Origin of the sequence: Streptomyces sp. NPDC102279, from assembly GCF_044766365.1 — a bacterium.
Classification (GTDB): Bacteria; Actinomycetota; Actinomycetes; order Streptomycetales; family Streptomycetaceae; genus Streptomyces.
Window position 1 is genome coordinate 399,382 of sequence record NZ_JBIWLU010000002.1, and the last position, 109,885, is coordinate 509,266.

The window sequence follows — 109,885 nt, forward strand, 5'->3', positions numbered from 1 at the left end:
GTGGACATGTACCGCCGGCTCGGCCACTACCCGACGGAGACCAGCGAGCACTCCTCGGAGTACGTGCCGTGGTACCTGCACCACGACAGCGAGATCGAGCGCCTCAGGCTGCCGGTCGGCGCCTATCTCGACATCATCGAGGAGAACGCGGAGAGCTATGTGCGCACCCGCGAGTCCCTCGCCTCGGGTACACCCCTGCCGGTCGAGGGAACCCTGGAGTACGCCCCGCAGATCATCCACAGCGTCCTCACCGGCACCCCCCGCACGGTCTACGGCAACGTGCCCAACCGCGGGCTGATCGACAACCTTCCCGCCGACAGCGTCGTCGAAGTGCCCTGCCTGGTCGACGCGTTGGGGGTGCAGCCCACCCGGGTCGGCGCGCTGCCGCCGCAGTGCGCGGCGCTGAACAGCGCGTACGTCGCCGTCAACGACCTGGTGGTCCGCGCCGCGACCGACGACGAACCGCGTCACATCCGGCACGCCGCGATGGCCGACCCGGCGACCGCGGCGGCCCTCCCGGTCGAGCGCATCTGGGACCTGTGCGACGACCTCGTACGGGCCCACGGGGACCTGCTGCAGCCGGAGTTGCGGGTCGAACTCGGCCACTGAGCCGCGCGGGAGAGCGGACGGGCAGGAGGGCGGACGCGACGGCGCCGGCCGGACAACGGGCCCGGCCGACGCGGGAGTTCACAGGAGATGCAGGTCGCGGGCTCGCCGTACCGCCTCACCCCGGCGGGTCGCGGCGAGCTTGCGGTAGACGCTCTTGAGGTGGGTCTTGACCGTGTTGACGGACAGATGGAGGTCGGCGGCGATCTCGTCCCGCGACATCATCTGCGCCAGACGCTCCAGCACTTCGCGCTCGCGTTCGCTGAGCGGCTCGACCACCGGCACGAGGTCCTCGGACGGGCCCGGCCGCCGGCTTCCGGCCGCGGCCACCGCCGGGAGCCATTCGTGTCCCTGCGCCAGCGCGGGCCGGCGCCGCACGAGCGCCGGCAGCCAGGGGCCCGCCTCCACGAACGGCCGCCTCAGGTGCTCGGGGCGGGCCTCCCGCAGGGCACGCGCCACCAGCCGCTGGGCGGTGAGATCGTCGCCCAGGGTCTCCACGGCCTGTGCCCGGGCCAGCAGCACGCGGACCGTCGTGCCCAGCCCCTCGTCCCGCTCGGTGGGCAGCGCGTCGAGCAGGGCCAGCGCCCCCGCCGCGTCACCGCCGGCGAGCCGCGCCCGGGCGGCCGCCGCCGTGACCTCCGGCCCGTCCCCTCCGGGCCCGTCCCCTGCGAGTGCGTCCAGTGCGGCGGGCGGGTCCCCCAGAGCCAGGTGGGCGGCGGACAGCAGCAGGGCGGCCTGCTCGTCGGCCCACGGCGAGGGTTCGACCCCACGGGGACGCCTCAGCTCCTCCAGGACGCGTGCCGCTTCCTTCGGGTGTCCCTTGGCGAGCAGGGTCCGTGCGCGCACGAGACCGAGTTCGGCGATCGCGACGGGATCGCGCGAGGCCGTCGAGGAGGCGGTCGCCTGGTCCAGGTGGGTCTGCGCCGCGGCGAGGTCGTCCCGGTCGACGGCGACCGCCGCGAGGACCAGCTGGGCCACGCCCGTCCGGGCGCCGGGCGGCAGACCGGAGCGTTCCGCCTCGCCGACCGCGGCCCGCGCGTGCGCCTCCGCGCGGCCCGGCCGGCCGTGCAGGAAGTCGATCAGGGCGAGCCTGCTGAGCGACTCGTGGCGCGGATAGGCGGTGGCCGGTCCGTCGTCGGTGCGCGCCGCGGCGGTCAGGGCGGCGACGGCGTCGTCGAAGTGCCCCGCCCACAACTGCGCCGATCCCAGGTCGGTGAGCATCAGGGCGGACAGCTCCGGATGTCGCCCGAGGCGTTCGGCGGGCAGTCCGCGCTCCGCCGCCCTCATGTCCTCCGCCGCCGCCCGCGCCAGGTCGGCGGAGCCCGTCAGCCGTGCGGCCAGGACCCGGAGCAAGGCGTGGCTCAGCCGCAGGGCGGCCGTGTCCTCGTCCTCGGCGGACAGTCCCTCCGCCGCGCGGCGGAGGTGGTCGAGGCCGCGGACGACGTCGCGGCGGCCGAGTTCGCGGGCGGCGCGCACCAGGCAGGCGGCCGGGCCGGCCATGTCCGGGGGCATGCCGGCGAAGAGTCCGTCGAGGCGTTCGGCGTCGAGTCCCGTCAGCAGCCGGCCGATGGCCAGTTCGTCGATGAGCCGGCCCGCCGCGAGATCCCATTCGCCCGCCCCCGCGGCGTGCGGCAGCGCCTCCGCGAGGAGCCCCGCGTCGCTCAGCCAGCGGGCCGCACGCCGGTGCAGCTCGGGTTCGAGGCCAGGGTCCCTGACGTGCAGATGGACGCGGAGGATCTCCGCGAAGAGGGGGTGCAGCCGGTACCAGCCGTGTCCGATGGCCTCGACGAACGCGTTGGCGTGCTGCAGCCCGGCCAGGATGGCCTGCGCGTCGTCCCGGCCCGTCAGGACGTCGGCGAGGTCCGGGTGGATCTGGTCGAGGACGCTCGTCCGCAGCAGCAGGTCCTGTGTCTCGTCCGACTGCGCCTCGAGCACCTCGGCCAGCAGGAAGTCGGCGAGGGTGCTCTGTCCGGCCTCGAAGTTCTTGATGAAGGTGTCCGGATCGTCCGCGCCCCGCGCGGCGAGGATGCACAGTCGCAGGCCGGCCGCCCAGCCGCCGGTCCATTCGGTCAGCGCCCGCGTCCCGTCGTCCGACAGGCTCAGGTCGTGGTGGCGCAGCAGGTCGACCGTCTCGTCCACGGCGAAGGCCAGGTCGGCGCCGCGCACCTCGGCGACCGCTCCGGCGGCGCGGTAGCGGTGCAACGGCAGCTGGGGCTCCGTACGGCTGACGAGCACCAGGCGCAGTCCGCCGCCCGCGTGGCTCAGGACGAACTGGACTTCCTCCGCGACCGCGGGTGAGGCTCCCGCCCGGTCGAAGTCGTCGAGCACCAGGACCACGGGATCCGCGCGCTCGCTCAGCCAGGCGGCGAGCCGGGTCAGCAGGGAGCGGTCCACGTCACCGGGGCCGGCCGGGCTGCCCACTCCGTCCGGTACGGCCACGCCGTGCCGCCGCAGGGACTCCAGTACGTACGTCCAGAAGATGCCGGGTCCCGCGTCCTCGTGCTCGACCGTCAGCCAGGCCATGTCGCCGGGGTGTTCCCGTGTGGAGACCCAGTGGGCGACGAGGAGGGTCTTGCCCGCGCCCGCCGGTCCGTTGACCAGGGTCAGGGGGCCCTGGACGCCCCGGGCCAGCCGGTCGACCAGGCGTGCTCTGCGCACGAATGTCTCGGTGAGGTCCGGGACGGCGAACCGCACGGCGAGCAGGGGATCACCGCCCGGTGTCAGAAGCCCTGCCATGGGGTCGGCCTCCGCGATCTCTCGGCTGCGGCGCGGCGTCTCGTTCCGGAGCGGTCGGCTCCGGCGCGGCCGGTCCCGTCCTGCCCGGAGCGGTCCGGGCGCCACGGCCCACTGTCCGGAGCGGTCCCGCACACTGATCGTCACCCCGTGTGCCGGAAGTCGCAAGGCAGGCTCCGGTCGCCCGCGGCGGGTGAGGCGGGGACGGCCGGACTGCGGTGCCATGGAGGCAGGGCAGGAGCCGAACGCGGTGGGTCCGACGGACCGGCGGCGGCAGGCCCGGTGAGGCGGTGACCCGGTGAAGCACTGGCACGCGCTGATGGTGCTCGGGACGGCCCAGTTCCTGATGGTCCTGGACACCTCGGTCATGAACGTCTCCATCAGTCAGCTGGTGGAGGACTTCGACACCGAGGTCACGTCCATCCAGGCCGTCATCACGCTCTACGCGCTGGTCATGGCGGCGTTCATGGCCACCGGCGGCCGGCTCGGGGACATCCTCGGACGCCGCCGTCTGTTCCTCCTCGGACTCGTCGTCTACGGCGTCGGGTCGGCCCTGACCGCCGTGGCCCCGACCCTGTGGGTCCTCGCCCTCGGCTGGTCGGTCGTGGAGGGGCTGGGCGCGGCGATGGTGCTGCCGGCCATGGCGGCCCTGGTGGCCGAGTCGTACACCGGCCGGGACCGGGCGGTCGCGTACGGCGTCATCGGCGGTCTCGCCGGCGCGGGCATCGCGGTCGGACCGCTCCTCGGCGGCTGGGTGACGACGTATCTGACCTGGCGTCTGGTCTTCGCCGGGGAGGTCGTGGTGGTCGTCGCGATGCTCTGCTTCCGTGGGGTGATCACCGAATCGGCCCGCTCCGGACCCCGCCCCCGGCTGGACGGTGTGGGTGCCGCGCTCTCCGCGGCCGGCCTCGGTCTGGGTGTGCTCGGCGTGCTCCAGAGCAGTTCCTGGGGCTGGGTGCAGCCCCGGAACCCGCCGTTCACCGTGCTCGGCTTCGCCCCGACCCTGTTCGTCGTCGCCGCCGGAGTCGTCGTCCTCGCGCTGTTCGCCCGTTGGGAACGCCACCGGGAGGCGCGGGGCGCCGATCCGCTGGTCCATCTCTCCCTGCTGCGCGTGCTGCCGCTGCGCTCGGGGCTGCTGACCCTGGTCAGCCAGAACCTCATCCTGCTCGGCCTGTTCTTCGCCATCCCGCTGTATCTCCAGGTGGTGCAGGGCTTCGACGCGTTCCAGACCGGGCTGCGGCTGCTCCCGGTGTCCGTCACCATGCTGATCGCCTCCGTGCTGGCGTCCCGGCTCGGGCGGGTGATGGGGCCGCGCCGGGTGGTGCGGCTCGCCCTGCTGACCCTGTTCGGTGCCATCGTGTGGCTGCTGGCCACCATCGACCCGGTCATCGACGACGCCCAGTTCGCGGGGGCCATGGCCCTGCTCGGTGTCGGCATGGGCCTGCTCGCCTCGCAGTTGGGCAACGTGGTGCAGTCCAGCGTCGGGGAGAAGGAGCGCAGCGAGGTCGGCGGGCTCCAGTTCACCGCGCAGAACCTGGGCTCCGCGCTGGGCACCGCGCTCATCGGGTCGATCCTGATCGGCGCACTGGCGCAGGCGTTCACCACCCAGGTGGAACAGAACCCGAGCGTGTCCGAGGAGGCGCGGCAGCAGACGGGCGTGGCCCTGGAGGCGGGCATCAGCTTCGTCTCCACGGAGCAGGTGCGTTCCGGGGCCGAGCAGGCCGGGCTGCCGCCGCGCGAGGTGGACGCCGTCACGGACTCGTACGCGACAGCGCAGCTGAACGGCCTGAAGGCGGCCGTCCTCGCCGCCGGCGGCATCACGCTCGTCAGCTTCCTGGTCACGGGGCATCTGCCGTCCGGCCGGACCGGACGCGGGAGCGGTGGCAGGAAACCGCCCGCGACGGGCAGGGACACCGGAACCGGCGACCCTGCCGACTCGCCCGGAGCGGCGTGAACGCGCCGGGCCCACGTTCACCTGCTACGGGTGAGGGAGGACGGGCGGCCGCGCCGGATGATCGCACGGCAGGGCCGTCCGCCTGCCCCAGGCCGCTCGCCGGGGGGAGCACCCCATGCGCTACGAGATCCGTGTCGAGGGACATCTGTCCCGGACGCTCGCCGAGGCGTTCCCGGAGATGGAGCACGTGGTGGTCTCCGGACAGACGATCCTGTTCGGCCCCGTCGTCGACGAGGCTCACCTGTACGGGCTACTGGCCCGCTGCCGGTCCCTGGGGCTCCGCGTCGTGGAGATGCGCCAACTGCCCGAATGAACCTGAGGATCACCCGCCGGGGGTGACCCGCGAGCGGGTGGCGGGCGGAACGCTGGAATACGGGAATCCACCCGCCGTCCCGTCGGCGGTCCGGCGGTGGTCCGCTCGACCGCGTGAGGAGGAGCCATGACGCAATCGCGTGGTTCGACGCCGCACACCGGGTCCGAGTCCGGACCCGGCGGGACGCCTTCGGCGTCCCAGGGTGATCCGGCGGAGCTGCTGGCCGGAGTCGGGGCCTCATGGACCTGGCTCCTCGGTTCGGCGCTCGCGACACTGATCCCGGGCATCCTGGTCCTGGTCTGGCCCGAGGAGACGCTGCACGTCCTGGCCGTTCTCCTCGGTCTCTACCTGCTGGTGATCGGCGGCTTCCGCTTCGTGTCGGTCTTCGGCCACCGGGAGCAGGGCGACCGCATCGCCGGCCTGCTGATCGCGGTGCTGTACGTGCTGGCCGGAGTCCTGTGTCTGCGCAACCCCTTGCAGACCATCGCCGCGCTGTCCGTGATCGTCGGCATCGTCTGGCTGGTCTCGGGTGTCCTCACCGCGTACACCGCCCTCGCCACCCGAGATCTCCCGCACCGCGGGTTCGTGCTGTGCGCGGCGGCGATCGGCGTCATCGCGGGCATCGTGGTCCTCGCCCTGCCGACCGAGTCGGCGCGCGCCCTGACGCGGCTGCTCGGCCTGTGGATGATCCTGATCGGCCTCGTCGAGCTGGCCGTGGCCTTCGCCTGGCGGTCCGCCGTGCGCAGGGCAATCGCGGTCACACCGCGCGACCCGGCCTCGCCGATCTGAACGGACTCCCGCCGCCCCGACCGTGAGGGAAGCCCTCCGACGAATTCGGGTGCCGACCGGTGAGCAGGCCGGGGAGCCGCGCACGTACTTTGGGGCATGCCGACTTTCATGGCCAGCAGGCACGACGACCGCGTGCCGGTGGGCGGCGACGCGACGCCCACCACCGGGCGATGGGAAGGCCTGCGGCGGCACCGGCGGGCGCTGTTCGCGGTGGCCGTGATCCTGCTGCTGGCGCAGATGACGGTCGCGATGGTGACCACGGCGGTGGAGCAGACGCCGACGATCGACGAACCCGTCTACGCGGGCACGGCCGTGGTCTACGTCCAGCAGCACAGCCTGCGCTACAACCCGGAGCATCCGCCGCTGGGGAAGCTGATCATCGGCGGCGGGATGCTGTTCGCCCGCCCGCACCTCGACCCCGCGTTCCAGGGTGACCAGACGGAGCTGGGCCGCCATCTGCTGTACGAGTCCGGTAACGATCCGTGGCGGGTGATGCTGTGGGCGCGGCTGCCGGTGATCGTCCTGACGCTGCTGTTCGGACTGGTCGTCCTCGCGTTCACCCGTGACCTCGTCGGCCGGGTGGGCGCGTTGGTGGCACTCGCGCTGTACGCGTTCTCGCCGGACGTGATCGCCCACGGCTCACTGGCGACGCTCGACGTCCCCGCGTCCGGGTTCCTGCTGACGTCGGTGTGGCTGGTGTGGCGCGCCCGGCGGCGGCCCCGGCTGTACGTGCCGCTCGCCGGCCTGGCCCTCGGCGCGGCCGTGGCCACGAAGATGAGCACGCTGCCGGCGGTCCCCGTGCTGCTGCTCCTCGCGGTCCTGTCCGTACGGCATGCGGGCCGTACCGCTGCCGACACCGAACCGCGCGACGACAGGGCGGCGGCGGAGGTCCAACCACCGCGACCCGCCGTCGTGGCGCCGGACCACGGGGGTGGGGCCCTACGGCTGCTCGGGGCCGGTGCGGTGGCGGCGGCCGGGATGACCCTGGTGGCCGTGGCCACGGTCTGGGCGGCCTATCTCGCGGTCGACCCCCGGCTGCGCTGGACGGCGCCTGCGGACCTGCCCGCGGTGCACGGACTGCGCGCGCTGCTCGTCGGCCTGCTCCCCCTCCCTGAGCCCTACCGGGACGGCATGCGGGTCCAGTTCGGCTTCGAGGACACGGTCTGGCAGGGCTTCCTCTTCGGCCGTCTCTACCGGGGTTCCCTCTGGTACTACCTGCCGGCCGCGCTGCTGGTGAAGACCCCGCTCGGCATGGCGGCCCTGTGGGCGGCCGGCACCACCGCGCTGACGGCCGTACGCCGGCTGCGGCCCGCCGTTCCGTATCTCCTGCTCCCGCCCGTGGTGCTGCTGGCCGCGGCGATGAACGGCTCCCGTGATCTCGGCGTGCGCTACGCGCTGTTCGTGCCGGTGTTCCTCGCGGTCGTGGCGGGCTGTGCCGTCGTCGTGCGGCGGCGCTGGGCGGGGATCGGCGCGGCGGCGCTCGTCCTGTTCGTCGCCGTCAGCTCCCTGCTGACGTACCCCTACTACCTCCCGTACGCCAACGAGGCGTTCGGCGGCCCGGCCGGGACCCGGCTGCGTCTGCACGACTCGAACGTCGACTGGGGCCAGGATCTCGGCCGCCTGGCGGACCGGCTCCGCCGGGAGCATCCGCACGAGAAGGTGTGGCTCGTGTACAAGGGCGCCGGTGTGCCCGCCGCGTACGGGATCGACGCGGCCGATCCGCGCGCGGTACCACCGGAGCGGGTGCACGGACTGCTCGCCGTGTCCGACACCGCGATCGCCAAGGCCGACAGCCGGCTGAAGGCGCTCCTGGCCGGCAGCCGGCCGGTCGACGACGTCGGGCACTCGATCACCGTGTTCCGGCGGCCCTGACCGTCACCGCCGGCCGTCCTGCCCGTCGCGGCCGCCCAGCAGGTCCAGGACCCGCTCCCACCGGAAGTCCCCTCGTCCGCCGTCCTGTTGGACCTCGTCCGCGTACGGGTCTCCGAAGCGGACGCCCATCCCGCCGAGCCGCTCGACGCTCGCGCGGTAGGCGGGGTGGGCCGCCAACGCCTCGTTCACGCATGGCAGTACGGCGATCGGGACGCCGAGTCCGTACGCCTCGTTCAGTGTTCCGAGGGCGAGCGTGTCCGATATGCCGGCCGCCCACTTGTTGACGGTGTTGAAGGTGGCGGGCGCGACGGCCACCGCGTCCGGGGCGGGGAAGGGGCGCGGCTCGCCGGGGGTACGCCAGGCGGAGCGGATGGGGCGGCCGGTCCGCGCCTCGACGGCGGCCGCGTCGAAGAAGCCGAGGCCCTGGGGTGTGGCGATGACGCCGACCTCCCAGTTCCGCCGCTGGGCCGCGGTGATCAGCGTGCCGATGCCCTCGGCGACGCCCGCCGCGCAGACCACGACGTAGAGGAAGGGCTTCTCGGTCGGTTCACTCACACCGGAACCCTAGAGGGTGTCCCTTGGGTCCCGCCCCGGTGCCCGCACCGGTGGATCCGCGCGAGCCCGGTGAGTCCGGCGCGTTCGGGAACGTCGGCGGCACGGGTCGGGTGGGGTCGGCCCGCGCCGGGCCGGGCCGGGCGGCCACAGGTCGGCGCACCCGTCCCGGGGGCCGGGGTCCGTCCCGGCTCCCCGGCTTCCCAGCTCCCGGGCTCCCGGGCCTACCGGCCCGTCTCCAACGAGGCGGCCCTCACGCCTCCTTCACGGTGATGGCGGCGACCGGGCAGGCCCGCGCCGCCTCCCGGAGCATCGGGTCGCCCCCGCCGTCCGTACCGCCCGGCAGCAGTTCGCTGAACCCGTCGTCGTCCTGGGTGAAGACCCGCGGCGCGGCGAGGGCGCACTGGCCCGCGCCGATGCAGACGTCCTTGTCGATCGCGATGTCGACGCTCATGCCGGACCTCCGCTACCAGGTCACGGGGAGTTCGAGCATCCCCTGGATCGTGTCCCCGGGCTTGAACGGGACGGCGTCCGCGGGGGTCGCCAACCGCAGGCCGGGGAAGCGGTCGAAGAGCGACAGCAGGGCGATCTCCATCTCGGCCCGGGCGAGGTTCTGTCCGAGGCACTGGTGGATGCCGAAGCCGAACGCGACATGGTGCCGGGCCGGCCGGTGCCAGTCCAGGTCGTCGGGGTCGGGGAAGGTCTGCGCGTCGCGGTTGATGACGGAGGTGGAGAAGACCACGCCGTCATCGGCGCGGATCGTCTTGCCCCCCACCTGGATGTCCTCGGTCGCGACCCGCAGCAGCCCGTCCGCGATGGACAGGAACCGCAGCAGTTCCTCGACCGCGGCGGGCATCAGCCCCGGATCGGCCCGCAGTTCGTCGAGCTGCTCCGGATGCCTGAGCAGCGTGAAGGTGCCCAGCGAGATCATGTTGGCGGTGGTCTCGTGACCGGCCACGAGCAGGATGGTCGCCAGCCGGATCAGCTCCTGCCGGTCGACCTTCCCCTCCCGCATCTGGTCGTGGATGAGTTCGTCGAGCAGCCCGTCCCCGGGTTCCGCCTGCTTGCGGTCGATCAACGAGCCGAAGTAGTCGTCCAGTTCGCCTCGGGCGGCGTCGACGTCGGCCCCGCCGGGACCGCGCAGCAGCCGGCGGGACTGCGCCTCGAAGAAGTCGTGGTCGGCGTACGGGACGCCGAGGAGCGCACAGATCACCGTGGAAGGCACCGGGAGCGCGAAGTCGTTCACCAGCTCGGCGGGCGGCCCCTGTTCGGCCATCCGGTCCAGGAGGCGGTCCACGGTCCCCTGGATACGGGGGCGCAGGGCGCCGATCCGCCGGAGCGTGAAGCTCGGCACCAGCATGCGGCGCTGGACGTGGTGCTCGGGGTCGTCGACACCGAGCAGGGCGACCCGGCGGTCGCGGGACGCGGCCAGCCGCTCCGTGGTCGCCGGGAAGGCGGGCAGCGTGCGGTCCGAGGACAGCCGCTGGTCGGAGAGGAGCTCACGGGCGGTGGCGTGGCCGGTGACCACCCACACCGCGCGCCCGTCGAACAGGGAGATCCGCGAGAGAGGGCGTTCCTCGCGCAGCGGCTGGTAGCCGGCGGGCGGATGGTAGGGGCAGGTACGGTCCTGCGGAAACGCGACCGGGTCGGTGACCTGCGGTGTTGGAGCCTGTGACATAGGGGGTCGGTGGGTCGGGGGGGCTTCTGTCATGAGTGACCTCGCAAGCGATGGTTCCCTCTTACCGATCTTCATTAGATGCCCCAGGCACCTATGTGGCCACGCGAAGTTCGGCCAGATGCGCCGTTCGCCCGATCTGGCCGAAGTGCGGCGGCGCTGGTTCCGGTTCCCTTGGCGTTCCGGCGCCCACCGTCGTCCCGCCGCCGCGCACATGGCCTGATCCGCACCGGGACACCCGTTCCGAAATTCGGTTGCGTGGGCAGATCCGGTGCCCCGAACATCGGCCCATGTCCACGATCGAAGCCTTGCTGCCGCCGACCTCCGCCACCGTTCGTCCGGCGCGGGTCCAGCAGCAGCCCGGCCGCCCGCGGAGGCCCGACCGTTCCGCGTCATGACCGCCGCGCTGCTCGCGGGGCTTCTCGCGGGCTACGGCATCGCCGTCCCCGTCGGAGCGGTCTCGACCTACCTCGTCTCCCTCACCGCGCGTACGACGTTGCGGACCGGTGCCTGCGCGGCGCTCGGCGTCGCCACGGCCGACGGGCTGTACGCCCTCGTCGCCACCCTCGGCGGTACGGCACTCGCGGCCGCCCTCCAGCCTGTCCTGGTACCGCTGCGCTGGGCCTCGGCCCTGGTCCTCGCGGTCCTGGCGGTCCGGGGCGCGGTCGGCGCGCTGCGGCAGTACCGCGGACGCCGGCTCGCCGCCCGCTCCGTGCAGGACCCGCCCCGTCCGGCCCGCGCCTATGGGGCGCTGCTGGGCATCACCCTGCTCAACCCCACCACGGTCGTCTACTTCGCCGCGCTGGTGCTCGGCAGCCGTACCGCCGAGGCCGTCCGCCCGCTGGAGCAGGGGGTGTTCGTGCTCGCCGCGTTCGCCGCGTCCGCCGGCTGGCAGCTCTTCCTCGCCGGGGGCGGCGCCCTGCTGGGCCGGGCCCTGACGGGTCAGCGGGGACGGCTGGTCACGGGGCTGGTGTCGAGCGCGGTGATCATGCTGCTCGCCGTACGGGTGTCGGTGGCGCCGTGACGCGTTCGCCGTGCCTGTCACATTCCCGCGCCGGGCTCCGTCAGTGCGATGACGGCGCGAGGGGCGCCGCGGACTGTCGAGGAGAGCGCGATGCAGGCACGGATGAAGAACCCGGCGATGATCCTTCCCGGCGCCATGGAGGCGATACAGGGGCTGTACAAGGCGACGAACAAGGGCGGTGTCCCCCAGCAGACCCTCGAACTCGTCCACCTGCGGGCCAGCCAGATCAACGGGTGCAGCGCCTGCGTCGACGCGGGCGCCAGGGGCGGGCGGAAGGCCGGCCTGACGGACGAGCGGCTGTGGTCGGTCGCGGCCTGGCGCGAGGCGCCGTACTACTCGGACGCCGAGCGGGCCGCGCTGGCCCTGGCCGAGGAGATGACGCGGCTGAACGACCGCGGCGGGGACGCGGTCTCCGACGAACTGTGGGACGAGGTGGCCGACCACTACGACGAGCGGCAGGTCGCCGCGCTGGTCCTGTGGATCGCCACGACCAACTTCTTCAACCGCCTCAACGCGACCATCAAGGAGCCGGCGGGCGCGACCTGGGGCTGACCCCGGTCGCCGGGGGCCGGCCCGGCCCCCGGCCCGCACCGTCGGACGCGCGGAGCGCGCCCGTCCCCCCGGCGGGCGCCCGCTCCGACGCGAGGCGCAACTCGGGCCGCCGGTGCGGAAGATTCGCGTCCGCTCTGGTGTTGAATCGTGCCGAGACACGACCAGTCCGACGCGATGATGGGACGGAAGTCATGCCACTCGAGGGCGAGTACGAAGCCAGCCCGACCCAGTGGGTGCGGGACCAGGTGGAGTTGTACGAGGGGTCCGGCGGGACCAAGGGGACGACGCTGGCGGACACGGGCCTGCCCGTCATCATCCTCACGACACGCGGAGCCAAGAGCGGGAAGATCCGCAAGACCCCGTTGATGCGCGTCGAGAACGACGGACGCTACGCGGTGGTCGCCTCGCTCGGCGGCGCCCCCAAGCACCCGGTCTGGTACTTCAACATCAAGTCCGACCCGCATGTGGAGCTGCAGGACGGACCCGTCCGCAAGGAGTACACGGCGCGGGAGATCACCGGCGACGAGAAGGCCCAGTGGTGGGAGCGCGCGGTCGCCGCGTACCCCCCGTACACCGACTACCAGACGAAGACGGACCGCGAGATCCCCGTCTTCGTGCTGGACCCGACCGACTGACGACGGGACGCGCACACATCCGTGGCCCGGGCCGGCGACGATGCCGGCCCGGGCCACGGGTGTGTCCGGACAACCCGGCAGGGACGGCCGCGGGAACCGGTGCGCAGGGACCCGCGGGTGCCGGGCACCCGGCCGTCAGGCTCCGCCGCGCTCCCCCGTCGCGGCGGGGCTTTCCGCTGCCGTGTCGTCGGCGTGCCCCCAGTCGCTCACCCCACTCTCGCCGCGCCGTGCGGCAGCTCGCGCGGTCTTCGCGTCGGTCACGTCCAGGAAGATCTGGTCGGCCGCCGGGAAGGTGCGGGCGACGGAACGCTTGATGCGGACGGCGACATCCTCGACCTCCTCGCTGTCGAGTCCCGGGACGAGGTCGATCCGTGCGGCCACCAGCGTCGAGTCGAGGCCAAGCTCCATGGTCAGCAGGGTCTCGACGCTGTCGATCTCCGGCTGCGCCTTCAGCAGCTCGCGGATCCGGTCGCTCTCCTCCTCGTCGACGGCCCGCCCGATCAGCTGGTCCCGGGCGTCCCTGCCGAGCCAGAAGGCGACGAAGACGAGCAGCAGACCGATGGCGAGGGAGGCCGAGGCCTCCCACACGACCTGGCCGGTGACCATGTGCAGCACCATGCCGATGATCGCGAGGGTGACGCCGAGCACCGCGGTGCCGTCCTCGGCGACGACGGTCCGCAGGGCCGGGTCCTTCATCCCCGCCGCTCCGCCCTGGCTGCGCACCTGCAAGAGGGCCCGCAGCAGCGAGGCCCCCTCGGCGAGCAGCGACACGACGAGGACCGCGATGCCCACCATGTAGCCGCCGAAGGACTCCTCGGCGCCGTTCCGCAGGGCTTCGAAGCCCTGGAAGAAGGAGAAGCAGCCGCCCATGACGAAGATGCCGACGGCGGCGAGGAGCGACCAGAAGAACCGCTCCTTGCCGTAGCCGAACGGGTGGCGGCGGTCGGCGGGGCGCTTGCTCCGGCGGAGCGCGGCCAGCAGGAACACCTCGTTCAGGCTGTCCGCCACGGAGTGGGCGGCCTCCGACAGCAGCGCGGGTGAGCCCGAGAGCAGGCCGCCGACGGCCTTGGCCACGGCGATCAGCAGGTTGGCGCCCAGCGCCACGAACACGGTGACCCGCGTTCTGCTGTCGGATCCGTCGCCCTCGCCCCCGCCCTTCGCGGAAGAGGTGGTGTCCGGCTGTTCCTTCGTGTCTTCACTGGTCACCCCGGCCGGTTTCCCCTGCCCCCGGACCTCAACCATGCGGGCGGAGGGAATCGGTGGGCATACTTCGGGCACTCGTACCGCGTCGGACCGGGCGGTGTACGCCCACGCCGCCCCTGCACCGAGAGCGAGAAGGAGCCCCAGTGTCCAAGAAGCAGAAGAAGCAGAAGCTCTCCCTGGCCTACAAGCCCGTCGGCTTCGCGCTGAGCTGGGCCGGAGGCTCCCTGGCCGGGCTCGCCTTCCAGAAGACCTGGATGGCCATCCGGCACGAGGAGAACGCGCCCGACGCCCTCGACCGGGACCGCGGCTGGGGCGAGGTGCTTCTCGCCGCCGCCATCCAGGGGGCGATCTTCGCCGTCGTGCGCAGCGCGGTGGACCGGTCGGGTGCGAAGGCCATCGAGCGCTCGACGGGCGTGTGGCCCGCCGCCGCCAAGAGCGGTGGTCGCGACTGAACCGGCCCGGCGGGCCCCGTCGCCGCGACGGGGCCCGCCGGATCAGCCCTGCTTGGGTGCTGTCGAGCGGACGCACCGCAGCGTGAAGGAGTGCCCGGACGGGTCCGCGTAGCCGCGTTCCTCGTACGGACCCGACATGTCCTTGGTCTCCAGCGGGCGTCCACCGAGGCCGATCACCTGGCGCTCCGCCGCGTCGAGGTCCTCGACGTGGAAGTCGATGTGGGCCTGGAAGGAGTTCTCGGGGCGCGGCCAGCTCGGCGGGGTGGCGGTCACGTCGCGGCGGAAGGCCATCCGCATGCCGTCGGCGCCCTTGATCTCGACGCGGTTGCCGCTCGCGTCCGTCTCCTCCGCGCCCAGCATCTCCTTGTAGAACGCGGCGAGCTTCTCGGGCTCGGCGCAGTCCAGCACCACGACCGCTGCCGTGACGAGTGCCATGTCTCCTCCGTAGGGTTCCGGGACGACAGCCGGCGTCCGGCCGCCACTGCCCTGCCGTCCCGGGTTACCCCGTCCGGCCGATTCAGTCGGCCACGAGCCACGCACCGCCGCGCATGAGGTCGCGCCCGGCGATCTCGTCGGCCTCGCGCCAGGCCTGCACCCGCCGCGGTGTGACCCGGAAGTACTGGTAGTGGGCGGTGAGTTCGCGGGGGTCGAAGCCGGTCCTCGTCGCGAAGGCGTCCCCCACCCCGTCCGCCAGCTCGCCGGCCTCCAGGGTCTCCACGGTGCCGTCGATCACGACGACGTCGCGGGTCGGCCCGATGCCCAGCCGTACGGTGCCGCTCGACCGCAGGTTGCGGCCGGTGGGGGCCTTCGCCGGGGTCGCCATCAGCAGGGTCGTACCGTCCCAGAGGTAGGACAGGGGGACGAGGTAGGGCGTGCCGCCGGTGCTGTCGGCGGTGGACACCCAGGTGTCGACGTCGTTCTCCAGCCGGGCGAGTGTGTCCTGCTTGCGCTGCTTCGCGGTGCGGGCGGGCGGGTTCATCTCTGGACGGCCTCCTGGTCGGCGGACGGGGACGGCACGCTCGCGGAGGGCGTACGCGTCGGTCTACTGGGATGACGGTGGAGCGGCCCTCAGTGTGACGAGCCGGGTGGGCTCGGCCCGTCTCCGGACGCGCCCTGGGCTCCCCCGGTCTCCCTGAGCCGCGCCGCTGCCGAGCCCAGCAGCAGGTCGAGAGCCGTCGGATAGGCGCTGCGACCCATGTCGCGCACCAGGTGGTGGGCGGTCGCCGCGATGTTCGGGTGGCTGTCGGCGGGCAGCCGCGCGTACATCGCCCGCCACACGCCGGCCTCCGCCTCGCGCGCGGCGCGGGGCAGGGCGACGCTCGCGGCGTCGAGGGCGGCGAACGCCAGGGCCTGGTCGACGAACGCGTGGTAGATCCGAACGGCGTCGAGATCGGGGAAACCTGCGCCGCGCAGCACGCCGATGATCGTCTCCACCGCCTCGATCTCGTGGACGCGACCGGTCACCCGGTAGGAGCTGAGCACCGCGGCCTGCGGATGGGCGAGGGCTCCGGCGTGGACGCGCAGGCCGAGTTCACGAAGATCGGCGCGCCAGTCGCCGGTGGCCCGCCAGTCGCGCAGCGTGCGGCCGATGAGCTCGTCGGCGATCGCGAGGAGCAGATCGTCGGTGTCGCGGAAGTAGCGGTACAGGGCGCTCGGGTCGGCGCCGAGGGCCAGGCCGAGACGGCGGACGGTCAGGGCGTCGGCGCCGTGCTCCTTGAGCAGCCGCAGCGCGGTCTCGACGATCAGTTCCTCGGAGAGGACCACGCCTGTCTTGGTGGGGCGTCTGCGCCGCCGGGCGGCGGCGGGGACGACACGGTCGTTGGCGGACGTCATGGCGGTCTCCCTCCGGTCCCGGCACCTTATGACAACAGCGTTGACCTGTTAAGGCCCCGGGCAGTTTCATTTCCGGTCATCGGGCCGGAATCAGGCCCCGGGTGCGATCGGAGCAGGCCATGACCCAGAAGCCGTACGGTGTGGATCCCCCGTCCCTGCGTAGGACCCTCGGTGTGGCGGACGGCGTCGCCATCGCCGCGTCCAGCACCGCGGCGACGACCAGCATCGGCATCGGTCTGGGGGTGACGGCCGGAGTGGTCGGGCTGCACCTGCCCGCGATCATGCTGCTGGCCTTCCTGCCGATCCTCGGGATCGCGGGCGCCTACTCCCGGCTGAACCATGTCGAGCCGAACGCGGGCAACGGCTATGTGTGGGTGGGCCGTTCACTCAGCCCCTGGCTGGGGTTCCTGGTCGGCTGGGTGAGCATCGTCGCCACGGTCGCGTTCCTCGCGTACACGACGGCGGTGACCGGTTCGGCGATGATCCAGCTCGCCGGGGAGGCCGGCGTGCACAAGGTGGCGGCCCTGACCCTCGATCCGGGCTCGACGGCCCAGACGACGGCCGTGGGCATCGTGGTCCTCGTCGCCGTCACGCTCACCGCGGTGACCGGGGTGAAGACGGCGGCCCGGCTGCAGAGCGGCCTGCTGGTCTTCGAGTACGTGGTGCTCCTCGGTTTCTGCTGCTACGGCATCGTGACCGGCCCGCACCCCTTCAGCCTGAGCTGGTTCGACCCCTTCCAGATCCCCTCGCCGACGGCGCTGGCGCAGGGACTGCTCCTGTCGGTGTTCTGTTACTGGGGCTTCGAGGCGGCCTTCACGGTGAACGAGGAGGTGCGCGATCCACGGGACGCCTCCCGGGCCGGGACGATCACGCTCGTGACCATGCTGGGCCTTTTCCTGCTGGGTTCGGTGGCCTTCCAACGAGTGCTGTCGGAGGACGAGTTGGCCGGGCACGGTGCGGAGGGGCTGGCCTTCCTGGGGAACCGGCTCGCCGACCAGCCGCTGGCCGCGCTGCCCCTGGTCGCCCTGATGTTCTCGGCGGTCGCCTCGCTCCAGGCGGGCGTGATCCCGACGGCGCGCGGGATGTTCGCGATGAGCCGGGACCGTACGCTCGGGCCCGTGTGGTCACGGGTCAGCACCCGCTACGGGACGCCGGCGACCGGAACGCTGCTGATCGGCGCGCTGGCCGTCGTCGTGGCGGGGCTCGCCCTGGTGATATCCCGGCTCGCCGACATGATCATGGCGACGGTCAACGCGGTCGGGATCGTCGTCGCGCTGTCCTACGCCCTCACCGCCCTAGCGGCCGCCGTCCGCTTCCGCGGACTGCTCCGGGAGGACTGGCGGGTCGGCGTCCGGGCGGTCGTGTTCCCGGCGTTGAGCGCCTGCACGCTGCTCGGTCTCGGCGGCTACCTGGCCTGGTCCTTCTACACCTCGACCGACCACTTCGAGGTGAGCGCGGACAACGGCTGGTTCCTGCTCCTGACACCCACCGTCATGGTCGTCTCCGGTTTCGCCGCCGCCGCGTGGGCCAAGTGGGTCCGCAAGTCCCCCTACTTCACCACCGGACGGGGCACCGACGCCGACGCGCCCCAGCTCCTGGCCACCCCCAACTAAGGAACAGAAAAGCATGCACGCTGACCTCATCCTCACCGGCGGCCCGGTGTTCACACCCGAGGGCCGCACCGCGACCACCGTGGCGGTCACCGGCGACCGGATCACCGCCGTCGGCGCCTCCGAGGTCCTCGACCTGCGGGGCCCGGACACCGAGGTCGTCGACCTGGCCGGGCGGCTCCTGCTGCCCGGGTTCCAGGACGCGCACGTCCATCCGGTCCCGGCCGGCCTGGAACTGGCCCAGTGCGACCTCACCGGCGCGAAGACCGCCGAGGACACCGTCGCCGCCGTCCGGGCGTACGCCGACGCGCACCCCGAACGGGAGTGGATCCTGGGCGGCGGCTGGTCCATGGAGGCCTTCGCCGGCGGCACGCCGACCAGGGACCTGCTGGACGCGGCCGTACCGGACCGGCCCGTGTACCTGCCCAACCGGGACCACCACGGCGCCTGGGTCAACAGCCGCGCACTGGAGCTCGCGGGAGTCACCCGTGACACGCCCGATCCGGCCGACGGACGGTTCGAGCGGGACGCGACGGGCGAGCCCACCGGCATGCTCCAGGAAGGAGCCATGCAGTACGTCGGGCGGCTCACTCCCCCGGCCACGGCCGCCGACCGGCTCGCCGCACTGCTGCACGCCCAGCGGCATCTGCACGCGCTCGGCATCACCGCGTGGCAGGACGCGATCGTCGGCACCTTCCTCGGCATGGAGGACCCGTCCGAGGCGTACATGACGGCGGCGCGCGACGGTTCCCTCACCGCGCGCGTGGTCGGCGCGCTGTGGTGGGACCGGGCGCGCGGCGCCGAGCAGATCCCCGAACTCGTCGAGCGGCGGGCCGCGTTGCAGCACGGTCGGTTCCGCGCGACCAGCGTCAAGCTGATGCTGGACGGGGTCGCCGAGAACGGCACCGCCTCGCTCATCGAGCCCTACCTCGACCAGTGCGGCTGCGCCACGGCCAACCGGGGCAAGAGCTTCATCGACCCGGCCCACCTCCCGTCGCACGTGAGCGAGTTGGACGCGCTCGGGTTCCAGTGCCACTTCCACGCGCTGGGCGACGGTGCCGTGCGGCACGCCCTGGACGCGGTCGAGGCCGCCCGCAAGGCGAACGGCCCGAGCGACACCCGCCCGCATCTGGCGCACCTCCAGGTCGTCCACCCCGACGACGTGGCCCGGTTCGCCCACCTCGGCGCCACGGCGAACATCCAGCCGCTGTGGGCCGCCCACGAACCGCAGATGGACGAACTCACCATCCCCTTCCTCGGACCCGAACGGGCCGCCTGGCAGTACCCGTTCGGCGCGCTGCTCCGCTCCGGCGCGCGACTCGCGGCGGGCAGCGACTGGCCGGTCAGCAGCCCCGACCCGCTCCAGGGCATCCACGTCGCGGTGAACCGGGTGAGCCCCGACGCGCCCGGCCCGGTGTTCCTGCCGGACGAACGCCTCGACCTCACCGCCGCGTTGACGGCGTACACCGCGGGAACGGCGTACGTGAACCACCTCGACGACACCGGCGCGGTGCGGCCGGGCGCCCTCGCGGACCTCGTCGTCCTGGACCGTGACCCCTTCTCGGGGTCCCCGGAGGCGATCAGGGAGACCGGCGTCGCGCTCACCTATGTCGGCGGGGAGCGGGTGTACGCGGCCCCGGAGGCGTGACGCGTACGACGCGTTAGGTTCATGGACAGGTGTCCAGCTATATTGGACACCTGTCCAAGACGTGAGTCCCCGAACGGAGCCGCAGACGATGCAGACGGTCGCGAACGTGCTGGTGGGCCTGGTGGCCGCGCTGCACGCGTACATCCTGGTGCTGGAGATGTTCCTCTGGGAGAAGAAGCCGGGGCGGGGGCTGCACGGGTTCGACCCCGAGATGGCGCGGGCGACGGCTCCGCTCGCCGCCAACCAGGGTCTGTACAACGGCTTTCTCGCCGCGGGTCTGGTGTGGGGGCTGATCGCCGCGGACCCGACCGGCTTCCGCGTCCAGGTCTTCTTCCTGTGCTGCGTCGTGGTGGCCGGTGTGTACGGAGCGGCCACGGCGAACCGCCGCATCCTGTTCGCCCAGGCCCTGCCCGGCGCGATCGCCCTCGCCGCCGTCCTCCTCGCCCGGTGACACCCGACGACCCACGCGCGGCCCGGACCCGCGCGAAGCTGCGGCAGGCGCTGCTCGACGAGTGCGCCGAACACCCCTTGGAGGAGACCGGAGTCGCCGCGCTCACCCGGCGGGCCGGGGTGGGCCGGGCCACCTTCTACGTGCACTACGCCGACCTGGAGGCCTTGGCAGTCGACGCCTGCGCCGATGTCGTACGGGAGGCCGTGGAGGCGCTGCACGCGTGGCGCGGGCGGCCCGATCCGGTGTCCGCACCGCCCGCGCTGCGCACCTTCTTCGTCCGACTCGCCCCGCACACCGGCCTGTACCGCTCGCTGCTGAGCCCGGGCGGCGGCGGACCGCTGGGCCGGGTGCTCCACCACGACCTGCGGGCCCGCAGCCTCGCCGAACGCACGCTCGCCGGCGCACCGGACGCCCCGCTGGTGGCCTCCGCGGTCGCCGCCACGTTCGCCGGCGTCCTCGCGGACTGGCTGCACGGCCTTCTGGACGGCACCCCGGACGCCGTCGCCGACCAGGTCTGGCAACTGCTGGTCGCGCTGCACATGAGCCGGTGACGTTTCGCGGAGCGGGGAGGGACGACGGACATTGCCCTCCCTAGTCGCAGCCGAACATCCGCGACGGCGCCGGCCAGGCCTCCACACCGTCGGAGGTGCGGACGTACGCCGTCGACCTGTCCGACGACAGCCAGAGACTCCAGTCGCGGTAGTGGTAGCCGGTGTCGTGCGCGTTCGCGGGCATACGGACATCACCGTCGTAGGCGCGAGTCAGTGACTCGCGCCCGAAGATCCCCCGTGGGTCGCGGACGTACTGGCGGGCGTGGGCCCCACTGCCCAGGGTGAGGAAGTGTGCGCTCTGCCAGTCGCAGTGTTCGGCGCCGGGCGAGCTGCTCACCTTCGTCGTCGGCACGCGACGGCCTTCCCGGTCCTCCCAGATCTCGTAGCCCTGGGACCTGGCGTAGCTGGCGGGCCATTCCGACGGGTCGCAGGAGGCGTTGGTCTCCGGGCCCCAACCCGGGCGATGCGGCTGGTCCTTCGCGACGACGACGGCCACCTTGGTCCTGCCCTTCACGTCGAAGGAGAACAGGACACGGTCGCCCTCGCGACGTTCCACCCTGTAGCCGTAGTCGGGCTCCTCGGGCTGGTAGATGTCGAAGTAGGCGTTCAGTCCCTCCTCGGGGGTCGAGCCGCCGTCCCTCTTGCTCCAGCGGTCCGCGCCGCCGCCCGAGAAGATCGCGCCGTCACATTCCAGCGCCTTGCCCGCCGCGCCGGAGCCCTCCCCGGGCGCGGGCTCGCCGTCCCCCGAGTGCTTTTCCGAGGGCAGGTGGAGCGGCCCCGCGTAGGTGGTGGCCGGCGGGGTGCCGGTCACCACCAGGTCGTCGCGCCCGTCCGCGCCGCCGCACCCCGCCGAGGCCAGCCCGGCCAGTACCACTGCGGCCACGATCCTCTTGCCCATACCCGACCCCCGTCACATCGACCCGCGTTCGTGCTCCTACGACGCGGGAGGCACGGAGATCGTTCGGTGATCGGCGGGCCGCGGCCGGGGAGGCTCAGCGCGTCGCCTGGAACGTCCGCCGGTAGGCCTGCGGAGAGACGCCGATCGTCGCGTGCAGGTGCTGGCGCAGGGAGGCGCCCGTCGCGAAACCGACCTCGCCCGCGATCTGGTCCACGGACAGCTCACTGGCCTCCAGCAGCTGGCGGGCGCGCGCCACCCGCTGCTGGATCAGCCAGCGGCCGGGGCTCATGCCCACCTCGTCGTTGAAGCGGCGGGCGAAGGTGCGCAGGCTCATCCGCGCGTGGCCCGCGAGGTCGCTCAGGGCCAGCGGGTCCCCGAGACGGGCCAGCGCCCAGGCGCGGGTCGCCGCCGTGCTCGCCGTGGAGAACTCCGGCACCGGCAGCTCGATGTACTGAGCCTGGCCGCCCTCGCGCAGGGGCGGCACCACACAGCGGCGGGCCACCCGGTTGGCCAGCTCGCTGCCGTGGTCCTCGCGCAGGATGTGCAGGCAGATGTCGATGCCGGACGCCGCGCCGGCCGACGTGAGGATGTCGCCGTCGTCGACGAACAGGACGTCGGGGTCGAGGTCCACGCGCGGGAACATGCGCCGGAACTGCTCCACGACGTACCAGTGCGTGGTGGCCCGGCGCCCGTCCAGCAGCCCGGCGGCGGCCAGTACGAACGCGCCCGTGCAGATGGAGACGATGCGGGTGCCGGGGCGGATCTGCGCGAGAGCGGCTGCCACGTCGTCGGAGATGTCCTGGGTCACCTTGGAGGGGGTGACCGCCGCGATCACCACCGTGTCGGCGGTGCTCAGGATCTCGGCGCCGTGGTCGACGGTGACGGAGAAGTCGGTCTCGGTGCGGACCGGGCCTCCGTCGACCGTGCAGGTCAGCACCTCGTAGCGGCCCTCGGCCGCGCCGAAGATGCGGCTGGGGATGCCGAGTTCGAAGGGGTAGACGCCGTCGAGAGCCAGTACGACGACCCGCTCCACGTGCCCGGCGGCCCTGACCGGCCTCGCCTGTCTCACCGGCACGACCGGCGTGACAGGCCGCACGGGCGTCGTTCGCTGCGTCTGCTTCATCCGGTCCACCGGGTCCACCTGGTCCGTCCGCTCCATGGCACGATCGTATCGAAGGTTGGCAATTCTGCCATTTCCCGATCGGGCGCGGACCGGCAGGCTGGTTGACCATGAGCACTGTGAACACCATGCGAGCCATCAGCCAGAACGTCCTCGGCGGTCCCGAGGTCCTTGAAGAAGTGACGGTCGAACGGCCCGCGCCGCGGCCGAACGAGATCCTCGTCCGGGTACGGGCGGCCGGGGTCAACCCGACCGACTGGAAGCACCGCGCGAACGGCGGGTTCCTCGGTGAGCCGCCGTTCGTCCTCGGATGGGACGTCTCCGGCGTGGTCGAGGCGACCGGAATCGGTGTCGCCCTCTTCCAGCCCGGGGACGAGGTCTTCGGCATGCTGTCCTACCCGTTCGGCCACGGCTCGCACGCCGAGTACGTGACCGCGCCCGCCCGGGCCTTCACCCTGAAGCCGTCCTCCATCGACCACACGCAGGCGGCCGCGCTCCCGCTGGTCTCCCTCACCGCCTGGCAGGCGCTGACGGAACGGGCCGACGTGCAGCCCGGGCAGCGTGTGCTGATCCACGCCGCGGCCGGTGGGGTCGGCCATGTGGCCGTGCAGATCGCCAAGGCGCGCGGCGCGTACGTGATCGGTACGGCGAGCGCCGGCAAGCACGACTTCCTGCGGTCGATCGGCGTGGACGAGCCGATCGACTACACCAGCGTCGACTTCGCCGAGGCCGTGCGCGACGTCGATGTCGTGCTCGACCCGATCGGCGGGGAGACCGGACTGCGCTCGCTGCGGGTGCTGCGCCCCGGCGGCGTGGTCGTCTCGATCATCCCCGTCGGTTCCGACGAGTTCTACGAGGAGGCCGAGCGGCTCGGGGTGCGCGCGATCCGGATGCTCGTCGACGCCGACCAGGCGGGGATGCGGGCGGTGGCCGGACTCGTCGAGGAGGGGGCGCTGCGGGCGACGGTCGCGGAGACGTTCCCGCTGAGCGACGCGGCGAAGGCGCACGCACTGGGCGAGACGGGGCGCACGGCGGGGAAGCTGGTGCTGATCGTCGAGTGACGGTCCGCCGGGCCTGCGGTCCGGGCACGGCTCCGGTACGGGGGGGTAGGTCGGGGCCGTGCCGGGCGTGCCGGTACACCCGCCCGTCGTCGCAGCACCAGGCGTGGGTCGAGAGGCGGGAGCCGCTCGATCCGGACGTCAGGAGCGACGGGCATCCGATGTACCGGCACGAGCACCGGCACGACTCTCCCGCCGGACGCCGGGCGCGGGCCCACACTTCAGCCTCCCCGGGCGTTTGAGGAGCGGATCCGGGGCGGAGTCCCAGGTACGGGAAGGACAGGGGCTGAGGAGGCCGAAAGAAAGCCGAGGTCGTGCCGGGTGAATGAGCCGACCGGGAGAGGGCCGGTGCCGCGGGGCTCCGCTACTCGTTCCGCGGGGCGTCGAAGAGGGCACTCACCGACTCGCCGTTGTGAATCCGCCGCACCGCCTCGGCAAGCGCCGGCGCGATGGACAACACGCTGAGCTTCTCGGTGTGTTCCTCGACCGGCACCGGCACGGTGTTCGTGCAGACGATCTCCAGCACGTCGGGCTGCTCACTGAGCCGCTTCAGCGCACCCGCGGCGAACAGCCCGTGGGTACAGGCGACCCGGATCGACCGGGGCCCCAACTCCCGCAGTCGGTCGAGGAGTTCGAGCACCGTGCTGCCCTTGGCGATCTCGTCGTCCAGAACGATGACGTCCCGCCCGGCGACCTCACCGATCACGCTGCTGATGCTCACCCGGTCGTCGGCGAAACGCTGCTTGGCGCCGGCGGCCACCTGGGCCCCGATCAGCCGCGCGAACGCGGCCGCCTCCTTGGCGTTGCCGAGGTCCGGCGAGACGACCGTCGTGCGCGACAGGTCGTTGCTCCGGAAGTGCGCGGCCAGCTCCCGCAGCGCGTGCAGGTGGTCGACCGGCACGGAGAAGAAGCCGTGCACCTGCGGGGAGTGCAGGGTCACCGCGAGGACCCGGCTCGCCCCGGCCGCCACCAGCAGGTCCGCGACGAGCCGCCCGCCCATGGAGATCCGCGGCATGTCCTTTTTATCCGAACGTGCATACGAATAATGCGGCATCACGACGGTGATGCGCCCGGCCGAGGCACCCCGCGCCGCGTCGCACATCATCAGCAGTTCGACGAGATGCTCCTGCACCGGGGTGACCAGGGGCTGCACCAAAAAGACGTCCCGCTCGCGGCAGTTGGCCTGGAGCTGGACCTCCAGGCAGTCGTTGGCGAACCGGCTGACCCGGGTGGGACTGAGGGGCACACCGAGGTGGGCGCAGAGCTCGGCCGCCAGCTCGGGATGGGCACTACCGCTGAACACGGCGATGTCACGCACGACCGCTCCTCGCATGATCGAACCGGGTTGCGTCGCCGGTTGGCAAGATCGGCCCGGAGTGCGTACCTCATGCTACTGGGCACCCCTCAGGCCTTCGACCGGGGGGAATGCCGGCCTGGACGAGGGTTCCGGCCGTGAAGGGCGAGGGCTCGGGCCACCGTCCGACCGCACCCGGCGGGGTGCCGCTTCCCCGGCACCCGCCAACCCGTCGGCCTGTCACGGGACTTGCCGGGTATACGGGCGGTTGAAAGGAGGGCCGTCGACATGACGACGTCCATCAAGCGCATGCCCGGTTGGGCGAAGGTGGTCTGCGCCTTCGTACTGGTGCTCGTGGTGCTCTTCGCCGGGCTGCGGCTGGCCGTTCTGCCGGGCCTGCGCGATGTGTTCGGCACGGAGAGTCACGACAGGTCGGGTCCCACGCTCCTCAAGTCGATCCAGGACATGAGCCGTTACGACGCGGCCTCGGGCAACTTCCAGGTCGTCGTGGACCTGGAGAAGGACGCCAAGTACCTGCCCGACGCGATCCGTGGCACCCGCACGCTGTACGTGGGGGCCGGCACGGTCGACGCCTATGTCGATCTGGGGCATCTCGCCAAGAAGGACGTGAAGGTCAACGACGACCGGACGTCCGCCACGCTCCACCTGCCCCACGCGGCGCTGGGCAAGGCCGCCCTCGACCCCGACCACTCGTACGCCGTCTCGAAGCAGCGTGGCCTCCTCGACCGGATCGGGGACATCTTCTCCGGCAACCCGAACAACGAGCAGGCCGTGCAGAAGCTCGCGGTCAAGCACATCAACGACGCCGCGAAGGACAGCGGACTCACCTCGCGGGCCGAGAAGAACACCACGGGCATGCTCGAAGGCCTGTTGCGTTCACTCGGCTTCGAGGAGGTAAAGGTCACCTACGGCAGCTGAGCCGGGAAGGTTCGGGAACGTGTCAGAGGCGCCGGGACGACCACACGGTCGCACCCGGCGCCGCTCGCTGTCTCCGGGGCCGTACAGGCCCCCTCGCGTGCTTACGGAGAGTGTTCGCGGCTCGTTCCTTCCGCCTTTTCCTGGACAGTGGCCGAGGCCGTCGAACCGCCTCAGGACCGGCCGCCGAACGCGCGCATCGAGAGGCCTTTAGGGGGTATGCGGGCTGCACCAGAGGGCAGCGTGAAAAAAGGGGAGGGCCGCATGGTCCGCACGGCGTTGGGCACACGGGTCGCGAAGGCGGGTCGCCGCAAATCGGCACCGAAGTCCGGATCAGACCGAGGCAGGACGACGTCGAAGCCGGAGCGCGGCAAGGGCACTTCGAAGTCCGACCGGGTCAAGGCCGGGAAGACCCGGTCCTTCTTCGCCCGCAGGACCCCGGAGCCGGCACCCCGGCGCGAGACGATGGCCTGGCCGCTGAGGGCCCTGGCCATGCTGATCGGGTTCGCCGCGATGGTCGCCTTCGCGGTCGCACTGGCCCATCTGACGCTGGAGCCCTCGCCGGCGTCCACCGCCCTCATCCACAACAACCTCCACCCCGGACGCTCCCTGCGGGCCTACCTCGACCAGCCGGAACTACGCGACGCCGTCAAGCAGATCGGCGGCAACATCCTGCTGGGGATCCCCTTCGGGGTGCTGCTGCCCGTGGTCGCTCCGCGCACCCGCGGCATCCTGCGCGTCCTCCTCCTGACCGCCGCCGTCATGCTGCTGGTCGAGCTGGTCCAGGGAGCCCTCATCACCGGGCGCTCCTTCGACATCGACGACGTCATCCTCAACACCACCGGCGCGCTGATCGGTTACCTGCTGCTGGGCCGTCGGCTCGGTCGGGCGGTGCACCCTCGCAAGCGGCTTCGCGCCTGAGGCGTCACCCCAAGTGATGGTACGGACCAGAGTCTTGACAGTCCCTTACCTCACTTCTTAAATCAAGAGGCGAAGCATGCACCCCCCACCTCAGTCGGCTCTCCCGCCACGCGGGCAGCCGTACGGAAGAGAGAGTCATGGACTCCCCACGCCTGCTGCGCAGATGCCTCTTCGCCGCGCTGTCCGCCGCGCTCGTCGCCTCCGCCTCGGCCGTCGCCGCTCCCGCCCACGCGGGTCCGGCGGCGGCCGCTGCCGCGGTGACGTTCCAGGACACCTTCGACGGTGCCGCCGGTTCGGCCGTCGACTCGTCCAAGTGGCAGATCGAGACCGGCGACAACGTCAGCAACCACGAACGGCAGTACTACACGTCGGGCAACAAGAACGCGGCGCTCGACGGCCAGGGCCACCTGGTCATCACCGCCCGCAAGGAGAACCCGTCCAACTACCAGTGCTGGTACGGCACATGCCAGTACACCTCGGCCCGGCTGAACACCTCCGGGAAGTTCACCTCCACGTACGGCCATGTCGAGGCGCGGATGAAGATCCCGCGCGGGCAGGGCATGTGGCCGGCGTTCTGGATGCTGGGCAGCGACATCGGACAGGTGGGCTGGCCGAACTCCGGTGAGATAGACGTGATGGAGAACGTCGGCTTCGAGCCGTCGACCGTGCACGGCACGATCCACGGCCCCGGTTACTCCGGGTCCGCCGGTATCGGCGCGGGCTACTCCCTGCCGAACGGCCAGGCCTTCGCGGACGCCTTCCACACCTTCGCGGTGGACTGGGCGCCCAACTCGATCAGCTGGTCGGTGGACGGCACCGTCTACCAGCGGCGCACGCCGGCCGACCTCGGCGGCAACACCTGGGTGTTCAACAAGCCGTTCTTCCTGATCCTCAACCTCGCGGTCGGCGGCTACTGGCCGGGCGACCCGGACGGCTCCACCTCCTTCCCGCAGCAACTCGTCGTCGACGAGGTGAAGGTGACGACGAGCGACAGCCCGAGCGGCGGCGGCGCCCCGATCAAGGGCCTCGCGGGCAAGTGCGTCGATGTCGCGGCGGCCGGTACGGCCAACGGGACGCCCGTGCAGCTCTACGACTGCAACGGATCGGCCGCCCAGCAGTGGACGGTCGGTTCCGACGGCACGATCCGCGCCCTCGGCAAGTGCCTGGACGTCACCAACAACGGTACGGCGGACGGCACCAAGATCCAGCTGTGGGACTGCACGGGCGGCACCGGCCAGAAGTGGGCCGTCAGCGCGGCGCACGACATCGTGAACCCGGCGGCCAACAAGTGCCTGGACGTCACCGGGAACGACTCGGCCAACAGCACCCGCCTGCAGATCTGGACGTGCTCCGGCGGGGCCAACCAGAAGTGGACCGTGGGCTGACAGACCGATCGGGCGGAGTCTTCGAGGGCTCTGCCGCTGCCGGCCCGCCGATATCGCCGATCAGCTGCGGTATCGGCGGGCCACCCGCCCCAGAGCTCCTGGAGCGGCGGGTCACCGGTCAGGACGACCGTCGGACCTCGTCGCGCGGACGAATCGACCGTGTCCGAGCCGTCCGAGGCCTCGGACGGGCCGACTCACCTAGTCGCACACGATCGTGGAGACGGTCTCGTAGCGCGTGACCAGGACGTACCTGGTCACCAATTGGCCGTTCTCGTAGACCTGCTGGGCCATGACAACGGTGACCGGAACGACCTTGGTGACCGTGTGACAGGCCGCGGGCGCGGCCTGGGCACCGGCGGCACTCATGAGAACGCCTCCACCGGCCAGCATGAGCGCGGCGGCCGTTCCAGCGACAACCCTGCGGATACGCACGTGAATCACCTCGGACTCGAAAACCTGGTCCTGCCTGGTCATCCACCACCTTCGACGGGCCGAGGACCGCACGCCATCATTTCGACCTCCGTTGAAATGCGTGCCTGCCACGTGCATCGCGGCCATCACTTGCCTCAGTGGCGGCCGCGCCGCCGCTCCGCGGGGGACGGCGCCAACCGGCGCAACCGGTTCGACCGGAGCGGATGCCGGGGACCCGCTCGGGCCCGGACCGCCTTCCGGGCGCGGGCACGCCGACCGGCGTGGCCCGGTGTCAGCGCGGTACCCAGGTGAGCTTGTCGCCGCCCACCCAGCGGACCACTTCGGGGTCGTCGAGGTCGTGCACGATGATGCCGTACGCGGCGGCGTACTCCAGGACGTCCGTGATCGCCTTCGCCTCGCCGACCATCTCGCCGTCGATCTCCATGATGCGGAACGGCGGTGTGCCCGGCTGTACCCCGAGCACCAGGATCCGTGGGCGGGCGATGTGCGGGCTGGAGCTTTCGGTCATGGCTAGATCGTAAAGCGGTTGTCGCGGGTCAGCGCGGCGCCGGGGGCCGCGCGCCCATCGCGCCCGGAAGGCCCCGGAGCAGCGGGAATCCGCTGTTCACCCAGCCGGGTGAGCGGCCCGCGGCTTCCGTCCGCCGACCGGCTCCCGGCGTCCGTCATGCGGTCCGGCGGCGGCTGGGCAACCCTGGGAGGAGTGCGGGTGAAGGACCGCGCGACGGCGGCCGGGAGGTGCCGATGGACCCCGTGGAGGCCCTGGACCGCATCGCGTTCCTGCTGGAGCGCAGTCTCGCCCCCACCTATCGCGTACGGGCCTTCCGCACGGCGGAGGCGGTGCTCGCGGCGCTCTCCGCCGAGGAGGTGCGCGAGCGTGCCGCCGACGGCTCGCTGGAGAAGCTCAAGGGCGTCGGCCCGAAGACAGCGCAGGTGGTCCGGGAGGCGCTGGCCGGTGAGGTGCCCGGCTATCTGGAGAAGGTGGAGCGGGACGTCGGAGGGCCGCTCACCGAGGGCGGTACGGCCCTGCGGGAGCTGCTGCGCGGGGACTGTCATCTGCACTCCGACTGGTCGGACGGCGGCAGTCCGATCGCGGACATGGGGCGGGCCGCCGCCCGGCTCGGCCATGCCTGGGCGGTGCTCACCGACCACTCGCCGCGGCTGACCGTGGCGCGCGGACTGTCCCCCGAGCGGCTGCGGGAACAGTTGGCGGTCGTCGCGGACCTGAACGAGCGCTGGGCGCCCTTCCGTCTGCTCACCGGGATCGAGTGCGACATCCTCGACGACGGCTCGCTCGACCAGGAGCCCGAGCTGCTGGAACAACTCGACGTGGTGGTCGTGTCGGTGCACTCCAAACTGCGCATGGACGCGCCGTCGATGACCCGCCGGATGGTCGCCGCCGTCCGCAACCCGCTCTCGGACGTGCTCGGGCACTGCACGGGCCGGCTGATCGGCGAGCGCGGGCGGCCCGAGTCGGCGTTCGACGCGGAGGCCGTCTTCGCGGCCTGCGCGGAGACCGGTACGGCCGTCGAGATCAACAGCCGTCCCGAGCGTCTCGACCCGCCGCGCCGACTGCTGCGGGCGGCCGTCGACGCGGGGGTCCTCTTCTCGCTGGACACCGACGCTCACGCGCCCGGACAGCTGGACTGGCAGATCTACGGCTGCGCACGCGCCGAGGAGTGCGGGGTGCCCGCCGGGCGGGTGATCACCACCTGGGGCCTGGACGATCTGCTCGCCTGGGCCGGGACTCGCAGGACGCCCGCCGGGACGTGACGTACATCACCGCCGGTCCGGTCGGCCTGGGGAACACCGGCCGGTAGTTACCCGTTGAACGACTCGTGGGTGCGGATGGGACAGTGTCCCCGGGCCTCACCTTTTGCCCACAGGGACGATCGTTCGGCTGAAGCCCTGTGGAGCGTTTCGCCGAGAGGCGACCGCCATCCGTGCCCACCCACAGTCGGCCCCGACCGCGATTCCCCCGTCCGGTCGGGGCCTTTCCCTTGCCCTCCCCCGCTCCCGGCGCTGGCCGCCCGGGCGGCCATGGGCGACGCAGGCCGTGTCCGTTTGACTTGGAGTCCGCTCCAATTCGTAGCGTTCAGGACATGAGCACTGCACAGCACAAGATCGGTTCGGGTTTCGGCGCCAAGAGCACCGCCGACGAGGTTCTTGAGGGGATCGACCTCTCCGGCAAGCTGGCCATCGTCACCGGCGGCTACTCGGGCATCGGCCTGGAGACCACGCGGGCGCTGGCCCGGGCGGGTGCCCACGTGGTGGTTCCGGCGCGTCGCCCCGAGGCCGCCCGCGAGGCCCTGGAGGGCATCGACGGCGTCGAGACGGACGAGTTGGATCTCGGCGACCTGGAGAGCGTGCGGGCCTTCGCCGAGCGCTTCCTCGCCTCCGGCCGCACCGTCGACCTCGTCATCGACAGCGCGGGCATCATGGCCTGCCCGGAGACGCGGGTCGGGCCCGGCTGGGAAGCCCAGTTCGCGACCAACCACCTCGGCCACTTCGCCCTCGTCAACCGGCTGTGGCCGGCGATCGCACCGGGCGGGGCGCGCGTCGTGTCCGTCTCCTCCACCGGCCACCACACCTCCGGCATCCGCTGGGACGACGTGAACTGGCGCACCGGCTACGACAAGTGGGAGGCGTACGGGCAGGCCAAGACGGCGAACGTGCTGTTCGCCGTCGAGCTCGACCGGCTCGGCCGGGACTTCGGGGTGCGGGCCTTCGCGCTGCACCCGGGCGGCATCCTCACCCCGCTCCAGCGGCATCTGCCCAAGGAGGAGATGGTCGAACGCGGGTGGATCGACGAGAACGGCGAGCCCCTCCACCCCGAGGCCTTCAAGACCCCGGAGCAGGGAGCTGCCACCCAGGTGTGGGCGGCGACGTCACCGCAGCTGGACGGCCTAGGCGGGGTGTACTGCGAGGACTGCGACATCGCCGAGCCGGCTCCCGCTGACGGCTCCCGCACCGGCGTGAAGCCGCACGCCACCGACCCCGAGCAGGCCACGCGACTGTGGGCTCTGTCCGCGGAGCTGACCGGGGTGAACGCCTTCGCGTGACCGGCGCCCGGTCCGGTGAGCGGCGGAAGCGAACTCCCGCCGCTCACCCGCACGCCGAGGCTGCGGGGCGCCGCGCGCCCCGTCCCGCAGGCCGTGGACTCGTCAGGCCGTGGACTCCTCGGGACCCGGATGCTCGGGATGCACGGTGTCCGAGCGCGGGGCGCCCTGGCGGGCGGTGCCCGCCTCGTCGGTGTCGGGAACGTCCGTCGCGGACTCGTCCCCGCCGGCCTCGCGCCCGTCCGCGCCCGAGACGACGTCCCAGGGGTCGTCGCCCTCGTGGGCCTGCTGGTCGGGCATGTCCCGCGGGATCGGGTGAGCGGACTCACCGGGGGCCTGCGGAAGCTCGTCACTCACGGCGCACTCCCTTCGTGGGGCGGATCGGTGCGGCCCGCACGCCGTCGGGCGGGCCGCTTCCGGACCCGGGCTGAGTACCACGGCGCCCATCGGTGAAACCCCGCGCGCGCCGCTGACCTCACGATCTCCCCGGCACGGACGTCAGTGGGGCGCCCGCTCCTCCAGGGCCGTGCGCCAGGCGGGCGACGGACCGGTGGGCGCCGGTTCCTCGCGCCGCCCGCCGCGCGCGAAGAAGTCGGCGAGCGGCAGGATCGCGGCACCCACGGTCACCGCGTCGGGGCCCAGCCGGCCGAGGTCCACGGTGACCCGCTGGGCGGGATAGCGCAGGGAGTACGAGATCGCGTAGCGGCGGACTGCGGGCAGGAAGCGCGAGCCGAGCTGGAGGCCCGCCCAGCCGCCGATGAGGATGCGCTCGGGCTGGAAGAGGTTGATCAGGTCGGAGAGTCCGGCGCCGAGGTACTCGGCCGTCTCCTCCAGGACGGCGAGGGCGATCGGGTCGGAGGCGGTGCCCTCGGGCGGGTAGGCGGCGGCCAGCATCGCGGTCAGCGCCGTCTCCTCGTCGGTGCCCTCCGGGGGGTGTCCGCCCTCCTCCCGCCAGCGGTCGAGCAGCGCCTCCGCTCCCGCGTACGCCTCCAGGCAGCCCAGTGAACCGCAGCGGCAGCGGCGACCCCGGACCCGTACGGTCAGATGGCCCCACTCGACGGACCGGCCGTTCTCCACCTCGTCGGTGACCAGACAGGCGCCGACACCGGAGCCGAAGAGGACGACGACCGCGTTGCGCGCCCCGCGTCCGGCACCGAACCACATCTCGGCCTGGCCGAGCGTGCGGGCGCCGTTGTCCGCGAAGTACGGCACGGTGTCGGGAAGTTCGCAGGCCGAGCGGAGCAGGGACTCCAGCGGGACGGCGTCCCAGCCGATGGTCTGACCGTGCACGACCGCGCCGCGCTCGGGGGTGCGGGCGACGATGCCGGGCACCCCGATGCCGACGCCGAGGAGCTGCTGCGGGGCGATGCCCGTCGCGGCGAGCACCTCGGCGATGCCGTCGCGGATGTGACCGACGATGACGTCGACGTCATAACCCTGGCTGCGGAGCGGGCGGTCGTAGCCGTGGCGCTCCAACGGCCTCTCGACACGGGCGAGTTCGGTGAGGGTCAGGTCGAACAGCTCGACGCGGACGCGGGTTTCGCCGACGTCCACGCCGATCATGTGGCCGCTGCCGGGGACGACGCGCAGCAGGGTGCGGGGGCGTCCACCGTCGGAGTCGACGCTGCCGGCCTCCTCCACGAGCCCGTCCGCGACGAGCTCGGCGACGACGTTGCTGATGGATCCGGAGCTGAGTCCGGTCGCGGGACCGAGCTCGTAGCGGCTCATCGGCCCGTCGAAATACAACCGTTGCAGTACGGCGGTGCGATTGCCCCGTCGCAGGTCACGCACTGTCCGACCGTTCCGCGCCGCCATGTGATTCCCTTCCGGCCTGCCCGACCTGCAAGATACCCCTGCGCGATCCCTTGACGCGACTTTCTTCCGGGTCTTAACTCACGTCCTAAATTAAGCCATGAGGATCGTTCGGGAAGTGAACGCGGGCGCTCCTCATGGCTCCCTCCGGGAAAGGGACATACGCAGCCATGCGCAGAATCCGAGCCGCGGCCGCCGGTGCGGTCACCATCACCCTGCTGACCGCCGCGACCGCCTGCGGCGGCGGCTCGTCGAACGGCGGCGGGTCCAACGACTCGCCCAAGACGCTCACGTACTGGGCGTCCAACCAGGGCGCCAGCATCGGGATCGACAAGAAGGTCCTCGCGCCCGAGCTCAAGAAGTTCGAGAAGCAGACGGGCATCAAGGTGAAGCTGGAGGTCGTTCCCTGGTCCGACCTGCTGAACCGGATCCTGACCGCCACCACCTCGGGTCAGGGCCCCGACGTGCTCAACATCGGCAACACCTGGAGCGCTTCGCTGCAGGCCACGGGCGCGCTGCTGCCGTGGGACGCGAAGAACTTCGACAAGATCGGCGGCAAGGACCGCTTCGTCGACTCCGCGCTCGGCTCCACCGGCGCCGAGGGCAAGGACCCCGCCGCGGTCCCGCTGTACTCGATGGCGTACGCGCTGTACTACAACAAGCAGATGTTCGCCGACGCGGGGATCTCCAAGCCGCCGGCCACGTGGGACGAGCTGGTCGCCGACGGCAAGAAGCTCTCCAAGGGCGGCAAGTGGGCCATCGGCGCCGAGGGCGCGAACGTGTCGGAGAACATCCACCACGCGTTCGTCTTCGCCAAGCAGCACGGCGCGGACTTCTTCAAGGCCGACGGCACCCCCGACTTCACCAACGACGGCGTGGTGGCCGCGGTCAAGCAGTACGTCGACCTGATGGCGAAGGACAAGATCATCGCCCCGGGCAACGCCGAGTACGCGCAGAACCAGTCGGTCAGCGACTTCGCCAAGGGCAAGAACGCCATGCTGCTGTGGCAGTCCGCGGCGGCCAACCTGAAGTCGCAGGGCATGGACCCCTCCACGTACGGCATCGCCCCGGTGCCCGTGCAGTCCGGCACCCCGGGGACGGGCACGAGCACCAACTCCATGGTCGCGGGCATCAACCTCGCGGTGTTCAAGAACACCAAGAACCTCGACGGCTCGGCCAAGTTCGTGAAGTTCCTGACGAGTGACGCCGAGCAGAAGATCCTGAACACGGCGTACAGCTCGATCCCGCCGGTCAAGACGGCCCAGGAGGTCGCGCCCTTCACCGACGCGGCGAACGCGGTCCTCAAGGACACGCTGGCCAAGAGCGCGGCCGCCCTTCCGCAGGTCGCGGACGAGTCCCAGTTCGAGACCGCGGTCGGCACCGCCGTCAAGGAACTGTTCGCCGACGCCGCCGGCGGCCACGCCGTGACCACGGCCTCGGTGAAGGCGGCGCTCGAGAAGGCCCAGCAGCAGATGCCGAAGAAGTGAGTGCGGAAACTGCCATGACCACCACGACCGCCGCCTCCGCCGAACCCGGCGAGACGACGGTGCGCAAGAGCTCCCCCGGTGCGGCGCGAGGCCCGCGCCGCACCGGGCGGATCAAGCGCATCGGACTGCCCTACCTCCTGCTCCTGCCGGCGCTGGTGCTGGAACTCCTGGTGCACCTGGTGCCGATGGTGATCGGCATCGTGATGAGCTTCAAGGAGCTCACGCAGAACTACATCAGCGACTGGGGCGCCGCGCCCTGGTCCGGCTTCGACAACTACTCGGTGTCGGTGGACTTCGACGCGCCCGTCGGCCAGGCGCTGCTGCACTCGTTCTTCGTCACCGTCGTCTTCACCCTGCTCTCGGTCGCCCTGTGCTGGCTCATCGGCACCGCCGCCGCGATCTACATGCAGGACAACTTCTTCGGGCGCGGCATCCTGAGGGCCCTGTTCCTCGTGCCGTACGCGCTGCCCGTGTACGCGGCCGTCATCACCTGGGTCTTCATGTTCCAGCACGACAACGGCCTGGTGAACCACGTCCTGCACGACCAGCTGCACCTCACCGACAAGCCGTCCTTCTGGCTGATCGGGGACAACAGCTTCTACGCCCTGCTCACCGTGTCCGTCTGGAAGGGCTGGCCGTTCGCCTTCCTGATCGTCATGGCGGGCCTGCAGAACATCCCGGGCGAGCTGTACGAGGCGGCCGCACTCGACGGCGCGGGCCTGTGGCAGCAACTGCGCCGCATCACGCTGCCGTCGCTGCGGCCGGTCAACCAGGTGCTCGTCCTGGTGCTGTTCCTGTGGACGTTCAACGACTTCAACACGCCGTTCGTCCTGTTCGGCAAGACGGCCCCGGAAGCGGCGGACCTCATCTCGGTCCACATCTACCAAGCGTCCTTCGTGACCTGGAACTTCGGCACCGGCTCGGCGATGTCCGTGCTGCTGCTGCTCTTCCTGCTCGTCGTCACCGGCGTCTACCTGCTGCTGACCTCCCGGGGAAGGAAGACGTCCGATGTCTAGCAATCCCAGCGCCCGGCGCTCGCCGATGGCGCCCCCGCGGTCCTTCCAGGTGGGCCGCGGGATCTTCCTCACGCTGCTCACCGGGTTCGTCCTGGTGCCGGTGTACGTCATGGTCTCCAGCTCGCTGAAGCCGCTCGCGGACGTCACCGGCAAGTTCCGCTGGCTGCCGAGCGGTCTGACGATCCGGCCGTACATCGACATCTGGTCGACGGTGCCGCTGGCGCGGTACTTCGTGAACTCGCTGATCGTGGCGGGAGCGGCCACGGCCGCTTCGGTCGTGATCGCCGTCTTCTCCGCGTACGCCGTCAGCCGCTACAACTTCCGCGGCAAGCGCGTCTTCACGGTCACCGTGCTGTCCACGCAGATGTTCCCCGGCATCCTCTTCCTGCTGCCGCTGTTCCTGCTCTACGTCAACATCGGGAACGCGACGGGCATCGCCCTGTTCGGCTCGCGCGGCGGTCTGATCCTCACGTATCTGACCTTCTCGCTGCCGTTCTCGATCTGGATGCTGATCGGGTACTTCGACTCGGTGCCGCGCGATCTCGACGAGGCGGCGCTGGTGGACGGCTGCGGGCCGCTCGGGGCGCTGTTCCGGGTCGTCGTGCCGGCCGCGATCCCCGGCATCATCGCGGTCGCCGTCTACGCCTTCATGACCGCCTGGGGCGAAGTGCTGTTCGCGTCCGTGATGACCAACGACGCCACCCGCACGCTCGCCGTCGGCCTGCAGGGCTACTCCACGCTCAACGACGTGTACTGGAACCAGATCATGGCCGCCTCGCTGGTCGTCAGCATTCCCGTGGTCGCCGGCTTCCTGCTGCTCCAGCGCTATCTCGTCGCCGGACTGACGGCTGGAGCCGTCAAGTGACCGATTCCATTGATGACGAAGGGACTTCAGTGACCATCGACCTTGCCGCCCTCCCCGAGGACTTCCTGTGGGGTACGGCCACGTCGGCCTACCAGATCGAGGGTGCCGTCAGCGAGGACGGCCGCTCCCCCTCGATCTGGGACACCTTCTCGCACACCCCGGGCAAGATCGACAACGGCGACGACGGGGACGCGGCCTGCGACCACTACCACCGTTGGCGCGAGGACATCGGTCTCATGCGCCAGCTGGGCACCAACGCCTACCGGTTGTCCGTCGCCTGGCCACGCGTCGTGCCGGGCGGCGACGGCCCGGTCAACGCGAAGGGGCTCGCCTTCTACGACGAGTTGGTCGACGGGCTGCTGGAGGCGGGCATCACGCCCTCCGTCACCCTGTACCACTGGGACCTGCCGCAGGTGCTCCAGGACCGGGGCGGCTGGCCGGCCCGTGACACCGCTGAGCACTTCGCCGCGTACGCGTCCGTGGTGGCGGAGCGGCTCGGTGACCGCGTCAAGCACTGGACCACGCTCAACGAGCCGCTGTGCTCGGCGTGGATCGGGCACCTGGAGGGCCGGATGGCCCCGGGCTTCACCGACCTCACGGCCGCGGTCCGCACCTCGTACCACCTGCTCCTCGGACACGGCCTCGCCACCCAGGCGATCCGTGCCGCGGTGCCGGGCGCCCAGGTCGGCATCGTCAACAACCTGTCCGACATCCAGCCGGCCACGGACCGTCCCGAGGACGTCGCCGCGGCGAAGCGGCTCGACGGACACACCAACCGCTGGTGGCTCGACCCGGTGCACGGCCGCGGCTTCCCCGCCGACATGGTCGAGGTGTACGGGGTCGAACTCCCCGAGGTGGCGGGCGACCTGGAGACGATCGCCGCGCCGCTGGACTGGCTGGGCCTGAACTACTACTTCCCGTCCACGGTCACCGACGACCCGACGGGGCCGGCCCCGCACGTCCGCTCGATCAGCCGGCCCGGCGTGCCCCGTACCGCCATGGACTGGGAGGTCGAGGCCGCCGGCATCGAACGCCTGCTGCTCCGCCTGACGCACGAGTACGGCGCCCGCAAGCTGTACATCACCGAGAACGGCTCCGCCTATCCCGACGTCGTGCGTCCCGACGGCACCGTCGACGACCCTGAGCGCGCCGCCTACCTGGAGCAGCACCTGGCGGCCTGTGCCTCCGCGGTCCGCAAGGGTGTGCCGCTGGCCGGCTACTTCGCCTGGTCGCTGCTGGACAACTTCGAGTGGGCGTACGGCTACGACAAGCGGTTCGGTCTGGTGCACGTCGACTACAAGACCCAGAAGCGCACGATCAAGGGCAGCGGTCACCGTTACGCGGAGATCGTCCGCGAGCACCTCGCACAGGGGCGCAACGCGGCCTGACCGTACGGACGTCCGGTGGTGGCGCGGCTCGCGGCGGCGGGCCGCGCCACCGTTCGGACCAGGAGCTGTTGCCGGCCGGGGCGTTCGCGCTCCGGCCTGTCTCGTCGAGGGCGGCCGTGAGCCGCGGAGCGACCGACCCGCACCCGGGCGAGCCCGGGGCCGTACGGGTTCTCCGGTCGCACCACCGGTCCGCGGGCCCCGCCGCACCCGGTCTACGCGCCGGACACCCCGCACTCCAGCGCGTGACCGTCCGTCGCCGTCCCCGCCCCCGGTGGCGCCCCGAAGCGGGCGAGGCAGTGCCAGACCTTCTTCAGGTCCTGGAGGTCGTGGCGTCCCGTGCGGACGGCGTCGCCGATGACGCGGGGATCCAGCCACCCGTTCTCCGCGATCTCCGCGCCGAGTTCGACGAACTCGGGGCCGCGGAAGTCGGGGTGCCGGCGCAACTCCCCGACGTCGAGCCGGTAGCCGGGATGCCAGGCGACCGGGCAGGGCAGGCGGTGGGCCGCGGCCTCGACGGGCGTGCCGCGGTAGGAGGCGTCGAGGACCAGTGCCTCCACGTCCCGGGACAGGACGACCGGTCCGTGGACCTGCGCCTCGATGTAGTCGTCGAGGGCGTCCCGGTCGTCCGCCTCGGCCGGCTCCACGAGGGACATGCGGGACGCGACCCCGAACGCGGACGGTTCGGCCGCGCTGTCGGGGTAGCAGAAGGTGGCCCGGCGCAGTGCCGCGCCGGTGAGGCGGAAGTGCGAGGACCCGAACCGGGGCGCGGCGCCCACCACTTGGCGCCGGAAGTCGAGCGCTCCGTAGACGGGGCGCTCGTGAGCGGGCGCCGTGTCGTAGGCCGCGCCGAAGATCCGGCTCTCCCAGCGCCAGCGGTCGCCGCCGGGGTGCGCGGTCAGTCCGCCGTTGCTCGTGCCCGTGACGAACTGTGACCGGTAGACGCCGTCCCGGGCCAGCGCGTCGAGGACCGGGACGCCGTGCGCCGACCGGTCGGGGTGGAAGTTCAGGGTCAGCCGCAGGGTGGGATCGAGTGGGGCCCCCGAGGAGAGCGCCTCCACATGGCGCAGGGCCCGCTCCCGCGAAGTGTGCCCGGGCCGCGCCGTCCGGCTGTCCCCGACATCCATTGGTTCCTCCCGTGGAGCACGCGGTCCGGAACCCGGAACCGGGGACCCGCTGCTCCCGGGTTCCGGCCGGTGACCTCGGGAGCACTCCCCCAGTGATCTCGCATGGTGCGGGTCGTCCGCAACTCGATTGCGGGCGGCTCCCCCGGCCGGGCCGCCCGCCACGGACACCCGGTTCAGGCCGTCCGAGGAGTCCAGTGCGGGTCACGGCCGAGGAACGCCAGCAGCGAGGCGGCCGGGCTCGCGTCCTCGGGTGTCTCGCGCGCGGCGGCGAACACTCCGTACGCGTCGCGGAGATGATCGGCCAGGAGGTCCGCCGCCAGCCGGATGCCTCCGGCCAGGTCGTCGTCGAGCGGGGACTCCTGGCCTGTCGCGACGGCGATGTCCCAGGCGTGCACCGCGGCGTCCATGGCACCCGCCGCGGCGGCCACGCGCAACGGCAGCGGTCCGAGCGGTGTCGGCACCGCCTCCATGTCGGCGGGCAGCTCCGCGTAGACCCCGGCGACGTCCGCGAGCACCTTGTCGAGCGCCGCCGTGGCGTCGGCCACCGGCTCGTCGGAGGGCTGGAAGGCGTCCGAGTCCGGCCGGCCGGTGCCGGTGACCGCCGCGCCGTACGCCTGCTGATCGAGCCGCGCGTGGTTGAGTACCTGCCGCACCGTCCACTCGCCGCACGGCGTCGGTGCTCCCCATGCTCCCTCGGGAACGCCTGCCGCCGCGTCACGCAGCCGGGCGTGGGCGCGTGTCAGCAGTTCGATGCCTTCGACGTCACTCATCCTGAAGTCCTCCAGATGCGGTCCTGCCGGGCTGATGACATCAACCTAGATGCCCTTGCGGACAGCTACGGTCCGCAAGAGGAACGTTCGTACAGCTGTGAAAGGGGAAGGCCCAAGAGATGCAAGAGGCACGTGGTGAGTGGGCGGCGTCCGTCGCGAAGATCGTCGAGCGGCGTCGGGAGCCCGTGGTCGTCCAGACGCTCCGATCGACGTTCGCGGCGACCCTCGCGTACGTGGTGGCCGTGCATCTCAGTCCCGAGGCCGCGCCCCTGACCGCCCCGCTGACCGCTCTGCTGGTCGTGCAGGTCACCCTGTACTCGACGATCACCACCGCCATCCGACGGGTGAACTCCGTGGTGGTGGGCGTGGTCATCGCCATCGGGTTCAGCAGTCTGGTCGGTCTGACCTGGTGGAGTCTGGGTCTGATCATCCTCGCCTCGCTGGGCGTGGGACACCTGGTCCGGGTCAGCGAGTTCGTGCCCGAGGTGGCGATCAGCGCGATGCTGGTCCTCGGGGTCACCCGGGTCGGTGACACGGCGTGGGCCCGTGTGCTGGAGACGCTGATCGGCGCGGTCGTGGGTCTCGCCTGCAACCTCGTGCTCGCGCCGCCCGTGTGGGTGGGGGTGGCCGGGGAGTCCATCGAGGATCTGGCGCGCCGGTTGCGGCAGTTGATGCTGCGGATCGGCGAGGAGGCCGCCGGTCGCACGCCGTACGAGGTGGCGGCCGAGCGGCTGCACGAGGCACGCCGACTCGATCACGACATCGCCTCGGTGGACGCGGCCCTGCGGCAGGCCGAGGACAGCCTGAAGCTGAACCCGCGCGTTCGCGAGGGGCTGCTGCACCGGGTCGTGCTGCGCACCGGCCTGGACACCCTGGAGATCTGCACCGTGGTCCTGCGGGTCCTCGCGCGCAGCCTCACCGACCTGGCGAAGGAGCGGGAGCCGGAACCGCTGTTCGATCCACAGGCGGGTGCCGTCCTGGAGGAGCTGCTGTGCCAGATGGCCGACGCGATCGTCAGCTTCGCCGTCCTGGTGACGACCGATGTCAGCCGCAGTGCCGAGAACGCCGAGGAACGGCTCAGCGCCGAGCTCGCCACGGCGGCCGGGACGCGGGACAAGCTGGCCCAGTTGTTCCTCGACGAGGTCCAGCGGGACGCGAGTCAGTGGCAGCTGCACGGATCGGTCCTCACCGAGGTCAACCGCATCATCGACGAGCTCGACACCGAGCACCGCACCCGCCGGCTGCTGGAGGAGCTGGACCGCAGCGGCCGCGAGGAGCGCGAGAACCGGCCGCATCTCGCGCGGTTGCGGCGCCGGCTGCGGCTGCCGTCGCGGCTGCGCCGCGGCCGGAACCGTTCCGGCGCCTCCGGTCGTTCTACGTGAGAGGTCCGGTGTGAGGACGAGAGGTGGCGGCGAGGAGCGGTGGGCCGCCGTTCGGCCCGCGCCGGGTGCGAAGCGACACGACGAGGGGGCGGGCGGATGACCGAGGACACCGTACGGATCGACGGGAACGCGTTGCGGCTGCCGGGCGGGGTGCAGGTGCGGTTCATCCGCACCCTGCGGCTGCCCGAGTCGGGCACACACGCGCTGCCGCCGGGGCTCGGGGAGTTCCCCGTCCGGCGGGTCGAGGACTACGGGGACCGGGTGCCGGCCGAGTGGCGCGCCCGGGGCGGCGTGATGCTGCCGGTATATCTGCGCGAGGCGATGTGGCTCAGCTTCGCGGGCACGGCGGAGCCGGCCGCGTTGCAGGTCGGTGTGGGCAAGGTGTGCGCGGTCTCGGGCAAGCCGTGGAGCTCCCGGCTCCACCGCGACCCGCAGAACTACCTCGTGCTCCCGCGCCAGCCCTGGCTCGACGGGATCAACTCGGGAAAGGGCACGGTCCGCCAGTTCGTCGCGGTCCCGCTGGGGCTCGGGGCCACCGTGGAGGGCCAGGTCACCGGTGAGGAGGTCTGGGGCGGCGTCCAGCTCCAGTCGTTCCCGCTGAACGGACGGGAGCTGGCCGCGTGGCGCGAGGCGGAGCGCCGCAAGGCACGGCAGCTCCCGCGGATGCCGATGGCGGCCGGTGCGTACGGCGCGGCGATGCCGATGTCCGCGCCACCCGCCCCGGGAGCCGCACCCGTCCCCGCGGGCGGTGCGCCCCTCCGGGCGCGCAGCGCGCCGGCGATGGGTCTCGGCGTCGGCGGCTCGATGCGTCAGGAGGTCTACGCGGACGACCGGCCGCTGACGTCGTGGGCCGAGGAGCCCGCCGGACGGGTGTTCGTGCATCTCGTGACGCCGCCGGAGTGGCGCCGCATCACCGGCGAGGCCCCGCCGCCGTCCCCGGTGGACCGAGCGGCGTACACCCGGGCGGGACTCCCCTGGTTCGACTACTACGACGAGGACGCCTCGGACCTCGCGCCGGCGGACGAGCTGGGCCCGGTCAAGCCGGTCGGCGACTGGCTGGGGGACGACCACGAGCCCTGGCAGCAGCCGTCGCCCCACCAGGTGAAGCCGCTCGGAGACGCGCCCGGCAAGCCGGTCGGGGACGGCGACTGGTAGACGCCCGGCCCGCGTTGCGTACCGCGCATCGCGGGTTGCCTGTCTTGCACTCGCGGCGCGCTCCACGCCAAGGTGGGTGTCACAGCTGAGGCAACCGACACCCCGAGGTGCAGGCATGAGCAGTGGTGCAGAGCCGTCACGCGGCCCGGGCGGCGGCTGGAGCAGGCGTCGTTTCGTGGGCGCCCTGGCGGGGGCCGCCGCGATCACGACGGTCCCGGCACCCGCCCGGCCACAGCCCGACGCCCCCACGGGAGCAGCGACGCCGAAGTCCCCGGCCGCGTCGCCGTCCACGCCTCCGGCGAAGCGTTCCGGCCCCCGGCCGCTCTATCTCGGCACGTACACCTCGGGCGAGGGCGCGGGGAAGGGGATCGGCCTCGCCACGTACGACGCGGAGTCGGGGGCGGTGACCGGCGGCGGTGTCGTGACCGGCGTCGCGAACCCGTCCTTCCTCGCGGTGCATCCGGACGGGCGCACGCTCTACGCCGTCGACGAGCAGGACGCGGGCGCGGTGACGGCCGTGCGTCTGCCGGGGCACGAGGTGCTCGGCTCGCGGGCCACCGGCGGCGCGGGCCCCTGTCACCTGTCCGTGCACCCGGGCGGGCGCTGGCTGCTGAGCGCCAACTACACCTCGGGCAGCGTGGCGGTGCACCCGCTCGACGCCTCGGGCGCGATCGGTGAGCGCACCGACCTGGTCACGCACTCCAGCCCGGCGCCGGGCCCCGGCCAACAGGGCCCGCACGCGCACCAGTTCGTCACGAGTCCCGACGGCGGCCATCTGCTCGCCGTCGACCTGGGTACCGACACCGTCTACACCTACCGGCTCGACGAGACCAAGGGCACGCTCACCGAGGTGTCACGGGCGGCCGCGAAACCGGGCGCGGGCCCGCGCCACCTGACGTTCCACCCCGGCGGCCGGTACGCCTATCTCGCCGACGAGGTCGACAACACCGTGACGGTCTGCGGCTACGACCCGGCGGACGGCCGGCTCACGATCGGCGAGCCCCGGTCCACCGGGACCGGAGGGGGCACCAGCTACCCGGCGCAGTTCGTGGTCACGGCGAACGGCGCGTACGCCTATCTCGCCAACCGGGGGCACAACAGCCTGACGCGGTACGCGATCGAGGCGGACGGCGCCCGGCTGCGCCTGCTGGACACGGTGCCGGTCGGCGGCGACTTCCCTCGCCACATCGCGTTCTCCCCGGACGGGCGACTGCTGTTCGCGGCGAACCAGCGGTCCAGCACGGTCACCGTCTTCGAGGTCGACGGGACGAGCGGTGAACTGCGGCGTGTGGGCGAGCCGTTCGCCTCACCCGTCGCGGTCTGTGCGCTGCCGCTGTAGCGCTCGGGGGCAGGACGCGGCACTCGCCTGCGTGAGCAGGACGTGCATGCGCTCGGTGAGCTGGGACACGTCGTCGGCGGGTGCGTGGAAGGGCAGGCGTACGTCGCCGTTGCCGCGCGCCCGCTCGATGCGCAGGGTCAGTCCGTGCCGGTCGACGGCGAGGGGCTGGACGCGCACCGCTCCGTGCAGGCTGTCCGGTTCGACGAGGCGGGTGAGCCGCTCGACGGCGTCCGGGTGGGCGTCGGCGAGGTGCGTGAGCAGCTGCGCCTCCGCGACGGCCAGCGGGTCGGGCTCGGCGGCGGCCAGTTCGTCCAGGTCGACCACCACGGTCCCGCAGGGGCGGCGGAGCACGGCGCGGGTCGGCCGGAACGCCAGGTGGCCGTCCTCGGGGACGAACCAGCCGGCGAGCCAGAGCCGGGCGCGGATCCGGTTCCGTACGGGCACCGGTGCGACGTCGGCGAACTCCAGGACGGCGGACGGCTCGCCGCGCGGCGCGCAGATGGCGTTGACGAGCAGCGCGCTGTCCTCGGGCACGTGCAGGAGCACCCGGCCGTCGGCGGCGACGGTGTGCGCGCCGACGAACTCCTCCCGGCCGCCCTCCGCGCTGATCGCGCAGGACCAGGCCGCGGCGAGCACCGAGCGGGCGTGCTCCGCCGCGGCGGGCGCGGCCGTCCAGGTGTGACGGTCACCCATCAGCTTCCTCCTAAGGTAAGGCTTGCCTAACTTATCGAAGTTCCGGACGTACGCCAACCACGCCTCACCGGGAGTTCCGGACGGAGTCAGAACCCCGGCACGGGAAGGGAGCCCGGCCACCACAGGGGAACGCCGTCGGGGCAGGTGGGGGTGACGCCGCTCCAGAAGAAGGAGAGGGCGCACCAGCACAGGCCGAGGAGGGTCACCGCGAGGGCGACGGTGTGGAGGAGGGGGTGACCGCCCAGGACGGCGCCCACCATCACCCAGCCCATGAGGAGGAGGGCGGAGAGGGCGGGGATGAAGAAGTAGAGCAGGAAGACGCTGTTGGCCGCGTTGTTCACTCCCGCGTCGCAGGCGTTCGTCGCCCGGCCCAGCAGCATGGTCGTGAGCAGCGCGAGAGCCACGCCCACCACCAGGCCGAGACATCCGTGCAGTCGTCGGTTCCCCATGCGTCGTCCCATTGTCGTCGGCTCCGGCAGGCACCTCAGCCGCACGGCTCGTCACGGTGTCCACCTGCTCGGCAAGCCCCGAAGTACGCCCGGACAAGATCAACCGGTCCGGACTCCGTCCCGCCACGCCTCGACGGGACGGGGGTCCACGTGCGGACCGGCGGTGCCGAACAGGCCGTCCTTCAGGGGGCGATGGCCCCGAGCAGCGCCCGCGCGCACAGGTCGCGCACCTGCGCGCGGGTCAGTTCGGCGCCGCGGAGCCACTCCAGGCAGACGGCCGTGGTGAAGGCCAGCCAGCCGCGCACGGCGATCCGCAGCTCGGGACGGTCCTCGGGCGCCCAGCCCAGTTCGGGGTCGGCGGCGAGTGCCGCGAGGATCTGCCGTTCCTGCGCGGCCAGCGCCTGCCGGTAGACCTTGCGCACGGCCTGGTCACCGGCCGCGTCCGCGCGATGGAAGGCCCGGAAACCGTGCGCGTGCTCCTCGACGTAGCCGAGGAAGGTGTCGAGGCCGGCCGAGAGTTGCTCGCGCACCGGGACGCCGGGCACGGCCGCGGTCATCCGCAGCATCCGCCCGCTCTCCCGCTCGACCACGGCCGCGAAGAAGTCCCGCTTCGTCGGGAAGTAGTGGTACAGCAGACCGCGGGAGACCCCTGCGATCTCGGCGACCCGCTCGATCCACACGTCGTCGTACGGGCTCTCCGAGAAGAGCCCGGCCCCGACCGTGAGGAGCTGCTCGCGACGCTCCTCGGTGCTGAGCCGCCGACGCGCGCGCTCCCCCTGATTCCCGGCCATGGCCGCACTGTACTTGACGCCGGTTCAACAACGGGACGACACTGAACGACGTTATTGAACCCGCGTATAACAGGCCTCAACGAGCGGCACGCACAAGGGAGATGGCGTTATGGCGGAGACGAGGGAAGCCGCACCGGCCGCGCTGCCGAAGGGGTTCCGCAGCGCGGAGCTGGGCTGGCCGGAGCTGCGGCGCATCCCGCACCCGCCCCGCCGCGTCCCCCTGGTCGGCGACGTGCTCGGGGCCAACGTCCGCTCACCGCTGCAGGATTCCCTGAAGTTCGGCAAGCAGCTCGGGCCGATCTTCCGGCGCAAGGCCTTCAGCAACGAGATCGTCTTCGTGTGGGGCGCGGATCTGGCCGCCGAACTGGCGGACGAGTCCCGGTTCGCGAAGCACGTGGGCCTCGGGATCGCCAACCTCCGCCCGGTCGCCGGGGACGGACTGTTCACCGCCTACAACCACGAGCCCAACTGGCAGTTGGCGCACGACGTCCTCGCCCCCGGCTTCAGCCGCGATGCCATGGAGGGCTACCACCCCATGATGCTGGCCGTGACCGAGCGGCTCACGGACCGCTGGGACCGCGAAGAGGCCGCGGGGCGCGCGGTGGACGTCCCCGGCGACATGACGAAGCTGACGCTGGAGACGATCGCGCGGACCGGCTTCGGCCACGACTTCGCCTCGTTCGAACGCTCCCGGCCACACCCCTTCGTGACGGCGATGGTGGGCACGCTGACCTACGCCCAGCGCCGCAACGTCGTACCGGTGCCGCTGGCCCCGGTCCTGCTGCGCGAGGCCTCCCGGCGGAACACCTCCGACATGGCCTACCTCAACCGCACGGTCGACGCCGTGGTGGCCGCCCGCCGGTCCGGCGCCGGCGGCCAGGGAGACCTCCTCGACCGCATGCTGGAGACCGCGCACCCCGAGACCGGGGAGCGGCTGACGGCGGAGAACATCCGCCGCCAGGTCATCACCTTCCTGATCGCCGGCCACGAGACCACCTCGGGCGCGCTGTCCTTCGCGCTGCACTATCTCGCCCAGAACCCGGAGATCGCCGCCCGTGCCCGCGCCGAGGTCGACCGCGTGTGGGGCGACACCGACCTGCCCGCATACGACCAGGTCGCCCGCCTCCGGTACGTACGACGGGTCCTCGACGAGTCGCTGCGGCTGTGGCCGACCGCGCCGGCGTTCGCCCGGGAGGCCCGGCAGGACACCGTGCTGGGCGGCGTCCATCCGATGCGTCAGGGGGCGTGGGCCCTGGTCCTGACGGCGATGCTGCACCGGGACCCGGCGGTGTGGGGCGCCGACGCCGAGGTGTTCGACCCGGACCGCTTCGACGCCAAGGCCGTACGGGGCCGTCCCGCGCACACCTTCAAACCGTTCGGCACCGGAGCGCGGGCCTGTATCGGCCGCCAGTTCGCGCTGCACGAGGCGACCCTGGTCCTCGGCCTGCTGCTGCGCCGCTACGAGGTGAGGCCCGAGCCCGACTACCGGCTGCGGGTGGCCGAGCGGCTGACCCTGATGCCGGAGGGACTGCGGCTGCGTCTCGAACGCCGTGCCCCGGTCGAAGCGGTGCCGCGGACACCGGCGGTCCGGGCCGCCGACTGAGCGCCCCGCTCAGTTTCCGGGAGTCCAGTGGCCGGGGCGGGCGAGCGACTGCGGGAGGCGGGTGCCGGCGCTGCCGCGGGCCGCGTTCAGCTGCGGCTGGGTGAGGAAGAAGGCCCCGGTCAGGTCGGCGTCCGTGAGATCGGTGTCGCGGAGGTCCGCACCGATCAGGTCGGCGCCGCGCAGATCCGCCCCCGTCAGGTCGGCGGCGATGAGGTAGGCGCCACGCAGGCTGACGCCCCGCAGGTCGGCTCCCTTCAGACGCGCGCCCATCAGGTCCGCGCCCCGGCGGTCCTTCTTCCTGCCGGGCCCGGTCCCCGCCCGCACCAGTTCGCTGGTGCGCAGCAGCAGCTCGTTGACCTCCTGCCGGTGCGCGCCCACGTCCAGGGCGCCCAGTTCGTCAGGGGTCAGTCGCGCCAGCTCCTCGGTCCGGTCGAGCACGCGCCGGACGTCGGCGTGCACCGGCCGGGCCGCGCGGAGGTCCAGCGCCTCGTTCAGGTACCAGAGCAGTTCGTGGAGCTGACGGACGACGGGAAAGACGTCGAACATCTGCCGGGCGCGCTCCGGGGAACCGGAGCGCCAGTCCACGCCGCCGTAGGTCTGCTGGGAGACCCGCTGTCCGGCGCCGAAGCAGTCGTACACGGTGCAGCCGGTGAAGCCGGTCTCCCGCAGGCGGGTGTGGATGCCGCAGCGGAAGTCGTCCGCCAGGTTGGGGCAGGGCTTCCCCGCGTCCTTGTCGATCGCGAAGTCCGCCGACCGGGAGAAGGGCAGGGCGACGCAGCACAGGCCGAAACACTGACCGCAGTCGGCCCTCAGTGCCGGGCGCGGGTCCTGGGCCGTGGTGCCGTCGTCTCGCATACGGTCAAGCCTACTGAGCCGGGCCTCATGTCCTGAACTGCGTCGACGCCCGGGCCGCGGGTCCCGCGCGACGATGGACGCGGTCACTGTCTGGATGTTTGACGGCACACCGGGTATCGAGGGGCCATGGATCCCAACGCCGGGCTGCCCGGCCTCCCCGCCCCTCCCCCGCTGGGCGCGAGTGCCCTGCCGGCCGGCACGTTCGACGGCTCGCTGGTGCTCGTCACCGGGGGCGGCACCGGGCTCGGGCGGGCCGTCGCGGCGGAGTTCGCCAGACTCGGCGCCGACCTGCTGATCGTGAGCCGGCGTGAGCGTCATCTCGGCCCGGCACGGCAGGAGTTGGCGAAACTGGGCACCCGGGTGTCGTCCGCCGTGTGCGACATCCGGGACCCGCGGCGCATCGCCGAGGTGTTCGACGGTCACGCACTGCCCGACGTGCTGGTCAACAACGCGGCCGCCAACTTCCCCGTGCCCACCGAGGACATGTCGCCCAACGCCTGGCAGGCGGTCGTCGACATCACCCTGACGGGCACGTTCCTGATGACCCGTGAGTTCGGACGCCGGCACCTTTCCGCGGGGACGCCGGGTTCGGTCATCGACGTCGGGGCCTCGTACGCCTGGACGGGCGGCCCGGGGTTCGCGCACAGCGCGGCGGCGAAGGCGGGGGTGGAGAGCCTGGTGCGGACGCTCGCCGTGGAGTGGGGCCCGTACGGCATCCAGATCAACGGGCTGGTGCCGGGGCTGATGCCGCACGCCGACATGACGGACGACATCCGCGGCAACCTCTCCCGGGCCGAGGACGCCACGGAGTCCCCCGCGCCCGACGGGCACGACCGGCGCCAGCCCGCGCTGCGCGTCGGCGCGCCCCGCGAACTCGGCTGGGCGGCCACCTTCCTGGCCTCCCCCTACGCCCGCTTCATCACCGGCCACACCCTCGTCGTGGACGGCGCCAACTGGCAGCGAAGGGGGCTCGTCAGCCCTCCGGTGACACCGGTGCGGGAGCAGCTGGGGCGCGGTCCCTTCACCGGCTGACCGTCACTCTCCCGGCGCCGCGAGACCGAGCCGCGCGAGCCGCTCGGGGTCGGCGAGGATGTGCATGGCGACGATCCTGCCGTCGACGACGGTGATCCCCATGACCGACAGCGGCCGGCCGTCGGCGAGGGCGACGAGGCCGACCTCGCCGTTGACCAGCACCGGCTGCGAACTCGCCGCGAAGCGGGCGAAGGTGAGGGCCTGCCGGGCCACCGCCGCCGCCCCGCGGACCAGCTTGGAGGCGGCCGCGCCGCCGACGTGCGGGCCGGAGTCGGCACGCAGCACGACGTCGGGGTCGAGGACGGCGAGGAGCGCCTCGAAGTCCCCGGCGCGCGAGGCGGCGAGGAAGGCGTCGAGGACCTTCTTCTGCCGGATGACGTCGCGTTCGGGCTGGGGGGCGTCCGCCGCGACGCGGCGGCGGGCCCGGCTCGCGAGCTGGCGGGTGGCCGCGGTCGACCGGCCGACGATCGGCGCGATGTCGTCGAAGGGCACCGCGAACAGGTCGTGCAGGACGAAGGCGAGCCGTTCTGCGGGCTCCAGCGCCTCCAGGACCACGAGGAGGGCGAGTCCGACGGAGTCGGCGAGGAGCACCTCCTGCTCGGGGTCGATCCGGTCCAGGGAGGCGATCACCGGGTCGGGTACGAAGGTGCCCGCGTGCTCCAGCGGGTCCTCGCGGCGGGCGGTGCGGGAGCGCAGCATGTCGAGGCAGATCCGGCCGACGACGGTGGTCAGCCAGCCGCCCAGGTTCCTGATCTCGTCCGGGTCGGTGCGGCCGAGCTTCAGCCAGGCCTCCTGGACGGCGTCGTCGGCCTCGCTCAGCGATCCGAGCATCCGGTAGGCCACCGCTCTCAGGTGTCCGCGCTGTTCCTCGAACCGGTTCGCGAGAAGGTCGCTGTCGGCCATCGGTCCCCCTGACTCGTCGTACGTGCCGTGACCGATCAAAACATGCCGGTCACTTCCCCTCGAAGCGGGGCGCGCGGCCGGTTCCCTTGGCGGCGTAGCCCTCTCCCGCGTCCTCGGAGGTCAGGGTGAGCGCGGCCGAGAGGGCCGTCCGGTCGAGGGCCGCCGTCAGGCCGGCGTCGGCGAAGGCGTCGATGTCGCGTTTGACGGCCTGCACGGCGAGCGGCCCGTTCGCCGCGATCTCGGCGGCCACGGCACGGGACACTGCCCCCAACTCGCCTTTCTCCGCGACGAGTTGCACGAGGTGCAGACGTTCGGCCGTGGCCGCGTCCAGCCGCCGCCCGGTCAGGGCGAGGAACTTCGCCCAGCCGGCGCCCGCCTCGCGCGCGATCCGCAGGTCGCCGCCCGCGTCGACGGCGAGGCCCAACTGGGCCTCGGGCAGGGCGAACACGGCGTCGGCGGCGGCGACGCGGACGTCCGCCATCAGCGCCAGCTCGAAGCCGAATCCGAGGCAGTAGCCCTGGACGGCCGCGACGACGGGCTGCGGGAGCGACGCGAAGGCGGCGAAGCGTTCGTGCGCCCAGCGGATGCCCTCGTAGTAGGCGCGGGTGCGCTCCGCGCCCGAACGGCCGGTGATCGCGCCACCCGGTGCCGTCACGTCGATACCCGCGCAGAAGGCCCGGCCCTCGGCCCGCAGCAGCACCACCCGGATCGCCGGGTCGAAGCGGATCCGGTCGGCGAACAGGCCGAGTTGGCGCGTGGACTCCCAGCTCCAGGCGTTGAGCTTCGCGGGCCGGCACAGGGTGAGGACACCGACGCCTTCCTCGACGTCCAGCCGCAGCCGTTCCTCGCCCTCCGGGATGTCCGTGCGGGTGGTGTCGATCATCCGTACCCCCTCAGGTTTCTGACAGGCCGTCAGAATCCTAAGGGGGTGGGGGCCCGGACGTCAGGGGACGTCGGAGGCTCGGAGCCGGTGGGGCCTGGACGGTCAGACGTCGTCGCGGGTGAGTGCGAGCAGCCGGTCCAGGACGCGCGGGCCGCCGGCCCGGACGCCGTCGTGCTCGAACTCGTCGGTGACCCAGGTGCGCAGTCCGCGTACGGCCCGCGCGGTCTGCAGCGCGTGCCCGGCGTCCACGTACATGTCGTCGTGGTAGACCGCCGCCGCGACCGGCACCTCGTTGGCGGCGAGGCGCGCCGGGTCGTACAGCGGCGCCCAGTCGGTGCGGGCGGCCAGTACCTCGGCGGTCTCCCGCAGGGGGCGCAGGGCCGGGTCGGTCTCGAACATCCAGGGGTGCACGGACTCGCCGGTGAACAGCAGCGGCCCGTCGTTCGCGAGGGTCTTGGCCGCGTCGAACTGCGGGAACTCGGCGCGCACCCGCTCGGCGGACCAGGCGGTGGGGCGGTCGTCCTGGGCGTAGACAGCCTCGTGGACCAGCGCGTACAGCGGGTGGCCCGCGTACGACAGGAGCCCCTGGACCTCTTCCTGGAAGGCGTCGGAGAGCGCCGGACCCTGCGGGGTGCGCACGAAGGCGTCCTCCAGCAGGTAGTGCAGGCGGTGGCTGCCCTCGCTGCCGCCGAGGAGGACGCCCAGCGACTGGAAGGCCTCGACGGTGAGGCGGTAGCCGCCGCTGAGGACCGGCTCGTGCTGGAGGAGGTGCTCGGCGATCCGGCGGGCGCGCTCGACGTCCTGCGGGTAGCGCGCGTAGTGCGCGGCGACCTTGCGCTCGATGCGCGGGTACGCGGCGCGGTAGACGTCGTCCGCGTGCCCGTCCAGGCTGGGCAGCCCGCCGGTGACGAGAGCGGCGCTCAGCCCCTCCGGGGCGCTGGAGAGGTAGTGCACCGTGCAGAAACCGCCGAAGCTCTGACCGAGGACCGTCCAGGGCGCACCGCCGGTGAGCCGGGGCCGGATGGTCTCGCAGTCGCGGACGATGGAGTCGGCGCGGAAGAGCGTGAGGTGGTCGGCCTGCTCGCGGGGACCGCCGCGCAGCGGCAGGGTCTGCCGGTTGGCGGGCGTGGAGTGACCGGTGCCGCGCTGGTCGAGCAGCAGGACGCGGAACTCCTTGAGGGCCCGGCCGAGCCAGGCCTGCTGTCCGACGAAACGATTCGCCCCGAAGCCGGGGCCGCCCTGGAGGTAGACCAGCCAGGGCAGCTCCTGCCGCGCCTTGTCGCTCGCGACGACCTCGCGGGCGAAGAGCTCGATGGTCTCCCCGTCCGGGCGGTCGTGGTCGAGGGGCACGGTGAAGCGGTGGTCGGTGAGGACGACACCGGGCTGGCGGTAGCTGACGGTCAACAGGGCTCCCGAGACGTACGGATTTCAGGCTGTCCCAGTTGAGCACATGTGCCCCCGCCCACGGAGCCCGGGATCAGGACAACGGACTGAACAGTGACTCAGCAGTCCGGTGACGGGGAACTGAACGGCGGCTCAGCGCGCGGCCAGGCTGGAGTGACGTACGACCAGCTCGGGCTGGAGGACGACGCGCCGGTGCTCGTGCGGCGTGGGCGCGGTCTGCGCCTCGATCTCCTCCAGGAGCAGCTCCGCGGCGAGGGCGCCCATGGTCGTGGCTGGCTGGCGCACGGAGGTGAGCGGGACGGCCGCCGCGGCGGCGAACTCGATGTCGTCGTAGCCGACGATGGCGAGGTCGTCGGGGACACCGACACCGGCCGCGTACATGGCCTGGAGGACGCCGAGCGCGAGCAGGTCGTTGGCGCAGAAGACGGCGGTGGGGCGCTCGGCGAGGCCGAGGAGGCGTGCTCCCGCGTCGCGTCCCGCGGCCACGTCGAGCCGCTCGGTGGGCAGCTCACGGAGGTTGCCGGGGCCGAGGCCGGCCTCGGCCAGCGCGTTCAGCGCGCCGGTGCGGCGGTCCCTGACCTGGTTCAGGCCGGGCGGTCCGCTGACGTAGGCGATCGAGCGGTGCCCGGCGTCCACGAGGTGCCGGACGGCCAGGGCGCCGCCCGCCACGTCGTCGACCGAGACGGAGCACTCGGTGGTGCCCACGGCGACCCGGTCGACCAGGACGAAGGGAATGCCGTTGCGGCGGAACGCCTCGATGTTGCGGCCGCTCGCGTCGCTCGGCGTCAGCAGCACGCCTCGCACCCGCTGCTCCGCGAAGAGCGACAGGTAGTCGGCCTCCTCGCTGGGGCTCTGCGCGCTGTTGCAGACCATCACACCGAGCCCGGCGTCCCGGGCTGCCCGCTCGGCGCCCCGCGCGACGTCCACGAAGAAGGGGTTGCCCATGTCGAGGACGAGCAGCCCCATGATCCGGCTGCTTCCGGCCCGCAGTTGGCGGGCCGACTCGCTGCGCACGTAGCCGAGCCGGTCGATGGCGGACAGGACGCGGGCCCGTGTCTCGGAGGCCACCGAGTCGGGGCGGTTGATGACGTTCGAGACCGTACCGACGGAGACTCCGGCGGCACGGGCGACGTCCTTGATACCCACCGACTGGGCCATCGGGCGGGAACCTCCAGAAGAACTCGAAGCGGCGGGCAGGGCCCTCACAGTACCCGCGAGCGGGCCGGAACCGGTGGTCATGAGGGAAGCCCGGAAAACGACGGGACAGGGGGCGGGCAGGCGGTCCTGCCGGGCGTCACCCCGCAGGTCACGGGGCAGGTCACAGCCGGCGGGACGCGCCTGTCGTCCCGCCGGTCAGGCGAGGTGGAACACCTCGGTGAGGGGTTTCATGGCCTCGTCGGGCCGGGCGCCGTCCAGTGCGGTGAAGAACGGCGCCATCTCCGTCTGCCAGCGGGCGTTGACGTCGGTGGCCTCCATGGCCGCCTGGGCCGCGGCGAAGTCCTCGGTCTCCAGGTAGCCGACCAACAGGCCGTCCTCGCGCAGGAACAGCGAGTAGTTGTGCCAGCCGGTGGCCGAGAGTGCGTCGAGCATCTCGGGCCACACGGCGGCGTGCCGCTCGCGGTACTCGTCGAGGCGGTCCGCACGGACCTTCAGCAGGAAGCACACACGGTGCGTCAACGACCCTCCCGGGGTTGGAAGTCGAGCCGGCGGGACGGTCAGAAGTCGAACTGGTCGATGTTCTTCGCGTCGAAGACGGTCGGCTTGCCCAGGTTGATCACGCCGTCCTTGCCGATGGTGAAGGAGCCCATGTCACCGGCCTTGAAGGTCTCGCCCTCCTTGCCGGTGATCTGCCCCGAGGAGAGCGCCACGGCGGTGCGGGCGGCCAGCTCGCCGAGCTTCGCCGGGTCCCACAGCTCGAAGCCCTCGACGGTGCCGTTCTTGACGTACTTGCGCATGTCGTTGGGGGTGCCGAGGCCGGACAGCTTGACCTTGCCCTTGTACTTGGAGCCGGACAGGTACTGGGCCGCCGCCTTGATGCCGACGGTGGTCGGGGAGATGATCCCGGCGAGCTTCGGGTGCTCCTGGAGCAGGCCCTGGGTCTGCTGGAAGGACTGCTGGGCGTCGTCGTTGCCGTAGGCGACCTTGACCAGCTTGATGTCCTTGTACTTGGGGTCCTTCAGCTCCTCCTTCATGAAGTCGATCCAGGTGTTCTGGTTCGTCGCCGTCTGCGCGGCGGACAGGATCGCGACCTCGCCCTTGTAGCCGATCTGCTTCGCGAGGAGCTGCACCTCGGTGCGGCCGAGGTCCTCGGCGCTGGCCTGCGAGACGAAGGCGTTGCGGCAGTCGGCCTTGGTGTCGGAGTCGTAGGTGACGACCTTGATCTTGTTCGTCATGGCCTGCTTGAGGGCCGTGCACAGGGCGCCCGGGTCCTGAGCGGAGACGGCCATGGCGTTCACCTGCTGCTGGGTGAGCGTGTTGACGTAGCTGACCTGGCCGCTGGTGTCGGTGGCGCTGCTGGGACCGACCTCCTTGTAGGTGGAGCCCAGCTCCTTGAGCGCCTTCTCGCCACCCTTGTCGGCGGAGGTGAAGTAGGGGTTGTTGACCTGCTTGGGCAGGAAGCCGACGGTCAGCCCCTTCTTGGTGGCCGCGTTCGGGTCGGCCTTGGCGCCGCCGGCCGCGGCGCCCGAGCCGCCCGAGTCCTTGACGTCGTTCTTGGTGGTGCCGCCGCACGCGGTGACGGCCAGGGCGAGGGAGGTGACGGCGGCGAGCGCCGCGCAGGTACGGCGGATCGATGACTTGCGCATGGGTGACAGGTCCTTTACGGGGGTGAGCGGAGCGGTTACGAGATCGGAGTCGAGGCGGCTCTGCGGCCCGCCCTCGCTACGGAGATCTGCCGTGCGACCCGGGGGCCGAGCACGGAGACGACGAGCAGAACGCCGGTCACGACGATCTGCGACTGCGCGGAGACGTTGAGGAGGCTCATCACGTTCTGGAGTGCGCCGAGCAGGAAGACTCCCGCGATGGCGCCGCCGAGCGTGCCCTTGCCGCCGTCGAAGTCGATGCCGCCGAGCAAAACGGCGGCCACGACGGACAGTTCGAGCCCGTTGGCGTTGTCGTAGCGGGCACTGGCGTAGTGCAGGGCCCAGAAGATGCCGGTCAGGGAGGCCATGAGGCCGGTGGCGACGAACAGGAGCAGCTTCTGCCGCTTGACCCGGATGCCGGCGAACCGGGCGGCTTCCTCGTTCGCGCCGATCGCGAAGGCCGACCGGCCGAACGGGGTGGCGTGCAGCACGACCACGGCGATCGCGAGGAGGGCCAGGAAGGGCAGGAAGGCCTGCGGCAGGAAGGTGTCGCCGAGGCGTCCGGCCGCGAAGTCCTGGTACTGGGTCGGGAAGTCGGTGACCGCGTCGGAGCCGAGCACGATCTGGGCGATGCCCCGGTAGGCCGCGAGCGTGCCGATGGTGACGGCGAGGGAGGGCAGCCCGAGCCGGGTCACGAGCAGGCCGTTGACCAGTCCGCACACCACACCGAGCAGCAGGCAGATCGGGATGATCGTCTCGATCGACATGCCCTGGTTCCAGAGGGCGCCCATCACCGAGCCGGAGAGCCCGGCCGTGGAGGCGACCGACAGGTCGATCTCGCCGGCCACCACGAGCAGGGTCATCGGCAGGGCGATCAGCGCGATCGGCAGGGTGTTGCCGATCAGGAACGACAGGTTGAGGGCGTTGCCGAAGCCGTCCACGAAGGAGAAGGAGAACAGCAGCAGCACGATGAGGAGGGCGCCGACGACCGTGTCCCAGCGGACGGCGCGCGCGAGAGCGGAGTCAGCCATGGCGGGCGTTCCTCTTCTTCAGGGCGGAGGCCACGCGCAGCGCGACGACCCGGTCGACCGCGATGGCGAGGATGAGCAGGATGCCGTTGATGGCGAGCACCCAGACGGAGCTGACGCCGAGGGCGGGCAGGACGCTGTTGATGGAGGTCAGCAGCAGGGCCCCGAGCGCGGCTCCGTAGACGCTGCCGGAGCCGCCGGTGAAGACGACGCCGCCGACCACGACCGCGCTGACGACGGTGAGTTCGTAGCCGTTGCCGGTGCCGGAGTCGACGTTGCCGAACCGGGCGAGGTACAGGGCGCCGGCGAGTCCGGCGAGTCCGCCGCAGACGATGTACGCGGTGAGGATGCGCTTGCGGACCGGGATGCCGGCGAGGCGCGCGGCCTCGGGGTTGGAGCCGAGGGCGTACAGCTCGCGTCCGCTCCCGAAGTGCTTCAGGTAGTACGCGGTGACGACGAGGACGGCCACGGCGATGAGCGCGAGGTACGGGACGGCGGAGATGCCGCCGGAACCGAAGTCGACGAAGCCGCCGGACAGGTCGGCCGCGGTGATCTGGCGGGAGCCGACCCAGATGGAGTCGACACCGCGGATGATGTAGAGCGTGCCCAGGGTGACGACGAGGGCGGGCACCTGGCCGAGGCTGACGAGGAGTCCGTTGACGAGCCCGCAGCCGATGCCGAGGAGCACGGCGAGAACGACCGCGACGACGCCGTTGCCGCCGCCCTGGAGGTAGGTGCCGGCCGCGAAGGCACTGATGCCGAGCGTCGAGCCGACCGACAGGTCGACGTTGCGGGTGATGACCACGAGGGACTGGCCGGTGGCGACCAGCACGAGGATCGTCGCGTTCAGCAGGAGGTCCTTGATGCCCTGCTCGGACAGGAACTCGCTGTTGCCCATCTGGGTGATGGCGATCATCACCAGGAAGACGGCCAGGATGGCGAGTTCGCGCATCTTGAAGACGCGGTCCACCAGCCGGGTACCGCTGGACTTGGGCACCTCGGTGGCGGGGGCGGGGGTGGGCGCGGTCACCGTCATGCGGCGGCCCTCCCGGTGGCTGCGGCCATCACGGTTTCCTCGGTGGCTTCGGAACGTGGGATCTCGGCGGTGAGCCGGCCCTCGTGCATCACGAGCACGCGGTCGGCCATGCCGAGGATCTCGGGCAGATCGGAGGAGATCATCAGGACCGCGACCCCGTCAGCGGCCAACTGGCTGAGCAAGCGGTGCACTTCGGCCTTGGTGCCGACGTCGATACCACGGGTCGGCTCGTCGACGATGAGCACCTTGGGGCCGGTGGCGAGCCACTTGGCGAGGACGACCTTCTGCTGGTTGCCGCCGGAGAGCGTGGCGACGGTGTCGGCGATCCGGGAGTACTTCACCTGGAGCCTGACGGCCCAGTCCAGGGAGCGGCTGCGCTCCGCACCGCGGTCCATCAGGCCCGCCCTGACCGTCGTGCGCAGCCCGGTCAGACCGATGTTGCGCTCGATGGACATGTCCATCACCAGGCCCTGGGCGCGGCGGTCCTCGGGTACGAGCGCGAGGCCGGCGGCCATGGCGGTGGAGGGGGCGCCGTTCGTCAGTGCCCTGCCGTCGACCTCCACCTCTCCGGCGTCCCAGCGGTCCACTCCGAACACGGACCGGGCCACCTCGGTGCGGCCGGCGCCGACGAGCCCGGCAAGGCCGACGATCTCGCCGCGCCGCACCTCGAAGGAGACGTCGGTGAAGACGCCCTCCCGGGTCAGCCGGCGCACGCTCAGGGCGACTTCGCCGGCCTCGACGTCCTGCTTGGGGTAGAGCTCGTCGAGGTCGCGGCCGACCATCCGGCGGACCAGGTCGTCCTCGGTCATGCCCTCCAGCGGCTCGCTGGAGATGAGGGCCCCGTCGCGCAGGGTGGTGACGCGTTGGCAGATCTGGAAGATCTCCTCCAGCCGGTGCGAGATGAACAGCACCGCGGACCCCTGCTCGCGCAGGGTGCGCACCACGCCGAACAGACGCGCCACCTCGCTGCCGGTGAGGGCGGCGGTGGGCTCGTCCATGATCAGGACGCGGGCGTCGAAGGAGAGCGCCTTGGCGATCTCGACGATCTGCTGGTCGGCGATGGACAGTCCGCGCGCCGGGCGCTCGGGGTCGAGTTCGACGCCGAGGCGCTTCATCAGGGCGGCGGTCGCCGCGTGGGTCGCCTTGTGGTCGATGCGGCCGAGGGCCCGCCGCGGCTGGCGGCCCATGAAGATGTTCTCGGCGATCGAGAGGTCGGGGAAGAGTGTGGGCTCCTGGTAGATCACCGCGATGCCCGCGTCGCGGGCGTCGGCGGGGCCGTGGAAGACGGTGGGTTCGCCGTCCAGGATCACCTGGCCGGCGTCCGGTCGGTGCACGCCGGCGAGCGCCTTGATGAGGGTCGACTTGCCCGCGCCGTTCTCTCCGGCGAGCGCGTGCACCTCGCCGGGGAACAGTTCCAGGGACACGTCCCGCAGGGCGCGCACGGCGCCGAAGGACTTCGACAGGTCCTTCAGCGCCAGCACCGGGGTCGGTCCCGTGTCGGACGGGTGGGTCATGAGGGGCTCCTCGACGACGCCTGCGGGACGGCCCCCACGACGTCGTGAAAGGTTTCAATTGGGTTGCCGGGACGTTAGGCAGGTCACCCAGGTCACGTCAATGGGTTCGTGGCGAAATTCTTCGAGGGCCGAAGGTCACGGCAGAGTCACGAACAAAGCCCGGCACCGGAGGGGTTGACAGGCCTTCGGGGTGCTCATAGCTTCGCTCCTGAATCGTTTCAGCCATTGTGTTCAGCAAGCCGGTGGGCAGCCTCGGGGGAAACCCGCGTGGCGGAGCCCCGGGAAGCGTCCGGGAAGCCGGCTCCGAAGCGGTTCAGGAAGCCGTCGGAAAGCCGTTCCCACTCGAAGTCGTAGGAGCCCCGAAGTGACCGAGTTCGCCGCGGTGAAGGCCGCGCTCAAGACCCAGGCCGTCGAGACGCCGTCGTGGGCGTACGGGAACTCGGGAACCCGGTTCAAGGTCTTCGCGCAACCGGGCGTGCCCCGGACACCCGAGGAGAAGATCGACGACGCCGCCAAGGTCCACGAGTTCACCGGCGCCGCCCCGACCGTCGCCCTGCACATCCCCTGGGACAGGGTCGACGACTACGCGGCGCTCGCCAAGCATGCCGAGGAGCGCGGCCTGAAGCTGGGCGCGATCAACTCCAACACCTTCCAGGACGACGACTACCGGCTCGGGTCCGTCTGCCACCCGGACGCCGCGGTGCGCCGCAAGGCCGTGGGCCACCTGCTCGAATGCGTCGACATCATGGACGCGACGGGCTCCCAGGACCTCAAGCTGTGGTTCGCGGACGGAACCAACTATCCCGGCCAGGACGACCTCCACGAGCGTCAGGACCGGCTGGCCGAGGCCCTCGCCCAGGTCTACGACCGGCTCGGCGACGACCAGCGCATGCTGCTGGAGTACAAGTTCTTCGAGCCCGCCTTCTACGCCACCGACGTCCCCGACTGGGGCACGGCCTACGCGCACTGCCTCAAGCTCGGCCCCAAGGCGCAGGTCGTGGTCGACACCGGGCATCACGCGCCCGGCACCAACATCGAGTTCATCGTCGCCACCCTGCTCCGCGAGGGGAAGCTCGGAGCCTTCGACTTCAACTCCCGCTTCTACGCCGACGACGACCTGATGGTCGGCGCGGCCGACCCCTTCCAGCTGTTCCGCATCATGTACGAGGTGATCCGCGGCGGCGGCTTCTCCCCCGACGTCGCCTTCATGCTCGACCAGTGCCACAACATCGAGGCGAAGATCCCGGCGATCATCCGGTCGGTGATGAACGTCCAGGAGGCCACGGCCAAGGCGCTCCTCGTCGACCGTGACGCCCTCGGCGCGGCTCAGCGCTCCGGGGACGTCCTCGCCGCCAACGCGGTCGTCATGGACGCCTACAACACGGACGTGCGGCCCCTGCTCGCCGAGGTGCGCACCGAGCTGGGCCTCGATCCCGACCCGGTGGCCGCGTACCACCGCTCCGGATGGGCCGAGCGGATCGCCGCCGAGCGGGTGGGGGGCCGGCAGGCGGGGTGGGGGGCCTAAGGGGCGTCGGCTCCGTACGGGCGCCCGCGCTCTCCCCGAGGCGGTGGCTCCCCCGCCCCTCGTGGGGCGCTCCCGCTCGGGTTCGTCTCCCGTGCAGCTCTTCTCCTTCTTCCTCTCTTCCAAAGGACCAGGAACATGGCACCCCATCCCGAAGCCGCCGCTCTGCTGGCCCGGTCGCGCCGGCTCGGCGCCGATCCCCGCAACACCAACTACGCGGGCGGCAACACCTCCGCGAAGGGCACCGACACCGACCCCGTGACCGGTGGGGACGTCGAGCTGATGTGGGTGAAGGGGTCGGGCGGCGACCTCGGCACGCTCACCGAGGCCGGACTCGCGGTGCTGCGCCTGGACCGCCTGCGGGCGATGACCGAGGTGTATCCGGGCGTCGATCGCGAGGACGAGATGGTCGCCGCGTTCGACTACTGCCTGCACGGCAAGGGCGGTGCCGCGCCGTCCATCGACACCGCGATGCACGGGCTCGTCGACGCGCCGCACGTCGACCACCTGCACCCCGACTCCGGGATCGCGCTGGCCTGCGCGGCCGACGGGGAGAAGCTGACCGCCGACTGCTTCGGCGACAGCGTGGTGTGGGTGCCGTGGCGCCGGCCCGGCTTCCAGCTCGGCCTCGACATCGCGGCGGTCAAGGAGGCCAACCCGGGGGCGATCGGCTGTGTCCTGGGCGGCCACGGCATCACCGCGTGGGGCGCCACCGCCGAGGAGTGCGAGCGCAACTCGCTGCACATCATCCGTACCGCCGAGGCCTTCCTCGCCGACCGCGGCAGGGCGGAGCCGTTCGGGCCCGTCGTCGAGGGATTCGAGCCCCTCGACCCGGCCGGCCGCCGCGAGCGCGCCGCCGCACTGGCCCCGCACGTACGGGCCCTGGCCTCCCAGGACCGGCCGCAGGTCGGCCACTTCACCGACTCCGACGAGGTGCTCGACTTCCTCGCCCGCGCCGAACACCCACGGCTCGCGGCCCTCGGCACCTCGTGCCCCGACCACTTCCTGCGCACCAAGGTCAGGCCGCTCGTCCTCGACCTCCCGCCGGCCGCCTCCCTCGACGACGCGGTCGCCCGCCTGAAGGAACTGCACGCCGAGTACCGCGTGGAGTACGCCGCCTACTACGAGCGGCACGCGGAGCCCGACTCCCCCGCGATGCGCGGCGCCGACCCGGCGATCGTGCTGGTCCCCGGCGTCGGCATGTTCTCCTTCGGCAAGGACAAGCAGACGGCGCGGGTGGCGGGCGAGTTCTACGTGAACGCCGTCAACGTGATGCGCGGCGCCGAGGCCGTCTCGACGTACGCGCCGATCGAGGAGTCGGAGAAGTTCCGCATCGAGTACTGGGCCCTGGAAGAGGCCAAGCTCCAGCGGATGCCGAAGCCCAAGCCGCTCGCCACCCGGGTGGCGCTGGTGACGGGCGCGGGCAGCGGCATCGGCAGGGCCATCGCGGAGCGGCTGGCGGCCGAGGGCGCGTGCGTGGTGGTCGCGGACCTCAACGCCGAGGGCGCCGAGGAGGTCGCCGCCGGTCTCGGCGGCCCCGACAAGGCCGTCGCGGTCCGGGTGGACGTCACCTCCGAGGAGCAGATCACCGAGGCGTTCAAGGCGGCGGTACTGGCGTTCGGCGGGGTCGACCTGGTGGTCAACAACGCGGGCATCTCGATCTCCAAGCCGCTCCTGGAGACCACCGCGAAGGACTGGGACCTCCAGCACGACATCATGGCGCGCGGCTCCTTCCTCGTCTCGCGCGAGGCGGCCCGGGTGATGATCGCGCAGGAACTGGGCGGCGACATCGTCTACATCGCCTCCAAGAACGCGGTGTTCGCCGGACCCAACAACATCGCCTACTCCGCGACCAAGGCCGACCAGGCGCACCAGGTCCGGCTTCTGGCAGCCGAGTTGGGGGCGCACGGCATCCGTGTCAACGGCGTCAACCCGGACGGGGTCGTGCGCGGCTCGGGCATCTTCGCGGGCGGCTGGGGTGCCCAGCGGGCGGCGACGTACGGCATCGAGGAGGAGAAGCTCGGCGAGTTCTACGCCCAACGGACCATCCTCAAGCGGGAGGTGCTGCCGGAGCACGTCGCGAACGCCGTGTTCGCGCTGACCGGCGGGGACCTGACGCACACCACGGGGCTGCACGTCCCGGTCGACGCCGGCGTCGCCGCCGCGTTCCTGCGATGACGTCGATGAACGCCCCGCACACCTACGCCGCGGTCGACCTCGGCGCGTCCAGTGGACGCGTCATGGTCGCCCGCGTCGGCCCGGACACCCTGGACCTGTCGGAGGCGCACCGCTTCCCGAACCGTCCCGTCCGGGGCCCCGAGGGGCTGCGCTGGGACATCCTCGCGCTGTACGCGGGTGTCCTCGACGGGCTCCGCGCGGCCGGGCAGGTCGACTCCGTCGGCATCGACAGCTGGGCCGTGGACTACGGCCTGCTGGACGCGGACGGGGCGCTGCTCGGCAATCCGGTGCACTACCGCGACGCCCGCACGGAAGGTGTCGCGGAGAAGGTCTGGGCGACCGTGCCCCCCGCCCAGCTCTACGCGGCGACCGGCCTGCAATACGCGCCGTTCAACACCCTGTACCAGCTGACGGCGGCCCGCTCGACGGCTCAACTCGGCTTCGCGAAGCGCCTGTTGCTCGTCCCCGATCTGCTGGCGTACTGGCTCACGGGCGAGGCCGGCACGGAACTCACCAACGCCTCCACCACCCAGCTGATCGATCCGGGCACGCGCGACTGGGCGTACGGTCTCGCGGAGCGCCTCGGCATCGATCTCACCCTGTTCGCGCCGCTGCGCCGGCCCGGCGATCCGGCCGGGACCCTGCTGCCGCGCGTTCTGGAGGAGACCGGGCTGACGGGCCCGGTGCCGTTGACGACGGTCGGTTCGCACGACACCGCGTCGGCGGTGGCCGCCGTCCCCGCCACCGGGGAACGGTTCGCGTACATCTGCACCGGCACCTGGTCGCTGGCGGGTCTGGAGCTCGACGCGCCCGTGCTCACCGAGGCGAGCCGGGCCGCCAACTTCACCAACGAACTGGGCCTGGACGGCACGGTCCGCTACCTGCGCAACATCATGGGGCTGTGGCTGCTCCAGGAGTGCGTACGCGAGTGGGGCGGTCCCGACCTCGGCGAACTGCTGTCGGCCGCCGCCGAGGTGACGCCGCTGCGGTCGGTGGTGGACGCGGGCGACGCGGCGTTCCTCGCGCCCGGCCGGATGCCGGCGCGGATCGCGGACGCGTGCCGGGACTCCGGACAGCCGGTGCCCGTGTCCCGCGCCGAGATCACCCGGTGCATCCTCGACTCCCTCTCGCTCGCCCACCGGCGGGCGGTCCGGGAGGCACAGACCCTCGCCGACCGTCCCGTCGACGTCGTGCACATCGTGGGCGGCGGCACCCGCAACGAACTGCTCTGCCAACTCACCTCCGACGCCTGCGGGTTGCCGGTGGTGGCGGGTCCGGCGGAGGCGGCCGCGCTCGGCAACGTCCTCGTCCAGGCCCGGGCGCACGGACTGGTCGGCGACCGCGCCGGAATGCGCGGGCTGGTGGCCCGCACCCAGTCGCTGCGCCGCTACGAGCCGCGCGGTGACACCGCCGCCTGGCGCGCGGCCGAGGCCCGGCTCGGCACGCCGTGAGACGTCGGGTCCCTCCGGCGGGCGGCGCGCACCGCCTCCCGCACCGCGTGCCCGCCGCGTACGCTGCACCCATCCGATGATCGAGACCGAGGAGCTGCGATGCGAGTCGCCCTGTTCCTGACCTGTGTCAACGACACGCTGTATCCGGACACCGGCCGCGCCGTGGTGAAACTGCTGACCAGACTGGGTGTCGACGTCGATTTCCCGATGGGGCAGACCTGCTGCGGACAGGCCCACTACAACACCGGCTACCGGCACGAGGCCGAGCCGTTGGCCCGTCACTTCTCCGATGTCTTCGGCGCGTACGAGGCGATCGTGACGCCGTCGGGGTCGTGCGGGGCGATGGTGCGGGAGCTGTATCCGCGGATGGGCGAGCGGGCCCGCGCCGAGGGGCGGGGCGACACCCTGGCCCGGACGCTGGCGCCGGTCGTGCCGAAGACGTACGAGCTGACGGAGTTCCTCGTCGACGTCCTCGGGGTGACGGACGTCGGCGCGTACTACCCGCACACGGTGACCTATCACCCCACCTGTCACGGCCTGCGCAGCCTGGGTCTCGGCGAACGGCCGCACCGGCTGCTCCAGGCGGTCAAGGGACTCGAACTGCGGGAGCTGCCCGGCGCGGACGAGTGCTGCGGCTTCGGCGGGACCTTCGCCGTGAAGAACCCCGACGTGTCCGCGGCGATGGGCGCCGACAAGGTGCGCAACGCCGAGTCGACCGGCGCCGACGTGCTGTGCGCGGCCGACAACTCGTGTCTGATGCACATCGGCGGCACGATGGGCCGGCTCAGGACGGGCATGCGGCCCGTGCACATCGCGGAGATCCTGGCGAGCACGGAAGAGGAGCCGAGCGCATGAGCGGAACGTTCGTCGGAATGCCTGCCTTTCCCGTGGCCGCGCACGAGGCCGTGCACAACAGCACCCTGCGGGGCAATCTGCGCCACGCCACCCACACCATCCGCGCCAAACGCGAGAAGGCGGTCGCGGAGGTCTCCGACTGGGCGGCGCTGCGCGAGGCCGGGAAGCAGATCAAGGACCACACACTCCGCCATCTCGACCGCTATCTGGTCCAGTTGGAGGAGAAGGTCGTCGCGGCGGGCGGCGTCGTGCACTGGGCCGCCGACGCCGACGAGGCCAACCGGATCGTCACCGCACTGGTGCGGATGACCGGCGAGACCGAGGTCGTCAAGGTCAAGTCCATGGCCACCCAGGAGATCGGGCTCAACGAGGCGCTGGAGGCCGCGGGCATCCACGCCTACGAGACCGATCTCGCCGAACTGATCGTGCAGTTGGGCAAGGACCGGCCGTCGCACATCCTCGTCCCCGCGATCCACCGCAACCGGGGCGAGATCCGCGACATCTTCGCCCGCGAGATGGGCGAGTGGGGCCGGCCGGCGCCCGAGGGGCTCACCGACACGCCCGCCGAGCTGGCCGAAGCGGCACGGCTGCATCTGCGCGAGAAGTTCCTGCGCGCCAAGGTCGGCATCTCCGGAGCCAACTTCATGGTCGCCGAGACCGGCACCCTCGTCGTCGTCGAGTCCGAGGGCAACGGACGGATGTGTCTGACGCTCCCCGAGACCCTGATCTCGGTCGTCGGCATCGAGAAGATCGTGCCGAGCTGGCAGGACCTGGAGGTGTTCCTGCAGACCCTGCCGCGCTCCTCCACCGCCGAGCGCATGAACCCGTACACCTCGATGTGGACGGGCACCCGGGACGGCCGCGCCGGGGAAGGGGACGGGCCGGGGACCTTCCATCTGGTGCTGCTGGACAACGGCCGCACCGACACGCTGGCCGACGAGGTCGGCCGCCAGGCCCTGCGCTGCATCCGCTGCTCGGCCTGCCTCAACGTCTGCCCGGTGTACGAGCGGGCGGGCGGGCACGCCTACGGCTCGGTCTACCCGGGGCCGATCGGAGCCATCCTGAGCCCACAGCTCCGGGGCACCGGCAGCGAGATCGACGCCTCCCTCCCGTACGCCTCCTCGCTGTGCGGTGCCTGCTACGAGGTCTGCCCCGTCGCCATCGACATCCCGGAGGTCCTCGTGCATCTGCGCGAGCGGATCGCCCAGGGGGGACCCGCCACACGCGACGGCAACCGGGTCGTCCTCAAACCCGCCAAGGGACACGCGGCGGAGCGGGCCGCGATGCGGGCGGCACGGTGGGCCTTCAGCCATCCCGGCGCGCTGCGCGGCGGACAGCGGCTGGCGTCGCGGACCCGGCGCTTCCACCCGCGCACCCTGCCGGGCCCGGGCCGGGCGTGGAGCGCCACCCGTGACCTGCCCGAGGTACCGGCGGAGTCGTTCCGCGACTGGTGGCAGCGGACGCGGGGCGGAAAGGACGTGACGAAGTGAGCAGCAGGGACCTGATCCTCGGCCGGATCCGGCGGGCGACCGCCGACGTCCGCGGCGACGACACTCCCCCCGCGCCCGAAGGGCCTGGGAGGGACCTCGCGTACGAGCGGGCCGTGGACCGGGACTATCTGCGCGAGCACGGCGCGCGGACCACGGCGCAGACCGTCGAGCTGCTCGCGGAGAACCTGGCGGACTACCGGGCGGTCGTGCACCGCGCCACCGCCGACGAGCTGCCGGACGTCATCATGCGGCTGCTCGCCGAACGCGGGGGCCAGTACGTGCTCGTGCCGCCCGGGCTGCCGCCCGAGTGGATGTCGGCTGCGGACACCACCCAGGTCCACGACCGTGCCGCGAGCACGCCCCAGGAGCTCGACAAGGTGACGAGCGTGGTGACGGGCTGCGCCGTCGCCGTCGCGGAGACGGGCACGATCGTCCTCGACGGCGGCCCGGACCAGGGCCGCCGCCGGATCACCCTGATCCCCGACCACCACATCTGCGTCGTCCGGGTCCCCGGTCAGGTCGTCTCCTCCGTGCCGCAGGCCCTGGAACGTCTGGACCCGGCGCGCCCGCTGACGTGGATCTCGGGACCCTCCGCCACCAGCGACATCGAACTGGACCGGGTCGAGGGGGTGCACGGCCCGCGCACGCTGGAAGTGGTGCTGGTCGGCGACGCTCGCTAGGGCCCGCCGCCGTCGAGCGGCGCGCACGTGGCGCGGTTAGCGTGAGGGCATGATCCGGTTCGAGCAGGTCAGCAAGCGCTACCCGGACGGTACGACGGCCGTGGACGACCTCTCCTTCGAGGTGGACGAGGGCGAACTCGTCACGCTCGTCGGCCCGTCCGGCTGTGGCAAGACGACGACCATGATGATGGTGAACCGGCTGATCGAGCCGACGTCGGGCCGGATCTTCGTGAACGGCGAGGACATCGCCGCGGTCGACCCGGTGCGGCTGCGGCGCCGGATCGGGTACGTCATCCAGCAGGTCGGCCTGTTCCCGCACCGGACGGTCCTCGACAACACGGCGACCGTCCCGACCCTGGTCGGCTGGAAGAAGTCCAAGGCACGGGCGCGGGCCGCCGAACTCCTCGACCTGGTCGGCCTCGACCCCTCCACCTACGGGTCGCGCTATCCCGAGCAGTTGTCGGGTGGTCAGCGCCAGCGGGTCGGGGTGGCGCGGGCGCTGGCCGCCGATCCGCCGGTACTGCTGATGGACGAGCCGTTCGGCGCCGTGGACCCGGTGGTGCGGGAACAGCTGCAGGACGAGTTCCTGCGCATGCAGCGATCGGTCCGCAAGACGGTCCTGCTGGTCACCCACGACATCGAGGAGGCCGTCCGGCTCGGCGACCGCATCGCGGTGTACGGGCAGGGGCGCATCGAGCAGTTCGACACCCCGGGGGCGGTACTGGGGACGCCGGCCACGCCGTACGTCGCCGAGTTCGTGGGCGCGGACCGCGGGCTGAAGCGGCTGTCGGTCACCGAGATCGAGGCCGACGACCTGGAGCAGCCGCCGGTCGCGCGGCTCGACGAGAGCGCCGCCGAGGCCGCGGCGCGGCTGCGCGGGGACGGCTCCCGCTGGGCCGTGGTCCTCGACACGGACGGCGATCTGCACGGCTGGGTCGGCGTCGACGAACTCGGCGCGGGCGGCCCGGTCGGCGCGTACGCCCACAGGATGAACTCCTGGGTCCCCGTGGGCGCCCCGCTGAAGCAGGCGTTCGGCGTGATGCTGCAGCACGACGCCGGCTGGGTCGCCGTGCTGGACGGCGCCCGCTTCCTCGGTGTCCTCACCCCCGCCAAACTCCACGAGGCCCTGCGCCGCTCGGTCGACGCCGACGCCCGGGGAGTCCCGCGCGGCCAGGTCGACTTCGACTCGGTGGCGGACGCCTGAGAGCGGCCCCGGGCCGGCCCGTCAGGAGTACGCGACCGGGCTGCCGCGGCGGAGCACGAACTGGGCCGCTCGGAGGTACAGCGCGACGTAGAAGGCGGTGTCCAGGTCGTCGGCCCAGGGCCCGGGGCGGGTGGCCGCCAGGTCCTTCGCCGGGCCGTCCCGGAACCACGTCGTCAGGTCCAGGTTGTCGGACGTCGCCGGGACGGCGGAGGGCAGCTCGACCGCAGCGGCCAGGCACTCCGCGAGCGCAAGGACCTGGGGGGCGCCGGCGACCATCGTCTCGTCCGTGTAGCGGGACGCGACGGGCAGCCGGATCTCCTCGTCCAGGGACATCGGCACCAGCAGCGTCCAGCCGCAGAGGAGATCGGTCTCCGCCGCGGACAGGTGCTCCTCGCACAGCGCGACGAAGCCGTCCATCGGCGGGACGAGCTTCTCCTCGAACGCGAGCCCGGAACCCCGGACGAAGGGCGCCTCTTCGGGCACCGATGTGAAGGGCGGCAGGCCGCGGTCCCGCAACGCGTCGTTCAACGCGGCGGCACGCGGGCCGTATCCCACCTCTTCCTCGTCGTCGTCGTGCTCGCCGGACCATTCGCCCGCTCCGACGCTGACCAGATGGATCCCCATGCCCGGAACGTACCGCGCGCCACCGACAGTCACGGCGAGGGCGCCCGCCGCCCGCTCACTTCAGCAGACCCTTGTTCTTCAGGTAGGTGCGGGCCACGTCCTCCGGGAGGCGGCGCCAACTGTCCACCTGTTCGTTCATGGTGGCCAGGTCGGCGGTGGTGAGGACCTCGTTGAGCCGGTCGAGCGCCTTGGTGGTTCCCGCGCCGCCCGCGCGGGCGCGGTTGACGACGGGGACGAGGTAGTCGGCGTTCTGGAGGTGCTTGTCGTCGGCGAGCAGGACGAGGCCGAACTCGTCGAGCGTGGCGTCGGTGGTGGTGGTCAGCACCATCTGGTCCTGGCCGTTCTGCACGGCCTTCTTGGCCTGGGTGGTGCCGACGCCCTTCGGGTCGACGCCGGTGATGTCGATCCCGTACGTCTTCCTCAGACCTGGCTCGCAGTACGGCCGCTCGACGCACTCGTCACCCGCGGCGAGGCGGACCTTGAGGCCGGACCTGCCGAGGTCGCTGAGGGTCTTGAGGTGGTGCTCGCGGGCGTACTCCTTCGTCACGGCGAAGGCGTTCTGGTCGACCGCCCTGCCCGGGTCGAGGACGGTGAGGCCGCGCGGTGTGGCGAGCTTGCGCAGGGCGGTCATGGTGGCGTCGAGGTCGGGTGAGCCGACCGGCGGTGCGTCGGCGCCGTTGGTCTTCGCGTTCAGCCAGTCGGCGAAGGTGGCGGCGTACTCCGCGACCACGTCGATCTGGCCCGATTCGAGTGCGGGTTCGTACAGTTCGCGGTTGGCGACGGTGAGCATCGAGGTCTTGTAGCCGGCCTGTTCCAGGAGCAGGGAGTACATCTGGGCGAGCAGGTCGCTCTCGGTGAAACCCGCCGAGCCGACGGTCAGGTTCTTGCTGTCGCCGGGCGGAGCGGTGACGTCGCCCTGTGTCTCCAGTGAGGGGCCGGTGCTGCAGCCGCCGGCGAGGAGCGCGGTGGCCAGGGCCAGGACCGCGAGGGTGGTGGCGGCGCGCCTCACCGGGTGCCCCGGGCCCACCGCGGGGACAGCCGCTCGGCGATCTCGAAGACGGCTTCGACGACCAGGGCGAACACGGCCACCAGAACGGCTCCCGCGACGACCTGCGGGGTGCTCGCCAGGTTGAAGCCGGCGGTGATGATCCGGCCGAGGCCGCCACCGCCCGCGAGGGCCGCGATGGTGGCGGTCGCGACGAGCTGCACGGCGGCGATCCGCACCCCGTTCATGATCATCGGGAGGGCGAGCGGCAGTTCCACGCCGAGGAGCATCTGCCGTCCGGTCATGCCCATCCCGCGCGCGGCCCGCACGACGTCCCCGTCGACCTCGCGCATCCCGACGTAGGCGTTGGTGAGCAGGGGCGGTACGGCGAAGAGGACCAGCGCGACGACGGTGGGGCCCTCGCCCCACGTGCCGATCGGGGTGAGCAGCAGGATCACCAGCACGGCGAACGTGGGGATCGCGCGGCCCACGTTGGAGATGTTCACGGCGAGCGCGCCGCCCTTGCCGAGGTGGCCGAGGACCAGCGCGACGGGCAGCGCGATCAGACAGCTGATGACGAGGCAGACGACCGTCAGGACGAGATGCTGGGCGAGGCGGTGCCAGACGCCGTCGTCGCCCGACCAGTGCGCCGGGTCGGTGAGCCAGTCCCAGGCCCCGGTCAGGGTGTTCACCGGCGGGCCGCCCGCGTCCAGGGGGTGATGAGCCACTGCACGCCGAGCAGCAGCAGGTCCGCGGCCACGGCGATGACGACGCACAGCACGGACGCGGTGAGCACCTGGGCCTTGAAGTAGGTGTTCATGCCCGCGTAGATGAGGTTGCCGAGCCCCCCGAAGCCGACGATCGCGCCGACCGTGACGAGCGAGACGGCCGACACGGTGGCGATCCGCAGGCCGGCCATCGCGGCGGGGACGGCGAGCGGGAGTTCGACGGTGAGGAGCAGCCGGACCGGTCCGTACCCCATGCCCCGTGCGGCCTGCCGGGTCTCCTCGGGGACCGCGCGCAGCCCCGCGAGGATGTTGCGCACGAGGAGAGTCAGGGAGTACAGGACCAGGCCGGCGGCGACCAGTGAGGCCGACAGTCCGTACACGGGCAGCAGGAGCGAGAACATCGCGAGCGACGGGACCGTGTAGAGGATCGTCGTCACCGCGAGGACCGGTCCGGCCGCCCAGCGCCAGCGGCGGGCGAGGACGGCGAGCGGCACGGCGAGGACGAGCGCGATCGCGACGGCGACCGCCGTGAGTTGGAGGTGCTGGACCGTCGCGTCGAGGAGGATGTGGCGGCGCGTGCTCAGGTACTCGCCGCAGATCCACTCGTTGCGCGCGAGGCAGTCGTCCGGGGGCGCGGTCACGCCACCATTGCATCGGGCGTCCGAGGTGGTCCGCGCGTTGTGGTGACCCGTACGGGGGTGGGCCGGTGCGCGGGGGTGGCGCTGAGTACACCGCGCGATACGGGTTCTGCGCCCCGTGTGGTCGCGGCGCCGTCTCCGTAGCGTCGTGGACGAGGCACAAGGCGTGCCGGACGGAGGGCGATGACGATGTTCCGCACAGCACGCCGCACCCATGGGACGGGCCCTGCCCCGGAGGCTCTGCGGCTGGTCAAGGTCACCAGGACCTACGGGGAGGCGGAGAGCGCCGTGACCGCCCTGGACGGGGTGACGCTCAGTCTGGCGCGGGGTACGTTCACCGCGGTCATGGGCCCCTCGGGGTCGGGGAAGTCCACGCTGCTGCAGTGCGCCGCCGGTCTCGACCGGCCCGACAGCGGCATCGTGATGGTCGACGGCACGGAGATGACGAGCGGCGGCGAGGCGGACCGGACACGGTTCCGGCGCGACCGGATCGGCTTCGTGTTCCAGCAGTACAACCTGCTGCCGACGCTGACGGTCGCGCAGAACACGGTGCTGCCGCTCCGGCTGGCCCGGCGTCCGGTGGACCGCGCGCACGCCCGGCGGGTCCTCACGTCGCTCGGCCTCGGCGACCGGCTCGGGCATCTGCCCGAGCAGCTCTCGGGAGGGCAGCGGCAGCGGGCGGCCATCGCCCGGGCGCTGGTCACCGAGCCACGGGTGATCTTCGCGGACGAGCCGACCGGGGCTCTGGACACCCGCAGCGCCCGTGAGGTGCTGGCGCTGCTGCGCCGGGCGGTGACGGAACACGGCAGCACGGTGGTGATGGTGACGCACGATCCGCTCGCCGCGGCGCACGCGGACGCGGTCGTGTTCCTGGCGGACGGGCGGCTCGCGGGCGAGCTGCGCGCGCCGACGGTGGACGCCGTGGCCGAACGTCTGGCGCACCTCGGCGACGACGCACCGCTGGGAGCGTGAGCCATGGTCACCCTTTCCCTGGCCCTGCGGTCCGTGCGCAAGCGTCCCGGCCGGTTCACCGCGACCCTGCTGTCGGCGTTCCTGGGCGCCGTGGTCGTCATGACGTTCAACTCGCTGCACGACACGGCCGGTCAGCCCGGCGTGGATCCGGTGAGCGCCGAGTCGCTGTCCACGGCGGCGGGCGTGGTGGGCGGATACGGCACCCTGCTGGTGTTCTTCGCGGTCGCCTCGACGCTCACGGTCAACGTGCGCCGGCGCGGCGCCGAGACGGAGCTGTTGCGCCGGTCGGGCGCCACGCCCGGGCAGATCCGGCGGATGGTGGTCGGTGAGGCGGTGGCGGTCGCGCTGGCGGGGACGCTGCTGGCGATCGGGCCGGCGATGCTCGGCGGGCGGGCCCTGCTGGGGCTGTTCGAGGACAGCGGCCAGGTGCGGCGGTCCGTGGACTACGCCTTCGGTCCCGTCGCCCTCATGTCGGGCATCGGCATCACGCTGCTCGCTTCGGCGGGCGCCGCGTTCCTCGCCGTGCGACGAGCGACCCGCGGGCACCGGCAGTACGGCCGCTCGCGGAGGGTCCTCGCGTACGCGGCGACGGCCGTCGGTGCCGCCGCCGTGTGCTCGACGTTCGCCTTCTCGGCGGGCGACGCCGCGCTGATGGCACCGCCGGCGTACGGAGCGGTCCTGCTGTCGGTGGGCTGCGCGCTGTTCGCACCGAGGCTCCTGACGGCGCTGCTCGACCGGCTGCCCCTGACGGGTCCGATCGGCTACCTCGCGGTGCGCAATCTGCGGCGCCGCGCCGACGAGTTGTCCGGGGTCCTGATGCCGCTGATCCTGTTCACCTGCATGGCGACGGCGACGCTGTACATGCAGGCCGTCGAGAACGACGCGATCGACGCCTCCGGGCTGGTGAAGTCCGTCGACTCGAAGAACCTGGAGACCCTGAACCTGGTCGTGGTAGGCATCATCGTGGTGTTCTCCTGCGTCATGCTCGTGAACTCCCTCTACGCGGCGACGACCTACCGGACCAGGGAGTTCGGCGGTCAGCGGCTGGCCGGCGCGACCCCGGGTCAGGTTCTCGGCACGGTCGGCACGGAGGGCGTGATCCTCACGGTGACGGGCGTCCTCCTCGGCACCGTGGCGGCGCTCGCCGGGATCGTCCCGTTCACGCTGGTCCGCACCGACGCCGCGTGGCCGGGCCGGGGTCCGGGCATCTGGCTCGCTGTCGTCGCGGTCGCGGCGGCGGTGACGCTGGGGACCGGATTGCTGACGACACGGGCGGCCCTGCGCACTCTCGCTGTCGAGGCGGTGGCGTCGGGCGAGTGATCATCGTGGCACGGGATCCGGACGAGGAGGGGCGGCCGGCGAGCGGCTGCCCCTCCCGCACGTCCCGGGCGTGGGTCCTTCCGGTCCCGGCCGTGACGGCGAGACGCCCCGCTCAGCGCACCCGGCCGCGCGGCTTCAGGGGCACCGGGGGCAGGTCCGGAGCGTGCAGCGGTGCGCCGTCGTAGCCCTTCACCTCACCGAAGCGTGAGCCCTTCGCCCAGTCCTGGCGGGCCTGTTCGATCTCCTCCTGGGTGCGGCCGATGAAGTTCCACCACATGATCAGCTCCTCCTCGAACGGTTCACCGCCCAGGAGCATGAGGCCCGCGTCCGTCGCGGCGCGCAGCGGGAGTTCGGTCCGGCCGCAGCCGAGGTACAGCATGGAGCCGGGGAGCATCGGCACCCCGTCGACATGGGCCTCGCCCGACATGGCGAGGACGGCGTACTCGAAGTCGGGCTCCAGCGGCAGGCGCAGGTCCGCGCCGGTCGTGAGGGCCAGGTCGGCTCCGACGATCGGGGTGTACGTCGTACCGGGCGAGGTGGTGCCGTCGACCGTGCCCAGCAGGAGCGTGGCCCGCAGGCCGGGTGCGGTGACGACCGGCAGTTCGCCGTGGTGCTCGAAGTGCGGGTCGGTGTGGCGGTGGCTGTCCGGCAGGGCGACCCAGAGCTGCGCGCCGTGCAGCAGGCGGGCGTGCGGGCGGGGGCTCTCCTCGGAGTGGCTGATCGCGCGGCCGGAGGTCATCAGGCCCAGTTCGCGCGGGCGGATCGTCTGGAGGCTGCCCGTGGAGTCGCGGTGCAGCACCTCGCCCTCGTGCAGCCAGCTCACGGTCTGCAGGCCCATGTGCGGATGCGGCGGGACCTGCATGCCGGGTTCGTCGGCGATGTCGTCGGGACCGTAGTGGTCGACGAAGCACCAGGCGCCGACCATGCGCCGGCCCAGGTTGGGGAGCAGGCGGCGGACTTCGGTGGACTCGCCGAGCTTGACCCGGCGAGGGCTGAGGAGTTCGCGCACCGGCTCGGCCACCACGAACCCGCGGCCGCCGCAGAGGGCGGGAACCGCCTCCCGATCAAGATTGCTCATGGCCCACAACCTAGACCCGTCGGGGACCTCACGTCAGGTCGTCGAACCGCCCATCCAGGGGCACTTGGCTCAGAACAGGCGCGATGGGTCAGGACCCCGGCCCCGGCCCGTACGCCATTGGACGGACCCGGTCCGTCTCGCCGGCCTCCAGGTCGCGAGGCGAGGCGGCCGCCTCATGCGCCGCTCCTGGTTCCCGGCGCCCATCCGAAATATAGTAGCCATGTACATAGTAGCCATGTATGGTTTCTCTCATGAGTTCAGCGAAGTCGGTTTCCGAGAACGCGACGCCCGGTTTCCTCGTCTGGCGCCTGTCGATGAAGTGGCGGGTCGCGGTCGACCGGGCGGTGGGCCCGCTGGGCCTGACGCACGCGCAGTACTCGCTGGTCGCGTCGCTGTACGGCATGCACCGGGACGGTGTGCGACCCAGCCAGCGCCGGCTCGCCGACCACACCGGACTCGAACCGCTCTACGTCTCGAAGCTGGCCCGGTCCCTGGAGGCCGCCGGCATCGTCGACCGCACACGCGACCCGGCGGACCCCCGGGCGGTGCAGCTGTCCCTCACCGAGGAGGGACGCGAGACCACCCGCCGCGCGATCACCGTGGTCCAGGGCCTGCTGGAACAGCTTCTCGCCCCCCTGGGCGGCCTCTCGGGGGACCGCACCCGTGCGTTCAGCCGCGAGCTGGCCACCCTGCTCGACGTACCGCTCGATCCGCACGCCGGAGCCGGAGCGGCTTCGGACGCGACCTCTTCCAAGGAGCAGCCATGAGCACCTCCGTTCCGTCCACTCCCGCCGCCCTCCCCGTCAACGGCCAGGTCATCGGCCTGGCCCACTACGCGAGCCGCGCCGCCCTGGAGCGGGTGCTGGCGCACAGCGGCACCAGCTTCAACCAGTCCGTGGCCCTGCGCGCCGTCTCCGACAGCGGTGGGAGCGTCGAGCGCGCGTGGCTGGTGGGCCGACTGACCGGCGCGCTGAAGATCGAGGAGTCGGCGGCCCGCGCGACCGTCGAGGAGATGACGGCGCGTGAGCTCCTGGCGGAGCCGAGCGCCGAACGGGTGTCCCTCACCGACGCCGGGCACGAACTCTTCGACTCGATCCGCACCGCGGGCAACGCGATCGCGGCCCGGCTGTACGCGGGGATCCCCGCCGAGGACCTCGCGACGGCCGGGCGGGTCCTGGCCCTCGTCACCGAGCGGGCCGACGCGGAGTCGGCCGCGGCACAGGCGGCCGACCGCATCAGGTAGTGGAATATTCAACCAACCGGAGCGGTTGTGGAGCGTCGAAGGAGGTCAGCAGTGGACATGACGTACTACGACCACGGAACGGCCGCGGAGCGCTGGGAGCGGGGCCAGCTGTTCTTCGACGCCAAGGACTACGCCGCGGCGGCGCGGGTGCTGGACGGGCTGGTCGAGGAGACCCCGGAACAGGTGGGGCCCCGGCTGCTGCTGGCCCGCTCCTACTACCACTCGGCCCAACTGCGCCGCGCCGAGACCGAGTTGCGTGCGCTCGTGGAGATCGACCCGGTCGAGCACTACGCCCGCCTCATGCTGGGGCGCACGCTGGAGCGTCAGGGGCGGCACGCGGAGGCGGCGTCGCACCTGCGGATCGCGTCGGCGCTCGCGGGCGACTTCCCGCAGGTCTGATCCGCTCCGCCGCAATCCGCCGGGAGGGCCGGTCACTTCGGTGACCGGCCCTCCGGTGTGTCCGGCCGCGGAACGGCCGCGCCCGTCTCGAAGGGCCCGCGCTCACCTCGAAGGCACCGGGCGTCCCGAGAAGTTGCGGGACTCGCCCGGCGCCGCCTCGATCGCAGCGAGCCGGCTTGGCATCCTGGCGCGATGGCATCCGAACGTGACTCCAGCGCCTCCCGCACCCTCAGCGACCTGGTCGAGGAACTCCTCGAACACGAAGGTCCGTTGCCGATCTTCGGGGCCGGGGACCCCGTACTGCGCATGGCGGCCCAGCCGTTCGACGGGCAGCTCGACCAGGGCCTGCTGGCCCGGTTCGTGGCCGCCCTGCGCGCCACGATGCACGCGGCACCGGGCGTCGGCCTCGCGGCGCCGCAGGTGGGGGTGCCGCTGCGGCTCGCCGTCATCGAGGACCCGGCGCCGGTCCCGGAGGAGATCCGCCTCGCTCGCGCACGGGTGCCGCAGCCGTTCCGGGTGCTGGTCAACCCGTCGTACGAGGGGGTCGGCGCGGCCCGTGCCGCGTTCTTCGAGGGCTGCCTGAGCGTTCCCGGTTACCAGGCCGTGGTGGCCCGTCCCGTGGAGGTGCGGCTGACCGCGTGGGACGAGCGGGGGCTGCCGGTCGACGAGGTGTTCCGTGGCTGGCCGGCCCGTATCGTCCAGCACGAGACGGACCACCTGGACGGAACGCTCTACCTCGACCGCGCGGAACCGCGCAGCCTGTCCTCGAACTGGGCGGCGGCGGAACTCTGGGGCCAGCCGACACCGGAACGAGCCGCTCAGGAGCTGGGGTTCACACTCCCGGGATAGAGCGGACGGGCCGGGGCGCCGCCCGCCGGATACCTGCTCGGGCGAGGGCCGGTGCCGCCCGCCGGAAGCTGCGCGGGCGGGGTCGGCTCCCTGGGGCGGCGGGGCCGCGCGCACGAGCGGACCTGTGGCTCACCGGGCCCGCGACGCTGCGACCGGGCTTCCGTGAGCAGCGGCACGGGAGGCCGGCCGCCCGTGCCCGGCCCTCGTGGTCCCGAGCTCACCCCCGGTGACGCGGAGACCACCGCGGCCGGAATGCGAAGGGACACAAGCACGTGACGCGCAGGCGGCCCCGCCCCCTAATTCGGAGGCGCTGCGAACAGCGCTCCGGCTACCCTGACCGCATGTCCACGCCCCGCATCTCTTAGCTACAGGACCCGCTTCCACGCCACCCGTGTGTCCTCGTGCTGATTGATCCCTGGAGCGTTCCCCCATGATCACCGTTCGCGGTGTCGACGTGCGCGTCGGCGCCCGTCTGCTGCTGTCCGACCTGTCCTTCCACGTCTCCCCCGGCGACCGCATCGGCCTGGTCGGCCGAAACGGCGCGGGCAAGACCACCCTGCTGAACACCCTCGCCGGGCAGGCGAGGCCCGCCGCCGGAACGGTCTCCCGCACCGGTGCGGTCGGATACCTCCCCCAGGATCCGCGCGCCGCGGATCCGTCGGTCACGGTCACCGACCGGCTCCTGTCGGCGCGGGGACTCGACCGTGCCGTACACGCGCTGCGATCGGCCGAGACCGCCATGGCCGACGGATCCGAGCGCGCGATGAACGCCTACGTGCGCGCCGAGGCCGAGTTCCAGGCACGCGGCGGCTACGCGGCCGAGGCCGAGGCGGCCCGGGTCGCCGCGGGCCTCGGCCTGCCGGCCGGGGTGACGGGCCGGCCGATCGGCACCCTGTCCGGGGGCCAGCGGCGCCGCGTCGAGCTGGCCCGCATCCTCTTCGCCGACGACGGAATCCTGCTCCTCGACGAGCCGACGAACCATCTGGACGCCGACTCGGTCGCCTGGCTGCGCGGGTTCCTGAGCGGCCATCAGGGCGGGCTCGTCCTCATCAGTCACGACACCTCGCTGATCTCCGACGTCGTCAACCGCGTCTTCCACCTGGACGCGCGCCGCGCCACGCTCGACGCGCACAACACCGGCTGGGCGGCCTACCTCGCGCAGCGCGACGCCGACGAGCGGCGCCGGACCCGGGAACGGGCGAACGCCGAGCGCAAGGCGGCGTCCCTGCACGCGCAGGCCGACAGGATGCGCGCCCGTGTCTCGACGGCCGTGGCGGCGAAGAACATGGCCCGCCGCGCCGACCGTCTGCTCTCCGGGCTCGAACCGGTCCGGCGGACGGAGAAGGTGGCCCGGATCCGGCTCCCCGAGCCCGCGCCCTGCGGACGGATGCCGCTCGGCGCCGTGGCGCTGACGAGGTCGTACGGCGATCTGCGCGTCCTCGACGGGGTCGACCTGGCCGTGGACCGGGCCAGCCGTCTGGTGGTCCTCGGCCCGAACGGCTCGGGCAAGACCACGCTGCTCCGTCTGCTCGCCGGCCACGACCGCCCGGACAGCGGGCGCGTGGTGCCCGGGCCTGGCCTGCGTCTCGGCTACTTCGCACAGGAGCACGACACGCTCGACCCCGCGGGTACGGTCCGCGCGCACCTGGCCACCGCCGCGCCGCACCTGACCGACGGCGAGGTGCGCCGGGTGCTCGGCTCGTTCCTGTTCACGGGGGACGACGCCGACAAGCGCGTCGAGGTCCTCTCCGGCGGCGAGAAGACTCGGCTCGCGCTGGCCGGCCTCGTCCACTCCGGTGCGAACGTGCTCCTGCTCGACGAGCCGACCAACAACCTCGACCCGGCCTCCCGTGCGGAGGTCCTGGCCGCGGTGGCCACGTACCCGGGCGCCCTCGTCATGGTCACCCACGACGAGGGTGCCGTCGACGCGCTGCGTCCGGACCGGGTGCTGCTGCTCCCTGACGCGGACGAGGACCTGTGGAGCGAGGAGTACCGGGAGTTGGTCTCCCTCGCCTGACGTCGGGCGCTCCGGGGACAGCGGCGGGCCGGGTGGCACACCGTGTGCCACCCGGCCTCTCGGTCCGTGGCCCGCGCCGCGGGTCGTCCCCCCGGCGGGCCGGCCCGCTCAGGCGTCCCGGTAAGCCTCCAGGAGGCGCAGCCAGACCTCGCTGACCGTCGGGTAGGACGGGACGGCGTGCCAGAGGCGGCTGATCGGGACCTCGCCGACGACGGCGACGGTCGCGGAGTGGATCAGTTCGCCGACGCCGGGGCCGACCAGGGTGAGGCCGAGGACGACCTCGCGGTTGATGTCGACGATCATGCGGGCCTTGCCGCGGTAGCCGTCGGCGTAGAGGCCCGCGCCGGCCACCGAGGACATGTCGACGTCGACGGCCCGGACGCGGTGACCCGCCTGTTCCGCCTCCGCGAGGGACAGGCCGACGGCCGCCGCCTCCGGGTCGGTGAAGACGACCTGCGGGACGCCGGCGTGGTCCGCGGTCGCGGCGTGCGCGCCCCACGGGTCGGTCTCCAGCAGCGGCACCCCGGCGGCGCGGGCGGCGATGGCGGCGCCCGCGATCCGGGCCTGGTACTTGCCCTGGTGGGTGAGCAGGGCACGGTGGTTGACGTCCCCGACGGCGTACAGCCACTCGCTGCCTACGACGCGGAGGCTGTCGTCGACCTCCAGCCACGTGCCGTCCTCCAGGCCGACGGTGTCGAGGCCGAGGTCGTCGGTGCGGGGCGCCCGGCCGGTGGCGAAGAGGATCTCGTCGGCCTCGATGCGGTCGCCGGTGTCCGTGAGCGCGACGACCGTCGAGCCCTCGCGGGACACGGCGGTCACGGAGACGCCGGTGCGCACGTCCGCGCCCGCCTCGGTCAGCGCCTCGGCGACCAGCTCACCGGCGAAGGGCTCCATGCGGGGCAGCAGGCCCTTGCCGCGGACGAGAAGGGTGACCCGGGAGCCGAGGGCCTGCCAGGCCGTGGCCATCTCGGCGGCGACCACGCCGCCGCCGACCACGATCAGCCTCCCGGGCACGGCGTGCGCGCTGGTGGCCTCGCGGCTCGTCCACGGCTTGACCTGGTCGAGTCCGGGCAGGTCGGGCAGGAGGGCGCGGGTGCCGGTGCACACGGCGACCGCGTGCCGGGCCGTGAGCGTCGTCCGGGTGCCGTCGGGGCCGTCGACCGTCACCGTGCGGGGACCGGCCAGGCGGCCTCGGCCGCGGTACAGGACCGCTCCGATGCCGTCCAGCCAGCCGATCTGGCCGTCGTCCTTCCAGTCCGAGGTGAACCAGTCGCGGTGGGCGAGCACCGCGAGGGCGTCGAGGGGGCCCTGTACGGCCTGGGCGAGGCCGGGTACGCGGCGGGCGTCGGCGCGGGCGATGGCAGGGCGCAGCAGGGCCTTGCTGGGCATGCACGCCCAGTACGAGCACTCGCCGCCGACCAGTTCGCTCTCCACGACCGCGGTGGAGAGGCCGGCCGCGCGAGCGCGGTCGGCCACGTTCTCCCCCACGGGCCCGGCACCGAGCACCACGACGTCGTAGGCGATGGATTCCGTTTCCGTCATGGGGTCAGTCTGGTTGCTGGTGTGCGCCGTGGCCACACGGGTACGGGCGCGGAATACGCCCCCGGTGGGTGGCGTTGTGCAAACCGGCATGAGCCGGACGTGAGGAAGAGGGAATATCGCATGAGCAGCACCGTGGAGCTCACCAAGGAGAACTTCGACCAGACGGTCACGGACAACGAGTTCGTCCTGATCGACTTCTGGGCGTCCTGGTGCGGGCCGTGCCGTCAGTTCGCGCCGGTCTACGAGAAGGCAGCCGACGCGAACCCGGATCTGGTCTTCGCCAAGGTCGACACCGAGGCACAGCCGGAGCTCGCCGCCGCCTTCGACATCCAGTCCATCCCGACCCTGATGATCGTGCGCGACCAGGTCGCGATCTTCGCGCAGCCCGGCGCGCTCCCCGCGGAGGCACTGGAGGACGTGATCGGGCAGGCCCGGAAGCTCGACATGGACGAGGTCCGCAAGTCGGTCGCGGCCCAGCAGGCCGCGGCGGCCGAGGGTCAGCAGGCCCAGGCCGGCGAGTGATCTGAAGCGGGCACGGCGTCACCCGGCGGCGGCGCCGGGTGACGAGCCGTGTCCGCGCGGCGTCCGGACGCTCTCGGTGAGCCGCGAGGCGCCCGGCACCGACGGGCCCGGGAGTGCCTAGAACGGATACCCGGCCACGTCCCCGCGCACCGTCGTCCAGCGGACGTCGGTGAACGCCTCCAGGTTGGCGTCGCCGCCGAAGCGGGCGCCGGTTCCCGAGGCGGCGGTCCCGCCGAAGGGCGCGACGGCCTCGTCGTTGACGGTCTGGTCGTTGATGTGGGCGATCCCGGTGGGGATGCGGTCGGCGAGTTCGAGCCCGCGCGTGGTGTCGCGGGTGACGATGCCCAGCGAGAGACCGTACGGTCCCGCGGAGGCGAGGGCCGCGGCCTCGTCGAGGGTGTCGAAGGAGCGGACCGGCGCGACCGGTCCGAAGACCTCCTCCGCGTACGCGGGCGTCGTGTCGTCGACCCCCGCCAGCACGGTCGGCCGGTAGAAGAGCCGGTCGTGCTCCCCGCCCGCCGCCAGCTTCGCGCCGCGCGCCGTGCTGGCCTCCACCAGCCCCCGGATCTTGGCGAGTTGGGCGTCGTCGATGATGGGGCCGAGGTGCACCTGCTCGCGGTAGGGGTCGCCGACGGCCAGTGAGTCGGCCTTCGCCGCGAGCCGTTCGACGTACTCCTCGTACAACGAGGCGTGGACCAGGTGGCGGCCGGTCGTCATGCAGATCTGGCCCTGATGGAAGAACGAGCCCCAGGCGGCCGTGGAGATGACGGCGTCGAGGTCGGCGTCCGCGAGGACGACCAGGGCCGAGTTGCCGCCCAGTTCGAGGTGGGCGCGCTTGAGATGACGGCCGGCCGCCTCCCCGACCGCACGGCCGGCGCCGGTCGAACCGGTGAAGGAGATGACCGGGACGAGCGGGTCGGCGACCAGCGCCTGACCGACCTCGGCGCCGCCGGGCAGGACCTGCAGCAGCCCGTCGGGGAGCCCCGCCTCGGCGAAGACTGCGGCGAGCGCGAGACCGCCGCACACGGCGGTCCGGGGATCCGGCTTGAGGACCACGCCGTTGCCGAGCGCGAGCGCCGGGGCGACCGAGCGGATCGAGAGGATCAGCGGCGCGTTGAAGGGCGCGATCACGCCCACCACACCGACCGGGACGCGCCGCGTGTACGACAGACGCGGGGCCTCCGAGGGCAGGACCTGGCCGGTCGGGCGGGAGGCGAGGGCGGCCGCCTCGTAGCACTCCTGGGCGGCGACGTGCAGTTCGAAGTCCGCCTTGCCGGGGATGGAACCGGACTCGCGCACGATCCATGTGCGCAGTTCGTCGGCGTGCGCGGCGAAGAGGTCCCCGGCCTTGCGCAGCACGGCGGCACGCACGAAGTGCGGGGCACCGGCCCACGCGGTGCGGGCCGCGTCGGCGGCCCGGGCGGCCGTGGCGACGTCGTCGGCGGCGGCGAGTGTGACGGCGCCGAGACGCTCGCCGGTGGCGGGCTCGGTGACGGTGTGCTCACCGCCCGAGAGCGGGCGGGTCTGCCAGGTCGTGGGGTCGAGCAGCGGCATGTCGGCTCTCCGATCGTTCCCTGATCACACGCTGGGTGCTGCGGATGGTTCGGCGGTGATACGGCTCGTGGTCTGCCGGGCTTCCGGTCCCGGCCTGCCGGGGCCGGCGTCCGGGCACGGGGCTCGGCGCGGGGCCTCCGACGCGGCTCACAACGTGAGCGGAAGTCCCGTGTACTGGGCGGCCAGTTCGGCGGCCGCGGTGCGGGACGCCGTGATCCGGCGCAGCCGCGCGAGCTGCATCCGGTGTTCGAAGGCGTCGCCATCTGGTTGAGCGTGCAACATCTTAGTCATGTCGTACGAGAAACGGGTGGCGTGCCACACCCGTGTGAGCGCCACCTCGGAGTAGCGGTCGAGCAGCCGGGAGGATCCCGAGCGGTGCAGTTCGGCGAAGCCCTGCGCGAGGACCCGTACGTCGGACACCGCGAGGTTGAGCCCCTTGGCGCCGGTCGGCGGCACGATGTGGGCGGCGTCCCCGGCGAGGAACAGCCGTCCGTGGCGCATCGGTTCGCGGACCAGACTGCGCATGGGCGTGACCGACTTGGCGGTGACGGGACCGCGCTCCAGTCGCCAGTCCCCCTCGACGGCGAAGCGCGCGGCCAGTTCGTCCCAGACCCGCCCGTCGGGCCAGTCCGCGGGGTCGGTGCCGTTCGGGACCTGGAGGTAGAGGCGCGACACGGACGGGGAGCGCATGCTGTGCAGGGCGAAGCCGCCTTCACCCCGGGCGTAGATCAACTCCTCGCAGGACGGCGGCACATCGGCGAGGATCCCCAGCCAGGAGTACGGGTAGTCGTGCGCGTACGAGCGGCTCGTCCCGGCCGGCAACGCGGCGCTCGCGACGCCGTGGGAACCGTCGCAGCCCACCACGTAGTCGCAGTTCAAGGTCCGCTCGCGCCCCTCGTGCAGGAACCGCACGCGCGGCTCGTCGCCCTCCGCCCCGTCCACGGCGAGCGCCCGCGCCTCGAACAACAGGGGTGGTCCGTCGTCGAGTTGGAGGGCGACGAGATCCTTCACGATCTCCGTCTGCGCGTAGATGGTGACGGTACGGCCGCCGGTGAGGCCGGGGAAGTCGATGTGGTGGCGCTCGCCCTCGAAGCGCAGCTCGATGCCCCGGTGCACCAGGCCCTCGGCGTCCAGCCGGTCACCCACTCCGCAGGCGCGCAGTGCGTCGACGGTGCCCTGCTCGAGCATGCCGGCCCGCTGGCGCCCCTCCACGTAGGCCCGGTTCCTGCTCTCCAGGACGACGCAGCCGATCCCCGTCCGGTGCAGCAGGCGGGCCAGCAGGAGCCCGGCCGGGCCGCCGCCGATGATGCCGACCGAGGTCCGCATGACGCCTCCGCTGTCCGGTGCCGCCGGCTCGGAGCTCCGGCGGGTTCGAGGGGACCAGTCCCGGCGCGGGGGCCGGGCGAACAGGCCCAGCCTCTCTCAGCTCGACGCGCGGTGCACGACCCGTGCGCCCAGCACCTCGTGCGTCTCGGGCTCACCGCCGGGTTCACGGACGGCCCGGTCGACCAGTTCGGCGAGGTCACGGCCGGAGGGCAGCTCGATGTGGACGGTGCTCAGCCGGGGCCGGAGCAGCCGGCCGAGCATGAGGTCGTCGGCGCCGACGACGGCGGTCTCGTCCGGGACCGTGATGCCCTCGTCCTGGAGGGCGCGCATCAGGAGCATCGCGTACTCGTCGTTGTAGGCGAAGACGGCGTCGAGGCCCAGCGAACGCCAGCGGGCCGCGAGCCGGGCGGCGGCCTCCTCCTCGTACGGCAGAGGCAGCTCGGTCACCGTCGCGTCGGTGCCGCGCAGTGCCCGCCGGACACCGTCGAGGCGCGGCACGGAGAAGATCTCCAGGCCGGCCTCCCCGGGTATCACCACGCCGACGCGGCGCCGGCCGCGGGCCAGCAGGTGCTCCCCCGCCGCGTGTCCGACCCGGTCGTGGTCCATGAGGAGCGCGTGGGCGCCCTCGACGCGCTCGGGGCCCAGCGTGACGACGGCGCGGGCGCCGGCCCTCTTGAGGACGGCCACGCCCTGCGGGCCGAGCCCGCTGCCGGGGACCAGGACGGCGACGGGCCGCAGCTCGGCCCAGGCGCGGGCGGCCTCGTCGCCGCGCAGGCCGACGCTGCCGTACTGCACGACGGTGTAGTCGAGCCCCCCGAGGGCCCACTGGAGCTCGCTGAAGAACTGGTTGTAGAGGGGGCCCGCGGGGACGGCCGGGGCGGGCATCAGGACCATGCGGCTGTGACCGGCGCGCAGGCTGCGGGCGGCCGCGTGCGGGACGTAGCCGAGTTCCTCGGCGGCCTCGCGGACACGGCGGCGGGTGGGTTCGCTGATGCGGACGGCGCTGGTGTTGTTCAGGACGTACGAGACGGTCGCGCGCGAGACTCCCGCGAGGCGCGCCACGTCGGCGCTCGTCGGCACGGGTCGCTGCGCGGGCGCCGGCTGGGCGGGCTGCTTCGGTATCTGCACCATGACGTACGGCATCCTTCCAGAAGCCCCGAACAGCGCTTCGGGCCGGGGCGCCCCGGCACCGTCCGACGGGCGGAACTCCCGCTTCCGCAAAGGGCGTTGGCCGCCACGTACCGCTCTGCCCGCGCAGAGGTTACCGTTCGGTAGACAACGTCCTCAGGAGGTGTCCGCATGGCTCTCGACCGCACCCCAGGCCTGACGGAGAGCGCGCGCGCCCTCGCCGACGGCGAGGTGACCTCGCGCGAGCTGGTCGAGCGGGCGCTCGACCGCATCGAGGCGAGCCGCTCCACGCTCAACGCGTTCCGGCTGGTGCGCGCCGAGGCGGCGCTCGCCGAGGCCGACGCGGCGGACCGCGAGCGGGCGGCGGGTGGCCGGCGGCCGCTGCTCGGGGTGCCGGTGGCGGTCAAGGACGACATGGACGTGGCGGGTGAGCCGACCGCGTTCGGCTGCCCCGGCGCCCACCCCCGGGCGGCCGAGGACGGCGAGGCGGTACGCCGGCTGCGCGTGGCCGGAGCCGTCGTGATCGGCAAGACGAACACCTGCGAACTGGGGCAGTGGCCCTTCACCGAGGGCCCGGCCTTCGGCGCGACCCGCAATCCCTGGCACACCGGGCACACGCCCGGGGGCTCGTCGGGAGGCTCCGCCGCGGCGGTCGCCGCGGGTCTGGTCCCGGCGGCGCTCGGTTCGGACGGCGCGGGCTCCGTCCGCATCCCGGCCGCCTGGACCCACCTGGTCGGCATCAAACCGCAGCGCGGCCGGATCTCGACCTGGCCGCGCCCCGAGTCGTTCCACGGCATCACCGTCAACGGCACGCTCGCCCGCACCGTCGCGGACGCGGCCCTGCTGCTGGACGCGGCGAGCGGCAGCCACCACGGCGACCTGCACCGGCCGGCGGCGCTGCGCGTCCACGACGCGGTGGGCCGCGACCCGGGCCGGCTGCGCATCGCGCTGTCCCTGAAACCGCCGTTCACGGCGGTGCCCGCACGGCTCGATCCCGCCGTACGGGCGAAGGTGGTCGCTCTCGCGGAGCGGCTCGCCCGGCTCGGGCACACGGTGGAGGAGGCGGAGCCGCGCTACGGACGGATCGGGCTCGCGTTCGTCCCGCGGGCCACGGCCGGCATCGCCGAGCACGTGCGCGAGGCGCCGTTCCCCGAACTCCTCGACCGGCGTACCCGCGACGCCGCGCGGCTCGGCCGGCTGCTGGGCGGGGCGCCGCTGCGGGCGGCCCGGCGTGCCGAGGCGCTGCTGCACCGGCGCGTCGGCGCGCTCTTCGAGGGGTACGACGTCCTGCTCGCGCCCACGACCGCCGCTCCCCCGCCGCGGATCGGAGCCATGCTCGGCCTGGGCGGCCTCGGCACCGACCGGGCGATGATCGCCGCCTGCCCCTACGCGTGGCCGTGGAACGTCCTCGGCTGGCCGGGCGTGAACGTGCCCGCGGGTTTCGTCGGCGACGGGCTCCCGGTCGGCGCCCAACTCCTCGGCCCGGCGGACAGCGAGCCGCTGCTCGTGTCGCTGGCGGCGCAGTTGGAGGACGACCAGCGGTGGCACGACCACTGGCCTCCGCACAGGGCCGTCGCCGACTCCCCGGCGGCATGAGGGAGTCGCGGCCTTACCCTGGCGTCATGGACGACGCGCCGATGGTCGGTTTGATGGGACGGGTGACCGGCACGGTCGGACCCGGGCTCGTCGGTGAGGTGATCGTCCGGGTACGCGGCGGCGCCGAGCACTTCCTCGCCTACCCGGCCGCCGCGAAGGACCGTATCGAGCGGGGCACGGTGGTGATGGTCGTGGAGTACCTGCCGCCCCGCACCGTGTACGTGTCGCCCGCCTACGACGCCTGACACCGTCGGCCTTCCTGCGCCGCGCATACGACAGTTGAGCCCGCCCCGCCCCAGGTGAGAGGCGGCGGCGTCAAGAACGCGACAAGGATTCGCCGGCCTCTGTACCCCGGGGGCGGCGAGGAGCACACTCCGTTCGTTCGGTGCCGAGAGGGCACCATTCCAAGGGGGCGTATGCCGATGGTTGTCGGCGTCGTAGCGGGGACGGTTGTCCTCGCAGTGATCTTCATCGTCGTGGTCTTCAAGCTCATGTGGCGGGTGGCGGAGCCCAACGAGGCACTCATCATCTCCGGTTCGAAGCATCGGACCGAAGGCCTCGAGGAGGGCATGGGTTTCCGCATCGTGACGGGGCGCGGCACGCTGGTGATGCCGGGCGTGCAGGCGGTGCGGAAGATCTCGCTCGACCTCAACGAGACCGAGTTGCACGTGGACTGCGTGACCACCCAGGGCATTCCGCTCAAGGTGCGGGGCGTGGTCATCTTCAAGGTGGGCGACGACTTCGTGTCGATCGCCAACGCGGGCCGCCGCTTCCTCGACCAGCAGAAGATGATGGCCGAGCGGGTGCACAACGTGTTCGCCGGTCATCTGCGTTCCATCGTCGGCGGGTTGACCGTCGAGGAAATGATCAGGGACCGGGAGAAGCTGACCGGGCAGACGCGGGCGGCGTGCGGGACGGAGATGGAGAAGCTCGGTCTGATCGTCGACTCGCTGCAGATCCACGAGATCGAGGACCCGACCGGGTACATCAAGAACCTCGCGATGCCGCACGCCGCCGCCGTCCAGCGGGACGCGCGCATCGCGCAGGCCGAGGCGAACCGTCTCGCCACCGAGGCCGAGCAGAAGGCCGCGGCCCGTATGTCGGAGGCGACCCGGGACAGCGAGATCCTGCAGGCCGGGTACCAGGCCGAGCGCGACAAGGCGGCGGCGAAGTCACGGCAGGCCGGACCGCTCGCGGACGCCGCGGCCCGGCAGGACGTCGTCGTGCAGGAGACCCGGATCGCCGAGCTCGACGCCCTCCGCCGCGAGCAGCAGCTCCAGGCGGACGTCCGCAAGCCGGCGGACGCCCAGGCGTACGAGACGCGGGCCCGCGCCGAGGCCGAGCGTGACGCGCGTATCTCGGCCGCGCAGGCCAAGGCCCAGGAGACCGAACTGGCCGCCGCGGCCGAGGCGAACCGGGTCAAGGCCGCGGCCAACGCCGAGGCCGAGGCCACGAAGGCACGGGGTGCGGCCGCCGCGCTGGCGACCAGGGCCACCGGTGAGGCGGAGGCGGCAGCGGCCCAGGCCAAGGGGCTCGCCGCCGCGGAGTCCACCCGCGCCCAGGGCCTCGCCGAGGCCGCGGCCATCCAGGCCCGGGCCGCCGCGCTCGCCGAGAACCAGGAGGCGGTGGTCGCCCAGCAACTCGCCGAGAACTGGCCGGAGATCGTCAAGGCGGGTGCGAGCGCGTTCGGCAACGTGGACCACATGGTGCTGCTCAACGGGGCCGACGGCATGTCGGAGCTGTTCGCCAAGGCGCTCACCATGGGCGGCACGGGGCTCGGCCTGGCCCGCCAGTTGCTCGCCACGATGGGCCCGGAGGGCGCACCGGCCAGGAGCGGGACGACGGGGGTCAACGGCTTCACGCCGCCGCTCACCGAGAAGGTCCCCGTGGAGAAGGACGAGGGGTGACGCGGACGCGCTGAGACGCGCGGGACAGCGGGATCACTCAGGTGAGACGCGGGCGTACGGGAGTTGAGCGACGACTCCGGTGCGCCCGCGCCGTGTCTCTGAGCCGATGACCTGCGGCGGGCCGGACGACGCACGACGGGACCAGTGACGTACGGCAGCCCCGATCCCCGCGAAGTGTGCCGCTGCGCATGGGAGTTGAGCCGCCGGCCGCACCGGGCGGCCGTCCGGTGCGGGCGCCGGGGCCCGGTGGTGACCGCCCCGCCCGGCGAACTCCCGTGGCCAGGCTCTACCGTGGCCCGCGTGACTGCCTCTACCGATGAAGACGTCCCCGGCCGCTACGGTCCCACCGCGACCACCGAGGCCGAAGCCCGCGACGTCGGCCCCGTGAAGACCGAGTACTCCCCCGCGCACGACGGCGACCCCGACCCGGGCGAGATCGTCTGGACGTGGGTGCCCTTCGAGGAGAACGACGGCCGGGGCAAGGACCGCCCCGTGCTGGTCGTGGCCCGGGAGCCCGCGGGCACCCTGTTGGCGGTCCAGCTCTCCAGCAAGCGGCATGACGGCGACCGCGAGTGGGTCGCGATCGGGAGCGGGCCGTGGGACCGGACGGGCCGGGACTCGTGGGTGGCCGTCGACCGGGTGCTCCGGTTGCACGAGGACGGGATGCGCCGCGAGGCGTGCGCCCTGGACCGGATGCGGTTCAACTCCGTCGTGCACCGGCTGCGCGAGCGGTACGGCTGGCGCTGACGGGGGACAGGTGACCGCCGGACGGCCCCGTCACACTCCCCGGAGTTCGTAGGCGAACGCCTGCTCGAAAGCACGGTGGGTGGCGCGGTCCGGCGTGCGGTCCAGGATGCCGAACACCACGTGGTCGAAGTACCCGTCGAAGCGGCCCCGGACCAGCAGCCCGCGGAAGGCCGCCGCCACCTCGGCCGGATCGTTCTGGAAGACCCCGCAGCCCCAGGCACCTAGCACCAGACGGCGGTATCCATGGGCGGCGGCGGTCTCCAGGACGCGTTCGGCACGGACCGCGAGCGCGCGGGGCAGCCCGGCCGCGCGCTCCGGGGCGGTCCGCAGCACGACGCCCGCGTTCGGAGCAGCCGCGGTCAGGAACCCGGCCGGGAACGGCTCGTCGAGGAGCCTGCCCCGGTCGTCGCGGAAGACGGGTACGCCGGGTGAGTGGATGACACGGTCCGTGTAGAACGCGTCGCGGTGGGCGCGGTGATGGTCGTAGAACCCCCGGGCCCGCAGCAGGCAGCCGTACAGCGCGGAGGCGCGGCACAGGGCCTCCTCCTGGGCCTGGGCGCCGTTCAGATAGCCGCCGCCCGGATTGCGCGCCGAGGAGAAGTTCAGCACCGAGACCGGGTCGTCGCCCAGGGCCGTCAGCCGGCGGGCCGCCGCCAGGCTGCTCTCGCCCGTGACCTCGAACGACGTGCTGCCGGGGGTCACCGAGGGTGTCTCCACCGGCTCGGGCCCGTGCAGCTCCGTCCCGGACCGGGCCGACTCGACGGCGGCGGCGATGGACACCCGGCCGCCGGAAGGGCCGCGGTAGCCGCCGGCCGCCACGATCTCCTCGGTCTCCCGGGCGATCGCACGCAGGCGCGCGCTCATGGCGTGACCCCCGTACGCGCCACGAGCACGGCCCGTGTGTTCTCCCCCGTCGTGCCCATGAACGCATCGTGAGCGATGCTGGTCCTGCGGCGCAACAGAGTTTCGGGGCCCCGCAAACGGTGTACTCCGGTCTCGTAAGCGACAACTTTGCACCCTTGTGCGAACCGCCGAGAGGGTCTTGGGTGGACGGGTCAATGCCGGTCCGGCCCACCAGACCCCGGGCCGGCGGCATGGTGGAATCTCAGGAGGATCCCCACATGTCCGATTCGGTGAGTGACTGTACGGAGCGACGACGCTCCACCGTCACCGAGGCCGAGGTGGAGGCGCTGGTCCATGGCATCTGCTTCAAGACCGGTCCGCCCCGCCTCCTCGGTGTGGAAGTCGAATGGCTCGTCCACGAGCTGCGCGCGCCGCGGCTCCCCGTACCGCCTGAACGTCTCGAAGCGGCGTACGCCGCACTGCGGGCCGTGCCCCTGAGTTCGGCGCTCACCGTCGAACCCGGCGGCCAGCTGGAGCTGAGTTCCGCTCCCGCCGCCTCCCTGATGGAGTGCGTACGGTCCGTGTCGGCCGACCTGGACGCCGTCCGCGCGCTTCTGCGCGAGAGGGGCCTCGGCCTCAGTGGCTACGGCCAGGACCCCTGGAACCCCCCGAGCCGCTATCTCCATGAGCCCCGGTACGACGCCATGGAGCGCTGTCTCGACCGTGCGGGGCCCGAGGGCCGCGCCATGATGTGCACGTCGGCGTCCGTGCAGGTGTGCGTGGACGCCGGTTACGAGGAGCCGGGCCCGCTCGGGCACGGGCGGCGCTGGTGGCTCGCGCACCAGCTCGGCGCGGTCCTGGTGGCCGCCTTCGCCCACTCCCCCATGGCCCGGGGGCGGAGCACGGGCTGGCGCTCCACGCGCCAGTCGCTGTGGACCGCGATGGACCCCGGCCGCACCGACGCGCCGCCCCTGGGCGGCGATCCCCGGGCCTCCTGGGCCCGGCACGTGCTGGACTCCCCGGTGATGTGCGTCCGGGCGCCCGAGGGCCCCTGGGACGTGCCGGAGGGCATGACCTTCCGGGACTGGACCCGGTCCGGCACGCCGCCGCTCCGGGAGGATCTCGACTACCACATGACGACGCTGTTCCCGCCGGTGCGGCCGCGCGGCCATCTCGAACTCCGCATGATCGACGCGCAGCCGGGCGAGAACGGCTGGATCGTGCCCCTCGCGGTGACGGCGGCCCTCTTCGACGACCCGAACGCGGCCGAGGTCGCCTACCGGACCGTGAAGCCGCTCGCGGAGCGGGCGGGCCCGGACCGGGCGCCCCGCAACCCGCTGTGGCGGGACGCGGCCCGGCTCGGCCTCGCCGATCCGGAACTGCGCGAGGCGGCGGCGATCTGTTTCGCCGCGGCGTACGAGGCGCTGCCCCGGCTCGGGGCCTCCACGGAGGTCCTGGACGCGGTGGCGGAGTTCATCGACCGCTATGTGGCGCGGGGCCGCTGCCCCGCCGACGACCTGCTCGGCGCGGACCGGACCCAGCACGAGGGCCGGTCCGACAACCGGTCCGGCGCCCGTTCCGAGGCCCGGTCCGACGGCCGCTCGTCCGGCCGGTTCGATGGGAAGGACATCAGCTCATGACCGCCCCCGTTTCGCTCACGGATCCGGAGTCGCTCAGGAAGCGTGCTCTCGAAGCGCTCGTCACCGCCCGGGAGCGCACCGCCCTCCTCACCTCGTGCGTGGAGGACCCCGACCTGACCGCGCAGCACTCGCCGCTGATGTCCCCGCTGGTGTGGGACCTCGCGCACATCGGCAACCAGGAGGAGCTGTGGCTGCTGCGGGCGGTCGCGGGACGCGAGGCGCTGCGGCCCGAGATCGACGGGCTCTACGACGCGTTCGAGCACGCGCGGTCCGAGCGGCCGAAACTGCCGCTGCTGCCGCCCGCCGAGGCCCGCACGTACGCGGCGGAGGTGCGCGGCCGGGCGCTCGACGTCCTGGAGAGTTCCGCGCTCCGGGGCAATCGGCTCACCGAGGCCGGATTCGCCTTCGGCATGGTCGCGCAGCACGAACAGCAGCACGACGAGACCATGCTGATCACCCATCAGCTCCGTAAGGGTCCCGCCGCCCTGACCGCTCCGGATCCCGCGCCCGTCGCGCCGTTCACCGGGCCGGCCGAAGTCCCGGTGCCCGGCGGCCCGTTCGTGATGGGCACCTCCACCGAACCCTGGGCGCTCGACAACGAGCGGCCCGCGCACCGGCGTACGGTCCCCTCGTTCCACATCGACACGACACCGGTCACGAACGGCGCCTACGAGGCCTTCATCGCGGACGGCGGCTACGGCGACCCGCGCTGGTGGACGCCGGAGGGCTGGGACCACATCCGGGCGCACGACATCGAGGCGCCGCTGTTCTGGCGGCGCGAGGGCGGGCAGTGGCTGCGGCGGCGCTTCGGCGTCACGGAGATCGTGCCGCCCGACGAACCCGTTCTGCACGTGTGCTGGTACGAGGCCGACGCGTACGCCCGCTGGGCGGGCCGGCGGCTGCCGACCGAGGCGGAGTGGGAGAAGGCGGCCCGCCACGACCCGGTGTCCGACCGTTCCACCCGCTACCCGTGGGGCGACGCCGACCCCACCCCCGAGCACGCCAACCTGGGGCAGCGTCATCTGCGCCCGGCACCGGTGGGCAGCTATCCGGCGGGCGCCTCACCGCTCGGCGTACGGCAGTTGATCGGTGACGTGTGGGAGTGGACGTCGAGTGACCTGGAGCCGTATCCGGGTTTCGTCGCCTTCCCCTACCGGGAGTACTCGGAGGTCTTCTTCGGGCCCGACCACAAGGTGCTGCGCGGTGGTTCGTTCGCGGTGGACCAGGTGGCCTGCCGGGGCACGTTCCGCAACTGGGACTACCCGATCAGGCGGCAGATCTTCGCCGGGTTCCGCACGGCCCGCGACGGATCCTCCTGATGTGCCGTCATCTGGCGTTCCTCGGTGACGGGGAACAGCTCGGGGCGCTCCTCGTCGAGCCGGAGCACAGCCTGTTCCGGCAGTCCTGGGCGCCCCGTCGGCAACGGCACGGGACGGTCAACGCCGACGGTTTCGGCGTGGGTTGGTACGCCGAGGGCGATCCGGTGCCCGCACGGTACCGGCGCACCGGACCCGTCTGGGGTGACGCGTCCTTCGCCGACCTGGCCCGCGTGGTCAGGTCGCGGGCGCTGCTCGCCGCGGTGCGGGACGCGACCGTGGCGGGCTCGGACGGGGAGGCCGCGGCGGCGCCGTTCGCCGCGGACACCTGGCTGTTCAGCCACAACGGCGCCGTCCTCGGGTGGCCCGGCTCCCTCGCCCCGCTCGTGTCGGGCCTGCCCGCGGCCGAGTTGCTGTCGCTGGAGGCCCGCTGCGACTCCGCGTTCGTGTGGGCGCTGGTGCTGCACCGGCTGCGCGCCGGGGACACGGAGGGGCAGGCGCTGGCCGACACGGTCGTGGAGGTCGCGGAGGCGGCCCCGGGATCGCGCCTCAACCTGCTGCTCACCGACGGCGGGACCATCGCCGCCACCGCCTGGGGCGACACCCTCTGGTACCTCGCCGAACCGGGCCGTCGCGTCGTCGTGGCCTCCGAGCCGCACGACGACGACCCGGGCTGGCGGGAGGTCCCCGACCGCACCCTTCTCACGGCGAGCCGCACCGAGGTGCTGCTCACCCCGCTCAAGGACATGAGCGACGACATGGCATCCGCACAGCGCAAGGAGCCCCGTACGTGAGCCCGTTCCTGCTGACCCGCACCCTTCCCGAGGACGCGACCGAGGCGGCGCTGCGCGCCGACGTCCTGCACGGCCTCGGGCACACGCCGAAGACGCTGCCGCCGAAGTGGTTCTACGACGCGCACGGCAGCGAGCTCTTCGAGAGGATCACCGAACTGCCGGAGTACTACCCGACGCGCGCCGAGCGGGAGATCCTGCTCGCGCGGGCGGGCGAGATCGCCGCGGCGAGCGGTGCGCGCACCCTCGTCGAGCTGGGTTCCGGCTCCTCGGAGAAGACGCGCCATCTGCTGGACGCGCTGCCGGACCTGCACACCTACGTCCCCGTCGACGTGAGCGAGAGCGCGCTGACGCAGGCCGGGCACGCGCTGATCGCGGAGCGTCCCGAGCTGAACGTGCACGCCCTGATCGCCGACTTCACCGGCGGTCTCACGCTCCCGGGCACACCGGGACCGCGCCTGGTGGCGTTCCTCGGGGGCACCATCGGCAATCTGCTGCCCGCCGAGCGTGCCTCGTTCCTGTCGTCCGTACGGTCCCTCCTGTCCCCCGGGGACACGCTGTTGCTCGGCACGGACCTGGTGAAGGAACCGTCGGTGCTCGTCGCGGCCTACGACGACGCGACCGGGGTGACGGGCGAGTTCAACAAGAACGTGCTGAGCGTCGTCGACCGTGAACTCGGCGCGGACTTCGACCTCGACGCGTTCGAGCACGTCGCGCTCTGGGACGCCGGGCACGAGTGGATCGAGATGCGGCTGCGGTCCCGTGCCGCGCAGACCGTGAAGATCCCCGCCCTCGACCTGGCCGTCGACTTCGCGGAGGGCGAGGAGATGCGGACCGAGATCTCGGCCAAGTTCCGCGCGGAGGGCGTCCGCGCGGAACTCGCCGAGGCGAGCTTCGATCTGACGCACTGGTGGACGGACACGGAGGGCCGCTTCGCGCTGTCGCTGAGTTCGGCGGTGTAGCCCTCCGGGCAGCATGGACGGCGAGCGGCCGCGTGGGTCCGGAACCGGACTCCCACGGGCCGCGGATCGGCACGTGGTGCCTCCCGGACCCTCAGGACCGGGAGGCACCGCCGCGTCCGCGCTGCGTCCCGGTCGCGCCTCGTCCCGCCGGCGTGCGTCCGCTCACTCGCCGTCCACGGCCAGGACGCGCGTGATGCGGTCGGATGCCTTGCGTGCCTCCGTCGCCGGGTCGGCTCCGCCGAGGATCTTCGTCATGGCCGTCTTGATCGGGTTGTCCGCCTCGACGGCGGCCCACTGGGGTGAGGACGGGGTCGCCCGGCCCTGCGCGGCACCCGCCGCCATGGCGGCCACACCCGGCTCGCCGGACACGGCCCCCGCGAGTTTGGACTTGTTGGGCACGTAGTTCATCGTCCTGGCCAGTTCCGTCTGCCACTTGGCGCCCGCGAGCGCCGCGATGACGGCGGTGGCACCGCTGCGGTCGTCGGTGTTCTCGGGCACGACGAGGTCGGATCCCCCGGTGAAGACCGCGCCGGGCTTCCCGGCCGTCTTGCCGGGAACGGGGAAGAACCCCAACTTGCCCTTGAGCTCCGGGTTCGTGCGCTCGATGGCCTGGACGAGTCCGGGCACCGCCACGATCTGCGCGACCCGTCCCTTCGCGAACACCCCCGACTGCGGCGGGTGTTCCTCGTCGGCGTCCACCGGCCCGTCGCCGAGTGCCTGGAGGCGCCGGTAGAACTCGATACCGCGCAGCGCGGCCGGCGTCGCGAGGGTGCCCGTCCAGTTCCCTGAGCGCGACTCCTGGGCGAGGTCGCCGCCCTCGTCCCAGATGAACCCGGAGAGGGTGTACCAGTCCTGGCCCGCGAGGTAGATGCCCTGGTTCCCGGCGGTGTTGAGGTGTTCGGTGTCGGTGAGCCACTGCTCGCGGGTCTTCGGCGGCTCCTCGATGCCGGCGGACCGGAACAGGTCCTTGCGGTAGATGACGACACGGTTGGCGGCGTACCAGGGGACGCCGAACTGGCGGGTGCCGAACCGTCCGGGCTCGGCGAGACCGGGCAGCCAGTCGTTCATGCCCCAGTCGCGCATCGACTCCAGGGTCAGGTCACCGAGTCCGCCGCCGTCGACGTACTGCGCGACCTGGGTGTTGCCGACCTCGATGACGTCGGGCGCGTCCGCGTCACCCTGTTTCAGCGCCGCCTGGACCTTGTCGCCGATCCCGGTCCACTGCTGGATGCGGATGTCGAGGCGGATGTCGCTGTTCTTGCTCTCGAAGTCCTCGGTGAAGCGCTCGAGGAACTCCTTGGAGGCGCTGTCCTTCATCAGCCACACCGTGACGGTGTGTCGTGACGGGCCGCTTCCCGGCAAGGAGCCGCATGCGGTGAGCAGGGAGGCGCTGACGCAGACGACGGCGAAAAGGCGACATTTCACGGGGGGTCCAGTTCTGTCTTGCGGACAGGGGGGAGGGGCCCGGCGTGGGGGGACGAGCTGGTGCGCTCGTACGGGTGTGTGGATTTTGGTATGGACCAATGAGGTCCGTCAAGGGCCCACCGTCACCCGGGGCGCCCCGCCGTCTCGCGCAGCGTCACCGGGTGGGGCACCGTGGAATGACGCGTGGCACTCCCGCCACGGCGGAGAGGAGCACCCGCATGTCCGACCACACCTACCGGGTCACCGAGATCGTCGGGACCTCCCATGAAGGCATCGACCAGGCCATTCGCAACGGCGTCACCCGCGCCTCGCAGACCCTGCGCGGCCTCGACTGGTTCGAGGTCACCCAGGTCAGGGGCCAGATCGAGAACGGGCGGGTCGAGCACTACCAGGTCGGCCTGAAGCTCGGGTTCCGGCTGGAGGACGCCGACTGACGCGTCACCGGGACCCCGCACGGCCTCCCGGGTCAGGTGCGCCCCTCCCCCTCCTGCGCGTCCCGCAACGCCGGTGACGCGGCGGTCCAGCGCGCCCGTACGACCCTGAAGCCGGCCCGTTCCGCGTCCTCGCAGACGAGTTCGTCGTCGTCGACGAGGACGCGGATCTCCCGGTTCCTCGCGAGTCGGCGCAGGATCTCCAGCTTGGTACGGCGGGCCGGCCTGCGGTCGTCGTTCCGCCGCATCCAGATACGGCCCTCGGGCAGGCCCTGGGCGGCCAGCCAGGCCACCGTGTCCCGCCGGCACCGCTCCGGACGGCCGGTCAGATAGACGACCTCGCACTCCCGCGCGCTGCTCAGCGCCAGCGCGACCCCCTCGGCGAGCGGTGGGTCCTGCGCGGCCGCCGCGAAGAACGCGTCCCAGTCCCGGGGGGCACTCTCCAGGAACCGCTGCCGGTGCGCGGTGTCCGCGAGGGTGCCGTCCAGGTCGAACACGGCCAGGGGCGGTCTGCTGTTCTGCTCCTTCACGCGGACCAGCCCGGACACCGGCCGAAGCGCGCCACGCGCCCGGCGCGGCGACCGTGCCTTCGCGACGGGGCCGGCCTCAGGAGGCGTCGGCCAGCCACGGCCTGACCTGCTTGCGCGCCTCGTGCAGGCGGGACTTGAGCGTGCCGAGCGGAATCCCGACGCGCTCGGCGACCTCCGCGTACTCCAGCTGGCAGATGTCGCGGTACACCAACGGCGCGACCAGGTGCGGATGTTCGCGCTCCAGCCGTTCCAGCGCCTCCAGCAGATCGATCCGGGAGCCGGCGATGACGCTCGTGGTCCTGGGGTCGACGTGCTGGGCCGCGTCGATCTCCTCGGGCCGCTCGGCGGCCCGGCGCTTCAGCTCGCGGTACTTCTGCCGGGCACAGTTGGAGACGACCGTGTGGAGCCAGGTGCTGAAACGGCTGCGGCCCTCGAACGTGGTGATCTTCCGGGCCACCTGCAGGAGCACGTCCTGGGCCGCCTCCTCGGCGTCCTCACGGCAGGGCAGAAAGCGTCCGCAGCGCCGCACGACCTCGGGCCGGACCTGCTGGAGCAGCACGTCGAGAGCGTCCCGGTCACCGGCGGCCGCCCGCAGCGCGAGTTCCTCGGTCCCCGCCGCGTCCTGCACTGGATGCTCCCCTCGGAGTCGATCAGAGGCCAGGCATGATAGTCGCATGCACTCCCTGGAACGGATCGGCCGCTACCGTCTGGACCGGCGCCTGGGCGCCGGCGGTTTCGGCGTGGTCTGGCTCGCCCACGACGACGACCTCGACGCCACCGTGGCCCTGAAAGTGCTGTCCGACAACTGGGTCGACCGGCTGGATGTCCGGGAGAGGTTCCTCGCCGAGGCACGGCTGCTGCGCAAGGCCGACTCCAACCGGGTCGTGCAGGTCTACGACATCGGTGAACTCCCGGACGGCAGGCCCTACTTCGTCATGGAGTACGCGGACGGCGGCACCCTCGCCGACCGGGTCGCGGCCGGACCGCTGCCGGTCGCCGAGGCCCTCCGGTTGACGGCACGGGCGGCACGGGGCGCGGCGGCCCTGCACGAGGCGGGCATCGTGCACCGCGACATCAAGCCGTCCAACGTCCTGCTGCGCACCACCCCCGGCGGCTCCGACCGGGTGCTGCTGGCGGACCTCGGGCTGGCGAAGAGCCTGGCCCAGGCCTCCGGGCTCACCATGGCGGCGGGCTCCGCGGGCTACACCCCGCCCGAGCAGGCCCAGCCCGGTTCCGGGATCGACGCCCGGGCCGACGTGTACAGCCTGGGCGCCCTCGGCTACCACCTCGTCACCGGTGCGGTGCCGGGCCCGCCCGGGAAGGTGGAGCGGCCCGACCGGCTCCGCACGGACCTCCCGGCGGACGTACGGCGGGCGCTGCTGCGCGCCATGGAACCCGACCGGGAGCGGCGCTGGCCCACCGCGGCACGGTTCGCGGCGGAACTCGAGCGGCTGGCCGACCAGGTGTCCGCCGCGGACACCTCCCGACGGTTCCGGCCCCGGCCCCGTCGGCGCACCGCGCTCCTGGCGCTGACGGGCGTCGTCGTGGCCGGTGCGGTCGGTGTCACCGCCGTCGTACTGACGCGGGATCCCGGTTCGAAGACCGTCCGGGTCGAGGACCGTACCGGGCGGGTCTCCGCACAGGTGCCGGTGTCCTGGGGCGGCCAGGTGCGCGACTCCGGCTGGAATCCGCGGACGCTGGGTCTCCGGGACGGCACCGAGCCCGGACTCGCCGTCGCGAACCACCTCACCCGCTGGCAGGACCTCCGTTCGGGCGGCGTCGACGGCGCCTTCGTCGGACTGAGCGAGCACGGCGACGTGACCGCCGAGGTCCGCGCTCTCGCGCACACCGGATGCCATTACGCCGGCAGCCGCCCGTACTCCGGCGCCCGCTGGCACGGACTCATACGGACCTGGGACGACTGCCGGGGCGACGCCGGGTCCCTCACCGAGGCGGCGCTCACCCCGGCGGGCGGTGCCGCTCAGCCCCAGGTCTACGTACAGATCCGCCAGGAGAGCGGCGACCGGGACGCGGTCGACGGCGTGATCGGCTCCGTACGGGTGACGGCGGTCTGAGTCCCGTCGACGGCGCTGCTGGGCCGGCCCGGCGAAATTCGTCGGCCGATCCCGCGAACTTTTCGCTCCGGAGGTGCATCGGAGAAGGGTGACGGGGCACAACGCGCCGTGCGTGCGGGCGAGAGGCCCGTACGAAGAGAGACCAAGGAGTGGTGACATGTCGACCTTCCGGCGCGCGGTGGCGGACACGGACCGGCCCGACGCGGTGTCCGCACGCCGTCTTTCCCCCACCGCCCGGCGGGCGGCGCTGCTCGCGGGTGTGGCGCTGCTGAGCGTGCTCACCGCCTGCGGCACCGACACCCCCAGCGGATCCCCGAAGAGCCTGTCCGGTACGGCCGAACCGGCGTCCGGCGACACCGGCACGAACACGGGCTCCGCGGGCTCGTCCGACCACACCGCGAGCTCCACTCCGGACGACACCGCGGCGGGCACCCCGACGGACGCCGCGTCGGCCTCCGCCACCGCGTCCTCGGGCAACGCCTCCACGGCGAGCAGCCGGTGCCACACCTCCGAACTGCGTGCCTCGGTCGGCGGCAACGACCCGGGCGCCGGGCAGGAGAACTTCCCGGTCGTGCTGACCAACCGGTCCGGGCGCACCTGCACCGTGCGCGGCTATCCGGGGGCGGCGTTCGTCGACGCGTCCGGCAAGCAGCTCGGCCCGGACCCGCAGCGGTCCACCGACTCGGTGACGACCGTGAAGCTGGCTCCCGGGCAGAGCGCCTGGGCGGGGCTGTCCTTCTCCAACCCGGAGATCAGCGGCGCCCACACGGCGACCCCCGCCTCGCTGGTCGTCACACCGCCCGACGAGAAGGACTCCCTCACGGTCAAGTGGAACCAGGGCAAGGTGCCGGTGTCGGGCAACTCCTCGTCGGTCCGCCTCACGGTGGTCCGGGTCGGCAGCGGCGCCTGACCGTCGCCCGGTCCCGCACGGACCTCGGGGGCGGTGTCTCCCGGGCCCCTCAGTTCCCCGGGCCCGGGATGGCGGTCGTGGGAGCCGCGTCCGCGGGGGATCCCCAGTTGACGAGTTGCGTCCGGGGAGAGGGCGAGGCGGTGTCCAGTGTCCAGCGCTGGGCCGGTTCGTCGTCGTCGCGCGTCTTGAGCACGAGCGCCGACTCCCCTTCGACGGCCGCGGGCACGAGGACCAGGTCCTTGTTCCAGCGCGCCACCAGCCTGCCCTGAGGGGTGAGGTCGTAGCGGACGTTCTTCGCCCCCGGTTCCGACGCGCCCGCGCAGGGTGCCAGCCGGACCGAGTAGCTCAGCTGCGAGTCGAGACAGAGACCGGGTTCGGCGGCGTCGCGCAGCAGTCCGTCCCGGCCGTACGACCAGGTGCGCGCCGAGTCCGCGTCGCACGGGGTGAGCCGGGTCTCCACACCGTCCGCGGCCTCCGTGCCGGCGATGCCGACGCACAGCCCGGTCGCGGTGTTGCGCAGGAGGGCGCCCGCGGCGCCGTCCGCCCGGCCGCCGGCGCCCGTCCAGGACGGTGTCGAGCCGGTGTGCGGACGTGGCGCTCCCGAGGAGCCGCCGCCGTCCGCCTTGCCGCTCGGCCCGTCGAAGCCGGCACCGGCGGCCCAGAGCACCAGCGGGACCAGGATCAGCGCGCCCACGGTCACCACGGCGAGCGTCACGTTCCGGCGGCTGGGGCCGCGTCGGGCCCCCTTGTGCGGCGTGGCTCTGCGGGACGGCTTCGCGCGGGTGCCGGAGGGCGACGTGCTCCGGCGGGAAGGGCGTTCCCCTCCGGTTCGCGCCGGAGCGCGTCGACGGGACCGGGCGCCGGCGGCGCGCGACGGTGACGGCTCGCCGGCCTCGGGGCGGGCGGTCGTGCTCGGCGCGGACCGTGGCGGGAAGGCCGGGAGCGGGGGCGGTCCGGGCGCAGGTGCGGCGTCGGCCCGGGGGTCGAACTCGACGATGGGATCAGCTCCCTGGGATCCCGTGCCCCAGCCGGTCCCGGTGCGTGGCGTGGGCCCGGACCGGCCGGCCCGGTCCTCGGCGCCCCGGCCGGTCCCCGGTGCGTCCGCCGCGGGGGCGGCGGTGGCCCGTGTCCGGCGCGACGCCGCATAGGGGCGGGCGCCCCACCCGAGGACCGCTTCGGCGAGCGGGACGGCGAGCGAGCCGTTGAACTGGTTCAACTGGTCGGCCGCGTAACGGCAGTGCCCACATCGGGTCATGTGGAGGCGCAGGTCGGGGTCGAGGTCGGCGCCGCCGCGCCGCAGGGACACGTCCAGCATGCGGTGGTAGCGGCGGCACTCCCCCTCGGGGGCGAGTTCGCGGTGGATCTCCAGACAGCTCTCGCGCAGGCGCTCGCGGGCGCGCCGCAGTTCGGCGGGGGCGTCCGCCACCGGCAGCCCCAACAGGGCCGCGGGGACGGCCAGTCGCTCGCCCTCGGTCTCGCCGTGCCACAGCAGGCAGCGGGCCGCTTCGGGCAGCCGCTGGAAGGCCCGGGCCAGCAGCCGTCTGCCCTCCGGCGGCAGCAGCGGGTCGGTCTGCGGGTCGGTGTGGTCCACGTCGGCGAGGAGGTCGGGCGCGAGCAGTTCGCGCCGCTCGTCCGTGAGCCACTCGCCGGCCATCCGCCGCACGGTGACGAGCAGTTGGGGACGCCATGCGGCGGTGGGCCCGCCCTGGTGCAGGGAATCGCCGAACAGCCGCGTGAAGGAGGCCGTGGTGAGCATTCCGGCCGGGCCCACGCCGACGGTGCACAGCCGCGCATAGGCGAAGACCGATTCCCAGTGGCGGTCGAGCAGTTCTCCGACGGGTTGGTTCGCGGGCGTCCCTCCCGGGCTCTTCCTCAACTCGGCGGCGAGCCGCGCGTCCGGGACGACCTCGGGCAGCCGGCCATGGTCGGGGGAAGAGGACGGCACTCCGTCATTCACGTCCGCTTTTCCTTCCGAGACAACGCGTCATCAAGTTCCCGCTCACGCAAATACGGACCCCCGGCGAGGCCGGACGATCCGCCCTGGAGAGGGGCCGCGCCGCGAACGACCACCTGGGGCGGCCCTGGGGCGAGGGGGAACGGGCGCGCCGTACGCGCACACAGGCAGGCGAATATTGTCCGCACGCCGACAAGCCCCACCTTTGCACAGGCCGGGGACCCGGAACAAGTGAACCCGGAATTCTCCTAATGGGGCGCGGGGCCGGGATATTGACCAAATGTCAGCCCGGCCCGCGCGAAATGCAATTCGGAATCCCGCGGACTCGCGAATCGCCCCGGTCTCGCCACAATGGGAGCGCTCTCACGCGCTCGTTCGAGCGCGCCCGATTCCCGAAGATGTCCCCGGCGGGTACCGGATCAGTGGCCGCTGATCGCCCGGGGCGCGTAGGGCTGTTCGAGCTCCTCGGTCTCCTTGTCGGTGAGTTCCACGTCGAGCGCGGCGACCGCGTCGTCGATGTGCGACGGCTTGGTGGCTCCGACGACGGGTGCGGTGACGGCGCTCTTGCGCAGCAGCCAGGCGAGCGCGATCCGGGCGCGCGGCACCCCGCGCTCCGCCGCGACGCGTGCGACGGCGTCCACGACCTCGCGGTCGCCCTCCTGGTACAGCTTCCTGCCGAAGCCGTCGTTGCGGCTGCGTTCGGTGGCGGTGTCCCAGTCGCGGGTGAGCCGGCCTCGGGCGAGCGGGCTCCACGGCAGGACGCCGACGCCCTGGTCGGCGCAGAGCGGCAGCATCTCGCGCTCCTCCTCGCGGTACAGGAGGTTGTAGTGGTTCTGCATGGAGACGAACTTCGTCCAGCCGTGCAGGACGGCGGTGTACTGCATCTTGGAGAACTCCCAGGCGTACATCGAACTCGCCCCGATGTAGCGGGCCTTGCCCGCCTTCACCACGTCGTGCAGGGCCTCCATCGTCTCCTCGACGGGGGTCGCCTGGTCGAAGCGGTGGATCTGGTAGAGGTCGACGTGGTCGGTGCCGAGGCGGCGCAGGCTGTTGTCGATCTCGGTCATGATCGCCTTGCGGGACAGGCCACGCCCGTTGGGGCCGTCGTGCATCGCGCCGTTCACCTTGCTGGCGAGGACGATCTCGTCGCGGCGCGCGTACTCGGCGAGCGCCCGGCCGACGATCTCCTCGCTGGTGCCGTCCGAGTAGACGTTCGCGGTGTCGAAGAAGGTGACTCCGGCCTCCAGCGCCTGGCGGATCAACGGACGCGAGGCCTCCTCGTCGAGGGTCCACTCGTGCGTGCCGCGGTCGGGGAGACCGAAACTCATGCAGCCCAGGCAGATCCGGGACACGTCCAGACCCGTCGAACCGAGCTTCACGTACTGCATGCTCATTCCTGCTTTCCCTGGCGGTGGGGTGGGGAGAACCGAGGACTGTTCCCTGCCCGCGGAGGGCGCATCGCAGGCCTACTCGACCGGCCCTTCCACGTCGTCGTACATCCGGGCCGACACGATCAGGCCGTCGCCGCCCCGCGCGCAGACCGCGAGTCCGGGCTGCGGTGGCAGGTCGGCGTCGCCCCAGCGGTCGCAGATGTACTCGAAGGCGGTGCGGGTGCCGTCCTCGGTCACGGTGCACAGTTTGAGCGGGATCCCGCCGCCGGCGGCGAAGAGGGCGTCGTACAGCTCGGTCAGTTCCTCGGGCCCCGCGTGGCGGTACGTCTCCTCGGAGGGCCCGCGGAAGGTGCCGTCCGGCGCGAACGCGGCGACGGCCGCGGCGGTGTCGCCCGCGTCGAGGGCCGCCGTGTAGGCGCCCACCGCGCCGGAGGCGTGTACGGCCGGGTCGGGCCTCAGCATCGGGCGGCGCACGACGTGCCGGCCGAGCAGGGGCCAACGGGAGTGGTGGATGCGCACCGGGAGTTTGGAGGCGGGGTCGACGGCGACCGCCACGGGCACTCCGGCGCGCTCGCCGTCGGGTCCCTCCAGGTGCACGATCCACTCGCCCACGGCCCGCCGCGCGCCGATCGTGGTGGCGACCTCCTCGATGTCGACCTTGTGCTCGGCCCGCCAGGTGTCCTGCACCTCCAGCCAGGCGGCCAGGACGGCCACACCGCTGATCCGGCCCGCCTCCGGGTCGTCGAGGGCGACGGGTACGGTGGCCGACGCGGGGTCGCGCAGCGCTTCGGCGAGGTCGGCGGCGCCGATCCGGTCGACGAGATCGGCGATCTGCGGGATCCAGACCATGGGGACTCCTGGGCGGTGCCGAGTGGTCGTGCGGTGGTCTCCCCCGCGGTCGTCGTCGATCGCGGGGCGGTCGTCTTCGATCGTGGGCCCGTACACGCCGGGGCGCGACCTCAGCGCGTGGAATCGGTGGCGTGCCCGGGGTGTGCCTGCGGGCACGGGCCGTCCCCCGGCGCAGCGCCATGTCCGAATACCGCCGGACGCGGCGCCGGGCAAGGCGCACTGTTGGGGGTGAACACAGCTTGGGACCTGGGAAAGGAACCGGACCGATGACGGTCTACACGACGATGGACAGCCCGCTCGGCCCGCTGCTGCTGGTGGGCCGCGAGTCCCCCACCGCGAAGGGCGGGACCGCGCTGGCCGCGCTGTCGCTGCCCGGCCAGAAGAACGGGGCGGTCGTCCAGGACGGCTGGCACGAGGACCCGGACGCCTTCCGGGAGATCGCGGCACAGCTCCGTTCGTACTTCGAGGGCGCGCTGACCTCCTTCGACATCGAGTACGTGCCCGGCGGCACCGACTTCCGGCAGCGCGTCTGGAAGGCCCTGGAGGACATCCCGTACGGCACCACGCTCAGCTACGGGGAGATCACCGCGCGGATCGGCGCGCCCAGGGCCGCTGTCCGGGCCGTCGGTACGGCGATCGGCGCGAACCCGCTGCTGGTCGTCCGCCCCTGCCATCGGGTGATCGGCGCGAACGGGGCCCTCACCGGGTACGCGGCGGGTCTGGAGCGCAAGCGGCAGCTGCTGGACCTGGAGAACGTGCCGGTGTGATCGACGGCTCCCGGGGCCGCCTTGCCCGGTCCGGGAGCCCGGGCGGATCATGGACGGCGCTGGGAACCGGCGGAGCGACGCCGGGACGACGGGTGACGAGCGACCGGAGCGGCCATGCGGAGCGAGCGACGCCACGACTCCCCCTCGGAGGCGGGGCCACGCGGCGACGACGTGCGCTTCTCCGTGCTCGACCGCTCCCGCGTCCGCGAGGGGCACGCACCGGCCGAGGCCCTGCGCGACAGCGTCGAGCTGGCGCGTGAGCTGGAGCGGCTCGGATACCACCGGTTCTGGGTCGCCGAGCATCACGGTGTACCCGGTGTCGCCGGGTCCGCGCCGACCGTGCTGGCCGCCGCGGTCGCCGCCGCCACCCGCACCCTCCGGGTCGGCACCGGGGGCGTGATGCTCCCCAACCACCGGCCGCTGGTCGTGGCGGAACAGTTCGGTGTCCTGGAGTCGCTGTTCCCGGGGCGGATCGACATGGGGGTCGGCCGTTCCGTCGGCTTCACCGACGGTGTGCGCAAGGCGCTCGGCCGCGACAAGGACGCCGCCGGGTCCGAGGACTACGCGGCCCAGCTCGACGAACTTCTCGGCTGGTTCCGCGGCACCTCGCCGACCGGGGTGCACGCCCGCCCCGCGGAGGGACTGACCGTACCGCCGTTCGTGCTGGCTCTCGGCGAGGGCGCCGCCATCGCCGCCCGGGCCGGTCTGCCCCTGGTCATCGGGGACCTGCGGAACCGGGACAAGATGCGGCGCGGCATCGACGAGTACCGCGAGACCTTCCGTCCGTCCGCCTGGGCACCGCGGCCCTACGTCGTGATCTCCGGCACGGTCGCCGTCGCCGCGAGCCCCGAGGAGGCCCGGCGGCTGCTGCTGCCGGAGGCCTGGTCGATGGCGCACGCCCGGACCCACGGCACGTTCCCGCCGCTGCCGCCCGCCGAGCGGGTCGAGGCGCTCACCATGACGGCGAGGGAACGCGGCTTCTACGAGTCCGGCCTGACCGGCCACATCGCGGGCACGGAGGAGCAGGTGGCCGACGAACTCCGTACGGTCCTGAAGGAGACCGGCGCCCAGGAGGTGCTGGTCACCACGAGCACGTACGACCGGGCGGCTCTCCTCGACTCCTACCGCAGGCTGGCCCGGGTCGCGGGGCTGGCCCCCGCCTAGAATCGTGGGGTTTGCCCGCCCGCCCCGATCGACGCCCGGCATCGAAGGTCCTCAGGCCTCCGGTACCGGGCAGCCCCAGGAGTCCGCCGATGCCCCTTCCCGACGGCAGCCCGCACGACCCGTACGTCCGCGTCCGCGGTGCCCGGGAGCACAACCTTCGGGGGGTGGACGTCGACATCCCGCGGGACGTGCTCGCGGTGTTCACCGGTGTGTCCGGGTCCGGGAAGTCGTCGCTGGCGTTCGGGACGGTGTACGCCGAGGCGCAGCGCCGGTACTTCGAGTCGGTGGCCCCGTACGCGCGGCGGCTGATCCACCAGGTCGGGGCGCCGAAGGTCGCCGAGATCACGGGGCTGCCGCCCGCGGTGTCGCTCCAGCAGCGCAGGTCGGCGCCGACCTCCCGCTCGTCGGTGGGGACGGTCACCAACCTGTCCAACTCGCTGCGGATGCTGTTCTCGCGGGCCGGCGACTATCCGGCGGGCGCCGAGCGGCTCGACTCGGACGCGTTCTCACCGAACACGGCGGCCGGCGCCTGTCCCGAGTGCCACGGCCTCGGTCAAGTGCACAGGACGAGCGAGGAGTTGCTCGTCCCCGACGCGTCCCTGTCGATCCGCGAGGGCGCGATCGCCGCCTGGCCGGGCGCCTGGCAGGGCAAGAACCTGCGGGACGTCCTCGACGCCCTCGGGTACGACGTGGACCGGCCCTGGCGCGAACTGCCCGCCGCGGAGCGGGAGTGGATCCTGTTCACCGAGGAGCAGCCGGTCGTCACCGTGCACCCGGTGCGGGACGCGGAGCGTATCCAACGCCCCTACCAGGGCGCGTACATGAGCGCCCGGCGCTACGTCCTGAAGACCTTCTCCGACACGAAGAGCCCCACGCTCCGGGCCAAGGCCGAACGGTTCCTGTCCGCCGCCCCCTGTCCCCTGTGCGGCGGCAGGAGGCTGCGCGCCGAGTCGCTGGCGGTGACGGTCGCGGGGCGGACCGTCGCCGAGCTGGCCTCGCTGCCGCTGACCGAACTCGCGCAGTCCCTCACGACCGACTCGGAGACCGCCCGCGTCCTGACCGAGGACCTCGTCTCGCGGATCGCCCCGGTGGTCGAACTCGGCCTCGGCTACCTCAGCCTGGACCGGTCCACCCCGACCCTCTCGGCCGGTGAACTCCAACGACTGCGCCTGGCGACGCAGTTGCGGTCCGGGCTGTTCGGCGTGGTGTACGTGCTCGACGAGCCGTCCGCCGGTCTGCACCCGGCGGACACCGAGGCGCTGCTCACCGTGCTGGAGCGGCTCAAGGCGGCGGGCAACTCGGTGTTCGTCGTGGAGCACAACCTCGACGTCGTGCGGGGCGCGGACTGGCTGGTCGACGTGGGACCGCAGGCGGGCGAGCACGGCGGGCTCATCCTGCACAGCGGTACGGTGGCCGGGCTGGAGTCCGTGGCGGAGTCGGCGACCGGGCGTTTCCTCTTCGGCCGCACCCCCGCTCCGGCCCGTCCGGCGCGGGCACCCCGTGGCCAGGTGAAGGTGGGCCCCGTCACCCGGCACAACCTGCGGGACGTCACCGCCGAGTTCCCACGCGGGGTGCTCACCGCCGTCACCGGCGTCTCCGGCTCGGGGAAGTCGACGCTGATCGGCGAGGTCACGGAGGAGCTGGCGGGCGTCGGCCGGCTCGTCGGCGTCGACCAGAAACCCATCGGCCGTACGCCCCGCTCGAACCTGGCGACGTACACAGGGCTGTTCGACGTCGTACGCAAGGTGTTCGCCGCCACGGAGGACGCGCGGGCGCGCGGCTACGGCGTGGGGCGCTTCTCCTTCAATGTGGCCGGCGGCCGCTGCGAGACCTGCCAGGGCGAGGGCTTCGTCAGCGTGGAGCTGCTCTTCCTGCCCAGTACCTACACCCCCTGTCCGGACTGCGGCGGCGCGCGCTACAACCCCGAGACCCTCGAAGTGGCGTACCGGGGACGGAACATCGCACAGATCCTCGACCTCACCGTCGAGGCCGCGGCCGTGTTCTTCGCCGACACCGACACCCCCGCCGTGTCGCGGAGCCTCGAGACCCTGCTCGACGTGGGACTCGGGTATCTGCGACTCGGGCAGCCCGCGACGGAGTTGTCGGGCGGTGAGGCGCAACGCATCAAGCTGGCCAGCGAGTTGCAGCGGGTGCGCCGGGGACACACCTTCTACCTGCTGGACGAGCCCACGACCGGGCTGCACCCCGCCGATGTCGAGGTCCTGATGCGGCAGTTGCACGGGCTGGTGGACGCGGGGCACACCGTCGTGGTCGTCGAACACGACATGGCCGTCGTGGCGGGCGCGGACTGGGTGATCGACCTGGGCCCGGGCGGAGGCGAGGAGGGCGGCCGGATCGTGGCCGCCGGCCCGCCCGCCCGGGTGGCCGGCGCGAGGGACAGCAGGACGGCGCCCTACCTCGCCCGCGCGTTGGGGCAGGACGAATAGGGCGCCCGTCTCCTGTCCCTGGCGGACCGCCGGGGCGCCGACACCCGCCCGGCAGGGGCGGGTTACCGAGGAAGCTGCCGGACACCGGCCCGCGCCACGTGGTCGAACCGCCGTACGGCCGCCCTCAGGGATGGGCCTCCGACGACGGACCGGTACCGGTGCGGGGTGGGCTTCCCTGCGCGGCGGCGGCCAGGGCGCGCCGGTCCGCGTGGCCGTCGGGGGCGAGCGTGGGCCGCAGGTCGACCTCGGCCACCAGTCCGCGGGCCGACACCACCCGCCAGAGCGAGGTCAACAACGCGTCCTCGCCGACGAACGCGGGCGTGGTGCTCGCCGTTCCGTCCGCGAACCGGTAGCGCACGCGCACCGGCTGGACCGGTGTTCCGGCGTCCAGCGCGGCCTGGAAGACGGCCCTGCGATAGCGGCCCTGGGCGCGGCCGCACCACGTGCTGCCCTCCGGGAACGCGACGACCGCCGCGCCTTCGTGCAGGGCCTCCGCGATCCGCCCCACCGTGCCCGGCAGCGCGCGCAGCCGGTCGCGGTCGATGAAGAGGGTGCCGCCCCGTGCCGCGATCCCGCCGACGACGGGCCAGCCGCGCACCTCGGTCTTGGCGAGCATCCGCGCCGGGCGGACGGCGGCGAGCAGCGGGATGTCGAGCCACGAGATGTGGTTGGCCACGATCAGCAGCCCGCCGGTGGGCGGAGCGGCCCCGGTGATCCGCGTACGGACTCCGGCCGCGCGCACCACGACGAGGCACCAGCGGCGGATCCACCGGTCGCGCCGGGCCGCGCGCAGACGGCCGACGAGCGGGGTCAGGAGCACTCCGACGAGGACCACCAGGAGAAGTACGCCGAGCCGCAGCGCGGAACGCGGCACGCCCGCCCAGGGCCGCGCGGACTGCACGCAGCCGTGCGGGGAGCACGGCGCACCGGGCAGCCATGCGCTGCCCGCCGC

At 72.5% G+C, this 109,885-nt stretch carries 104 protein-coding genes (2 of these 104 running past the window's edge); 57 read left to right on the forward strand and 47 right to left on the reverse strand.

What is annotated here, in order from left to right; translation table 11 throughout:
- On the forward strand, positions 1 to 609 hold the end of the coding sequence (locus ACIRQH_RS05290) for an alpha-glucosidase/alpha-galactosidase (protein WP_358815859.1). Its footprint begins 711 nt before the window's first position; only the last 609 of its 1,320 coding nucleotides appear in the window; its start codon lies beyond the left edge, outside the window; its stop codon occupies positions 607 to 609.
- Positions 610 to 687: 78 nt separating this feature from the next.
- Here the strand turns inward: ACIRQH_RS05290 and ACIRQH_RS05295 are convergent, their stop codons facing one another.
- Positions 688 to 3,342, reverse strand: coding sequence for a LuxR C-terminal-related transcriptional regulator (locus ACIRQH_RS05295; protein ID WP_404224318.1), 2,655 nt, complete (start codon positions 3,340 to 3,342; stop codon positions 688 to 690).
- Between the two features lie 295 nt (positions 3,343 to 3,637).
- Here ACIRQH_RS05295 and ACIRQH_RS05300 point away from each other — a divergent pair, with 295 nt between their 5' ends.
- The 4 genes from ACIRQH_RS05300 (at position 3,638) to ACIRQH_RS05315 (ending at position 8,267) form a co-directional block, all read left to right on the forward strand.
- Complete coding sequence (locus ACIRQH_RS05300) at positions 3,638 to 5,293, forward strand: MFS transporter (RefSeq protein WP_404224320.1); 1,656 nt, start codon at positions 3,638 to 3,640, stop codon at positions 5,291 to 5,293.
- Positions 5,294 to 5,408: 115 nt separating this feature from the next.
- The gene (locus ACIRQH_RS05305) at positions 5,409 to 5,606 is read left to right on the forward strand and encodes a hypothetical protein (RefSeq protein WP_388870746.1); all 198 of its coding nucleotides are present in this window, start codon (positions 5,409 to 5,411) and stop codon (positions 5,604 to 5,606) included.
- Positions 5,607 to 5,732: 126 nt separating this feature from the next.
- Entirely contained in the window at positions 5,733 to 6,395 is a 663-nt protein-coding gene (locus tag ACIRQH_RS05310; RefSeq protein ID WP_388931627.1) for an HdeD family acid-resistance protein, read from the forward strand.
- A gap of 108 nt (positions 6,396 to 6,503) precedes the next feature.
- Positions 6,504 to 8,267, forward strand: a complete 1,764-nt coding sequence (locus ACIRQH_RS05315) for a phospholipid carrier-dependent glycosyltransferase (protein WP_388931630.1) — start codon at positions 6,504 to 6,506, stop codon at positions 8,265 to 8,267.
- Between the two features lie 3 nt (positions 8,268 to 8,270).
- On the opposite strand, the gene ACIRQH_RS05320 is transcribed toward ACIRQH_RS05315, so the two are convergent.
- The 3 genes from ACIRQH_RS05320 to ACIRQH_RS05330 form a co-directional block, all read right to left on the reverse strand.
- Positions 8,271 to 8,822, reverse strand: a complete 552-nt coding sequence (locus ACIRQH_RS05320; protein WP_388870754.1) for a flavoprotein — start codon at positions 8,820 to 8,822, stop codon at positions 8,271 to 8,273.
- A 250-nt stretch (positions 8,823 to 9,072) separates the two neighbouring features.
- Positions 9,073 to 9,273 carry a ferredoxin gene (locus tag ACIRQH_RS05325; RefSeq protein WP_351432150.1) on the reverse strand — a complete coding sequence of 67 codons (201 nt, stop codon included), beginning with the start codon at positions 9,271 to 9,273 and terminating at the stop codon, positions 9,073 to 9,075.
- Positions 9,274 to 9,285: 12 nt separating this feature from the next.
- Positions 9,286 to 10,497, reverse strand: a complete 1,212-nt coding sequence (locus tag ACIRQH_RS05330; protein ID WP_388931636.1) for a cytochrome P450 — start codon at positions 10,495 to 10,497, stop codon at positions 9,286 to 9,288.
- Positions 10,498 to 10,888: 391 nt separating this feature from the next.
- On the opposite strand from ACIRQH_RS05330, the gene ACIRQH_RS05335 reads away from it, so the two are divergent.
- The 3 genes from ACIRQH_RS05335 (at position 10,889) to ACIRQH_RS05345 (ending at position 12,705) form a co-directional block, all read left to right on the forward strand.
- Positions 10,889 to 11,518, forward strand: a complete 630-nt coding sequence (locus ACIRQH_RS05335; protein WP_358815851.1) for a LysE family transporter — start codon at positions 10,889 to 10,891, stop codon at positions 11,516 to 11,518.
- A 90-nt stretch (positions 11,519 to 11,608) separates the two neighbouring features.
- Positions 11,609 to 12,070, forward strand: a complete 462-nt coding sequence (locus tag ACIRQH_RS05340; protein ID WP_404224324.1) for a carboxymuconolactone decarboxylase family protein — start codon at positions 11,609 to 11,611, stop codon at positions 12,068 to 12,070.
- Positions 12,071 to 12,261: 191 nt separating this feature from the next.
- Positions 12,262 to 12,705, forward strand: coding sequence for a nitroreductase family deazaflavin-dependent oxidoreductase (locus ACIRQH_RS05345; protein ID WP_388870767.1), 444 nt, complete (start codon positions 12,262 to 12,264; stop codon positions 12,703 to 12,705).
- Positions 12,706 to 12,840: 135 nt separating this feature from the next.
- Here the strand turns inward: ACIRQH_RS05345 and ACIRQH_RS05350 are convergent, their stop codons facing one another.
- Entirely contained in the window at positions 12,841 to 13,815 is a 975-nt protein-coding gene (locus tag ACIRQH_RS05350) for a cation diffusion facilitator family transporter (RefSeq protein ID WP_388931872.1), read from the reverse strand.
- A 236-nt stretch (positions 13,816 to 14,051) separates the two neighbouring features.
- Here ACIRQH_RS05350 and ACIRQH_RS05355 point away from each other — a divergent pair, with 236 nt between their 5' ends.
- A complete protein-coding gene (locus ACIRQH_RS05355) occupies positions 14,052 to 14,360 on the forward strand; it encodes a DUF4235 domain-containing protein (protein WP_164371160.1) in 309 nt (102 codons plus the stop codon).
- 42 nt (positions 14,361 to 14,402) lie between these two features.
- Here the strand turns inward: ACIRQH_RS05355 and ACIRQH_RS05360 are convergent, their stop codons facing one another.
- From ACIRQH_RS05360 to ACIRQH_RS05370, 3 genes are all read right to left on the reverse strand, one after another.
- A complete protein-coding gene (locus tag ACIRQH_RS05360; RefSeq protein WP_358815848.1) occupies positions 14,403 to 14,795 on the reverse strand; it encodes a VOC family protein in 393 nt (130 codons plus the stop codon).
- 82 nt (positions 14,796 to 14,877) lie between these two features.
- A complete protein-coding gene (locus tag ACIRQH_RS05365; RefSeq protein ID WP_388870770.1) occupies positions 14,878 to 15,339 on the reverse strand; it encodes a pyridoxamine 5'-phosphate oxidase family protein in 462 nt (153 codons plus the stop codon).
- Positions 15,340 to 15,428: 89 nt separating this feature from the next.
- Positions 15,429 to 16,193, reverse strand: coding sequence for a TetR/AcrR family transcriptional regulator (locus ACIRQH_RS05370; protein WP_388870773.1), 765 nt, complete (start codon positions 16,191 to 16,193; stop codon positions 15,429 to 15,431).
- Positions 16,194 to 16,312: 119 nt separating this feature from the next.
- Between ACIRQH_RS05370 and ACIRQH_RS05375 the strand changes: the two genes are divergently transcribed.
- The 4 genes from ACIRQH_RS05375 to ACIRQH_RS05390 all read left to right on the forward strand — a co-directional run bounded on the left by ACIRQH_RS05375 (position 16,313) and on the right by ACIRQH_RS05390 (position 20,453).
- A complete protein-coding gene (locus ACIRQH_RS05375) occupies positions 16,313 to 17,806 on the forward strand; it encodes an APC family permease (protein WP_404224327.1) in 1,494 nt (497 codons plus the stop codon).
- A 13-nt stretch (positions 17,807 to 17,819) separates the two neighbouring features.
- Positions 17,820 to 19,451 carry an amidohydrolase gene (locus ACIRQH_RS05380; protein ID WP_404224329.1) on the forward strand — a complete coding sequence of 544 codons (1,632 nt, stop codon included), beginning with the start codon at positions 17,820 to 17,822 and terminating at the stop codon, positions 19,449 to 19,451.
- 88 nt (positions 19,452 to 19,539) lie between these two features.
- A complete protein-coding gene (locus ACIRQH_RS05385; protein WP_388870779.1) occupies positions 19,540 to 19,902 on the forward strand; it encodes a DUF1304 domain-containing protein in 363 nt (120 codons plus the stop codon).
- The gene (locus ACIRQH_RS05390) at positions 19,899 to 20,453 is read left to right on the forward strand and encodes a TetR/AcrR family transcriptional regulator (protein WP_388870782.1); all 555 of its coding nucleotides are present in this window, start codon (positions 19,899 to 19,901) and stop codon (positions 20,451 to 20,453) included. The genes ACIRQH_RS05385 and ACIRQH_RS05390 overlap by 4 nt, the downstream gene beginning before the upstream one ends.
- A gap of 40 nt (positions 20,454 to 20,493) precedes the next feature.
- On the opposite strand, the gene ACIRQH_RS05395 is transcribed toward ACIRQH_RS05390, so the two are convergent.
- Together ACIRQH_RS05395 and ACIRQH_RS05400 are read right to left on the reverse strand one after the other, a co-directional pair.
- Entirely contained in the window at positions 20,494 to 21,351 is an 858-nt protein-coding gene (locus ACIRQH_RS05395) for a hypothetical protein (protein WP_404224331.1), read from the reverse strand.
- 94 nt (positions 21,352 to 21,445) lie between these two features.
- Positions 21,446 to 22,510 (reverse strand): helix-turn-helix domain-containing protein, encoded by a 1,065-nt coding sequence (locus ACIRQH_RS05400; protein ID WP_358815840.1) that lies wholly within the window; start codon positions 22,508 to 22,510, stop codon positions 21,446 to 21,448.
- Positions 22,511 to 22,581: 71 nt separating this feature from the next.
- Here ACIRQH_RS05400 and ACIRQH_RS05405 point away from each other — a divergent pair, with 71 nt between their 5' ends.
- Complete coding sequence (locus tag ACIRQH_RS05405) at positions 22,582 to 23,532, forward strand: NADP-dependent oxidoreductase (protein WP_358815839.1); 951 nt, start codon at positions 22,582 to 22,584, stop codon at positions 23,530 to 23,532.
- 361 nt (positions 23,533 to 23,893) lie between these two features.
- Here the strand turns inward: ACIRQH_RS05405 and ACIRQH_RS05410 are convergent, their stop codons facing one another.
- Positions 23,894 to 24,847 carry a ribose-phosphate pyrophosphokinase gene (locus ACIRQH_RS05410; RefSeq protein ID WP_355864144.1) on the reverse strand — a complete coding sequence of 318 codons (954 nt, stop codon included), beginning with the start codon at positions 24,845 to 24,847 and terminating at the stop codon, positions 23,894 to 23,896.
- Positions 24,848 to 25,111: 264 nt separating this feature from the next.
- Between ACIRQH_RS05410 and ACIRQH_RS05415 the strand changes: the two genes are divergently transcribed.
- The 3 genes from ACIRQH_RS05415 to ACIRQH_RS05425 all read left to right on the forward strand — a co-directional run bounded on the left by ACIRQH_RS05415 (position 25,112) and on the right by ACIRQH_RS05425 (position 28,065).
- Entirely contained in the window at positions 25,112 to 25,762 is a 651-nt protein-coding gene (locus ACIRQH_RS05415; RefSeq protein WP_358815838.1) for a DUF4230 domain-containing protein, read from the forward strand.
- A gap of 462 nt (positions 25,763 to 26,224) precedes the next feature.
- On the forward strand, positions 26,225 to 26,680 hold the full coding sequence (locus ACIRQH_RS05420) for a VanZ family protein (RefSeq protein ID WP_358815998.1): 456 nt from the start codon (positions 26,225 to 26,227) through the stop codon (positions 26,678 to 26,680).
- 137 nt (positions 26,681 to 26,817) lie between these two features.
- On the forward strand, positions 26,818 to 28,065 hold the full coding sequence (locus ACIRQH_RS05425) for an RICIN domain-containing protein (RefSeq protein WP_358815837.1): 1,248 nt from the start codon (positions 26,818 to 26,820) through the stop codon (positions 28,063 to 28,065).
- Between the two features lie 198 nt (positions 28,066 to 28,263).
- Here the strand turns inward: ACIRQH_RS05425 and ACIRQH_RS05430 are convergent, their stop codons facing one another.
- Positions 28,264 to 28,431, reverse strand: a complete 168-nt coding sequence (locus ACIRQH_RS05430) for a hypothetical protein (RefSeq protein WP_388870790.1) — start codon at positions 28,429 to 28,431, stop codon at positions 28,264 to 28,266.
- A 337-nt stretch (positions 28,432 to 28,768) separates the two neighbouring features.
- A complete protein-coding gene (locus tag ACIRQH_RS05435; protein WP_358815835.1) occupies positions 28,769 to 29,005 on the reverse strand; it encodes a hypothetical protein in 237 nt (78 codons plus the stop codon).
- 233 nt (positions 29,006 to 29,238) lie between these two features.
- On the opposite strand from ACIRQH_RS05435, the gene ACIRQH_RS05440 reads away from it, so the two are divergent.
- Together ACIRQH_RS05440 and ACIRQH_RS05445 are read left to right on the forward strand one after the other, a co-directional pair.
- Positions 29,239 to 30,267 carry a PHP domain-containing protein gene (locus tag ACIRQH_RS05440; protein ID WP_388870792.1) on the forward strand — a complete coding sequence of 343 codons (1,029 nt, stop codon included), beginning with the start codon at positions 29,239 to 29,241 and terminating at the stop codon, positions 30,265 to 30,267.
- A 329-nt stretch (positions 30,268 to 30,596) separates the two neighbouring features.
- The gene (locus ACIRQH_RS05445; protein ID WP_404224335.1) at positions 30,597 to 31,556 is read left to right on the forward strand and encodes an SDR family NAD(P)-dependent oxidoreductase; all 960 of its coding nucleotides are present in this window, start codon (positions 30,597 to 30,599) and stop codon (positions 31,554 to 31,556) included.
- A 102-nt stretch (positions 31,557 to 31,658) separates the two neighbouring features.
- Here ACIRQH_RS05445 and ACIRQH_RS05450 read toward each other — a convergent pair whose 3' ends face one another.
- Together ACIRQH_RS05450 and ACIRQH_RS05455 are read right to left on the reverse strand one after the other, a co-directional pair.
- On the reverse strand, positions 31,659 to 31,910 hold the full coding sequence (locus tag ACIRQH_RS05450; protein ID WP_358815832.1) for a hypothetical protein: 252 nt from the start codon (positions 31,908 to 31,910) through the stop codon (positions 31,659 to 31,661).
- A 141-nt stretch (positions 31,911 to 32,051) separates the two neighbouring features.
- The gene (locus tag ACIRQH_RS05455; protein ID WP_358815831.1) at positions 32,052 to 33,368 is read right to left on the reverse strand and encodes an ROK family transcriptional regulator; all 1,317 of its coding nucleotides are present in this window, start codon (positions 33,366 to 33,368) and stop codon (positions 32,052 to 32,054) included.
- Between the two features lie 167 nt (positions 33,369 to 33,535).
- Here ACIRQH_RS05455 and ACIRQH_RS05460 point away from each other — a divergent pair, with 167 nt between their 5' ends.
- The 4 genes from ACIRQH_RS05460 to ACIRQH_RS05475 are packed head-to-tail and all read left to right on the forward strand — an operon-like array spanning position 33,536 to position 38,121.
- On the forward strand, positions 33,536 to 34,852 hold the full coding sequence (locus ACIRQH_RS05460) for an ABC transporter substrate-binding protein (protein ID WP_388931651.1): 1,317 nt from the start codon (positions 33,536 to 33,538) through the stop codon (positions 34,850 to 34,852).
- Between the two features lie 14 nt (positions 34,853 to 34,866).
- Positions 34,867 to 35,868: a carbohydrate ABC transporter permease gene (locus tag ACIRQH_RS05465; RefSeq protein ID WP_388870801.1), complete on the forward strand. Its 1,002-nt coding sequence runs from the start codon at positions 34,867 to 34,869 to the stop codon at positions 35,866 to 35,868.
- Positions 35,869 to 35,893: 25 nt separating this feature from the next.
- Complete coding sequence (locus ACIRQH_RS05470; RefSeq protein ID WP_358815997.1) at positions 35,894 to 36,733, forward strand: carbohydrate ABC transporter permease; 840 nt, start codon at positions 35,894 to 35,896, stop codon at positions 36,731 to 36,733.
- A gap of 29 nt (positions 36,734 to 36,762) precedes the next feature.
- The gene (locus ACIRQH_RS05475) at positions 36,763 to 38,121 is read left to right on the forward strand and encodes a GH1 family beta-glucosidase (protein ID WP_404224338.1); all 1,359 of its coding nucleotides are present in this window, start codon (positions 36,763 to 36,765) and stop codon (positions 38,119 to 38,121) included.
- A 212-nt stretch (positions 38,122 to 38,333) separates the two neighbouring features.
- Here the strand turns inward: ACIRQH_RS05475 and ACIRQH_RS05480 are convergent, their stop codons facing one another.
- Positions 38,334 to 39,245 (reverse strand): DUF3626 domain-containing protein, encoded by a 912-nt coding sequence (locus ACIRQH_RS05480; protein ID WP_388931654.1) that lies wholly within the window; start codon positions 39,243 to 39,245, stop codon positions 38,334 to 38,336.
- 173 nt (positions 39,246 to 39,418) lie between these two features.
- Positions 39,419 to 40,015, reverse strand: a complete 597-nt coding sequence (locus ACIRQH_RS05485; protein ID WP_358815826.1) for a TIGR03086 family metal-binding protein — start codon at positions 40,013 to 40,015, stop codon at positions 39,419 to 39,421.
- Positions 40,016 to 40,134: 119 nt separating this feature from the next.
- Here ACIRQH_RS05485 and ACIRQH_RS05490 point away from each other — a divergent pair, with 119 nt between their 5' ends.
- The 3 genes from ACIRQH_RS05490 to ACIRQH_RS05500 all read left to right on the forward strand — a co-directional run bounded on the left by ACIRQH_RS05490 (position 40,135) and on the right by ACIRQH_RS05500 (position 43,891).
- Positions 40,135 to 41,397 carry an aromatic acid exporter family protein gene (locus ACIRQH_RS05490; RefSeq protein WP_388870810.1) on the forward strand — a complete coding sequence of 421 codons (1,263 nt, stop codon included), beginning with the start codon at positions 40,135 to 40,137 and terminating at the stop codon, positions 41,395 to 41,397.
- A gap of 96 nt (positions 41,398 to 41,493) precedes the next feature.
- Positions 41,494 to 42,552 carry a hypothetical protein gene (locus ACIRQH_RS05495; protein ID WP_358815824.1) on the forward strand — a complete coding sequence of 353 codons (1,059 nt, stop codon included), beginning with the start codon at positions 41,494 to 41,496 and terminating at the stop codon, positions 42,550 to 42,552.
- Positions 42,553 to 42,667: 115 nt separating this feature from the next.
- Entirely contained in the window at positions 42,668 to 43,891 is a 1,224-nt protein-coding gene (locus ACIRQH_RS05500; RefSeq protein ID WP_404224341.1) for a lactonase family protein, read from the forward strand.
- Here ACIRQH_RS05500 and ACIRQH_RS05505 read toward each other — a convergent pair.
- From ACIRQH_RS05505 to ACIRQH_RS05515, 3 genes are all read right to left on the reverse strand, one after another.
- Positions 43,859 to 44,584 carry a DUF2470 domain-containing protein gene (locus tag ACIRQH_RS05505; RefSeq protein WP_388870816.1) on the reverse strand — a complete coding sequence of 242 codons (726 nt, stop codon included), beginning with the start codon at positions 44,582 to 44,584 and terminating at the stop codon, positions 43,859 to 43,861. The two genes, ACIRQH_RS05500 and ACIRQH_RS05505, sit on opposite strands and share 33 nt — an antisense overlap.
- A gap of 86 nt (positions 44,585 to 44,670) precedes the next feature.
- The gene (locus tag ACIRQH_RS05510) at positions 44,671 to 45,033 is read right to left on the reverse strand and encodes a hypothetical protein (protein WP_388870819.1); all 363 of its coding nucleotides are present in this window, start codon (positions 45,031 to 45,033) and stop codon (positions 44,671 to 44,673) included.
- A 182-nt stretch (positions 45,034 to 45,215) separates the two neighbouring features.
- Positions 45,216 to 45,824 (reverse strand): TetR/AcrR family transcriptional regulator, encoded by a 609-nt coding sequence (locus tag ACIRQH_RS05515; protein WP_356164272.1) that lies wholly within the window; start codon positions 45,822 to 45,824, stop codon positions 45,216 to 45,218.
- Positions 45,825 to 45,933: 109 nt separating this feature from the next.
- Between ACIRQH_RS05515 and ACIRQH_RS05520 the strand changes: the two genes are divergently transcribed.
- Positions 45,934 to 47,427, forward strand: a complete 1,494-nt coding sequence (locus ACIRQH_RS05520) for a cytochrome P450 (RefSeq protein ID WP_404224343.1) — start codon at positions 45,934 to 45,936, stop codon at positions 47,425 to 47,427.
- Positions 47,428 to 47,436: 9 nt separating this feature from the next.
- Here ACIRQH_RS05520 and ACIRQH_RS05525 read toward each other — a convergent pair whose 3' ends face one another.
- Positions 47,437 to 48,282 carry a pentapeptide repeat-containing protein gene (locus tag ACIRQH_RS05525; RefSeq protein WP_388870827.1) on the reverse strand — a complete coding sequence of 282 codons (846 nt, stop codon included), beginning with the start codon at positions 48,280 to 48,282 and terminating at the stop codon, positions 47,437 to 47,439.
- 126 nt (positions 48,283 to 48,408) lie between these two features.
- On the opposite strand from ACIRQH_RS05525, the gene ACIRQH_RS05530 reads away from it, so the two are divergent.
- On the forward strand, positions 48,409 to 49,314 hold the full coding sequence (locus tag ACIRQH_RS05530; protein WP_358815817.1) for an SDR family oxidoreductase: 906 nt from the start codon (positions 48,409 to 48,411) through the stop codon (positions 49,312 to 49,314).
- 3 nt (positions 49,315 to 49,317) lie between these two features.
- Here the strand turns inward: ACIRQH_RS05530 and sigJ are convergent, their stop codons facing one another.
- The 9 genes from sigJ to ACIRQH_RS05575 form a co-directional block, all read right to left on the reverse strand.
- Positions 49,318 to 50,217, reverse strand: coding sequence for an RNA polymerase sigma factor SigJ (gene sigJ, locus ACIRQH_RS05535; protein WP_388870833.1), 900 nt, complete (start codon positions 50,215 to 50,217; stop codon positions 49,318 to 49,320).
- A 49-nt stretch (positions 50,218 to 50,266) separates the two neighbouring features.
- Positions 50,267 to 51,100: an enoyl-CoA hydratase/isomerase family protein gene (locus tag ACIRQH_RS05540; RefSeq protein WP_358815815.1), complete on the reverse strand. Its 834-nt coding sequence runs from the start codon at positions 51,098 to 51,100 to the stop codon at positions 50,267 to 50,269.
- Between the two features lie 102 nt (positions 51,101 to 51,202).
- Entirely contained in the window at positions 51,203 to 52,504 is a 1,302-nt protein-coding gene (locus ACIRQH_RS05545) for an alpha/beta fold hydrolase (protein ID WP_388870836.1), read from the reverse strand.
- A gap of 132 nt (positions 52,505 to 52,636) precedes the next feature.
- Positions 52,637 to 53,662 (reverse strand): LacI family DNA-binding transcriptional regulator, encoded by a 1,026-nt coding sequence (locus tag ACIRQH_RS05550; protein WP_358815813.1) that lies wholly within the window; start codon positions 53,660 to 53,662, stop codon positions 52,637 to 52,639.
- Between the two features lie 195 nt (positions 53,663 to 53,857).
- Complete coding sequence (locus ACIRQH_RS05555; RefSeq protein WP_355864092.1) at positions 53,858 to 54,181, reverse strand: L-rhamnose mutarotase; 324 nt, start codon at positions 54,179 to 54,181, stop codon at positions 53,858 to 53,860.
- A 38-nt stretch (positions 54,182 to 54,219) separates the two neighbouring features.
- The gene (gene rhaS, locus ACIRQH_RS05560) at positions 54,220 to 55,308 is read right to left on the reverse strand and encodes a rhamnose ABC transporter substrate-binding protein (RefSeq protein ID WP_404224347.1); all 1,089 of its coding nucleotides are present in this window, start codon (positions 55,306 to 55,308) and stop codon (positions 54,220 to 54,222) included.
- Positions 55,309 to 55,343: 35 nt separating this feature from the next.
- Positions 55,344 to 56,336, reverse strand: coding sequence for an ABC transporter permease (locus ACIRQH_RS05565; RefSeq protein ID WP_358815810.1), 993 nt, complete (start codon positions 56,334 to 56,336; stop codon positions 55,344 to 55,346).
- Positions 56,329 to 57,369 (reverse strand): ABC transporter permease, encoded by a 1,041-nt coding sequence (locus tag ACIRQH_RS05570; RefSeq protein ID WP_358815809.1) that lies wholly within the window; start codon positions 57,367 to 57,369, stop codon positions 56,329 to 56,331. Before ACIRQH_RS05570 ends, ACIRQH_RS05565 begins: the two co-directional genes overlap by 8 nt.
- The gene (locus ACIRQH_RS05575) at positions 57,366 to 58,883 is read right to left on the reverse strand and encodes a sugar ABC transporter ATP-binding protein (protein ID WP_358815808.1); all 1,518 of its coding nucleotides are present in this window, start codon (positions 58,881 to 58,883) and stop codon (positions 57,366 to 57,368) included. The genes ACIRQH_RS05570 and ACIRQH_RS05575 overlap by 4 nt, the downstream gene beginning before the upstream one ends.
- Before the next feature lie 364 nt (positions 58,884 to 59,247).
- Here ACIRQH_RS05575 and rhaI point away from each other — a divergent pair, with 364 nt between their 5' ends.
- The 7 genes from rhaI (at position 59,248) to ACIRQH_RS05610 (ending at position 68,263) form a co-directional block, all read left to right on the forward strand.
- Entirely contained in the window at positions 59,248 to 60,408 is a 1,161-nt protein-coding gene (gene rhaI, locus ACIRQH_RS05580; RefSeq protein WP_388870846.1) for an L-rhamnose isomerase, read from the forward strand.
- Positions 60,409 to 60,543: 135 nt separating this feature from the next.
- Positions 60,544 to 62,583, forward strand: coding sequence for a bifunctional aldolase/short-chain dehydrogenase (locus tag ACIRQH_RS05585; protein ID WP_388931675.1), 2,040 nt, complete (start codon positions 60,544 to 60,546; stop codon positions 62,581 to 62,583).
- A 5-nt stretch (positions 62,584 to 62,588) separates the two neighbouring features.
- Positions 62,589 to 64,034 carry a rhamnulokinase family protein gene (locus ACIRQH_RS05590; RefSeq protein WP_404224351.1) on the forward strand — a complete coding sequence of 482 codons (1,446 nt, stop codon included), beginning with the start codon at positions 62,589 to 62,591 and terminating at the stop codon, positions 64,032 to 64,034.
- A 99-nt stretch (positions 64,035 to 64,133) separates the two neighbouring features.
- The gene (locus ACIRQH_RS05595; RefSeq protein WP_388870855.1) at positions 64,134 to 64,889 is read left to right on the forward strand and encodes a (Fe-S)-binding protein; all 756 of its coding nucleotides are present in this window, start codon (positions 64,134 to 64,136) and stop codon (positions 64,887 to 64,889) included.
- Positions 64,886 to 66,379, forward strand: a complete 1,494-nt coding sequence (locus tag ACIRQH_RS05600) for a LutB/LldF family L-lactate oxidation iron-sulfur protein (RefSeq protein WP_358815803.1) — start codon at positions 64,886 to 64,888, stop codon at positions 66,377 to 66,379. The genes ACIRQH_RS05595 and ACIRQH_RS05600 overlap by 4 nt, the downstream gene beginning before the upstream one ends.
- A complete protein-coding gene (locus ACIRQH_RS05605; protein ID WP_404224353.1) occupies positions 66,376 to 67,059 on the forward strand; it encodes a lactate utilization protein C in 684 nt (227 codons plus the stop codon). Before ACIRQH_RS05600 ends, ACIRQH_RS05605 begins: the two co-directional genes overlap by 4 nt.
- A gap of 49 nt (positions 67,060 to 67,108) precedes the next feature.
- Positions 67,109 to 68,263, forward strand: a complete 1,155-nt coding sequence (locus ACIRQH_RS05610; RefSeq protein WP_358815801.1) for a betaine/proline/choline family ABC transporter ATP-binding protein — start codon at positions 67,109 to 67,111, stop codon at positions 68,261 to 68,263.
- Positions 68,264 to 68,284: 21 nt separating this feature from the next.
- Here ACIRQH_RS05610 and ACIRQH_RS05615 read toward each other — a convergent pair whose 3' ends face one another.
- From ACIRQH_RS05615 to ACIRQH_RS05630, 4 genes are read right to left on the reverse strand one after another with little or no spacing between them, the layout of a single operon-like run.
- A complete protein-coding gene (locus ACIRQH_RS05615; RefSeq protein ID WP_404224355.1) occupies positions 68,285 to 68,887 on the reverse strand; it encodes a hypothetical protein in 603 nt (200 codons plus the stop codon).
- A 55-nt stretch (positions 68,888 to 68,942) separates the two neighbouring features.
- Complete coding sequence (locus tag ACIRQH_RS05620; RefSeq protein ID WP_388870865.1) at positions 68,943 to 69,896, reverse strand: ABC transporter substrate-binding protein; 954 nt, start codon at positions 69,894 to 69,896, stop codon at positions 68,943 to 68,945.
- Entirely contained in the window at positions 69,893 to 70,564 is a 672-nt protein-coding gene (locus ACIRQH_RS05625; RefSeq protein WP_388870868.1) for an ABC transporter permease, read from the reverse strand. Before ACIRQH_RS05625 ends, ACIRQH_RS05620 begins: the two co-directional genes overlap by 4 nt.
- Complete coding sequence (locus ACIRQH_RS05630) at positions 70,561 to 71,241, reverse strand: ABC transporter permease (protein ID WP_358815798.1); 681 nt, start codon at positions 71,239 to 71,241, stop codon at positions 70,561 to 70,563. The genes ACIRQH_RS05625 and ACIRQH_RS05630 overlap by 4 nt, the downstream gene beginning before the upstream one ends.
- A 180-nt stretch (positions 71,242 to 71,421) precedes the next feature.
- On the opposite strand from ACIRQH_RS05630, the gene ACIRQH_RS05635 reads away from it, so the two are divergent.
- Both ACIRQH_RS05635 and ACIRQH_RS05640 read left to right on the forward strand, forming a co-directional pair.
- Positions 71,422 to 72,210 carry an ABC transporter ATP-binding protein gene (locus ACIRQH_RS05635; RefSeq protein ID WP_388870871.1) on the forward strand — a complete coding sequence of 263 codons (789 nt, stop codon included), beginning with the start codon at positions 71,422 to 71,424 and terminating at the stop codon, positions 72,208 to 72,210.
- Between the two features lie 3 nt (positions 72,211 to 72,213).
- A complete protein-coding gene (locus tag ACIRQH_RS05640) occupies positions 72,214 to 73,530 on the forward strand; it encodes an FtsX-like permease family protein (RefSeq protein ID WP_404224358.1) in 1,317 nt (438 codons plus the stop codon).
- A gap of 112 nt (positions 73,531 to 73,642) precedes the next feature.
- Here ACIRQH_RS05640 and ACIRQH_RS05645 read toward each other — a convergent pair whose 3' ends face one another.
- Positions 73,643 to 74,608 carry a pirin family protein gene (locus ACIRQH_RS05645; protein ID WP_388870876.1) on the reverse strand — a complete coding sequence of 322 codons (966 nt, stop codon included), beginning with the start codon at positions 74,606 to 74,608 and terminating at the stop codon, positions 73,643 to 73,645.
- A 251-nt stretch (positions 74,609 to 74,859) separates the two neighbouring features.
- On the opposite strand from ACIRQH_RS05645, the gene ACIRQH_RS05650 reads away from it, so the two are divergent.
- From ACIRQH_RS05650 to ACIRQH_RS05670, 5 genes are all read left to right on the forward strand, one after another.
- Complete coding sequence (locus ACIRQH_RS05650) at positions 74,860 to 75,375, forward strand: MarR family transcriptional regulator (RefSeq protein WP_358815794.1); 516 nt, start codon at positions 74,860 to 74,862, stop codon at positions 75,373 to 75,375.
- The gene (locus tag ACIRQH_RS05655; protein ID WP_388870878.1) at positions 75,372 to 75,851 is read left to right on the forward strand and encodes a MarR family winged helix-turn-helix transcriptional regulator; all 480 of its coding nucleotides are present in this window, start codon (positions 75,372 to 75,374) and stop codon (positions 75,849 to 75,851) included. Before ACIRQH_RS05650 ends, ACIRQH_RS05655 begins: the two co-directional genes overlap by 4 nt.
- Before the next feature lie 51 nt (positions 75,852 to 75,902).
- Positions 75,903 to 76,250 carry a tetratricopeptide repeat protein gene (locus tag ACIRQH_RS05660; protein ID WP_404224360.1) on the forward strand — a complete coding sequence of 116 codons (348 nt, stop codon included), beginning with the start codon at positions 75,903 to 75,905 and terminating at the stop codon, positions 76,248 to 76,250.
- A 192-nt stretch (positions 76,251 to 76,442) separates the two neighbouring features.
- Positions 76,443 to 77,099 (forward strand): peptide deformylase, encoded by a 657-nt coding sequence (locus tag ACIRQH_RS05665; RefSeq protein WP_358815791.1) that lies wholly within the window; start codon positions 76,443 to 76,445, stop codon positions 77,097 to 77,099.
- Between the two features lie 430 nt (positions 77,100 to 77,529).
- Complete coding sequence (locus ACIRQH_RS05670; RefSeq protein ID WP_404224361.1) at positions 77,530 to 79,116, forward strand: ABC-F family ATP-binding cassette domain-containing protein; 1,587 nt, start codon at positions 77,530 to 77,532, stop codon at positions 79,114 to 79,116.
- Positions 79,117 to 79,224: 108 nt separating this feature from the next.
- On the opposite strand, the gene ACIRQH_RS05675 is transcribed toward ACIRQH_RS05670, so the two are convergent.
- Positions 79,225 to 80,658 (reverse strand): dihydrolipoyl dehydrogenase family protein, encoded by a 1,434-nt coding sequence (locus ACIRQH_RS05675; RefSeq protein WP_404224362.1) that lies wholly within the window; start codon positions 80,656 to 80,658, stop codon positions 79,225 to 79,227.
- Between the two features lie 120 nt (positions 80,659 to 80,778).
- On the opposite strand from ACIRQH_RS05675, the gene trxA reads away from it, so the two are divergent.
- A complete protein-coding gene (gene trxA / locus ACIRQH_RS05680; protein ID WP_358819755.1) occupies positions 80,779 to 81,180 on the forward strand; it encodes a thioredoxin in 402 nt (133 codons plus the stop codon).
- 117 nt (positions 81,181 to 81,297) lie between these two features.
- Here the strand turns inward: trxA and ACIRQH_RS05685 are convergent, their stop codons facing one another.
- The 3 genes from ACIRQH_RS05685 to ACIRQH_RS05695 all read right to left on the reverse strand — a co-directional run bounded on the left by ACIRQH_RS05685 (position 81,298) and on the right by ACIRQH_RS05695 (position 85,191).
- Positions 81,298 to 82,734 carry an aldehyde dehydrogenase family protein gene (locus ACIRQH_RS05685; RefSeq protein ID WP_388870885.1) on the reverse strand — a complete coding sequence of 479 codons (1,437 nt, stop codon included), beginning with the start codon at positions 82,732 to 82,734 and terminating at the stop codon, positions 81,298 to 81,300.
- Between the two features lie 147 nt (positions 82,735 to 82,881).
- A complete protein-coding gene (locus ACIRQH_RS05690; RefSeq protein ID WP_404224365.1) occupies positions 82,882 to 84,060 on the reverse strand; it encodes a 4-hydroxybenzoate 3-monooxygenase in 1,179 nt (392 codons plus the stop codon).
- 96 nt (positions 84,061 to 84,156) lie between these two features.
- Positions 84,157 to 85,191, reverse strand: a complete 1,035-nt coding sequence (locus tag ACIRQH_RS05695) for a LacI family DNA-binding transcriptional regulator (protein ID WP_388870887.1) — start codon at positions 85,189 to 85,191, stop codon at positions 84,157 to 84,159.
- 168 nt (positions 85,192 to 85,359) lie between these two features.
- On the opposite strand from ACIRQH_RS05695, the gene ACIRQH_RS05700 reads away from it, so the two are divergent.
- The 4 genes from ACIRQH_RS05700 to ACIRQH_RS05715 all read left to right on the forward strand — a co-directional run bounded on the left by ACIRQH_RS05700 (position 85,360) and on the right by ACIRQH_RS05715 (position 89,438).
- A complete protein-coding gene (locus ACIRQH_RS05700; protein WP_388870890.1) occupies positions 85,360 to 86,784 on the forward strand; it encodes an amidase in 1,425 nt (474 codons plus the stop codon).
- A gap of 26 nt (positions 86,785 to 86,810) precedes the next feature.
- Positions 86,811 to 87,029, forward strand: coding sequence for a hypothetical protein (locus ACIRQH_RS05705; protein WP_081220586.1), 219 nt, complete (start codon positions 86,811 to 86,813; stop codon positions 87,027 to 87,029).
- Positions 87,030 to 87,200: 171 nt separating this feature from the next.
- The gene (locus tag ACIRQH_RS05710) at positions 87,201 to 88,691 is read left to right on the forward strand and encodes an SPFH domain-containing protein (protein WP_358819760.1); all 1,491 of its coding nucleotides are present in this window, start codon (positions 87,201 to 87,203) and stop codon (positions 88,689 to 88,691) included.
- A 300-nt stretch (positions 88,692 to 88,991) separates the two neighbouring features.
- Positions 88,992 to 89,438: a type II toxin-antitoxin system PemK/MazF family toxin gene (locus ACIRQH_RS05715; RefSeq protein ID WP_358819761.1), complete on the forward strand. Its 447-nt coding sequence runs from the start codon at positions 88,992 to 88,994 to the stop codon at positions 89,436 to 89,438.
- A 30-nt stretch (positions 89,439 to 89,468) separates the two neighbouring features.
- Here the strand turns inward: ACIRQH_RS05715 and ACIRQH_RS05720 are convergent, their stop codons facing one another.
- A complete protein-coding gene (locus tag ACIRQH_RS05720; protein ID WP_358819762.1) occupies positions 89,469 to 90,302 on the reverse strand; it encodes a TIGR02452 family protein in 834 nt (277 codons plus the stop codon).
- Positions 90,303 to 90,559: 257 nt separating this feature from the next.
- Here ACIRQH_RS05720 and egtA point away from each other — a divergent pair, with 257 nt between their 5' ends.
- The 4 genes from egtA to egtD are packed head-to-tail and all read left to right on the forward strand — an operon-like array spanning position 90,560 to position 94,990.
- On the forward strand, positions 90,560 to 91,921 hold the full coding sequence (egtA, locus tag ACIRQH_RS05725; protein ID WP_358819763.1) for an ergothioneine biosynthesis glutamate--cysteine ligase EgtA: 1,362 nt from the start codon (positions 90,560 to 90,562) through the stop codon (positions 91,919 to 91,921).
- A complete protein-coding gene (egtB, locus tag ACIRQH_RS05730) occupies positions 91,918 to 93,240 on the forward strand; it encodes an ergothioneine biosynthesis protein EgtB (protein ID WP_404224369.1) in 1,323 nt (440 codons plus the stop codon). The genes egtA and egtB overlap by 4 nt, the downstream gene beginning before the upstream one ends.
- Positions 93,240 to 94,031 (forward strand): ergothioneine biosynthesis protein EgtC, encoded by a 792-nt coding sequence (egtC, locus tag ACIRQH_RS05735; RefSeq protein WP_388870897.1) that lies wholly within the window; start codon positions 93,240 to 93,242, stop codon positions 94,029 to 94,031. The genes egtB and egtC overlap by 1 nt, the downstream gene beginning before the upstream one ends.
- Positions 94,028 to 94,990 (forward strand): L-histidine N(alpha)-methyltransferase, encoded by a 963-nt coding sequence (egtD, locus tag ACIRQH_RS05740; protein WP_404224371.1) that lies wholly within the window; start codon positions 94,028 to 94,030, stop codon positions 94,988 to 94,990. The genes egtC and egtD overlap by 4 nt, the downstream gene beginning before the upstream one ends.
- Before the next feature lie 162 nt (positions 94,991 to 95,152).
- Here the strand turns inward: egtD and ACIRQH_RS05745 are convergent, their stop codons facing one another.
- Positions 95,153 to 96,415, reverse strand: a complete 1,263-nt coding sequence (locus tag ACIRQH_RS05745; protein ID WP_404224373.1) for an extracellular solute-binding protein — start codon at positions 96,413 to 96,415, stop codon at positions 95,153 to 95,155.
- Positions 96,416 to 96,633: 218 nt separating this feature from the next.
- Between ACIRQH_RS05745 and ACIRQH_RS05750 the strand changes: the two genes are divergently transcribed.
- On the forward strand, positions 96,634 to 96,849 hold the full coding sequence (locus tag ACIRQH_RS05750; protein ID WP_358819768.1) for a dodecin: 216 nt from the start codon (positions 96,634 to 96,636) through the stop codon (positions 96,847 to 96,849).
- A gap of 32 nt (positions 96,850 to 96,881) precedes the next feature.
- Here ACIRQH_RS05750 and ACIRQH_RS05755 read toward each other — a convergent pair whose 3' ends face one another.
- Complete coding sequence (locus tag ACIRQH_RS05755; RefSeq protein ID WP_404224375.1) at positions 96,882 to 97,394, reverse strand: HAD family acid phosphatase; 513 nt, start codon at positions 97,392 to 97,394, stop codon at positions 96,882 to 96,884.
- A gap of 58 nt (positions 97,395 to 97,452) precedes the next feature.
- Positions 97,453 to 98,004, reverse strand: a complete 552-nt coding sequence (locus ACIRQH_RS05760) for an RNA polymerase sigma factor (protein WP_358819769.1) — start codon at positions 98,002 to 98,004, stop codon at positions 97,453 to 97,455.
- Between the two features lie 46 nt (positions 98,005 to 98,050).
- On the opposite strand from ACIRQH_RS05760, the gene ACIRQH_RS05765 reads away from it, so the two are divergent.
- Both ACIRQH_RS05765 and ACIRQH_RS05770 read left to right on the forward strand, forming a co-directional pair.
- On the forward strand, positions 98,051 to 99,451 hold the full coding sequence (locus ACIRQH_RS05765) for a serine/threonine-protein kinase (RefSeq protein ID WP_388931715.1): 1,401 nt from the start codon (positions 98,051 to 98,053) through the stop codon (positions 99,449 to 99,451).
- Positions 99,452 to 99,608: 157 nt separating this feature from the next.
- The gene (locus ACIRQH_RS05770; protein WP_404224378.1) at positions 99,609 to 100,361 is read left to right on the forward strand and encodes a DUF4232 domain-containing protein; all 753 of its coding nucleotides are present in this window, start codon (positions 99,609 to 99,611) and stop codon (positions 100,359 to 100,361) included.
- Positions 100,362 to 100,410: 49 nt separating this feature from the next.
- Here ACIRQH_RS05770 and ACIRQH_RS05775 read toward each other — a convergent pair whose 3' ends face one another.
- From ACIRQH_RS05775 to ACIRQH_RS05785, 3 genes are all read right to left on the reverse strand, one after another.
- On the reverse strand, positions 100,411 to 102,318 hold the full coding sequence (locus tag ACIRQH_RS05775) for a ricin-type beta-trefoil lectin domain protein (RefSeq protein ID WP_404224380.1): 1,908 nt from the start codon (positions 102,316 to 102,318) through the stop codon (positions 100,411 to 100,413).
- Positions 102,319 to 102,734: 416 nt separating this feature from the next.
- On the reverse strand, positions 102,735 to 103,703 hold the full coding sequence (locus ACIRQH_RS05780) for an aldo/keto reductase (protein ID WP_404224555.1): 969 nt from the start codon (positions 103,701 to 103,703) through the stop codon (positions 102,735 to 102,737).
- A gap of 78 nt (positions 103,704 to 103,781) precedes the next feature.
- Positions 103,782 to 104,555 (reverse strand): nuclear transport factor 2 family protein, encoded by a 774-nt coding sequence (locus ACIRQH_RS05785; RefSeq protein WP_358819773.1) that lies wholly within the window; start codon positions 104,553 to 104,555, stop codon positions 103,782 to 103,784.
- Positions 104,556 to 104,821: 266 nt separating this feature from the next.
- Between ACIRQH_RS05785 and ACIRQH_RS05790 the strand changes: the two genes are divergently transcribed.
- From ACIRQH_RS05790 to ACIRQH_RS05800, 3 genes are all read left to right on the forward strand, one after another.
- Positions 104,822 to 105,322 (forward strand): methylated-DNA--[protein]-cysteine S-methyltransferase, encoded by a 501-nt coding sequence (locus tag ACIRQH_RS05790; protein WP_388870920.1) that lies wholly within the window; start codon positions 104,822 to 104,824, stop codon positions 105,320 to 105,322.
- A 114-nt stretch (positions 105,323 to 105,436) separates the two neighbouring features.
- Positions 105,437 to 106,486 (forward strand): LLM class flavin-dependent oxidoreductase, encoded by a 1,050-nt coding sequence (locus ACIRQH_RS05795; protein WP_388931721.1) that lies wholly within the window; start codon positions 105,437 to 105,439, stop codon positions 106,484 to 106,486.
- A gap of 89 nt (positions 106,487 to 106,575) precedes the next feature.
- A complete protein-coding gene (locus tag ACIRQH_RS05800; RefSeq protein ID WP_404224383.1) occupies positions 106,576 to 108,933 on the forward strand; it encodes an ATP-binding cassette domain-containing protein in 2,358 nt (785 codons plus the stop codon).
- Positions 108,934 to 109,057: 124 nt separating this feature from the next.
- Here ACIRQH_RS05800 and ACIRQH_RS05805 read toward each other — a convergent pair whose 3' ends face one another.
- On the reverse strand, positions 109,058 to 109,885 hold the 3' portion of the coding sequence (locus tag ACIRQH_RS05805) for a 1-acyl-sn-glycerol-3-phosphate acyltransferase (RefSeq protein WP_404224557.1). The gene runs 249 nt beyond the window's last position; only the last 828 of its 1,077 coding nucleotides appear in the window; the start codon falls outside the window, past its right edge; the stop codon is at positions 109,058 to 109,060.

Excerpts from the sequence above, each read along its gene's own strand:
- ACIRQH_RS05405 (WP_358815839.1), top strand. The coding sequence starts at position 22,582 with ATGAGCACTGTGAACACCATGCGAGCCATCAGCCAGAACGTCCTCGGC.
- ACIRQH_RS05685 (WP_388870885.1), bottom strand. The coding sequence starts at position 82,734 with ATGCCGCTGCTCGACCCCACGACCTGGCAGACCCGCCCGCTCTCGGGC.
- ACIRQH_RS05575 (WP_358815808.1), bottom strand. The coding sequence starts at position 58,883 with ATGACCCACCCGTCCGACACGGGACCGACCCCGGTGCTGGCGCTGAAG.
- ACIRQH_RS05525 (WP_388870827.1), bottom strand. The coding sequence starts at position 48,282 with ATGCGAGACGACGGCACCACGGCCCAGGACCCGCGCCCGGCACTGAGG.
- trxA (WP_358819755.1), top strand. The coding sequence starts at position 80,779 with ATGAGCAGCACCGTGGAGCTCACCAAGGAGAACTTCGACCAGACGGTC.
- ACIRQH_RS05790 (WP_388870920.1), top strand. The coding sequence starts at position 104,822 with ATGACGGTCTACACGACGATGGACAGCCCGCTCGGCCCGCTGCTGCTG.
- ACIRQH_RS05615 (WP_404224355.1), bottom strand. The coding sequence starts at position 68,887 with ATGGGGATCCATCTGGTCAGCGTCGGAGCGGGCGAATGGTCCGGCGAG.
- ACIRQH_RS05400 (WP_358815840.1), bottom strand. The coding sequence starts at position 22,510 with ATGGAGCGGACGGACCAGGTGGACCCGGTGGACCGGATGAAGCAGACG.
- ACIRQH_RS05420 (WP_358815998.1), top strand. The coding sequence starts at position 26,225 with ATGGCCTGGCCGCTGAGGGCCCTGGCCATGCTGATCGGGTTCGCCGCG.
- ACIRQH_RS05650 (WP_358815794.1), top strand. The coding sequence starts at position 74,860 with ATGAGTTCAGCGAAGTCGGTTTCCGAGAACGCGACGCCCGGTTTCCTC.
- ACIRQH_RS05540 (WP_358815815.1), bottom strand. The coding sequence starts at position 51,100 with ATGATCGACACCACCCGCACGGACATCCCGGAGGGCGAGGAACGGCTG.
- ACIRQH_RS05330 (WP_388931636.1), bottom strand. The coding sequence starts at position 10,497 with ATGTCACAGGCTCCAACACCGCAGGTCACCGACCCGGTCGCGTTTCCG.
- ACIRQH_RS05695 (WP_388870887.1), bottom strand. The coding sequence starts at position 85,191 with ATGGTGCAGATACCGAAGCAGCCCGCCCAGCCGGCGCCCGCGCAGCGA.
- ACIRQH_RS05550 (WP_358815813.1), bottom strand. The coding sequence starts at position 53,662 with ATGGCCCAGTCGGTGGGTATCAAGGACGTCGCCCGTGCCGCCGGAGTC.
- ACIRQH_RS05310 (WP_388931627.1), top strand. The coding sequence starts at position 5,733 with ATGACGCAATCGCGTGGTTCGACGCCGCACACCGGGTCCGAGTCCGGA.
- ACIRQH_RS05670 (WP_404224361.1), top strand. The coding sequence starts at position 77,530 with ATGATCACCGTTCGCGGTGTCGACGTGCGCGTCGGCGCCCGTCTGCTG.
- ACIRQH_RS05565 (WP_358815810.1), bottom strand. The coding sequence starts at position 56,336 with ATGGCTGACTCCGCTCTCGCGCGCGCCGTCCGCTGGGACACGGTCGTC.
- ACIRQH_RS05395 (WP_404224331.1), bottom strand. The coding sequence starts at position 21,351 with ATGGGCAAGAGGATCGTGGCCGCAGTGGTACTGGCCGGGCTGGCCTCG.
- ACIRQH_RS05425 (WP_358815837.1), top strand. The coding sequence starts at position 26,818 with ATGGACTCCCCACGCCTGCTGCGCAGATGCCTCTTCGCCGCGCTGTCC.
- ACIRQH_RS05785 (WP_358819773.1), bottom strand. The coding sequence starts at position 104,555 with ATGGTCTGGATCCCGCAGATCGCCGATCTCGTCGACCGGATCGGCGCC.
- ACIRQH_RS05325 (WP_351432150.1), bottom strand. The coding sequence starts at position 9,273 with ATGAGCGTCGACATCGCGATCGACAAGGACGTCTGCATCGGCGCGGGC.
- ACIRQH_RS05490 (WP_388870810.1), top strand. The coding sequence starts at position 40,135 with ATGCAAGAGGCACGTGGTGAGTGGGCGGCGTCCGTCGCGAAGATCGTC.
- ACIRQH_RS05430 (WP_388870790.1), bottom strand. The coding sequence starts at position 28,431 with ATGAGTGCCGCCGGTGCCCAGGCCGCGCCCGCGGCCTGTCACACGGTC.
- ACIRQH_RS05750 (WP_358819768.1), top strand. The coding sequence starts at position 96,634 with ATGTCCGACCACACCTACCGGGTCACCGAGATCGTCGGGACCTCCCAT.
- ACIRQH_RS05595 (WP_388870855.1), top strand. The coding sequence starts at position 64,134 with ATGCGAGTCGCCCTGTTCCTGACCTGTGTCAACGACACGCTGTATCCG.
- ACIRQH_RS05335 (WP_358815851.1), top strand. The coding sequence starts at position 10,889 with ATGACCGCCGCGCTGCTCGCGGGGCTTCTCGCGGGCTACGGCATCGCC.
- ACIRQH_RS05705 (WP_081220586.1), top strand. The coding sequence starts at position 86,811 with ATGGACGACGCGCCGATGGTCGGTTTGATGGGACGGGTGACCGGCACG.
- ACIRQH_RS05415 (WP_358815838.1), top strand. The coding sequence starts at position 25,112 with ATGACGACGTCCATCAAGCGCATGCCCGGTTGGGCGAAGGTGGTCTGC.
- ACIRQH_RS05520 (WP_404224343.1), top strand. The coding sequence starts at position 45,934 with ATGGCGGAGACGAGGGAAGCCGCACCGGCCGCGCTGCCGAAGGGGTTC.
- ACIRQH_RS05385 (WP_388870779.1), top strand. The coding sequence starts at position 19,540 with ATGCAGACGGTCGCGAACGTGCTGGTGGGCCTGGTGGCCGCGCTGCAC.
- ACIRQH_RS05375 (WP_404224327.1), top strand. The coding sequence starts at position 16,313 with ATGACCCAGAAGCCGTACGGTGTGGATCCCCCGTCCCTGCGTAGGACC.
- ACIRQH_RS05345 (WP_388870767.1), top strand. The coding sequence starts at position 12,262 with ATGCCACTCGAGGGCGAGTACGAAGCCAGCCCGACCCAGTGGGTGCGG.
- ACIRQH_RS05480 (WP_388931654.1), bottom strand. The coding sequence starts at position 39,245 with ATGGATGTCGGGGACAGCCGGACGGCGCGGCCCGGGCACACTTCGCGG.
- ACIRQH_RS05640 (WP_404224358.1), top strand. The coding sequence starts at position 72,214 with ATGGTCACCCTTTCCCTGGCCCTGCGGTCCGTGCGCAAGCGTCCCGGC.
- ACIRQH_RS05635 (WP_388870871.1), top strand. The coding sequence starts at position 71,422 with ATGACGATGTTCCGCACAGCACGCCGCACCCATGGGACGGGCCCTGCC.
- ACIRQH_RS05305 (WP_388870746.1), top strand. The coding sequence starts at position 5,409 with ATGCGCTACGAGATCCGTGTCGAGGGACATCTGTCCCGGACGCTCGCC.
- ACIRQH_RS05700 (WP_388870890.1), top strand. The coding sequence starts at position 85,360 with ATGGCTCTCGACCGCACCCCAGGCCTGACGGAGAGCGCGCGCGCCCTC.
- ACIRQH_RS05470 (WP_358815997.1), top strand. The coding sequence starts at position 35,894 with ATGGCGCCCCCGCGGTCCTTCCAGGTGGGCCGCGGGATCTTCCTCACG.
- egtB (WP_404224369.1), top strand. The coding sequence starts at position 91,918 with ATGACCGCCCCCGTTTCGCTCACGGATCCGGAGTCGCTCAGGAAGCGT.
- ACIRQH_RS05510 (WP_388870819.1), bottom strand. The coding sequence starts at position 45,033 with ATGGGGAACCGACGACTGCACGGATGTCTCGGCCTGGTGGTGGGCGTG.
- ACIRQH_RS05505 (WP_388870816.1), bottom strand. The coding sequence starts at position 44,584 with ATGGGTGACCGTCACACCTGGACGGCCGCGCCCGCCGCGGCGGAGCAC.
- ACIRQH_RS05340 (WP_404224324.1), top strand. The coding sequence starts at position 11,609 with ATGCAGGCACGGATGAAGAACCCGGCGATGATCCTTCCCGGCGCCATG.
- ACIRQH_RS05710 (WP_358819760.1), top strand. The coding sequence starts at position 87,201 with ATGCCGATGGTTGTCGGCGTCGTAGCGGGGACGGTTGTCCTCGCAGTG.
- ACIRQH_RS05295 (WP_404224318.1), bottom strand. The coding sequence starts at position 3,342 with ATGGCAGGGCTTCTGACACCGGGCGGTGATCCCCTGCTCGCCGTGCGG.
- sigJ (WP_388870833.1), bottom strand. The coding sequence starts at position 50,217 with ATGGCCGACAGCGACCTTCTCGCGAACCGGTTCGAGGAACAGCGCGGA.
- ACIRQH_RS05780 (WP_404224555.1), bottom strand. The coding sequence starts at position 103,703 with ATGCAGTACGTGAAGCTCGGTTCGACGGGTCTGGACGTGTCCCGGATC.
- ACIRQH_RS05655 (WP_388870878.1), top strand. The coding sequence starts at position 75,372 with ATGAGCACCTCCGTTCCGTCCACTCCCGCCGCCCTCCCCGTCAACGGC.
- ACIRQH_RS05570 (WP_358815809.1), bottom strand. The coding sequence starts at position 57,369 with ATGACGGTGACCGCGCCCACCCCCGCCCCCGCCACCGAGGTGCCCAAG.
- ACIRQH_RS05800 (WP_404224383.1), top strand. The coding sequence starts at position 106,576 with ATGCCCCTTCCCGACGGCAGCCCGCACGACCCGTACGTCCGCGTCCGC.
- ACIRQH_RS05645 (WP_388870876.1), bottom strand. The coding sequence starts at position 74,608 with ATGAGCAATCTTGATCGGGAGGCGGTTCCCGCCCTCTGCGGCGGCCGC.
- ACIRQH_RS05590 (WP_404224351.1), top strand. The coding sequence starts at position 62,589 with ATGAACGCCCCGCACACCTACGCCGCGGTCGACCTCGGCGCGTCCAGT.
- ACIRQH_RS05440 (WP_388870792.1), top strand. The coding sequence starts at position 29,239 with ATGGACCCCGTGGAGGCCCTGGACCGCATCGCGTTCCTGCTGGAGCGC.
- rhaS (WP_404224347.1), bottom strand. The coding sequence starts at position 55,308 with ATGCGCAAGTCATCGATCCGCCGTACCTGCGCGGCGCTCGCCGCCGTC.
- ACIRQH_RS05600 (WP_358815803.1), top strand. The coding sequence starts at position 64,886 with ATGAGCGGAACGTTCGTCGGAATGCCTGCCTTTCCCGTGGCCGCGCAC.
- ACIRQH_RS05445 (WP_404224335.1), top strand. The coding sequence starts at position 30,597 with ATGAGCACTGCACAGCACAAGATCGGTTCGGGTTTCGGCGCCAAGAGC.
- ACIRQH_RS05530 (WP_358815817.1), top strand. The coding sequence starts at position 48,409 with ATGGATCCCAACGCCGGGCTGCCCGGCCTCCCCGCCCCTCCCCCGCTG.
- ACIRQH_RS05365 (WP_388870770.1), bottom strand. The coding sequence starts at position 15,339 with ATGAACCCGCCCGCCCGCACCGCGAAGCAGCGCAAGCAGGACACACTC.
- ACIRQH_RS05315 (WP_388931630.1), top strand. The coding sequence starts at position 6,504 with ATGGCCAGCAGGCACGACGACCGCGTGCCGGTGGGCGGCGACGCGACG.
- ACIRQH_RS05665 (WP_358815791.1), top strand. The coding sequence starts at position 76,443 with ATGGCATCCGAACGTGACTCCAGCGCCTCCCGCACCCTCAGCGACCTG.
- ACIRQH_RS05765 (WP_388931715.1), top strand. The coding sequence starts at position 98,051 with ATGCACTCCCTGGAACGGATCGGCCGCTACCGTCTGGACCGGCGCCTG.
- ACIRQH_RS05585 (WP_388931675.1), top strand. The coding sequence starts at position 60,544 with ATGGCACCCCATCCCGAAGCCGCCGCTCTGCTGGCCCGGTCGCGCCGG.
- ACIRQH_RS05495 (WP_358815824.1), top strand. The coding sequence starts at position 41,494 with ATGACCGAGGACACCGTACGGATCGACGGGAACGCGTTGCGGCTGCCG.
- ACIRQH_RS05675 (WP_404224362.1), bottom strand. The coding sequence starts at position 80,658 with ATGACGGAAACGGAATCCATCGCCTACGACGTCGTGGTGCTCGGTGCC.
- ACIRQH_RS05370 (WP_388870773.1), bottom strand. The coding sequence starts at position 16,193 with ATGACGTCCGCCAACGACCGTGTCGTCCCCGCCGCCGCCCGGCGGCGC.
- ACIRQH_RS05465 (WP_388870801.1), top strand. The coding sequence starts at position 34,867 with ATGACCACCACGACCGCCGCCTCCGCCGAACCCGGCGAGACGACGGTG.
- ACIRQH_RS05360 (WP_358815848.1), bottom strand. The coding sequence starts at position 14,795 with ATGGCACTCGTCACGGCAGCGGTCGTGGTGCTGGACTGCGCCGAGCCC.
- ACIRQH_RS05610 (WP_358815801.1), top strand. The coding sequence starts at position 67,109 with ATGATCCGGTTCGAGCAGGTCAGCAAGCGCTACCCGGACGGTACGACG.
- ACIRQH_RS05690 (WP_404224365.1), bottom strand. The coding sequence starts at position 84,060 with ATGCGGACCTCGGTCGGCATCATCGGCGGCGGCCCGGCCGGGCTCCTG.
- ACIRQH_RS05720 (WP_358819762.1), bottom strand. The coding sequence starts at position 90,302 with ATGAGCGCGCGCCTGCGTGCGATCGCCCGGGAGACCGAGGAGATCGTG.
- ACIRQH_RS05500 (WP_404224341.1), top strand. The coding sequence starts at position 42,668 with ATGAGCAGTGGTGCAGAGCCGTCACGCGGCCCGGGCGGCGGCTGGAGC.
- ACIRQH_RS05455 (WP_358815831.1), bottom strand. The coding sequence starts at position 33,368 with ATGGCGGCGCGGAACGGTCGGACAGTGCGTGACCTGCGACGGGGCAAT.
- ACIRQH_RS05795 (WP_388931721.1), top strand. The coding sequence starts at position 105,437 with ATGCGGAGCGAGCGACGCCACGACTCCCCCTCGGAGGCGGGGCCACGC.
- ACIRQH_RS05435 (WP_358815835.1), bottom strand. The coding sequence starts at position 29,005 with ATGACCGAAAGCTCCAGCCCGCACATCGCCCGCCCACGGATCCTGGTG.
- ACIRQH_RS05515 (WP_356164272.1), bottom strand. The coding sequence starts at position 45,824 with ATGGCCGGGAATCAGGGGGAGCGCGCGCGTCGGCGGCTCAGCACCGAG.
- ACIRQH_RS05380 (WP_404224329.1), top strand. The coding sequence starts at position 17,820 with ATGCACGCTGACCTCATCCTCACCGGCGGCCCGGTGTTCACACCCGAG.
- egtA (WP_358819763.1), top strand. The coding sequence starts at position 90,560 with ATGTCCGATTCGGTGAGTGACTGTACGGAGCGACGACGCTCCACCGTC.
- egtC (WP_388870897.1), top strand. The coding sequence starts at position 93,240 with ATGTGCCGTCATCTGGCGTTCCTCGGTGACGGGGAACAGCTCGGGGCG.
- ACIRQH_RS05460 (WP_388931651.1), top strand. The coding sequence starts at position 33,536 with ATGCGCAGAATCCGAGCCGCGGCCGCCGGTGCGGTCACCATCACCCTG.
- ACIRQH_RS05485 (WP_358815826.1), bottom strand. The coding sequence starts at position 40,015 with ATGAGTGACGTCGAAGGCATCGAACTGCTGACACGCGCCCACGCCCGG.
- ACIRQH_RS05770 (WP_404224378.1), top strand. The coding sequence starts at position 99,609 with ATGTCGACCTTCCGGCGCGCGGTGGCGGACACGGACCGGCCCGACGCG.